This is a genomic window from Micromonospora solifontis, assembly GCF_003725545.1.
Classification (GTDB): domain Bacteria; phylum Actinomycetota; class Actinomycetes; order Mycobacteriales; family Micromonosporaceae; genus Micromonospora; species Micromonospora solifontis.
In genome coordinates this window covers 1-99725 of sequence record NZ_RJLN01000011.1, presented here as the reverse complement: position 1 = coordinate 99725, position 99725 = coordinate 1, and the positions used below count along the sequence as shown (strand labels likewise).

The window sequence follows — 99725 nt, the reverse complement described above, 5'->3', positions numbered from 1 at the left end:
AGCCGGGGCAGGTCCGACTCGGGAATGCCGCCGCAGGTGTCCGCCACGGCCAGCCAGGCGGTGTCCGACTCCCGGCCGGCCTCGACCCGTACCGTGCCGTCCTCCGGGGTGTAGCGGATCGCATTGAGCAGCAGGTTGCCCACCACCCGCGCCAGCTCCGGCTCGCTCCCGGTCACCGTGGGCCAGCCCGACTCGGCGGCGACCAGCCGGATCCGGCGCGCGGCGGCCAGCGGCGCGGTACCGGCGAGGGCGTCCGAGACCACGTCGCCGAGCGGCACCGCGGACAGCGACAGCCGCAGCGCCCCCGCGTTGATCCGGGACAGCTCGAACAGGTCGTCGACCAGCCGGGTCATCCGGTCGGTCTCCACCCGGATCCGGCGGTGGTACTCCGCCACCGTCTCCGGGTCGCGGACCACCCCGTCCTCCAGCGCCTCGGCCATCGCGCGCAGCCCGGCCAGCGGGGTGCGCAGGTCGTGCGAGACCCAGGCGACCAGGTCCCGACGGCCCTTCTCGATCCGGCGCTCCCGCTCCCGCGCCTGGCCGGCCCAGACCGCCGCGGCGGCCAGCCGGCGCCCGAACAGCCACCCCACGGCCAGGCTCACCACCGCGGCCGCCGACACCGTGATCAGCACGACCTCCAGGTCGTGCGGGGAGAGGAACATCGCCTCGGCGATCACCGCCACCCCGGCCACCACCGCGCCGACGGTCATGGCCAGCAGCACGAAGATGTGCACGGTGATCGACCGGCCGCGCAGCAGCCGCAGGGCGACCGCGCCGGCCAGCCCGACGCCGAGCGCGGCGAGCAGCGCCGCCCCGAAGATCAGTGCCAGGTCACGCATCGGCGGGCTCGTAGCGGTAGCCGACGCCCCACACGGTGACGATCCGCCGGGGATTCGCCGGGTCGGCCTCGATCTTCTCCCGGAGCCGGCGCACGTGCACGGTCACCGTGGACTGGTCGCCGAAGCTCCACCCCCAGACCCGGTCCAGCAGCTCGGCCCGGCGGAACGCCCGGGCCGGGTGGCGCATCAGGTGCGCCAGCAGGTCGAATTCCCGCAGCGTCAGGGTCAACTCCCGGCCGTGCAGCCGGGCCACCCGGGGGCCGGTCTCCACCTCCAGGCCGTCGTCGGTCAGCACCTGCGCGGGTACGCCGGCCGGCTCGCCGCCGGACCGGCGCAGCACCGACCGGACCCGCAGCACCAGTTCCCGTGGGGAGAACGGCTTGCCGAGGTAGTCGTCGGCGCCCAGTTGCAGGCCGAGGATCCGGTCGGCCTCGTCGCCGCGCGCGGTCAGCATGACGATGGGTACGCCGTCCGGCCGTTCCCGCAGCCGCCGGCAGACCTCCAGCCCGTCCAGCACCGGCAGCATCAGGTCCAGCACCACCAGGTGCGGTGGGCGCCGGGCCACCGCCGCCAGCGCGGCGGCTCCGTCCCCGACGTGCTCCACCTCGTAGCCGGCGTGTTCCAGGTAGCGGCACACCACGTCGGCCACCGTCCGGTCGTCGTCGACCACCAGCACCCGTTGCGCCACCGCGTACCTCCCCGCCGTGCGGCACAGCGTATCCACGCCGGGGGCGGCGCAGGTGTTGCGAGGTTCTTACGGACGTAACCGGCGGGCCGGCCGGCGCGGGCACGCGTACCGTGATCACGGCGAGACGCGACGGACCCGGCGGGTGAGGAGGTGGCGCCGGTGCTCGACCGCCGGTTGTTCCTGCATCTGGTGACCTGGCTGGGGCAGTGGCCGGCCGGCCCGGGGCTGCACGTGGTCCGCTCGCACCGGCGTGCCCGGCCGGCGTGGGACGGCCGGCTGCGGCCGGCTCGGGCCGTCGGCGCGCCCGGGTGCACCGTCCTGTCCGTGCCGCCCGACCGGGTCGACCGGGTCCGGGCCCTCGTCCGGGACCGGACGGTCGAAGGGTTGCTGCCGAGCCTGCCGAAGGCGGTCGGGGCGCCGGACTTCACCGCCCACACCGGTCGCTTCCGGTGGAGCACCGCCCCGGCGCCGCTGCCCGACGTCGGCGACTGGATCCCGTCGACCAGCCCCGGGCTGCCGCCCTGGCTTCGCCTGTTCGACTGCGAGGTGCTGGTGGTTCGCGACGCGGACGGGCGGTACCTGGCCGGCGTGGGCGTCAAGCGGCACGACGCCCACGGGCACGAGATCGCGGTCGGCACGGTGCCGGCCGCCCGGGGGCGTGGGCTGGCCCGGCGGCTCGTCGCCCAGGCGGCCCGGCGGGTGCTCGACGAGGGGGCCGTGCCCACCTACCTGCACAACTTCCACAACCACGCCTCGGCCCGGGTGGCCGAGGCGGCCGGTTTCCCCGACCGTGGCTGGACCACGTTCGGCGTCGTCCCGCGCTGACCACAGCACGGGCGCGGACCGTGGATCCCGGGCCGGATCCACGGTCCGCAGCCTCTCCTCCCAGGTCCCGTTATTGGTAACGCTAAGTGTTCAAAAGTGGCCGAGCAAGAGATCGCCGCCGGAATGCCGCTGTCCGGTAATGGACTTGACCTGCGACGCGGCGCCGCAGCGCCGGAACGCCTCAGTGACGCAGCGTGTGGATAAGGGTGAGCACCTGGCGGGTGACCGGCCGCAGCACGCGCAGTCGGGACAGCCCCACCAGCCGGTCGATCAGCGGCACCGCCCCGTCGATCAGCTGCCGGGTCCGCACCTGTTCCGGCGAGCGGTCGTGCACCCAGTAGAGCACCACTCCCATGTACGCCAGCCAGAGCAGCTCCGGCAGCGCCGGGCGCAGCTCCGGGTCCACCCGGGCGGTGGAGCCCGCCAACACCTCCCGGAAGAGCGCGATCGACGCCTCCCGGGCCTCCGACGACTCGGTGGAGAACGGGCTGAGCGGGGACGTCGGCTCCGCCGCCGTCTTGAAGAAGCTCGCCGCGAAGGAGTGGTACGGCGTCAGCACGTCCACCCCCGCGTGCAGCACCCCGGCCAGCCGCCCGGCGAAGTCCCGCTCCCGGTCGAGCACCGGTGCCGCGGCCGCCCGGTGCTCCTGCTGGGTGCCCGCGTAGAACTCCTGGATCAGGTGTTCCTTGGAGCCGAAGTAGTAATAGGCGTTGCCGACCGCCACGCCCGCCTCCTGGGCGATGGCGCGCATGGTGGTCCGCGCGTACCCCCGCTCGCGGAACAGCCGCATCGCGGTGTCCAGGATCAGCTGGCGGGTCTGCTCACCCCGGGGAGTCGCCCCGGTGCTCGGGCCACCCGCAGCGGTCGTCGGCGCAGTCTGTTCGGTCATCGTCGTCACCGTATCCCGCGTCCGGCGAGGGTTCCCGGACCAGTTCGCGAACCGAGGAGGCGGTGGCCACCAGGCGTCGGGCCAGCGGCAGCAGGTGCGGCCGGGCCAGGCGTTCGGCGGTCGAGCGGTGCTCGGCCAGCGCCCACAGGCAGGCGAACCAGGCGCCGTCGCCGGCGTACACCGCGCCGGTGTCGGCGACCACGGTCAGGTCCCGCAGCGTCGCGTCGTGGTCGAGGCCCGGGAAGCGCCGCCGGGCCTGCGCCGAGCCGGCCGGCACGAACTCCAGGGGTACGAGTTGGGGCCGCGACGCGAGCCACCGCCGGGCCGCCCGGCACAGCGGGCAGTGCGCGTCGAAGAGGACGGTGAACCCACGGATCCCACCGGCCCCGTGCCCGGTGGGATCCGCCGGGTGCCCGCCCGGGGCGACCGTCATCGCGGCGGAACCGGTGGCGTCGGGAACGGCGCCGCCGGCCCAGGTGCCCCGGTGGGCGCGGCCGGTCCTGCGGCTGGCGGATGGCCGGGCGCCGGTCCTGCGGGGGCCGGGCCGGCCGGGCGGGCGCCGGGCTGGGCCGGCAGGTGACCGACCGGGGCGAGCGGCGGGTGGCCGACGGCCTGCTGGCGGAGCCGGCCGCGCCGGTACCGGCCGAGCGCGAACACGTTGAAGAAGTGCAGCGCGCCCAGGACCAGCAGCACCCAGCCGACCTTCATGGAGAGTTGCTCCAGGGCCTGGCTGGTGGTCCGCACCGGGGCGGCCTCCTTCATGGCGACCGTCACGTAGCCGAGGTTGAGCAGGTAGAAGCCGACCACCAGCAGGCTGTTGACCGCGTCGGCCAGCCGCTTGTCGGCGAAGACGTCCTCCAGGAACACCAACCCGTTCCGGGCCAGCGCCCGGGCCACCCAGACGGTCAGACCGATGCTGACCGCCAGGTAGGTCAGGTACATCCAGACCTTCACGTCCATCTCGTCGCCCCTCTTGAACGCGTTCAAATTGTGGTCGCGCCGAGCGTACGACAACTTTTGAACGCGTTCAATACCGGGGGTGGCGCGGTCCGACCGGGCGCTGGACGCGGTCCTCGACCGGCCCGGCCTGGTGGAGATCGTGGTCGACCTCGCCGCGGTCGGGTTCCTCGACTCGACCGGGGTGGCCACCCTGCTCCGGGGCGCGGCCGAGGCGGTCGGCCGCGGCGCCACGCTGCGGGTGACCGACCCGCAGCCGATCGTGGCGCGGGTGCTCCGGATCACCTCCGTCGACTGCCTGCTGGGCCTGACCGCCGGTCCCGGCGGCGACGGCTCCGCGACCGGAAGCGGCTGGCGCCGGCTGCGCTAGCCGGACCGCCCGGACCGGTCAGCGGCGCTTCAGGGCTCCACCCGCGCGGCGGCGTCGCCGGACCACTCCATCAGCACGATCGTGGCGTCGTCCCGGGACGCCGCCCCGCGGTGCTCGACCACCGCCCGGCTCAACCGGCGCAGCGTCTCCGGGCCGGGCAGGCCCGAGCCGATGTGCCGCTCGGCGAGATCCGCCAGCCGGGACAGCCCGAACATCTCCCCGGCGGCGTCGCGGGCCTCGGTGACCCCATCGGTGTGCAGCAGCAGCCGGTCACCCGGTTCGAGGCGGACCTCGTCGATCCCGTCGCCGGGCAGGTTGAGGCCCAGCGGTGGTCGGCGGCCGCCGGTGAGCGCGTGGACGGCCCGGCCCCGGCGCAGGACCACCGGAGCCGGATGGCCGGCGTTGACGTACCGGAGCCGGCCGCTGCGGACGTCGAAGTCGAGCAGCACCGCGGTGACACCGGCCGTCCGTCCACTGGCTGCGCAGCGCCGCGTCCATCGCCGCCGCGAGGGCGGGGATCTCGGCGCCGGACCGGCGGGCCGCCCGCAGCGCGGCGAGCGCCACCGAGGTGAGCAACGTCGCCGGCAGCCCGTGCCCGACGCCGTCCAGGATCGCCGGGCCGGTCAGACCTCAGCCGGTCAGGCCGAGCACCTGCGCCGCCGCGCGGCCGTTCGCGTGGCTGGCGCCGTACGTGGTGACGAAGGCCCGGGCACCGGCCGGACGCCAGTCGCTCGGCCAGCCCATCTCCACCACCGTCACCGGATGCATGGCGGCCAGCCCCTCGACCAGTTCCCGGGCCCCGGGCAGCCGGTGCAGGTGGCGGCCGACCAGCACGATCGGCCGGTCGCCGGCGCGCCGGTGCAACTCCTCCGGTGCGGTCTCCCCGGCCACCGCGCGGACCTCCTCGGCCCCGGGCGACAGGTGCGGTCCCAGCCCCCACGGCACCCGCCCCTCGGCGATGGTGGAGGTGGCGTGCACCTGCACCACCAGCGGCGTGGCCAGGCCGATGACGTCGCCCTCGACGCGGACCGCGCGCAGCGCGGCGGCGTAACCCAGGCCGTCCGGCACCGGTTTCGCACCACCGCCGGCGCCCCGCCAGGTGGCCAGCTCGGCGGCCCGGCCGGCGGCCTCCTCGACCCGGGCCCGGTCCAGCCGGCCGTCCTCGATCGCCGCGACGATCTCCTCGGCCACCCGCTCCACCAGTCCGGCGTCGACCTTCGAGCCGATGCAGAGCAGGTCCGCCCCCGCGGCGAGGGCGCGGACCGCGGCCGGACCCACCCCGCCGGCGGCCAGCGCCGCCCCCTTCATCTCCAGCGCGTCGGTGATCACCGTGCCGGTGAAGCCGTACTCCGTGCGCAGCAGGTCGACCAGGACCGCGCGGCTGAACGTGGCCGGGCCGTCTCCGGTCAGCGCCGGCACCCGGATGTGCGCGGTCATGATCGCGCGTACCCCGGCGTCGACCACCGCGGCGAAGGGCGGCAGGTCCCGCTCCCGCAGCACCGCCGGGGGCACGTCGACCGTGGGCAGCTCGTGGTGGGAGTCGGCGATCGTGGCGCCGTGGCCGGGGAAGTGCTTGGCGCAGGCGGCCACCCCGGCGGACTGGAGGCCGGCGACCGCGGCGGCCGAGTGGGTGGCCACCCGGGCCGGGTCCGCGCCGAACGAGCGGGTGCCGATCACCGGGTTCTCGGCTGCGGTGTTCACGTCGACCGTCGGCGCCAGGTCGACGGTGATGCCGAGGGCGGCCAGCTCCGCGCCGATCGCGGCGTACACCTGCCGGGTCAGGGTCGGGTCGTCGACCGCGCCGAGGGCGGCGTTGCCCGGGTACGGGCTGCCGGTCGCGTGGGCCAGCCGGGTGACGTCGCCGCCCTCCTCGTCGATCGCCACGATCACGTCCGGGCGGCCGGCGCGCAGCCCGGCGGTCGTCGCGGCGACCTGGGCCGGGTCGTGGATGTTGGTGCCGAACAGGGTGTGCCCGGCGAGTCCCTCGGTGAGCAGGTCGACCGCCCAGTCGGGCGGGACCGGCCCCGGGTACGCGGCCAGCAGCGTGCCCAGCGCGAGCCGCCGGAGTCCTGGATCCAACCCCACGAGTATCCCCTTTCCCTGCCGGGTCGTCCGACGACTCCGGATCGGGGTGGCCGATACGCTAACGGACACCCCTCTGCAGGCGTTTTGTGGTTAGCAAACTTTACTGAAAATAGAGGACCTGGCATGAGTACGACCCGGCTGCCCGGCACCCCCCGCCTGTTACGGGCGCTGAACGACCGCGCGGCGCTGGAGCTGCTCCTCGAGCGTGGGCCGCTCACCCGGGCCCGGCTGGGCGAGCTGACCGGGCTCTCCAAGGTGACCGCCTCCCAGTTGGTGGAGCGGCTGGAGGAGCGCGGCCTGGTCACCCGGGTCGGCGAGCAGGCCGGCGGGCGGGGCCCGAACGCCCAGCTCTACGCGGTGCGCCCGGGCAGCGCGTACGTGGTCGGGGTGGACGTCGACGCGGAGCGGGTGGTGGCGGCCTGCGCGGACATCACCGGCGCGGTCGTCGGCCGGGTCGCCCAGTCCACCCGGGACACCGACGACCCGGTGGGCGTGGTGCACAACGCCGTGGTCCAGGCGGCGAGCAGCGCCGGGGCGGAGCTGTCCAGCGTGCGGCGGGTGGTGCTGGGCACCCCCGGCCTGGTGGACCCCGGCAGCGGGGACATCACCTTCGCGTTCAACCTGCCGCGCTGGCACAGCGGCCTGCTCGCCGCGCTCCGTGACGACCTGCACATCCCGGTGGTCTTCGAGAACGACGTCAACCTGGCCGCCGTCGCCGAGGCCCAGTCCGGCGCGGCCCAGGGCATGTCGGACTTCGTGCTGGTCTGGGTCGGCGCCGGGGTCGGCCTGGCCATCGTGCTCGGTGGCCGGCTGCACCACGGCAGCAGCGGCGCGGCCGGCGAGATCGGCTACCTGCCGGTGCCCGGCGTGCCCATCCCGCGGGACGTCTCGAAGCGGGCCAAGCCGGCGTTCCAGCAGCTCGCGGGCGCCGACGCGGTCCGTGCGGTGGCCGCCGAGCACAACTTCGCCGCCGCCGACGCGGCCGAGGCGGTACGCGCCGCGATCGCCGCCGGCACGGCCGGTGGCCCGATGCTGGACGAGCTGGCCCGCCGGCTCGCCCTCGGCGTGGCGAGCACCTGTGTGGTGCTCGACCCGCCGCTGGTGGTGCTCGCCGGCGAGGTGGGCCAGGCGGGCGGGGCGCCGCTGGCTGAACGGGTGCAGCACGAGGTCGCCGCGATCACCCTGGTCCGGCCGCGGGTGGTCACCACCGGGGTCACCGAGGAGCCGATCCTGCGCGGCGCGCTGCGCACCGCGCTGGACGCCGTCCGCGACGAGGTGTTCGGCTCGACGGTGGGTTGATCCAGCCGTCGTCCCCGCCACCATGTGAAGGAATTCTTCACTAGGTGTCGGATCTCTGCAAGGAGTTGCCGGTGCGGGACCCGCTGCCGGGGCCCGCACCGGGCCGCCTCAGATCAGGTCCCGCCGGCGGAACGTGGTGAACGCGGCCGCGACCAGCACCGCGGCGAGCGTGAGCAGCACCGCCAGCCCGGCGCCCCAGCCGATCGCGTAGCTGCCGTCGCAGAAGCCCGCGCTCTCGCCGTCGCAGGCGAACCGGTCCCAGAAGTGGACCTCGCCGCTGAGCCAGGCGGCCAGGTAGCTGGAGAGCATCCAGCGCTCCGGCCGGACGGCCTCGACGATGTCCAGCACCAGCCGCGCGCCCAGCTCCCACACCACCAGGTACGCGGCGACCGTGCCCAGCGCCGCCGCGGTGTGCCGGCCCAGGGTGGCGATGGCGAAGCCGAGCGCCGCGGCCAGCAGCACCAGCCCCAGCCCCCGGCCGTAGGTGGCGCCCAGCGACCCCCAGAACTCGGCGTTCGTGCCGCCGGTCAGCCCGGCGGTCTGACCGATCAGCCAGAACACCCCCAGGTACGCCGCCGACGCCACCGCCGAGAGCGCCAGCAGCGTGCCGAGCAGCGTGCCGAGCTTGGCCCCCAGCACCGCCGTGCGGCGGGGCCGCCACAGCAGCAGGTTGACCACCCCGCCAGAGTTCAGGTCGGCGCCGATGTAGGAGGCGCCGACCAGGAACCCGAAGAGCATCAGGAACGCGACCAGGAAGTAGAGCAGCGGCTCCGCCTTCTGGGCGAAGACGAAGACCCCGGACAGGTAGTTCGCCGCGGTGATCGGCTCCGACCGCAGCGCCGGGTCCAGCTCCGCGCAGTTCCGCGGCAGGTAGTCGTTCTCATCCGGGATGACCTCGCCCGCCTTGATCCGGAGGCAGCGGGTGTGCGTCGCCTCCATCTGGGCCACATCCTCGGCCGCCTGCGCCCGGGCCCGGCTCAGCTCACCCGGGCTGGGCCGGTGCGAGCCGGCCAGCGTGGTCGCCACGGTCACCGCGAAGGCGATCAGCAGCAGCACCACCATCAGCTGCACGAACCGGCGGCCGGCCAGCCGCTCCACCTCGGCACGGACCAGGTTCACGCGCCCACCTCCCGGCTCTCGCGCACATCCAGATCGATCACCATGTCATCCGGCGCCGTGCCGTCCACCTGGCGGGGCAGCGCCGGGTGCGGGGCGTCGCCGGTCAGCTCCAGGAAGACGCTCTCCAGGTCCGGCCGGAGCGGGACCAGCTCGCGGACCCAGAGGCCCTGCTCGCCCAGCGTGCGGCTGATCACCTCGGCGTCGTCCACCCCGGCGACCAGCAGGTGGTCGGGGTGGACGGTGACGGACACGCCAGCCCGGGCCAGCAGCTCCGCCGCCCGCTCCGGCTCGGCCACCCCGACCCGCCACTCGTGCTGGTCGAACCCGGCCAGCACCTCGTCCACCCGGCCGTGCGCCACCCGCCGGCCCCGGCTGATGATCGTCACGTGGTCGCAGATGAGCTGGATCTCGGCCAGGATGTGACTGGAGAGCAGCACGGTCACCCCGGCCGCGGCGAGGGACCGCATCAGATCCCGCATCTCCCGGATGCCGGCCGGGTCCAGGCCGTTCGCCGGCTCGTCGAGGATCAGCAGCTCCGGGTTCTTCAGCAGCGCCGACGCCACGGCCAGCCGCTGCTTCATGCCCAGCGAGTAGCCCCGGACCCGCTCGTCGCCCCGGTCCCGCAGGCCGACCTGCTCCAGCACCGCGTCCACCCGCGTGGTCGGCACGCCGCCGGCCAGCGCCAGCAGCCGCAGCGTCCGGCGGGCGGTGAAGTTCGCGAAGAACTGCGGGCTCTCCACGATCGCGCCGACCCGGCCCGCCACCTCCGGCAGGCGCCCGGGCGACTCGGCCCCGAGCACGCTCATCCGGCCGCCGTCGGCGCGGACCAGCCCGAGCAGGGCGCGCAGCGTGGTGGTCTTGCCCGAGCCGTTCGGCCCGAGGAAGCCGTGCACCTGCCCGGACTCGACCAGCAGGTCGAAGCCGTCGACGGCGGTCCGCCGCCCCTGACGCAGGGTGTGGAACGTCTTGTGGAGACCGGCGATCTCGATGACGGCGCTCATCCGCACGGCTCCTCGGGACGGTGGGGCATGCGGGGTCCTCCCGGTGTGGTGACCAATGACACGGCGCCCCACCCTAAGGTGGCGGCGCCGCCCGTGGGGGGCAGCGCGCGGGCTGCGTGGTTGGATGGACCGGTGACTGGGGACCTGGATCTGGTGATCAGCCTCGACGGGGTGACGGTCAAGCGCTCCGGCACGGCGCTGGTGCACGACGTCGACTGGCAGGTCGAGCTGGACGAACGCTGGGTGGTGCTCGGCCCGAACGGCGCCGGCAAGACCACCCTGCTCAACCTGGCCGCCGGCCGGCTGCACCCGACCACCGGCACCGCGCACGTCCTCGGCGAGCGGATCGGCCGCACGGACGTCAACGAGCTGCGAACGCGGATCGGCCTGTCCACCGCGACCCTCGCCGAGCGGATCCCCGCCGACGAGCGGGTGACCGACGTGGTGGTCACCGCCGCCTGGTCGGTGGTCGGCCGGTGGCGGGAGAGCTACGACCGCACCGACGAGGCCCGCGCCCACGCGCTGCTCGGCCAGCTCGGCATCGGCCACCTCGCCGAGCGGGCGTACGGCACGCTGTCCGAGGGCGAGCGCAAGCGGGTGCAGATCGCCCGGGCCCTGATGACCGACCCGGAGCTGCTCCTGCTCGACGAGCCCGCCGCCGGGCTCGACCTCGGCGGGCGCGAGGACCTGGTCGCCCGGCTCGCCGAGCTGGCGTACGACCCCGACGCCCCCGCCCTGGTGCTGGTCACCCACCACGTCGAGGAGATCCCGCCCGGCTTCACCCACGCGCTGCTGCTGCGCGAGGGCGGCGTGGTCGCGCAGGGACTGCTCGCCGACACACTCACCGCCGACAACCTGTCGAAGACCTTCGGCCTGCCCCTGGTCGTCGAGCGGTCCGGCGACCGCTGGACCGCCCGGGCCGCCTGACCGGCAGGAGGACCGCCGTGCAGCAGACCCGGGTCGCCGTGGTGGGCAGCGCCAACATGGACCTGGTCGGCACGGCCGCCGTGCTGCCCCGCCCCGGAGAGACCGTGCTCGGCAGCGACTTCGTCATGCTGCCCGGCGGCAAGGGCGCCAATCAGGCCATCGCCGCCGTCCGCGCCGGCGCGTCCTGCGTCTTCCTCGGCGCGATCGGTTCGGACGCCTTCGGGGTCACCCTCAAGGCCCGGATCACCGCGGCCGGCGTGGACGCCGGCCAGCTCCGGGTGGTGTACGGCGCCTCCGGCGTCGCCCTGGTCATGGTCGGTGCGGCGGGGGAGAACGCCATCCTGGTCACCCCCGGCGCCAACGGCGCGTTCACCGGCCTCACCGAGGGCGAGCTGCACGCCGTACGCGAGGCGGACGTGCTGGTCGCGCAGCTGGAGGTGCCCGTCGAGACGGTGACCGAGGCGGCGGTGGCGGCCCGGGCGGCCGGCACCCGGGTGGTGCTCAACGCGGCGCCGGCCCGACCGGTGCCGGCGGAGCTGCTCGCCGCGGTGGAGCTGCTGGTGGTCAACGAGACCGAGGCGCAGGCGCTGACCGGGCGGGGCCGGGACGAGCCGGCCGCGCTGCTGGCGCTGGTGCCCCGGGCGGTGCTCACGCTCGGCGGCGACGGCGCCTGGTACGTCGACCGGGACGGGACCGAGGTGCACGTCCCGGCGGTGAAGGTGGACGTGGTGGACTCCACCGCCGCCGGGGACGCGTTCACCGCCGCCCTCGCGGTGGCCTGGGGCGAGGGGCGGGAGCTGGTCGACGCGGTGCGCTGGGCGGCGGCGGCCGGGGCCGCCTGCGTACGCCGGCTCGGCGCCTCGGTGGCGCTGCCCCGCCGGGCCGAGATCGACGAGCTGTACACCCCGGCCTGACGGCTCAGGCCGCCCCGGCCCGGAACGCCCGCCGGTACGCCGACGGGGAGGTCCGCATCGCCCGGCCGAAATGGTGCCGGTAGGTGACCGGGCTGTCGAAGCCGACCGCCGTGGCGATCTCCGCGACCGGGGCGTCGGTCGTCTCCAGCAGGGCCAGGCTGGCCCGCACGCGCTGGTCGATCAGCCAGCGGATCGGGCTGGTGCCGGTGGCCCGGGCGAAGTGCCGCAGGTAGCTGCGGGTCGACAGGTGCGCCTGCCGGGCCAGTGCCGCCACGGTCAGCGGTTCGGCCAGGTGCCGCACCGCCCACGCCATGCTGGCGGCGATCCGGTCGTCGTCCGGGTCGACGCTCACCGGCGCCTCGATGAACTGGGCCTGCCCGCCGTCCCGGTGCGGCGGGATCACCAGCCGGCGGGCGACCGCGTTGGCCACCGCCGCGCCGAAGTCGCGGCGCACCACGTGCACGCAGAGGTCCAGCCCGGCGGCGCTGCCGGCGCTGGTCAGGATGTCGCCGTCGTCGAGGTAGAGCACGTCCGGGTCGACGGTGACCGCCGGGTGCCGCCGGGCCAGCAGGTCCGCGTACCGCCAGTGGGTGGTGGCCCGGCGGCCGTCGAGCAGCCCCGCGCCGGCCAGGGCGAACGCGCCGGAACAGATCGACATCAGCCGGGCGCCCCGGTGGTGCGCCCGGCGCAGCGCGGCCACCAGTGCCGGCGACGGGTCGGCGGTCACGTCGGGCACCCCGGGCAGGATCACCGTGCCGGCCCCGGCCAGGACCTCCAGCCCGTACGGGGTGTGCAGGGCGGCGCCGCCGACCACCGGCACCGGCCCGGGCCGCTCCGCGCAGACGGTGAGCCGGTACCAGTCGACGCCCAGCTCCGGCCGGGGCAGCCCGAACACCTCGGTGACGATGCCGGTCTCGAACACCGACATCCCCGGGTACGCGAGCACCGCCACGGTCCGCTCGACGGAAGTCATGGCGGGATGTTAGCGAAGGTCGGCGATCACGCCACTGTCCCGTCCGGCGGCCGGGCCGCAGGATCGGGGCATGACGTTCTCCGTACCGCCGGCCGACCCGGCGACCGCCGCCGCCCACTTCCGTGCCCGGCTCAGCTTCGAGACCGACGTCAGCGACGTGCACGCCGCCCTGGAGGCGGGCACGCCCGGGCTGGTCGTGGTCGACTCGCGGGGCGACGCGGCCTGGCGGCAGGGCCACCTGCCGGGCGCCGTGCACCTGCCCACCGCCGAGATCCCCGCCCGGGCCGCCGAGCTGCTGCCGGCCGGGTCCACCGTCGTCACGTACTGCTGGGGGCCGGGCTGCAACGGGGCGACCCGGGCGGCGCTGGAGTTCGCCCGGCTCGGCTGGCGGGTGAAGGAGATGATCGGCGGCTTCGAGTACTGGGCCCGGCAGGGGTTGCCGGTGGTCACCCCGACGGGCACGGCCCGCCGCCCGGTGGACGAGCTGACCGCACCCCGCTTGGCGGTGGCCTGCGACTGCTGAACACACCGGCCGGCGGCCCGGCACGGGGGCGGGCCGCCGGCCGGCGGCGCTCAGTCGACCGGAACGTCCCGCTCGGCCGGCTCGTCGGTGAGCCGTTCGCCACGGCGGCGCAGCATGCCGAGGCCGGGAATGCCCGCGACGGCGAGCTTGAGGTCGCGGGTGACCGCGAGCAGGTCGTGCACGTCCGGGCCGACCCGGTCCAGGGTGGCCAGAATCGGCAGCACGTCCGACGTCAGGTGCTCCTTGAGCTTCGGCAGCTCGTCGACCAGCCGGATCGCCGCGGTCACCTCCTCCGGGCTGAGCTGCTCGATGAAGCGGGCGGCCATCGGGGCGGCCCGGCGCAGCGCCGGCTCGTACGCCGCCAGCAGCTCCGCCGCCGTGCCGGCCGCCCGCTCTGCCGCGACCACGGTGCCGGCGGCCCGTCCGGCCACCGCGTCGACCTCGGCGACCACCGTGCCCGCCGTCCGGGCGACCCGGTCGGCCTCGCCGACCACCACCCCGGCGGCCGCCGAGACCCGCTCGGCCTCCCCGACGACCACGGCGGCGGCGGTCGCGACCTCGGTCGCCGTCTCGATCGCCCCGGTCGCCGCCGCGCTGATCACCGCGACCTCCCGGACCGCGACCTCCGCGTCGGTGAGCACCCGGTCGGTGCGGTCGAGGGTGCCCTCGATCCGGTCGACCACCCCGTTGATCCGGCGCAGCAGCGTCTCCACCTCGTCGAGCACCGCGAAGGCGCGGGCCGGCACGGCGGCGAGCGCGGCGGCCGAGCCGAGGGCCTGGTCGAGGGCGGAGCGGGTGAGTCCGACGACGGCGCCGGGCCGGGGGAGGGGAATCGCCATGCCTCCCAGTGTGCGTCGGCCCGGCCAGCTCCGCCGGGTCAGCGCTCGCCCTCGAAGGTGACCTGCGGGTCGTTCCGCGCCGACGTGCCCCAGACCGCGTCGTCGTACGAGGTGTCCCCGGCCAGGTGACGCAGGAACCACTCGGTGAGCAGCCGCCGGGCGAGCTGGAGCTGGGTGGTGCGGCTGATTGTGCCGCTGTCGCAGAACAGCGAGCCGCTGTCCATGAAGCCGCAGTGCGAGCCGCCCTTGATGGTCCGCAGCTGCTTGGCGGGCGGCTTCGCCAGGTAGATCGGCCGCTGGTGGTCGGCGACCGGCGCGATGCCGTCCCGCTCCCCGGCGATCAGCTGGACCGGCACGGTCACCGTGGCGGCGGCCGCCTTGGCGGACGGGTTGGTCTCCGCGGCGGCCAGGTTCGCCACCGTGACGACCTTCGGGTTCCGGGCCGCCGCGAGGATGCTGGCGCCACCGCCCATCGAATGCCCGGACAGCCCCAGCCGGTCGACGCTGACGTGCCCGGCGAACCGGGCGCCGGCCGTGGTGTCCTGGGTGACCGCCCAGGTCAGGGCCGCGTTCAGGTCGTCGGCGAAGGCGCTGTGGTCGGGCGCGAAGCCGCCCTGCGAGGTCGGGGCGATGACGATGAAGCCCCAGGTCGACAGGTGGGAGAGCGTCGAGGCGTACTTCGACACGCCCTGGAGGAAGCCGTGGCCGAAGGCGATCGCCGGGAACCGGCCGGCCGCCACCGGTTGGCCGTTGCCGGCGGCGGTGGCGGGATAGGTGATCCGCGCCGAGAAGGAGCGGCCCGCCGCGCTGACGGTGGTGTCGACGTATCCGGCGGCGTACGGGCCGGGGGCGGACGGATCGGCGACCGACGCGGCGGCGGCCGGGCCGGCGGCGGGCACCGGCAGCACCAGGGTGAGCGCCGCCGCGACCGCGACGGCCAGTTTCCTCAACATGACACCCTCCCCAGGATGGACGTGACTGTCCATTCAGGAGAGCAGGGCGCGGTCGTCCTGCCCACACTCCGGTTCGTCCATAGCGGGGGCGTTATGGCCGGCGCTCGCCGTCCTGCTCGACGGCCCGTTGCACGGCCCGGTAGATCTGCCCGAACCGCAGCGCGTCGGGCGTGCGCAGCAGCATCACCTCTCGTCCCCGGTGCTGCACCCACAGCTCGTGCACCCGGCTGCCCCGCTCGTAGGAACGGTCCAGCCAGCCGAGCGGCAGCTCCAGGAACGGGGTCAGCGCCAACCCGACCACCACGAAGGCGTCGAGGATGAGCAGGGCCAGCTTCCAGTTGCCCCGGTCCTGCGCGGCCCAGGCCAGCGAGAGGACGCAGACCAGGGCGACCAGCGGCGGCAGCGAGAGGAGCAGGACCAGCACGCCCCGGCCGAGCACCCGGCCCCGGACGGCCAGGGTGGTCGCGCCGCGCGCGTGCCAGACGTACGCGATGTCGGCGAGCCTGACGACCTGCCCGCCGGCGTGGATGGCCTCGGAGGTGACCTGTACCGCGTCGTCCCGGTAATAGAGGACCATCACTCAGCCTAACCATCCGCGCTCAACCTCGACCGGCTTCGACGGCCGGCTCTGGGGGTGCGTTTGTTGTCGCCCCGACGACAACAAACGCACCCGAACCCGGTGCGGCTGTCCGATGCAGGAACAACAGGGCCGGCCCGACCGTCGCGACCGCGTTTTCGGTGGCGGGGGCGGGGGACTGCGGGTAGCAGGCTGCCCCGGTAGCGTCGCGGGTATGGCGGGGCGGAGCGGGGCCGGGACGGTCAGGACCGAGCAGGAGCGCAACGTCGAGGTGGTCCGGCGCTACCTGCGGACCTTCGTCACCAAGGACCTGGCCGAGCTGGCCGCGGTGGTCGCCGAGGACGTGGAGATCTACGGCAGCGGCACGGCGGTGCGCGGCCGTCGCTACCCGGAGGCGGCCGTCTCCTCGCCCGGGCTCACCGTGCTCGACCAGGAGATCCTGGAGATCTTCGCGGCCGAGGACCGGGTGGTGGTCTCGATGGCGCAGACCTACCGGCGGGACGCCACGGGTGCCACGACGGTGCAGAGCGCCTGCAAGATGTACCGGCTGGCCGGCGGGAAGATCGTTCAGTTCTGGGGCGAGCAGGACACCTACGGCCTGCTTCGCGGCCTGGGGCTGCTGCCCGACGAGCCGATCACCTTCGGCTGAGGCGCCTGCTCCATCGCCCGCTGCACGGCCCGGTAGATCTGGCCGAAGCGCAGCGCGTCGCCGGTGCGCAGCAGCCGCACCGGCTGGCCCCGCCAGCGCGCCCACATCTCCAGCTCCCGGCTGCCCCGGGCGTACGACCGGTCCAGGTGTTCGAAGAGCAGGTCGGCGAGCGGCCCGACGCCGAGGCCGACCAGCACGGACGCCCCGGCGATGGCGATCGTGACCACCAGGGAGCGGTGCAGCCAGACCGCCAGCGCGACGCCGAGCACGGCGGCCACGATCGGGCCGGCCAGGGCCGCTCCGATCGCCCCCCGGCCGGCGAGCACCCGCCAGGATCGGCTGCCCCGGCGGTGCCAGACCGTGCCCAGTTCGGCGAGCGGGTAGCTGCGCCCGTCCACGCGCAGGGCGTTGGAGGTGACCTGCACCGACTGGTCGTCGTAGTACGTGATCATGGCCTCACTCCGGGTGCCGGGGTCGACACCACACTGTCTACCCCAACGAGCCGGGCCGTAAGGTTGGCACGCGACTTCGACGAGGAAGTGAGGGCAGCGTGGGCGAGTTCGTCAGGCTCGAAGTGAAGGACGGCATCGGCACCATCCGGCTGGAGCGGCCGCCGATGAACGCGCTCAACACCCAGGTGCAGGAGGAGTTGCGCGCCGCCGCGGCCGCCGCCACCGCCGACCCCGAGGTCCGCGCGGTCATCGTGTACGGCGGGGAGAAGGTCTTCGCGGCCGGCGCGGACATCAAGGAGATGGCCGACATGTCCTACGTGGACATGGCGGAGCGGGCCGCCGACCTGTCCAGCGCGCTCGGCGCCATCGCCCGGATCCCGAAGCCGGTGGTCGCCGCGATCACCGGGTACGCCCTGGGTGGCGGCTGCGAGCTGGCCCTGGCCTGCGACTGGCGGATCGTGGCGGAGGACGCCAAGCTCGGCCAGCCGGAGATCAAGCTCGGCATCATCCCGGGCGCCGGCGGCACCCAGCGGCTGGCCCGCCTGGTCGGCCCGGCCCGGGCCAAGGACCTGATCATGACCGGTCGCATGATCGACGCGGCGGAGGCGCTGCGGATCGGCCTGGCCGACCGGGTGGTCCCCGCCGCCGAGGTCTACGACGCCGCGGTCGCGTACGTGAAGCCGTTCCTGACCGGCCCGGTGCAGGCCCTGCGGGCGGCCAAGGCGGCCGTCGACGCCGGCCTGGACATGGACCTCAACTCCGGCCTGGCCTGGGAGAGCCAGCTCTTCGCGGCGCTGTTCGCCACCGACGACCGGCGCGAGGGCATGGCCGCGTTCGTCGAGAAGCGCAAGCCGGACTTCACCGGCCGCTGACCCGGCTCTCGGGTCGGCGGTCCACCCCGCCGCCGACCCGAGAGCGGTTCACATCTCGCCTACCGGCCAGTAGCGTGTGACTCCGGTCGGGCAACGAAGGGGAGTGGCGATGACGGAACGGGTCGAAGGTCACGGCGGCGAGCTGGCCCTCGCGGCACTGCGCGCACACGGCGTACGGGAGATGTTCACCCTCTCCGGCGGGCACGTCTTCCCGCTGTACGACGCCGCGCACAAGGCCGGCTTCCCGCTCTACGACGTCCGGCACGAGCAGTCCGCCGTCTTCGCCGCCGAGGCGGTGGCGAAGCTCCAGCGCCGCCCCGGCCTGGCCGTGCTCACCGCCGGCCCCGGCGTCACCAACGGCGTCTCCGGCCTGACCAGCGCCTTCTTCAACGCCTCGCCGGTGCTGGTGCTCGGGGGCCGGGCCCCGCAGTTCCGCTGGGGCTCCGGCAGCCTCCAGGAGATGGACCACCTGCCGCTGGTCGCCCCGGTCACCAAGCACGCCGAGACGGTGTTCAGCGCCGACGACATCCCGCGCGCCGTGTCCGCCGCGCTGACCACCGCGCTCACCCCGCACCGCGGCCCGGTCTTCCTCGACTTCCCCCTCGAAGCGGTCTTCTCCGTCGGCGACGCCGAACTGCCCGCGGTCACCCCGCCCGCCCCGATCGAGGCCGACCCGGACGAGGTCGCGAAGGCCGCCGGCCTGATCGCCGGCGCCGCCCGGCCGGTCATCATCGCCGGCTCCGACGTGTACGCGGGCGACGCCGTCGACGCCCTCCGCGCCGCCGCCGAGTCGCTGCGGGCCCCGGTCTTCACCAACGGCATGGGCCGCGGCGCGCTGCCGCCCGAGCATCCGCTCGCCTTCGCCAAGGCCCGCCGGGTCGCGCTCAAGAACGCCGACGTGGTCGTGGTGATCGGCACCCCGCTCGACTTCCGGCTCGCCTTCGGCGACTTCGGCGACGCCGAGGTGGTGCACGTGGTCGACGCGCCGAGCCAGCGGGCCGGGCACGTCCAGCCGGCCGCCGCCCCCGCCGGTGACCTGCGCCTGATCCTGACCGCGTTCGCCGAGCACCCCGGCGACCGGGCCGACCACGCCGACTGGATCGCGCAGCTGCGCACCGCCGAGGATGCCGCGAAGGCCCGCGACGCCGAGGAGATGGCCGCCGAGACCGACCCGATCCGCCCCGCCCGGGTCTACGGCGAGCTGCGCAAGGTGCTCGCCGCCGACGCGATCACCATCGGCGACGGCGGCGACTTCGTCTCGTACGCCGGGAAGTACCTGGAGCCGGCGCAGCCCGGCACCTGGCTCGACCCCGGCCCGTACGGCTGCCTCGGCACCGGCATGGGCTACGCGATGGGGGCCAGGGTCAGCCACCCCGACCGGCAGATCTGCGTGCTGCTGGGCGACGGGGCGGCCGGCTTCTCGCTGATGGACGTCGAGTCCCTGGTCCGGCAGCAGCTGCCGGTGGTCATCGTGGTCGGCAACAACGGCATCTGGGGCCTGGAGAAGCACCCGATGCGGGCCATGTACGGCTACGACGTGGCCGCCGACCTCCAGCCGGGGCTGCGCTACGACAAGGTGGTCGAGGCGCTCGGCGGGGCGGGGGAGACCGTGGCCAAGGCCGCCGACCTCGGTCCGGCCCTGACCCGCGCCTTCGACGCCGGCGTGCCGTATCTGGTCAACGTGCTGACCGACCCGGCCGACGCGTACCCCCGCTCCTCGAACCTGGCCTGACCCGCGCTGCTCCCGCGACCGCCGCCGCCGCCGCACCGACCGGCGACGGCGGTCGCGCCGTTCTGCCCGGAGGGAAAATCAGCGGTCTGTCAGCGGTTGTCGCCGTAACGTCAGCGCCGTCGCTCAAGGTGGGGTGACCAGCGAGAACGACGGGAGTTCCGATGACATACGCGATCCGCGCGGAGGGCCTGGTCCGCCGCTTCGGCGCGACCACCGCCCTGGCCGGGGTGGACCTGGCTGTCCCCGCCGGGACGGTGTTCGGGCTGCTCGGCCCGAACGGGGCGGGCAAGACCACGGCGGTCCGGGTGCTGGCCACCCTGCTCGCCGCCGACGAGGGCCACGCCACCGTCGGCGGGTACGACGTCCGCCGCGACGCGCACCGGGTGCGCCAGCTGATCGGCCTCACCGGCCAGTACGCCTCCGTCGACGAGAACCTCACCGGCACCGAGAACCTGCTGCTCATCGGCCGGCTGCTCGGCTTCTCCCGGGCCGACGCCCGGGCCCGGGCCCGGCAGCTGCTCGCCGACTTCCAGCTCACCGACGCCGCCGAGCGGGCCGCCAAGACCTACTCGGGCGGCATGCGCCGCCGCCTCGACCTGGCCGCCAGCCTGGTCGGCCGGCCAAAGGTGCTCTTCCTCGACGAGCCGACCACCGGGCTCGACCCGCGCAGCCGCAACGAACTCTGGGACATCGTCCGCGGCCTGGTCGCCGACGGCGTCACGGTGCTGCTGACCACGCAGTACCTGGAGGAGGCCGATCAGCTCGCCGGGGAGATCGCCGTGGTCGACCACGGCCGGGTCATCGCCCAGGGCACCCCGGAGGAGCTGAAGGCCCGGACCGGCGGGCAGGTGCTCGCGGTCCGGCCGACCGACCCGACCGACCTGCCCACGGTGCTGGCCGTCGCCGCCGAGGTCACCGGGGCCACCCCCGAGGTCGCCCAGACCACCGTGTCGGTGCCGGTGAACGACCCGGGCGTGCTGCCCGCCGTGGTCCGCCGGCTCGACGCCGCCGAGGTCGCGGTGGCCGAACTGGCCCTGCGCGGCGCCAGCCTGGACGAGGTCTTCCTCCACCTGACCGGTCACCGCGCCGAGCCGGACACCGCCCCCGCCGACCTGGAAGGAGTTCCGGCATGACCGCCGCCACCCTCGCCGCCCCGCTCACCCCGGCCCGCCGGCCGGGCCTCGTCGCCGGGCTGCGGCACACCGTCACCCTGGCCTGGCGCAGCCTGGTGCAGATCAAGCACAACCCGATGGAGCTGATCGACCTCAGCATCCAGCCGGTGATGTTCGTGCTGCTCTTCACGTACGTCTTCGGCACGGCGATCGCCGGCTCGCCCGGCGACTACCTGAAGTTCGCGCTGCCCGGGATCATCGTGCAGAACGCCTTCTTCGCCACCATGACCACCGGCTTCGGGCTGAACACCGACCTGACCAAGGGGGTCTTCGACCGGCTACAGACGCTGCCGATCGCCCGCTGGGCGCCGCTGGCCGGGCGGATCCTCGCCGACACCGTCAAGCAGGCCTGGTCGGTGGCGTTGCTGCTCGGCGTCGGGATGATCCTCGGCTTCCGGGTGGGCAACGGGGCCGCCGGGCTGCTCGCCGCGTTCGCCCTGCTGCTGGCCTTCTCCCTGGCCGCCTCGTGGATCTCGGTGCTGGTCGGCGTGCTGGTCAGCGAGCCGGACAAGGTGCAGATCTTCGGCTTCATGGTGATCTTCCCGCTCACCTTCACCAGCAACGCGTTCGTCCCGACCGACAAGATGCCGTCCTGGATGCAGCACTGGGTCGAGGTCAACCCGGCCACCATCCTGGCCGACGCGCTGCGCGGCCTGCTGGTCTCCGGGCCGGTGGCCGGCCCGGTCGCCCGGTCGCTGATCTGGGCGGCCGTGCTGCTCGCCGTCTTCGCCCCGCTCGCCGTACGGGCGCTCAGGCGTCGAGTGTGACCCGGACCGCCTCGGCGGCGGTCTCCAACCGGCAACCCAGCCCGCCCGCGTACGCCTCGGCGAAACCCGCCTCGCCGAGCGCGGCGCGGGCGGCGGCCTCCACCCGGGGGCGGTCCAGGATCGCGTGGTCCGGGCCGCCCCGCACGCCGCTCGCCGCGCCCAGCAGCCGGGCGGCGGCGGCCGGGCGGCCCAGCCTCAGCGCCAGGTCGGCGAAGCCGACCAGCACCGCGCCGACGACCGGGGCGTCCTGGGAGCCGAGGGCCAGGCCGAGCGCCCGGTCGTGGTGGCCGCGCGCGGCGACCAGATCCCCCTCGACCGCGTCCAGCATGGCCAGGTTGGTGGCGTGCAGCGCGCGCCACTGCGGCGCGACGGCGCGGTCACCGACCAGCCGGATGCTCTCCCGCAGGCAGGCCCGGGCCCCGGCCCAGTCGCCCTGGGCGCGCAGAATCTCCGCCCGGCCGTGCGTCACCGCCGCCCGGGTCTCGTCCGAACCGCCGAGTTCCGCCTCCCGTTCGGCCTGGGACAGCACCGCCAGGGCCCGGTCGTGGTCGCCGCGCCGCCACAGGTTGTGCGCCAGGCGCAGCCGCATCTCCGGGACGTCGTCCTGGACCCCCAGCTCCTCGAAGTAAGCGAGGGCCTCCTCGTGGAACGGGGTGGCCCGGGCCGCCTCGCCCCGCCGGTCCAGCAGGTCGGCCAGGGAGGTGAGACCGAACGACATCCCCCACCGGTCCCCGACCGCGCGGTAGTGCGCCAGCGCCGCGCGCAGGTCCGCCTCGGCCGACTCGTCGGACAGGCCGGCGTTCAGATGTGCGTGCGCCTGGAACAGCCGCGCCGTGCCCGCCACCCACGGGTCCGGGTCGTCGAAGAGCGTGGCGAGTTCCTCCGGGGACCGCGGCGGCAGCCCGTTGCGGAACGCCGCGACGATCAGCCCGACCAGCCGCAGCACCGGATGGCCGGACTCGTGCCCGACGGCCAGCTCCGCCGCCCGCTCCAGCCAGGCGAGGCTGGTGGCCAGGTCGTTACGGGTGGACACCAGGTTGAGCGCCGCCATGGTCAGGGCGACGGCCAGCCGGTCCGGAGCGGCCCGCCCGGCCACCCCGGGCAGCGCGAGGACCTGGGCGGCCAGCTCGGCGCCCTCGGCCCGCTGGCCGCTCAGCCACCAGTACCAGCCCAGCGCGGCGGCGTACCGGACGGCGGTGGGGATGTCCCCGGCGGCGACCGCGTGCCGCAGCCCGGCGTGCAGGTTGTCGTGGTCGGCGGCGAGCCGGCGCAACCAGAGCAGCTGCTCCCCGGTGCGCAGCCGGGGCTCGGCCGCCTCGGCGAGGGCCAGGTACTCCGTCGCGTGCGCCCGCCGGACCCGGTCCGCCTCGCCCGCCTCGGCCAGCCGGTGCAGGCCGTACTCCCGGATGGTCTCCAGCATCCGGTAGCGGGGCTCGGTGTCGCCGACCGCGACCACCAGCGACTTGTCCACCAGGGCGGCGAGCCGGTCGAGCACGTCCGGGACGCCCCCGGGCCGGGACCCGTCGCCGCAGACCCGCTCGGCCGCGTCCAGGGTGGCCCCACCGGCGAAGATGGCCAGCCGTCGCCACAGCGCCCGCTCCCCGTCGTCCAGCAGGTCCCAGCTCCAGTCCACCACCGCGCGGAGGGTCTGGTGCCGGGGCAGCGCCGTCCGGCTGCCGCCGGTCAGCAGCCGGAACCGGTCGTCCAGCCGGCTGTCCACCTGGGCCGCGGTCAGCGAGCGCAGCCGGGCGGCGGCCAGCTCGATGGCGAGCGGCATCCCGTCCAGCGCCCGGCAGATCCGGACCACCGGGCCGACGGTGGCACCGTCCACCGTGAAGTCCGCGCGGGCCGCGGCGGCCCGGTCCGCGAAGAGCCGCACCGCCGGGTACGCCAGCGCGGTCGCCGGGTCCGCGTCGCCCGGCGGCAGGGCCAGCGACTCCACCGGCCGCACCGCCTCGCCGGTGACGCCGAGCGGCTCCCGGCTGGTGGCGAGCACCCGCAGCCGGGGGCCGGCGGTGAGCAGGCTTCCGGCGAGCGCCGCCGCCGCGTCGAGCAGGTGCTCGCAGTTGTCGAGGAGCAGCAGGGCGGACCGGCCGGCGAGCGCCTCCACCAGCCGGCCGACCGGCTCGACCGGCTCGGGGCCGTTCCGGGGCCCGCGCGCCAGCAGTGCCTGTTCGCGCAGGCCGAGCGCGGCGAGGACGGCTTGCGGCACCTCGGCCGGATCGGTCACCGGAGCCAGCTCCACCAGCCAGACCCCGTCCGGGAAGCGACCGGCCACGGCGCGGCCCGACTCGACGGCCAGCCGGGTCTTGCCCGCCCCGCCCGGCCCGGTGAGGGTGACCAGCCGGTACCCGTCGAGCAGCGCGCCGACCCGGTCCACGGCCTCCTCCCGGCCGACGAAGCTGGTCAGCGCGGCGGGCAGGTTGCCCCGGACCGGTCCCGGGGTGGCGCCGGCGTCCCCGGCCGCCGGGGCGTGCCCGGGCGGGCCGTCCGGCCCGCCGCCGCCGGTGTCCCCGGCACGCAGGATCTCCAGGTGCAGGGCGGCCAGCTCGGGTCCCGGGTCGATGCCCAGGGTGTCGGCGAGGGTGGCGCGCAGCCGCTCGTACTCGGCGAGCGCCTCGGCGGACCGGCCGGCCCGGTGCAGCGCCCGGATCAGCAACCCGGCCAGCCGTTCCCGCAGCGGATGCGCGGCGACCAGCTCGCGCAGCTCCGGCAGCAGGGCGTCCGGGGCCTCGCCGGCCAGCCGGGCCGCGACCAGGTCCTCGGTGGCGGCCAACCGCAGCTCGGTGAGGCGGGCCATCGGCGCGCGGGCGAAGTCGGCGTCGGCGACCTCGGCCAGCGCCGGCCCGCGCCACAGCGCCAACGCCTCCGTCAGCCGGCGGGACGCCCCGGCCGGGTCCGTGTCGAGCCGGGCCCGGCCGGCGTGCACCTCGGCTTCGAACCGGTGCAGGTCCACGTCGTCCGGGGACACCGCGAGCCGGTAGCCGCCGGGCCGCGCCTCGACGGGCAGGCCGGGGGCGCTGCGGCGCAGCCGGGAGACGAGGGCCTGCAGCGCGTTGGCGACGCCGCTCGGCGGGTCACCGTCCCAGACGCCGTCGGCGAGCCGGCCGACCGGGACCGTCCGACCCGGCTCCAGGGCCAGCAGGATCAGCAGTCGGCGCAGCCGGGCGCCACCGACCTCGACCGGCGTACCGGGGTCGGCGCGCAGCTCCAGGGGGCCGAGCAGGCTGATCCGCACGGCGTCGATTCTGCCCGGCGGGTGCTCGGCCGCGGTGCTCAGACCTCCGGCCGGTCCCGGTCGTCCTCCCGCCGGCGCAGCTCCTCCTCGCGCCGGCGCAGGTCCTCCTCCCACCGCCGGAGCAGCTCCTGGTCGTCCCGGCGGTTCCGGTCCGCCAGCGACGACAGGAACGCCGGGTCGTCGTCCGGCGCGACGGACCGGCGGCGGTCCTGTTCGGCGAATCCGTTCCCCATCGGCCAGGCCGTGCGGGGGCGCCGGGCGGTCGGTTCCCGCCCGACGGCGAACCAGGCGACCGAGCCGATCAGCGGGAAGAACAGGATGATCAGCACCCAGGCGACCCGGGGCAGCGCCCGGATCTCACCCTCCTCGGCGGAGAGGCAGCTGATCAGTGCGCAGATGGCGAGTACCACCTCGGCGAGGAAGAGAAGTCCGTACAGGCGAACCATGCCGGACATGATGGACCATCGGTGCCGCTCACCGCAGCCCGCGTAGCACGTGCAGCACGCCGAGCAGGGCCATCCCGGCCGCCGCCAGCGCGGTCAGCGGGAACGACCAGCGGTGCCCGCGACGGGGGCCCGCCCCGGTGGCCCGCCGCCAGTCGACCAGGAGGGTGGCCAGCCAGGCGGTCACCGCGAGACCGGCCAGGACCGCGTCGAACGCGTGGCCGGCGAGCGCCAGCCGGATCTCCAGCACGGTGACCCCGGTGAGCGCCAGCAGGGTACGTCGCCAGGCCAGCCGGGTGCGCTCGGGTTGCAGCCCGGGGTCGCGGGTCATCCCACGCCCCGGGCCAGCACCGCGACCACCAGCAACAGCGCGCCGATCGCGACGATCAGGGCGAGGACCGCCGGGAAGCGGGAGGCGGGCAGCTCCTCGTTCAGCCGGATGGCCCGCTCGGTACGCGCCCAGTGGTCCACCGCCCGGACCGCCACCGTGGCGCCGAGCAGCAGCAGCGCGACCGAGATCACCTCGCGCAGGTGCGCCAGCGGCAGCTTGGGCAGGAACTGCGCGGCGGCCAGCCCGCCGGCGATCAGCGCCAGGCCGGTGCGCAACCAGGCCAGGAAGGTGCGCTCGTTGGCCAGCGAGAAGCGGTAGTCGGGCGTGGTGCCCACCGACCGCAGCTCGCGCGGATCGAACCAGCGCCTGATCGCCTCCCACACACCGCCCATTATCCGCTTTGTCCCGCCCCTAGCCTGGGGGGATGACCGATCTTGACGCGCGTAGCCTGCGCGACGCCTACGACAACCAGGTCCGGCCGGAACTCCCGGACCCGCTGCCCGCCGGGGTGACGGTGGAACAGGACGGCCCGCTGTACCGGGTCCTCGGCCTGGACCAGCGCGGCTTCCTCACCTACCGGGACCTCGGCGGACTGGCCGGCGCCGAGCTGGACGCGCTGATCGCCCGGCAGGTGGAGTTCTTCCGGGCCCGGGGCGAGGGCGTCGAGTGGAAGCTCGCCGGCCACGACGAGCCGGCCGACCTGGCCGACCGGCTGCGGGCCGCCGGCTTCGTCCCGGAGGACCTGGAGACCGTGGTGGTCGGCCCGGTCGCGGCCCTGGCCGCCGCCGTGCCGGTGCCGCCCGAGGGGGTACGCCTGCGCGAGGTCACCGCGCATGAGGACCTGGCGCGGATCGGGGCCATGGAGGAGGCGGTCTGGCACGAGGACCGCAGTCACCTGGTGACCGGCCTGGCCAAGGAGATCGCGGCGGACCCGCAGTCGATCACGGTGGTGGTGGCCGAGGCGGGGGACACCGTGGTCAGTGCCGGTTGGGTGCGCTACCAGCGGGGGACCGGGTTCGCCAGCTTCTGGGGCGGCTCGACCCTGCCGGAGTGGCGGAAGAAGGGCATCTACCGGGCGCTGGTCGCGTACCGGGCGAGGCTGGCCGAGCAGCGGGGCAAGACGCTGGTGCAGGTGGACTGCTCGCCGGACAGCCGGCCGATCCTGGAGCGGCTCGGGCTCGTTGCGGTCACCACCACCACCCCGTACGTCTACACTCCGTGATCATGGACCCGTTGACGGCGGACGAGCAGCTCACTCTCAAGACGGGGGCCTTCGGGGCGGTCTTCCTGGTCTCCAACGCGGTGCCCGGGATGCTGGCCATGGTGCGGGAGAGCATCGCCGCCTCCGGGGCGCTCGCCGACGCCAGCGGGGTGGTGAAGGCGGCGCTGACCACCGGCCCGCTGCCGGAGCTGCCGCACGACTCCGCGCTGGAGGTCGAGGCGACCGTGCTGCCGGCGTTGCGCCGGGCGGTGGAGATCCTGCGCGCGAAGTCGCCCGGGGACGTCGAGACCTACCGGTCGGTCGTGCTCGCCGCGGCGGAGCAGGTGGCGCGGGCCAGCCGCGGCGTGGCGCCGGCCGAGGCGGCGGCGATCGACAGGATCAGGGCCGCGCTGGCCGGGTCCGCCTGACCGGTTCGGTGGACCAGAGGGCGTGGACGCTGGCCCGGACGCAGCGGTCCCGGACCCGCCCGCAGGCGCACCGGTAGGTGTCCGGGAGCATCCGTCGGCAGGGGCGGCGGGGGGTGGTGACGCCTCCCGCCGGGTCCCGCCTGCCCGCTTCCGTGCTGCTTCCCGACATGTCCGTCACCTCCCTGTTTCGGGAGCTTACCCGGTGCGATGACGCTGAGTGACCTGTGTCACTCTGAGGCTCCGGGGAGGCAATGCTACTTGCGGGTAACATTGCGCCGTGGGCAACTGCACAGCAGCCCGCGGTTGACCGATCGTTAAGTCACGCGGGAGGCTGCGCCCGTGACCGGGCGAGTGATCGCTACACCAAACAGGAGGGTCGTCGAAGCGCGATGAATATCGTCGTACTCGTCAAGCAGGTGCCCGATTCGGGCGCGGACCGCAACCTGCGTTCTGACGACAACACCGTCGACCGCGGTTCGGCGAACAACGTCATCAACGAGATGGACGAGTACGCCATCGAAGAGGCGTTGAAGATCAAGGAGGCGCACGGCGGCGAGGTCACCATCCTGACCATGGGTCCGGACCGGGCGACCGAGTCGATCCGCAAGGCGCTCTCCATGGGGCCGGACAAGGCCGTGCACGTGGTGGACGACGCCCTGCACGGGTCCTGCGCCGTGGCCACCTCGAAGGTGCTCGCCGCCGCCCTCGGTCAGCTGGGCGCCGACCTGGTCATCTGCGGCGCCGAGTCGACCGACGGCCGGGTCCAGGTCATGCCGCACATGATCGCCGAGCGGCTCGGCGTGGCCGCCCTCACCGGCGCGCGCAAGCTCACTGTCGACGGGTCCACCCTCACCGTCGAGCGGCAGACCGAGGAGGGCTACGAGGTGGTCACCGCCTCGACCCCGGCCGTGGTCTCCGTCTGGGACACCATCAACGAGCCGCGCTACCCGTCCTTCAAGGGCATCATGGCCGCCAAGAAGAAGCCGGTGCAGGCGCTCTCCCTGGGTGACCTCGGCGTCGCCCCGACCGAGGTGGGCTTCGACGGCGCGACCAGCGCCGTGCTGGAGCACACCAAGCGCCCGCCGCGCTCCGGCGGCGAGAAGATCACCGACGAGGGCGAGGGCGGCGTCAAGCTGGTCGAGTTCCTCGCCACCGAGAAGTTCGTGTGAGAGGTCTGGACATGTCTGAGGTTCTCGTCGTCGTCGAAGCCACCCGGGAGTTCGGCGTCAAGAAGGTCACCCTCGAGATGCTCACCCTCGCCCGCGAGCTGGGCACCCCGAGCGCGGTCGTGCTCGGTGGCGCCGGCGCCGCCGAGGCGCTGAGCGCCAAGCTGGGCGAGTACGGCGCGGAGAAGATCTACGCCGCCGAGGGCGAGGAGATCGACGGCTACCTGGTGGCCCCGAAGGCCACCGTGGTCGCCGAGCTGGTCAAGCGGGTCCAGCCGGCCGCCGTGCTGCTCGCCTCCTCGCAGGAGGGCAAGGAGATCGCCGCCCGCCTCGCGGTCAAGCTGGACAACGGCATCCTGACCGACGTGGTCGGCCTGGCCGCCGACGGCACCGCCACCCAGGTCGCCTTCGCCGGCTCCACCATCGTCAAGTCCAAGGTCACCAAGGGTCTGCCGCTGGTCACCGTCCGGCCGAACTCGATCAACCCGGCGCCGGACGCGGCCACCCCGGCCGTCGAGCAGCTCGCCGTGTCGGTCGCCGACGCGGACAAGCTGGCCAAGGTCGTCGAGCGGGTCGCCGAGCAGAAGGGCTCCCGCCCCGAGCTGACCGAGGCGTCGGTGGTCGTCTCCGGTGGTCGCGGTGTCGGCAACGCCGACAACTTCAAGCTGGTCGAGGAGCTGGCCGACCTGCTCGGCGGCGCGGTCGGCGCGTCCCGCGCGGCGGTCGACTCCGGCTTCTACCCGCACCAGTTCCAGGTCGGCCAGACCGGCAAGACGGTCTCCCCGCAGCTCTACGTCGCGCTCGGCATCTCCGGCGCGATCCAGCACCGGGCCGGCATGCAGACCTCGAAGACCATCGTCGCGGTGAACAAGGACGCCGAGGCGCCGATCTTCGAGCTGGCTGACTTCGGCGTGGTCGGCGACCTGTTCAAGGTCGTCCCGCAGGCCGCCGAGGAGATCCGCAAGCGGAAGTGATCCGCCCCGGCTGAACGACGAGAGCCGCCGTCCGGTGATCCGGGCGGCGGCTCTCGTCGTCGCGGGCCTTCCCGTGCGGGGGAAGGGAGCTGATCGGCGGGCCGGGGAGCTGAGCCGGCCCGCCGATCAGCCCGTCAAGGTGCCCCTCAGCAGGCTGTCGCCGGAGTGGGCAGGCTTGTTGTCGTACTGCTCGGCCGAGACGTCGACCACCGAGTACGTCCGCAGGTCCACGTTCCGGGGCATCGGGAGCAGCTCGTCCCCCGAACCCTTGCTCAGCGTACCCAGTGAGAACATCCGCATCGTCGCGGGATCGATCAGCCAGACCTCGTAGTATCCCGGGACCTCCGGCAGATTGGCCACGTGCAGGTGCAACTGGTCGTCGCCGAGCACCCGGGCGGCCCCGGAGGCGTCCTTCGGCGTCGACCCGTACGCGGACAGCGCCGCGCTGGCCAGCACCGCCGGCTGAGGCTGCGGCGGATCCCCGCCGGGGCGGAGCACGGCGAGCGTGCCGACCACGCCGAGCGCGGCGGCGGCCGCGGCGGTGACGGCCGTGGTGGCCCAGCGCGGCCAGCGCCGCCCGCGAGCGGGCGGGGCCGACGGACCGGCCGGTGCGGCGGCGGGCCGCGTGCCGCGCTGGGTCACCAGCGACGGCAGCTCCTCGGCGGTCCGGATCTCCGCGGCGATGCTTTGCCAGAGGTGCTCCGGCGGGTCGGGCAGGTCGACCAGGCCCTGGGTGTCGGTGCCCAGGCCGGCGACGTGCTGGAGGGTTTCCAGCTCCCCCCGGCAGTGGTCGCAGCTGTCGAGGTGGGTGGCCTCACCGCTCTCCGCCGCGCTCTCACCGAGCGCCAGGAAGACCAGCCGGTCGTGGTCCAGGTGCTGCACCGTCCACCTCCCATCTGCGTTTCAAGCTCTGCATGCCGCGTCGGATGTGGCTCTTGACCGTCCCGAGCGGCACCCCCGGGCGGCGCGAACATCAGCCTCGCCGCCCACCTGAGCGCCGACGGCAAGCCGGAGATCACCCCGTTCGTCAACGACGTCGCCAAGGTCGGCGCGGGCAAGGCCCGGCTGATCGTCCGGCACACCGCCGCCGCCCCGGCGGTCGACGTACGGGCCGGTGGCAAGCCGGTCTTCGAGGACCTGACCAACCCCGAGGAGGCCAAGGCCGACGTGGCGGCCGGCACCGTCAAGGCCGACGTGGTGCTCGCCGGCACCGACACCGTGGCCATCGGCCCGGCCGATCTCAACCTGAAGGAGGGCACCGCGACGATCGTCTACGCGATCGGCTCCGCCTCGGACAAGAACCTGAAGTTGGTCGCCCAGACCATCAGCGGGCTGCACTCGGCCCCGGGCGGTGTGCCCAGCGGCACCGGCGGCCAGGCCGGCACCGGCGTGGACACCTGGTGGTACGTGCTGGCCGGTGCCGGCGTGCTGCTGCTGGTCGGCGGCGGGGCGCGGGTGGCCACCGCCCGGACCGGTCGCCGGTGACGGTACGCGACCGCGGGGCGCTGGCGGCGATGGCCGCCGGCGCCGCCGCGCTCACCGTCGCCACCCTGGTGGCGTGCGGGTCGCGGCCCGCCGAGGACGTCGGCGCCGACGAGGCGGCGGCCCTGGCCGGCGCCACCCCCACCCGGACCGCCTCGGCCGCCGCCACCGGTGACTCGGCGGGGGTGCCGGTGAACGCGGGCGCCCTGCCGGCGGGCGGGGCGACCATCCCACCGGTGCGGCTGCGCATCCCGGCGATCGGGGTCACCGCGACCGTCGACCCGGTCGGCGTCAACCAGCGCACCGACGAGTTCGAGGTGCCGCCGAGCGTCGACCGCGTCGGCTGGTACCGCTACGGCCCCGGCCTGGAGGCCGACGGCGGCTCGGTGGTGATCGCCGGTCACGTGGACGCCGCCGACCAGGGCGAGGGCGCGTTCTTCCGGCTGCGCGAGCTGGACCGGGGGGACACTGTCACGGCCACCGGCGACGACGGCCGGGAGCGCCGGTGGCGGGTGGTGGCCCGGGAGGAGTACGCCAAGACGAAGATTCCCCTCGACCGCTACTTCGCCCGGGACGGCAGCCCTCGGCTGACCCTGATCACCTGCGGCGGGCCGTTCGACGCGAAGACCCGCCACTACCGCGACAACATCGTGGTCACCGCCGTGCCGGCCTGATCGTCGGACCGCCCGCCCCGGCCGCCCTGGCGGGACGGGCGGTCCGGCGTCCGGCGGGGCCCGGCTCGGCCGTTAGGCTGAACGGTGATGGCATACCTGGATCACGCGGCGACGACCCCGATGCTCGACGAGGCACTCGAGGCGTACGTCGCCACGGCCCGCGAGGTGGGCAACGCGTCGTCGCTGCACGCGGCGGGCCGGCGCGCCCGGCGGCGGGTGGAGGAGTCCCGCGAGCGGGTGGCGGCGGTGCTCGGCGCCCGCCCCTCCGAGGTCATCTTCACCGGCGGCGGCACGGAGAGCGACAACCTCGCGGTGAAGGGCGTCTTCTGGGCCCGCCGCGCGGCCCGCGCCGAGCGGACCCGGGTGGTCTCCAGCGCCGTCGAGCACCACGCGGTGCTGGACGCGGTGGACTGGCTCGCGACCCACGAGGGCGCCGAGGTCGGCTGGCTGCCGGTGGACGCCGCCGGCCGGCTGGACCCGGAACGGCTGCGCGCCGAGCTCGCCGCGCACGGCGACCGGGTGGCGCTGGTCACCGCCATGTGGGCCAACAACGAGGTGGGCACCGTCCAGCCGGTGGCGGAGCTGGCCGCGGTCGCCGCCGAGCACGGGGTGCCGTTCCACACCGACGCGATCCAGGCGGTCGGCCAGGTGCCGGTCGACTTCGCCGCCAGCGGCGTGTCCGCGCTCACCGTCACCGGGCACAAGCTGGGCGGGCCGACCGGGGTCGGCGCGCTGCTGCTGGCCCGGGATGTGGCCGCCACCCCGCTGCTGCACGGCGGGGGTCAGGAGCGGGACGTCCGCTCGGGCACCCTGGACACCGCGGGCATCGTGGCCTTCGCGGTCGCCGTCGAGGCCGCGGTGAAGGGTCAGCAGGAGTACGCGGCCCGGGTCGCCGCGCTCCGCGACGAGCTGGTGGAGCGGGTCCGGCAGGCGGTCCCCGAGGTGGTCTTCAACGGCGACCCGGACGATCGGCTCCCCGGCAACGCGCACTTCTCCTTCCCCGGCTGCGAGGGGGACGCCCTGCTGCTCCTCCTCGACGCCCAGGGCATCGCCTGCTCGACCGGCTCGGCCTGCTCGGCCGGGGTGGCCCAGCCGTCGCACGTGCTGCTGGCCATGGGCGCCGACGACGACCGGGCCCGGTCCTCGCTGCGGTTCACCCTCGGCCACACCAGCACCCGGGCGGACGTCGACGCGCTCATCGCCGCGCTGCCGGCCGCGGTGGAGCGGGCCCGGCGCGCGGCCGCCCTCCGTACGCCCCGCTGACCCGGATACCCTCGGTGAGGACGAGGGGAGTGAGCTGGTGAGGGTTCTGGCGGCGATGTCGGGCGGGGTGGACTCCGCCGTGGCGGCGGCGCGCGCGGTGGCGGCCGGGTACGACGTGACCGGCGTGCACCTGGCGCTGGCCCGCAACCCGCAGACCTACCGCACCGGCGCCCGGGGCTGCTGCACGCTGGAGGACTCCCGGGACGCCCGGCGGGCCGCCGACGTGATCGGCATCCCGTTCTACGTGTGGGACATGGCCGACCGGTTCCACGAGGACGTGGTGGACGACTTCGTCGCCGAGTACGCGGCCGGGCGTACCCCGAACCCGTGCCTGCGCTGCAACGAGAAGATCAAGTTCGCCGCGGTGCTGGACCGCGCGGTGGCCCTCGGCTTCGACGCGGTGGTCACCGGCCACCACGCCCGGCTGGGCGCCGACGGCCTGCTGCGGCGCAGCGTCGACCTGGCCAAGGACCAGTCGTACGTCCTCGCGGTGCTGACCCGCGAGCAGCTCGACCGGTCGATCTTCCCGCTCGGCGACTCCACCAAGGCCGAGGTCCGGGCGGAGGCCGCCCGGCGCGGCCTGGCGGTGGCCGAGAAGCCCGACTCGCACGACATCTGCTTCATCGCCGACGGGGACACCCGCGGCTTCCTGGCCCAGCGGCTCGGCGAGGCGCCCGGCGACGTGGTGGACGCGCTCACCGGCGCGGTGGTCGGTAGCCACTCCGGCGCCTACCAGTACACCGTCGGCCAGCGGCGCGGCCTGCACCTGGACCGCCCGGCCCCGGACGGCCGCCCCCGCTACGTGCTCTCCATCACCCCGAAGACCAACACCGTCACGGTGGGCCCGGCCGAGGCGCTGGAGGTCGACCGGGTCCGCGCCACCCGCCCGGTCTGGACCGGCGGCGCGCGACCCGCCGGGCCGGTCGAGTGCGAGGTGCAGCTGCGGGCGCACGGCGACGTGGTGCCCGCCACGGTGTCGCTGGACGGCGACGGGTTGCGGGCGTCGCTGCGCCGTCCGGTCCGCGGCGTGGCCGCCGGCCAGGCCATCGTCGCCTACCGCCCCGACCCCGCCGGCGACGTGGTCCTCGGCTCCGCCACCATCACCGACTGACGGTGTTCGCCGCCGCCGCGTGCGGCCCGGCCTGCCGGCTGCTCCACGCCGCGGCAGCCACCCGGTGTTCCGCCACGTGTCGAGCTGATGTCGTTAACGACTCAACGCAGGGCGGCAGGAGGTTGGCGGTGGCGCTCCGAGGGTGGGCAGGGAGGGCGTGCACGGCGGTGAGTCGTCGGTGACATCAGCTCGAAAGCGTCTCCGGGGTATGCCCCCACCTGCCGGCGCGGCCGGACGCCGCGTCCGCGTCGGGGGCGGAGGTGGCAGCGGATAGTCTGCGGCGGTGACTGACCAGAGGTGGCCGTGGCCGGCCGGGGCGGCGACCGGGATCGGTTCGCTGCCCGGCACCGACATCGCCGAGGCGCAGCGCGTCGTGCTCGGCGAGCTGCCCGCCCTGCCCCACCTGCCGGAGCTGCCCGCCCGGGGCCCCGGTGCCGACCTGATCGGGCGCACCGGCGGCCTCCTCGTCGAGTTGCCGGTAGAGCTGTACGCGGCCCGCTGGCGCATCGCGCCGCGCCCTGGCAAGGACCTGCGCCGCGCCCGGGACCTGATGGAACGCGACCTGGACCAGCTCGCCGAGCAGGCCGAGGAGTACGCCGGCCCGGTCAAGGTCCAGGCGGCCGGCCCGTTCACCCTGGCCGCCTCCCTCGAACTGCCCATCGGTGGCCGGCTGCTCCGCGACCCGGGCGCCGTGCGGGACCTCGCCGGCTCGCTCGGCGAAGGGCTGCGCGGGCACGTCGCGGCGGTGGCCCGCCGGCTGCCCCGCGCATCGGTGCTGCTCCAGCTCGACGAGCCGGCCCTGCCCGCGGTGCTGGCCGGCCGGGTGCCCACCGAGAGCGGCTTCGGCACCCACCGGTCGGTGGAGTCGGGCGTGGCCACAACGTTGCTGCGCGGCGTGATCGAGGCGGCCGGGGCGCCCACCGTGGTGCACTGCTGCGCGCCCGACGTGCCGCTGGCGCTGATCCGCGCCGCCGGGGCGGTGGGCGTCGCCCTCGACCTCGGCCTGGTCACCGACCTGGACCCCCTCGGCGAGGCGATCGACGCCGGGCTCGGGCTGCTGGCCGGCGCCGCGCCCACGCTGCCGCCGCCGGCCGGACGCGCGCCGACCTCGGCTCAGGTCGCCGACCGGGTACGCCGGCTCTGGGACCAGCTCGGCTTCCCCCGCCGCCGGCTCGCCGAGCAGGTGGTGGTCACCCCCGCCTGCGGCCTGGCCGGGGCCACCCCCGGGTACGCCCGGGCGGTCCTGACCGCCTGCCGGGACGCCGGGCGCCGGCTGTCCGAGGAGTAGAGGTTTCCTGTCGTACCGGCGGGGCAGGATGACCGCCATGATTGGACAGCTGCGTTCCACGGTGATCGACTGCCCCGACCCGCGCGCGCTGGCCGGCTTCTACGCTGAGCTGCTGGGCCTCCCGCTGATCGAGGACAACTCCGACGGTGACGACTGGGTGGTGCTCGGCGGCCCGCCCGGGCACCAGCCCCGGATCGCCTTCCAGAAGGCGCTCGACCTGCGTGCCCCCGACTGGCCCGACCCGGAGCGGCCGCAGCAGTTCCACCTGGACGTGACGGTGGACGACATCGAGGCGGCGGAGCAGAAGGCGCTCGCCCTGGGGGCCCGGCGGCTGCCCGGTGAGGGGGAGGGCTTCCGGGTCTACGCCGACCCGGCCGGTCACCCGTTCTGCCTCTGCTGGGACTGACCGCTGGCGGCGCGGCTTGCGTCGGCCGGGCATGATCACCACCGTGACCGACTCCGCGCCGCGCCGCGCCTCCGGCTCGCTCTTCGGGCTCGCCTACGGCGACGCCCTGGGCAAGCCCACCGAGTTCCTCACCGTCACCGAGATCGTCCGGCGGTACGGCCCGGCCGGCCCTCGGGAGCTGACCGGCGACCCGGCGCTGGTCACCGACGACACTCAGATGGCGCTCGCCGTCGCCTGGGCGCTGCACGACGCGCCCGGGTTCACGCCGGAGGCCGTGGAGCCGCTGCTGCGGCGGCGGTTCGTCGAGTGGTCGGTCAGCCCGGACAACAACCGCGCCCCCGGGATGACCTGCCTGCGGGCGTGCGCGGAGCTGGACCGGGGCACCCGCTGGCAGGAGGCCACGGTGATCGGCTCGAAGGGGTGCGGGGCCAACATGCGGGTCACCCCGGTCGGGCTGCTCGACGTCGACCTCGACACCCTCGCCGGGCTCGCCCAGCTCCAGGCCGGCCTGACCCACGGGCACCCGACCGGCCTGGCGGCCAGCGAGCTGACCGCGTACGCGGTCCGGCTGCTGCGCGACGGCGCCGCCCTGGCCGACCTGCCGGGCCTGCTCACCGACCGGGCCCGCGCGCAGCGCACCGTCTACCGGGGCGACTGGCTGGGCGACCTGTGGCAGCGCCCCGGCGAGCGGACACCGGAGGAGTTCATCGCCCGGGGCTGGGACGACTGCCTGCGGGTGCTCGGCCGCCTCGACGCGGCGCTGGCCCGCCCGGACGACGGCGCGGATCCGTGCCGGCTCACCGGCGAGGGCTGGATCGCCGAGGAGGCCCTGGCGACCGCGCTGCTCTGCGCGCTGCGGCACCCGGAGGACCCGGTCGGCGCGCTGGCCCGGGGCGCCACCACGGCCGGCGACTCCGACTCCATCGCGGCCCTCGCCGGCGCCTTCGTCGGGGCCGCCCACGGCATGGCCGGGTGGCCCGCCGACTGGTCCGCCCGGATCGAGTACGCCGACCAGCTCACCACCCTGGCCGCCCGCCACGACTGACGGGGCGATTGTCGGCCCTGCCCGCTACGGTTCGGGGGTAGCGCGAGCACAGGAGGTCGAACGCGGTGTCCGAAGATGCGGTTCCCCAGGCGGTCAGCGCCGCCCAGGAGGCGGCGGCCGGCGCCGAGCCGACCCCGGAGGTCCGGGAGCGGCACGCCACGCTCAGCCAGGAGCTCACCGAGCACCAGTACCGCTACTACGTGCTCGACGCGCCGGTCATCTCCGACGCCGAGTTCGACAAGCAGCTGCGCGAGCTGGAGGCGCTGGAGGCGGAATATCCGGCGCTGCGGACCCCCGACTCGCCGACCCAGCGCGTGGGCGGCACCTTCTCCACCGACTTCACCCCGGTCACCCATGCCGAACGGATGCTCTCGCTCGACAACGCCTTCGCCGACGAGGAGCTGGCCGCCTGGGCGGAGCGGGTCGAGCGGGACGCCGGCGGCCCGGTGCCCTACCTCTGCGAGCTGAAGGTCGACGGCCTGGCCATCAACCTCACCTACGAGCAGGGCCGGCTGGTCCGGGCCGCCACCCGGGGCGACGGGCGCACGGGTGAGGACGTCACCGCCAACGTGCGCAGCATCAAGGACGTGCCGTCCCGGCTCACCCCGTCCGACGACTTCCCGGACGTGCCCGCGTTCCTCGAGGTGCGGGGCGAGATCTACTTCCCGGTCGCCGCCTTCGCCGATCTCAACGCCGGCCTGGTCGAGCAGGGCAAGGCGCCGTTCGCCAACCCGCGCAACGCGGCCGCCGGCAGCCTGCGGCAGAAGGATCCCCGGGTCACCGCGTCCCGGCCGCTGCGCCTGGTGGTGCACGGCATCGGCGCCCGCCGGGGCTTCCAGCCGGCCGCGCAGTCCGAGTCGTACGCGGCGCTGCAGGCGTGGGGGCTGCCCACCAGCGACCGGGTGCGGGTGGTGCCCGACCTGGCCGGCGTGGCCGAATACATCGCCTACTACGCCGCGCACCGGTACGACGTCGAGCACGAGATCGACGGCGTGGTGGTCAAGGTCGACCCGGTCTCCATCCAGGGCCGGCTCGGCTCCACCAGCCGCGCGCCGCGCTGGGCCATCGCCTTCAAGTACCCGCCGGAGGAGGTGACCACCAAGCTGCTCGACATCGACGTCAACGTCGGCCGCACCGGCCGGGTCACCCCGTTCGCCGTGCTCGAACCGGTCCGGGTGGCCGGCTCCACGGTCGCCCTGGCCACCTTGCACAACGCCCGCGAGGTCGAGCGCAAGGGCGTGCTGATCGGCGACACCGTGGTGCTGCGCAAGGCCGGCGACGTCATCCCCGAGGTGCTCGGCCCGGTGGTCGACCTGCGGCCCGCCGACGCCCGGCCGTTCGTCATGCCCACCACCTGCCCCGCCTGCGGCACCCCGCTGCGCCCAGAGAAGGAGGCGGACGTCGACATCCGCTGCCCCAACTCCCGCAGCTGCCCGGCGCAGTTGCGGGAGCGGGTCTTCCACCTGGCCGGCCGGGGCGCCTTCGACATCGAGGTGCTCGGCTACAAGGGCGCCGCCGCGCTGCTCGACGCCGAGATCATCCACGACGAGGGGGATCTCTTCGCGCTGGACGCCGACCAGCTCGCCCGCTCGCCGTTCTTCGTCAACAAGGACGGCACGCTCGGCAGCAACGCCACCAAGCTGCTGGACAACCTGGCCGTGGCGAAGGAGCGGGACCTGTGGCGGGTGCTCGTCGCGCTCTCCATCCGGCACGTCGGCCCGACGGCGGCCCAGGCCCTCGCCCGGCACTTCCGCTCGATCGACGCGATCGAGGCGGCCGGCGAGGAGGAGCTGTCCTCGGTGGACGGCGTCGGGCCGACCATCGCCGCCAGCATCAAAGAGTGGTTCGCCGTCGACTGGCACCGCGAGGTGGTCGAGAAGTGGCGGCGGGCCGGCGTACGGATGGCGGAGGAGGCCGGCGAGGAGGGGCCGCGCCCGCTGGAGGGGCTGACCGTGGTGGTCACCGGCACCCTCGCGGGGTTCAGCCGCGACCAGGCCGCCGAGGCGATCCAGAGTCTGGGCGGCAAGGTCACCGGTTCGGTGTCCAAGAAGACCAGCTTCGTGGTGGTCGGCGACAACCCCGGTTCCAAGGCCGACAAGGCGGCCGGCCTCAAGCTGCCGGTCCTCGACGAGGACGGCTTCCGGGTGCTGCTGGAGTCCGGCCCGGACGCGGCCCGAAAGGTGGCCCGCGTCGAGGGCTGATCCGGAGCAATGTGGGATCTTGACGTGACCTGATCGCGTATACCAACTTAATTACGACTACGACCGATTCGTGACTGTCGTGTCGGAGAAATCGACACCGAGGGCGTTTCATTGGCGTACGGCGTGTGAGCGACGCACGCCACGGCTGTCCCCGGGAGGTGCGCGATGGAGACCGCCGATCCGCGAAACTCCGTCCCACCGGGCCGGGCGCCGGCGTTCTTCGGCTTCGTGGTGGCGATCGGCGCGCTGGCCGTGCTGGTCTCGGCCGGCCCGCTGGTCGGGCTGCCCGACCGGCTGCCCGACCTGCCGGCCGCCTTCTGGACGATGGCGGCGCTCGCCGTCGCCTGCGACGCCCGGCCGTTCGTGCCGCCCGGTCGGCGGGAGACCTCGGCGGTCTTCCCGTCGACCTGCTTCACCTTCGCGATCCTGCTCGGCTGGGGGCTCGGCCCGGCCGTCGCCGTGCAGGCCGTGGCGGTGGCCGTGTCGGGCTGGCGGATGGGGCACGCCGTCTGGCGCACCGCGTTCAACGCCGCCCAGTACGCGTGCGCGCTCGCCGCCGCGTACCTGGTCACCCGGCTCGGGCCCGGTCACCTCTTCGACGGCGGCCGGCTGCACTGGACCGACGTCGCGGTGGTGTTCGCCGCCATCGCGGCCTGGTTCGCGGTGAACTACGCGCTGGTCAGCTCCGCGATCCGGCTGCGCTTCGGCGACCGCTGGTGGCCCACCGTCCGGCTCGGCCTGGCGTACGAGCTGCTCTCCACCGGGTCGCTGCTGCTGCTCGCGCCGGTGCTGGTGGCCGCCGCCCGGGCCAGCGCCGCGTTGATCCCGCTGGTGCTGGTGCCGCTCTTCGCGGTCTACCGGATGGCCCGGCTCTCCGCCGAGCGGGAGCAGCTCGCCGCCCTCGACCCGCTCACCGGCCTACCGAACCGCAAGGCGCTGCTGACCGAGGTGGCCGAGCAGGTGCACCTGCACGCCGAGCGGGCCGCCCGGGGCGAGCCGGACGCCCACCTGGCCCTGCTGCTGCTCGACCTGGACCGGTTCAAGCACGTCAACGACGCCCTCGGGCACGCGGTCGGGGACCGGCTCCTGGTCGAGGTGAGCGCCCGGCTGGCCGGCGTGGTGGGGGAGCGGGACCTGCTGGCCCGCCTCGGCGGCGACGAGTTCGCCATCGTCGTACCCCGGCTCACCGGCGTCGACGAGGCGCGCGAGCGGGCCGACCGGGTGGTCGCCGCGCTCGCCGAACCGGTTCCGCTGGACGGGTTGCCGCTGGACGTCGGCGGCTCGATCGGCATCGCGCTCTTTCCGGAGCACGGCGAGGACTTCGCCACCCTGATGCGGCACGCCGACGTGGCCATGTACGACGCCAAGCACCGCAACGACACGGTCGCCGTGTACGCGGCCGAGTCCGACCACAACTCGGCCGAGCGGCTCAGCCTCCTCGCCGACCTGCGCCGGGTGCTGGAGTCCGCGCCGAGCGCGCCGGCCGAGGAACCGCCCGCCGGGGTACGCGGCGGCGACGGCGCGGTCCTCGCCCCGGCGCTGGCCGGGCCGGCCCGGGACGGCAGGGGTGACCTGGTGCGCGGCAACGGCGGCCGGGGCGGGCCGGTCGCCCCTGCCGGCGCGGGTCGGCGCTGGCTGCGCCGGCGACGCGACCGAGTCGAGATCCACCCGGACGACGAGCTGATCAACCGGATCGTCACCGCTGCCGACCCGATCCGCCGCCGGGCCGTCCGCGCAGCCGCCCACGAGGACGAGGACCGGGCGGCCGGAGCGGAGGCCACGGGCGCGGCCGGGACGGCGGGTGCGGCCGGGACGGCGGGTGCGGTCGGGGCGGCGGGTGCGGTCGGGGCGGCCGGGGCGAGCGAGCGGCAACCGGAGCCGCGCGGTGGGGTGCGGGCGGCCGGCGGGGCGGACGACCCGGCCGGGGACCCGGGCGAGATCACCATGTACTACCAGCCGCAGATCGCCATCGCGACCGGCGAGGTCGTCGGGGTGGAGGCGCTGCTGCGCTGGCGGCACCCCCGCCGGGGCATGGTCGACCCGGGGGAGCTCATCCAGGTCGCCGAGCAGAGCGCGGTGATGCGGCTGCTCACCCGCCGGGTGGTCGACGACGTGGTGGAGCAGGTGGCGAAGTGGTCGGCGGCGGGGCTCACGCTGCGCGCCGCGCTCAACGTCAGCGTGCGGGACCTGCACACCGGGGAGATCGCCGAGCAGATCGCCGACCGGCTGGCCCGGTACGGCGTCCGGCCCGACCGGCTCCAGGTGGAGATCACCGAGGGCGCGCTGATGGCCGATCCGCGGCGGGTGCTGGCCAGCATCACCCAGTTGCACCGGATCGGCGTGGGCATCGCGTTGGACGATTTCGGCACCGGGTACTCGTCCCTGCAGCACCTGCGCCGGCTGCCGCTGTCCGAGGTGAAGGTGGACCGGTCGTTCGTGCTCGGCATGGCCGACGACCCGGACGACGCGGCGATCGTCCGGTCGATGATCGAGCTGGCCGGGGCGCTCGGGCTGCGGGTGGTGGCCGAGGGCGTGGAGGACGAGCGCACCTGGCGGCTGCTGCACGCGGCCGGCTGCGACGTGGCCCAGGGCTGGTTCCACGCCCGGCCCATGCCGGCCGAGGAACTGGTGACCTGGCTGTCCCGGTACCGCCCGGTCCGCCCGGGGGGAGTCGGAGGCGTCGGGGCGACGGCGGGACAATAGACTCGCTCCGGTCACCGCGCGTCATCGGCACCGTCGGACGCGCGGCCGGCACACCGCAGACGCAGCAGGACAGCCACGAAGGGGGCACCCGATGGCCGCCATCTCCCGCGAGGAGGTCGCGCACCTCGCGCGACTGTCGCGGCTCGCCGTCACCGAGGAGGAGCTGGACACCTTCGCCGGTCAGCTGGACGTGATCCTCCAGTCGGTCGCCCAGGTCGGCGAGGTCACCGCGGCGGACATCCCGCCGACGTCCCACTCGGTGCCGCTGACCAACGTCCTCCGGGAGGACGTGGTGGTGCCCGGGCTGACCCCGCAGGAGGCGCTGTCGGGTGCGCCCGACGCCGAGGAGCAGCGGTTCCGCGTCCCGCGGATCCTGGACGAGGATGTGGCTTCATGAGTGATCTGACGAGGCTGAGCGCGGCGGAGATCGCCGGTCTGGTGGCCGCGGGCGAGACCTCCGCCGTCGAGGTCACCCAGGCGCACCTGGACCGGATCGCGGCCGTGGACGACCGGGTGCACGCCTTCCTGCACGTCGACACCGAGGGCGCGCTCGCCGCCGCCCGCGGCGTGGACGAGCGCCGGGCCGCCGGCGAGGAGATCGGTCCCCTCGCGGGCGTGCCGGTCGCCGTCAAGGACGTGCTCACCACCAAGGGCGTGCCGACCACCGTCGGGTCGAAGATCCTGGAGGGCTGGCGCCCGCCGTACGACTCGACCATCGTCGAGCGGCTGCGCGCCGCCGGCACGGTGATGCTCGGCAAGACCAACATGGACGAGTTCGCCATGGGCTCCTCGACGGAATACTCCGCGTACGGCCCGACCCGCAACCCGTGGGACCTCGAGCGCATCCCGGGTGGCTCGGGCGGCGGCAGCGCCGCGGCCCTCGCGGCGTACGAGGCGCCGCTGTCGATCGGCTCGGACACCGGCGGCTCGATCCGCCAGCCGGGCGCGGTCACCGGCACCGTCGGCGCCAAGCCCACCTACGGCGGCACCTCCCGCTACGGCCTGGTGGCCTTCTCCTCATCCCTGGACACCCCCGGTCCGTGTGCGCGTACGGTGCTCGACGCCGCGCTGCTGCACCAGGTGATCGGCGGTCACGACCCCCGCGACTCCACCTCCATCCCGGCCGCGGTGCCGGACGTGGTCGGCGCGGCGCGGCTCGGCGCGACCGGCGACCTGACCGGGGTGAAGCTCGGCGTGGTCACCGAGTTCACCGGCGAGGGCGCGGAGCCGGGCGTGCTGGCCGCGTTCCGCGAGTCGGCCGAGGCCCTGGCCAAGCTGGGCGCCGAGATCGTCGAGGTGTCCTGCCCGCACTTCAAGTACGCGCTGCCGGCGTACTACCTGATCGCCCCGAGCGAGTGCTCCTCCAACCTGGCCCGGTTCGACGGCGTCCGGTTCGGCCTGCGGGTCGGCGACGACGGCAACCGGTCGCTGGAGGAGGTCATGTCGCTGACCCGCGAGGCCGGCTTCGGCCCCGAGGTGAAGCGGCGCATCATGATCGGCACGTACGCCCTCTCCTCGGGCTACTACGACGCCTACTACGGCCAGGCGCAGAAGGTCCGGACCCTGATCACGCGCGACTTCACCGCCGCGTTCGAGCAGGTGGACGCGCTGATCTCGCCGACCACGCCGTTCGTGGCCTTCCCGATCGGGGCGCGCACCTCGGACCCGTACCAGATGTACCTGGCCGACCTGTTCACGATCCCGACCAACCTGTACGGCGGGCCGGCGATCTCGGTCCCGTGCGGCCTCTCCGAGGGGCTCCCGGTCGGCTTCCAGATCATGGCCCCGACCATGGCCGACGACCGGATGTACCGGGTCGCCGCCGCGCTGGAGTCCACGGTCGGCACGTTCACCCCACCGGCACTGTGAGGCAGGAGCACCGATGACGACGACACTGCCCGCGTACGACGAGGTCGTCGCGCGCTACGAACCGGTGATCGGCCTGGAGACCCACGTCGAGCTGGGCACGAACACCAAGATGTGGTGCGGCTGCCCGACCGACTTCGGCGGCGAGCCGAACACCCGGGTCTGCCCGGTCTGCCTGGGCCTGCCCGGCTCGCTGCCGGTGGCCAACAAGGCGGCCATCGAGGCGACGATCCGGATCGGCCTCGCGCTGAACTGCTCCATCGCCGAGTGGTGCCGGTTCGCCCGGAAGAACTACTTCTACCCGGACATGCCGAAGAACTTCCAGATCAGCCAGTACGACGAGCCGCTCTGCTTCGACGGGTACCTGGACGTCGAGGTCAACGGCGAGCTGGTCCGGATCGGCATCGAGCGGGTGCACCTGGAGGAGGACACCGGCAAGACGCTGCACGTCGGCGGCGCCACCGGCCGGATCCACGGCGCGACCGAGTCGCTGGTCGACTACAACCGGGCCGGCATCCCGCTCGTGGAGATCGTCACCAAGCCGATCCCCGGCACCGGCGCGCTGGCGCCGGAGGTGGCCCGGGCGTACGTCACCGAGCTGCGCGACGTGATCCGCTCGCTGGGCGTCTCCGACGTCCGGATGGAGGAGGGCTCGCTGCGCTGCGACGTCAACACCTCGCTGAACAAGCCCGGCGAGGAGTGGGGCACGCGCACCGAGACCAAGAACGTCAACTCGCTGCGCTCGGTCGAGCGGGCGGTCCGCTCGGAAATGCTGCGCCAGGCGTCCGTGCTCGACGCCGGCGGGAAGATCACCCAGGAGACCCGGCACTTCCACGAGGACACCGGGGACACCACCCCGGGCCGGTCCAAGGAGACCGCCACCGACTACCGCTACTTCCCGGAGCCGGACCTCGTGCCGCTCGCGCCGGACACCGCCTGGGTGGCCGAGCTGAAGGCCGCCCTGCCGGAGCTGCCGCGGCTGCGCCGCAAGCGGATCCAGCAGGAGTGGGGCCTGTCCGACCTGGACATGCAGTCCGTGGTCAACGCCGGCGCGGTGGAGCTGATCGAGGCGACCGTCGCCGCCGGGACCACCCCGGCCGCGGCCCGCAAGTGGTGGCTGGGCGAGCTGTCCCGGCGGGCCAACGAGACCGGCGTGGAGCTGGCCGACGTCGGCGCCACCCCGGCGCAGGTCGCCGAGCTGCAGGGCCTGGTCGACGCGGGCAAGCTCAACGACAAGCTGGCCCGTGCCGTGCTGGAGGGCGTGGTGGCCGGTGAGGGCTCGCCGACCGAGATCATGACCAACCGGGGCCTGGAGGTCGTCTCCGACACCGGCGCGCTCACCGCCGCCGTCGACGATGCCATCGCCGCCAACCCGGACGTCGCCGACAAGGTCCGCAGCGGCAAGATCGCGGCGGCCGGCGCACTGGTCGGCGCGGTCATGAAGACCACCCGCGGCCAGGCGGACGCCAAGACCGTCCGCGAGCTGATCCTGGAGCGCCTCGGCGCCCAGGGCTGAGGTGCAAGGAGGGGCCCCTTCTTAACGCCTGGTGCATAGGAAGGGGCCCCTCCTAACACCCACACCGCCGCCGCCGTCGTGCGCCGGCCCACCAGCACCCCCGCAGAGGGCGTCAACGGCGACGCCCGGATGGAGTCACCGTGAACCAGCACGACCTCGACGTCCTCGACGAGATCCAGCGGCGGGTGCTCTGGCTCGCCACCCGGATCGTGGACGCGGCCAACCACGACCGGGACACCGGCGACGGGGTGAAGGTCGGCGGCCACCAGGCGTCCAGCGCCTCCCTGGTCACCGCGATGACCGCGCTCTGGTTCGCCCACCTGGACGCCGAGGACCGGGTCGCGGTCAAGCCGCACGCCTCGCCGGTCTTCCACGCCATCCAGTACCTGCTCGGCAACCTGGACCGGTCGTACCTGCCGAAGCTGCGGGCGCGCGGCGGACTCCAGTCGTACCCGTCGCGCACCAAGGACCCGGACGGGGTGGACTTCTCCACCGGCTCGGTCGGCCTGGGCGCCGCCGCGCCGCTGTTCGCCGCGGTGACCCGCCGCTACGTCGACGCGCACTTCGGCCAGCGCCCGCACTCCCGGTTCATCGCCCTGATCGGCGACGCCGAGCTGGACGAGGGGAACATCTGGGAGGCGGTCGCCGACCCGGCCACCACCGGCCTGGGCAACGTGATGTGGCTGGTCGACTTCAACCGCCAGTCGCTGGACCGGGTCGTCCCCGGGATCCGGATCAACCAGTGGCGCGGCCAGTTCGAGGCCGCCGGCTGGCACGTCGTCGAGGTCAAGTACGGCCGCAAGCTCGCCGAGGCGTACGCCCGGCCGGGCGGCGAGGCGTTGCGCGACTGGATCGACCGGATGCCCAACGAGCAGTACCAGTCGCTGTTCGGGCTGGCTGGGCCGGCCCTGCGCAAGCAGTTCCTGGACGGCGCGCCGGCCGGGATCGAGGAGTTCATCGCCGGCATTCCCGATGACGAGCTGGGCCCGCTCGTCACCGACCTCGGCGGGCACGATCTGGAAGCCATGCTGGACGCGTACGCCCAGTGCGACGCGGTCACCGACCGGCCCAGCGTGGTCTTCGCGTACACGGTCAAGGGCTGGGGGTTGCCGATCGCCGGCAACCCGCGCAACCACTCGGCGCTGCTCACCACCGAGCAGGTCGACGCGCTGCGCGCGGCGCACGGCCTCAGCCGCGAGACCGAGTGGGACCGCCTGGACCCGGCATCCCCGGCCGGCATCCGGGCCGGCGAGCGCCGGGAGGCGCTGTCCCGCGCGCCCCGCGAGCGGGCGCTGGGGGTCACCGTCCCGGAGACCACCCGGGTACGCGCGAACAAGCCGGTCTCCACCCAGGAGGTCTTCGGCCGGGTGCTGGTCGACCTGGCCCGCGACCCGCAGGTGGCGCCCTACCTGGTCACCACCGCGCCGGACGTGGCCACCTCCACCAACCTGGCCGGGTTCATCAACAAGACCGGCGTCTTCGCCCCCACCGAGCAGCGCTCCTGGACCGAGGACCGGATGCTGCGCTGGACGGAGACCCCCGCCGGCCAGCACATCGAGCTGGGCATCTCCGAGATGAACCTGTTCCTGCTGCTCGGCCAGCTGGGACTGTCCTGGGACCTGTCGGGCCAGCCGCTGCTGCCGGTCGGCACGGTCTACGACCCGTTCGTGCTGCGCGGCCTGGACGCGTTCCTCTACGGCACCTACTCCGGCTCCCGGTTCGTGGTGGCCGGCACCCCGTCGGGCATCACCCTCGCCCCCGAGGGCGGCGCCCACCAGTCGACCATCACCGCGTCCGTCGGCCTGGAACTGCCCGGGGTCACCTTCCTCGAGCCCGCGTACGCCGGCAGCCTCGACTGGCTGCTCTGCGACGCGCTCGGCCAGATCGCCGGTGGTGCGGCGCCGGCCGCGACCGCCGCGCCGGCCGAGGACGGGGCGTACTACTTCCGGCTCAGCACCCGCCCGATCGACCAGGCGCCGTTCGAGGCGGCCCGGGCCCGGATCGGCGACGCGGTGCTGCGCCGGCAGGTGGTGGCGGGCGCGTACCGGCTGGTCGACGCGCACGAGGCGTACCCGCACCTGGCGGACGCCCCGGTCGTGCAGCTCGCCGCGTCCGGCGCGGTGCTGCCCGAGGTGCTCGCCGCCGCCGCGGAGCTGGCGGAGGAGGGCGTCGCGGCGCACGTGGTCGACGTGACGAGCCTGGACCGGCTCTACCGGGCCTGGCAGCGGACCCTGCGCCAGGGCGTGCGGACCGCGACCGTGCCGAGCGTGCCGGGCGCGCTCCGGTCGGCCTTCGCCGACCGCACGCCGGTGGTGACCGTGCACGACGCGGCCTCGCACGCGATGGCCTGGCTCGGCTCCGCGCTCGGCGCCCCGGCGGTGCCGCTCGGGGTGGACGAGTTCGGCCAGTCCGGCAGCGTCCAGGAGCTGTACGAGCTGCACGACCTGCTGCCGGGCAGCATCGTCAACGCCGCCCTGGCCGCGCTGTCGTTGCGCTGAAGCCGGCTCGACCGGTCAGCCGGTGGTGGTGGGGCTGGGGCTCCCGCTGTCGGTCGGGCTCGGCGACTCCGGGCCGCCCCGGGTCGGGGTGGGGGTCACCGACACCTGGTCGCCCTTCGTCGGGTCCTGGATGACGTGCCGTTCCAGGTTGACCTGCGACTGGCCGGTGCCGCCCACGGTGATGTCGTCGTACGCCTGGAGCAGCTTCTGCTGGTCGAAGTAGAGCACCGTCATGGTCAGCGGGGTGGGCTTCTCGCCCTCCAGGCCGCGCAGCCCGGCGCCGCCGGTGGAGCCCTCCACCATCAGCTGGGTCGGCTGCTCGCCGGGCACCTGAGGCAGCTTGGAGACCTGCCGGGCGTGGGTGTGCCCGGCCAGCACCAGCGGGCAGGTGCCGGAGAGCGGCCCGGACGAGGCCGGGTCGTGCACCAGGGCGATGTTCACCTTCGTCGGCGAGTTCTCCACCGTGGTGGCGAGCTGCTCACCCGCCCCGATCACCTGGTCGGCGACCTGCTTGGTCAGCCCGCTGCCGGCCGGCGAGGTCTCCTTGTCCGGGGTGAACCGGGGATCGCCGATGCCGGCGATGGTCAGCCCGGAGACGGTGACCGTGGAATTGTTCAGCACGATCGCGTTCGGCTGCTGGGCCACCGCCGCGGCCGTCCGCGCCGAGTCGTGGTTGCCACGGATGTAGACGTACGGCTTCTTGAGCAGGCCGATCGAGCCGACGAAGGAGGCCTCGGGCTCGCTGCCCCAGTCGGTGATGTCCCCGGTGTCGATCACCACGTCGATGCCGAACTGCTCGACGACGGTACGGATGAGCTGCCACCCGGTCGGGTTGAGGTGCATGTCGGAGACGTGCAGCACCCGGGTGGTGCCGGGCGCCGGCTGGTACACCGGCAGGGCCGAGACCGTCGTGTAGAGCTTGCTGACGTTGCCGACCAGCCGCTGGAGCTGCTCGGCGTACTTGGTGTAGTCGTTCGCGATCCGCCGCGCGTCACCGACGATCGCCGGCGCGTTGACCAGGAGCCCCTCGTAACGGGGTTCCTCGATCGCCTGCGGGCGGATGGTGGCGGCGGCGACCCCGAGACTGCCGCCGGTGATCACCAGCGCCAGCCCGCCGGCCCAGGCCGTCCGGCGTACGTCCCGGAACGCCAGCCCGGCCAGGAGCAGGGTGGCCAGCACCGCCGAGGCGAGGGTCTTCAACCCGAGGCGCATCACCCCGGCGCGGACGTCCTCGACCGCCGACTGGCTGGCCCGGCTGATGCTCGCCGGGTCGTCGATCAGCGCCTCGGTCCGCCGCTGGTCCAGCGCGCCGAGCTGCACCGTCAGGTACGCGGGCCCGTTGTGGCTGTCCAGCTTCAGCGCGCCCAGCGGCGGGATGTCGACCGTGGTGCCGCCGCTCAGCGACGGGCTCAGGCTGAGTTGCGCGCGGAACGGCCCGATGTCCGTCCCCAGGTGCCCGCCGGCGTACGTGCCGGCCACGATGCCGGTCAGGGTGACCACCAGCAGGGCCAGCACCGCGCCGAGCCGGCGCAGCCGGCGCCGGGACCGCTCGCCGCGCCACGGCCGCAACGCCCAGCGGCGGGCACGCCCGGTCTCCGGGGCGGCCTCCGCCCCGGTGTCGCGCTGCTCGTTGTCCTGGCCGTCCATGGTGAGATTCTGTCCTGCCCGATGAGGGATCTTGGCAAACCCGGGGGATCGGCGTCGCCGGTCAGCTCCGCCCGGCCCCGCCGTCGGCGAAGACCAGCCGCAGTATCCGGTCGTCCTCGGCGGCCGGCTTGCCCCGGCCGTCCCGGTTGGAGGTGCTCACCCAGACCGAGCCGTCGGGCGCGACCGCGGCCGCCCGGAGTCGACCGTACCTGCCGGTGAGCAGTTCGCGCGGCTGGCCGAACACGCCGCCGTTCGCGGTGAGTTCGACCAGCCAGAGCCGCTGGCCCCGGAGGCAGGCGGTGACCAGCAGGCGCTCCACCGCGGCGAGCCCGGAGCAGGAGGCGTCGGCGGTGCGCCACTGCACGATCGGGTTGACGTACCGCTTGTCGTCGGCGCGCCCCTCGACCTGGGGCCAGCCGTAGTTGCCGCCCTTGTCGATCTGGTTGATCTCGTCCCAGGTGTTCTGGCCGAACTCCACCGCGTACATCCGCCGGTTCGGCGTCCAGGCGAAGCCCTGGACGTTACGGTGCCCCCACGACCAGACCGGGGAGCCGGGGGTGGGGTTGCCGGGCGCCGGCTTGCCGTCCCGGGTGAGGCGGAGGATCTTGCCGTTGAGGCTCTTCGGGTCCTGCGCGGCGGCCTGCCGCCCGGCGTCGCCCGTGCTGGCGTAGAGGTAACCGTCCGGGCCGAAGCCCAGGCCACCGCCGTCGTGGGTCGGGGCCTTCGGGATGCCGGTGAGGATCGGCACGGGCGGCTTGCCCAGCTCCAGCCGGGCGATCCGGTTGTCCTGCGCGGTCGTGTAGTAGACGAAGACCGTGCGGTCCTTGGCGTAGGCCGGGGAGACCGCGATGCCGAGCAGCCCGGCCTCGCCGCCGGCCGCCACGTCCGCGATGGTCTGCACCACGGAGACCTTCATCCCCTCCGGCCCGGACTCCGGGCCGACCTGGAGGATCCGGCCGCTGTCCCGCTCGGTCACCAGCGCGCCGCCGTCGGGGAGGAACGCGATCCCCCACGGCACCGCGAGCCCCTTGGCCAGCACGGTGGCGACCACCTGCTGGCCGGCGCCGCCCGGGCTCGCCGAGGCCGACGGGGTGGGCAGGTTCGGCGGCTCACCGGCCGGGTCGGGGTCGGGCTCGCCGAAGGCGCAGCCGGTGGTGCCCAGCAGCAGCGTCGCGCACGACGCCGCCAGCGCCGCGCGGAGGCGGCGGGTGCGGGGGTACGGGAGACGCGCGCTCACCCGCCCCACCCTAGCCGGACCGGCCGGTGATCCGGGCCTGCCGGAGCCGGCCGGGGGCGGTCAACCGGCGCGCAGCGCGAGCAGGGCGATGTCGTCCTCCCAGCGGTGCGCGCCGGCGAGCAGTCGATCGCAGAGCTCGGCGAGGGGCAGCGCCGCGCTTCCGGCCAGCCGATCGACCAGCTCGGCCTGTCCCTCGTCGAGGGTCCGGTCCCGGCGCTCGATCAGCCCGTCGGTGTGCAGCAGCAGGGTGTCCCCGGGGGCGAGGTTCAGCTCGCGGCTGGTCCGGCGGGTCGGTCGGGTCAGTCCGAGCAGGGGTTCCCGCGCCCGGTCGAGGACCGCGACCCGGCCGTCGGCGTGGATCAGCAGCGGCGCCGGGTGGCCGGCGCTGCACCAGGAGACCCGGAGGCCGCCGTGTTCCGTCCGGCGTACCCGGGCCAGCGTGGCGGTGGCCACGGTCGGGATGGCCAGCCCGTGGATCGCCCGGTCGAGGTGGGTCATCAGCTCCTCGACCGGGTCCGTCCGGCCGTACGCGTCGCCCCGCACCAGGTTGCGCAGCTGGCCCATGGTCGCGGCCGCCTCGATGTCGTGCCCGGCCACGTCACCGATCGCGGCGATCAGCTCCCCGTCGGGCTGGACGAAGGCGTCGTACCAGTCGCCGCCCACCTCGACCCGGTCGGCGACCGGCAGGTAGCGGGCGGCCAGTTCCATGCCGGGCACCACCGGCAGGGTGGGCAGCATGCTGTGCTGGAGCACGTCGGCGACGTGCCGCTGCTCGCCGTACATCCGGCTGTTGCCGACGGCCTGGTCGGCCCGGCGCCCGATGTCCAGCGCGGTGTACAGGTCGCCCTCGTCGAAGGGCCGGCGGTCGGGGGCGTTGACCAGGGTGACGCAACCGATGGCCCGCCCGCCGGCGCCGGCGATGGGGACGCTCAGGTGGGACCCGAAGCCGAGCCGGGCGGCCAGCGGCACGAGCTCCGGTTCGGTGGTGCCGCGTTCGACGTCGGCGAGGGTGGCCGCGCGGTGCAGCACCGGCCGCCCGGTACGCAGCACGGACCGGATGATCGACTCGGGGCCGAGCCCCGTGGCCAGCAGCTCGGCGAAGCGGGCCACGTCCCCGGCGTGCCCGGGGTCGCGGTGCCGCGCCCACACCCTCCGGGGCCGGCGCGCCGGGTCGACCAGGGTGACCAGGCACCAGTCGGCCAGCAGCGGCACCATGGCCCGCCCGAGCCGCTCGACCGCCGTGCCGACGTCCAACGTGCCGCCCAGCATCTCGCTCATGCCGGCCAGCATGGCCAGCCGGTCGTGCGCCTCCTCGGCCCGGCGGCGGGCCTGGTCGGCGCTGTCCACGGCGATCCGTAGGCGCAGCTCGGAGGAGCAGGCGGCGGCCAGGTCGGCCAGGGTTCGCAACTGCTCGGCCGTCCAGGCGCGCGGCTGGCTGTCGATCGCGCAGAGCGAACCGAGGACCCGCCCCTCCAGGTCGGTCAGCGGCATCCCGGCGTACGCGATCACGCCCAGCTCCTCGATGGCCCGGTTGTGCCGCGTCCCGGCGTGGAGCCGGGCGTCCGGCAGCACCATCGGTGCCTGCAGATCGACGACGTGCTGGCAGAAGGAGTGACTGAGCGGGGTCTCCCGCCGGCCCGCCCACGGATCGGGCAGCCCCACCGCGCCGGGGAAGAACTGCCGATCCTCGGAGACCAGCGAAACCAGCGCGACCGGCACCTCGAGCAGGGTGCTGACCAACCGCGCGAACCGTTCGAAGGCTTCGTCGGGCACCGCGTCGAGATGGGTCTCCGCCAGCGCTCGGAGCCGTTCGGGGTCGGTCAGCGTCGACGGCGGTGGGGCCGGCCGGTCGGGCGGGTGCTCGGTCATCGCCACCTGTCTTGGGAGGGTGGGACGCCGGCCGGCGTCCCACCCTCGGTTCTACCCGGTTCGTCCACCGACCGGAGCGACCCTGAGGCCACGGTCACGGTCCCCGTTACCCAGTCGCGGGTCGGCCGGAACCGTGGACCGCTATCGTCGGCGGTCGTGAAGGTTTGGATTCCGCACCGCGCCGGCCGGGCTCTCCTCGGCGACCTGCCGCCCGGAGTGACGGTGGAGCTGCTGGAGGATCCCGCCCGGCTCCCGTCGTCCCCGGCCGGCGTGCGGTTCTGGGTGCCGCCCTTTCTCGCCGGTCCGGAGGCCGGCGCCCTGCTGGCCGAGCTGCCCGACCTGGCGGTGGTGCAGCTCCTCTCCGCCGGCGCGGACGCCTGGGTGGGGCGCGTTCCCGCCGGGGTGACGCTCTGCGACGCCCGGGGCGTGCACGACTCGGCCACCGCCGAGTGGGTGGTCGCCGCGGTCCTGTGCGCGCTGCGCGGCTTCGCCCCGCTGGCCCGGGCGCAGGCCCGCCACGAGTGGGCGTACGCCGAGGTGGCCCCGACCGACGAACTGGCCGGCAAGCGGGTGCTGATCGTCGGCGCCGGCTCGATCGGGGCGGCGGTCCGCGCCCGGCTGGCCCCGTTCGAGGTCACCTTCACCCTGGTGGCCCGTACGCCGCGCCCGGCCGAGGGCGTGCACGGGGTCGACGAGCTGCCCGCCCTGCTGCCCGAGGCGGACATCGTGGTGCTGCTGGTGCCGCTGACCGAGCAGACCCGGGGCCTGGTCGACGAGAAGTTCCTCGCCGCGATGCCGGACGGCGCGCTGCTGGTGAACGCGGCGCGCGGCCCGGTGGCCCGCACGTCGGCGCTGGTCGCCGAGCTGGCCTCCGGCCGGCTGCGGGCCGCGCTGGACGTGACCGACCCCGAGCCGCTGCCCGCCGACCATCCCCTGTGGGAGCTGCCGAACGTGCTGCTCACCCCGCACGTGGCCGGCTCGGTACGGGGTCTGCTGCCGCGGGCCTATCGGCTGGTCGGGGAGCAGTTGCGTCGGTTCGTGACGGGGGAGCCGCTGGCGAACCGGGTGGTCGACGGCTACTGAGCGGATTCCGCCGCGACCGGCTCAGCTCGCGGGGTCGGTCAGCGGTTGGCCGGTGGCCGAGACCAGCCGGGGCAGGTCGGCGGCGCGTACCGCGGGGAGCACGAGCAGTTCGCCGTCGTCGAGCCGGGCGACCGCCCGGCCGCGGGCGTCGCCGGCCAGCTCGGCGATCCGGGTCCACGGGATCCGTCGCTGGCCCACGAGCGCGCGTAGCCGCAGTTCCCGGGCATCGGCGTCGGTGCCGGCCCGCCAGGCCCAGAGTGCGACCGCGAGCGGGACCAGCAGCACCCAGACCAGCCACCAGCGGGCGGTGGCCAGCGGGAGCGCGCCGATGAACGCGATGATCGCGGCGACCAGGATCGCCTGGTTGTGGCGGAAGCGGACGGTGTCGGCGCGGTTCACCCCCCGATGATCGCACCCGGTGGAGGCGCCGGTCCGGGCGGGCGGGACGATCGTGGCGTACGACGGCGATGTGAGCGAGGTCACTGATCGGTCCCGTAACCGCCTGCGTCCGGGATCGTTATGAGGCGTGGCCGTGCCGGCACCCCGCGCCGGCGTCGTCCGCGCCCGACCCCCGACCGCTGACTCCGCACGTCGCTCCGCAACCGCTCCGCCCCGTGCCCCCTCACGAAGGCGCCCGCCGTGCCCGTCAACCACCCCTCCGGCGACCCGCGTCGCCGACCGCCACTGCCCGAACTCCTCGTGTCGCTCGCCGGCGCGCTGTTCGTCCTGGCCGGTGCCGTCGGGCTCGCCCCGGCCCGGTCCGCCGCGGCGCTCGCCGTCGCCGCCGGTTGCGCCCTGGCGTGCGTCCGGCTCGCCTGGCTCGCCGGCGCCGCACCGGCACCCGACGGCCGCCGGACCCGCCGAATCGCGCTGTCCCGCCGGGCGGCGGCGCTGCTCGACGCGGCCGTCCTGGTCGCCGGGCTCACCGTGGCCGTGCTGCCGTTGACCGCCGCGTCGTACCGGCTGCCGGTGGCGGTGGGCGGCCTCGCCCTCAGCACCCCGCTGTACGCGGTGGCGCTGCTCCGCCTCCCCGGCCGGTCCCGGCTGTCCCGGGCGGAACGGCTCCGCCGGACCGTCGACGTCCTCGGGCTGGCGATCAGCCTGTTCTTCGCCTTCGTGGTGCTGCGGCCGCCCGGTCCGGTACCCGCGGCGGCGCGGGTCGTCACGGCCGGTGCCGCGATCGGGCTGGCCGTGCTGCTGGTGGGCGCGCTGACCGAGCGGCGGCGCCGGCCGGGCGCGGCCCGCTGCCTCGGCGGTGCCGCGGCCACCCTCGCCGGCCTCGCCCTGCTCGTGGTGCTGCTCGCCCACGACGCGCCCGCCGGGGCGACCCTCGCCGTGGCCCCGCCCCTGCTGCTCGGCGCGCTGCTCACCGAGGCGGGGGCCCGGCGTACCGCCGCCGGCGAGCGGGCCGGATCGGACGACGCGCCGGCCGCCTGGCCCGGGCTCACCGCGCCGGCCGCCATCGCGGCGCTCGCCGCCGGCCATCACCTGTCGACGGTCGGGGAGTTCACCGCCCCCGCGATGGCGCTCGGTCTGGCGGTCATCCCGCCGATGGTGCTCCGCGAGGTGCTCGCCGCCGCCGACCACCGCCGGCGCGCCGAGCGGCTGGCCGCCCACGAGGCACGCCTGCGGGCGCTCGCCGGTGCGGCCCGGCCGGCCGTCCCGGATCGCGGCGCGGATCCGCTCGCCCCGCTGGCCGACCGGCGCGAGCTGCTGCGCCGGCTCGTCGGCCGGGAGGGTGGCGCGCTGCTCGTCGTCGACCTGCTCGGCCTCGAGGACGGGACGGAGGTGGCCGCCCCGGTGCTGGCCGAGGCCGCCCGCCGGCTCCGCGCCGGGCCGGGCCGGGGCGATCTGGTGGCCCGGCTCGACGGCGCCGAGTTCGCCGTGCTCACCGACGTCGGGCCGGTGCTCGCGTACGCGCTGGGCACCCGGCTGGTGGCCGCGCTGGCCGAGCCGTACCCGTCCGGCGGCGGGCCGAGCCGGCTGCGGGTCGCCGTCGGGCTGGCCGAGACCACCGGGGGCGACCCGGAGGACGTGCTGCGCCAGGCCGAGCTGGCCCGGCGGCGGGCGGTGCAGCTCGGCGGGGACCGGGTCGAGTGGTACGACGCGTACCTGGAGGAGCAGCTGGTCCGCCGGCTCGACCTGGAACGGGAGCTGCCCGGCGCGGTGGCCCGGGGTGAGCTGGACCTGGTCTACCAGCCGGTGCTGGCGCTGGCGGACCGGCTGCCGGTGGGGACCGAGGCGCTGCTGCGCTGGCGCAGCCCGGTGCTCGGCACGGTGCTGCCGGAGGAGCTGCTGCCCGTCGCGGCGGACCTGGACCTGCTGGGCGAGGTCGGGCGGTGGGTGCTGGACCGGGCCTGCCGGCAGCTGGCCGACTGGTCCGACGGCCGCCGGCTGTGGATGGCGGTGAACGTGACCCCCCGCGAGCTGGCCGCACCGGACTTCGTGGCCCGTACGGCGACCGCCCTGGCCGCGTACGAGGTGCCGCCGGAGCGCCTGGTCGTGGAGGTGGCCGAGCCGGTGGTCGCCGCCGAGCTGCCCACGGTGGTGGCCCGGTTCGCCGGCCTGCGCTCGCTCGGCGTGCGTACCGCGCTGGACGACTTCCGGGCCGAGCACGCCTCCCTCGCGCAGCTCCGCCGGCTCCCCATCGACCTGCTCAAGGTCGGTCCGCACCTGGTCGGGCCGGCGCCCGACGGGCAGCGTCCGCTGATCGACGTGGTGGCCAACCTCGGCGACCGGCTCGGCCTCGAGGTGGTGGTCGAAGGGCTGGAGTCGGACGCCCAGGTGGCCGGGGCGCGCCGGGCCGGCTGCCGCTACGGACAGGGTTTCGCGCTCGCCCGGCCGGCCACCGCCGAACGGGTCGAGGCCTGGTTCGAGGAGTTCCCGACGCCGCGCTGAACTGGTTCAGGACCCGCGCTTAACCGGTTCATCGAGCCCGTGGCGGTGCGGTGCTGCCGCGCGGGGTGAGGTGCGCCGTCTCGTCCTGCACGCGGGTGACCGGCTCGCCCGCGATCACCGCCAGCAGTTGCCGCGCGGCGTGTGCCCCGTACGCCGGGATGTCTCGGCCCAGCGCGGTCAGCGGCGGGTGCACCAGCTGGCAGAGCGGGGAGTCGTCCCAGGCGACGATGGACAGGTCGCCCGGCACGGCCAGGCCCATCTCCTGGGCGACGGAGAGCCCGGCGATCGCCATCACGTCGTTGTCGTAGATGACCGCGGTGGGCCGGTTGGCGGAGCTGAGCAGCCGCCGGGTGGCCCGGGCGCCCTCCTCGCCGGTGTAGTCGGACCAGACCGTGGTCGCGTCGTCGAGCCCGAGCCGGCGGCACACCTCGGTGAACGCGTCGGTGCGGATCTCGGTGTGCAGCAGCGAGGGCAGGCCGCCGACCCGGGCGATCCGCCGGTGTCCGAGGGCGACCAGGTACTCGACGGTCTCCACCAGCGCGGCGGCGTCGTCGGACCAGACGCTGGTCAGGTTGCCGGTGTGGCCGGGCCCGCCGATCACCACGGCGGGCAGTTGCAGCTCCTCCAGCGCCGGCACCCGTTGGTCGTCGGTGCGCAGGTCGCAGACGAACACGCCGTCCACCCGCCGCTCGGCCCACCACCGGCGGTAGACCGCGATCTCCGCCTCCTGGTCGGCCACCACCTGCAGGGTCAGCGCGTACGAGCGGGCCGACAGCTCGGCCTCGACGCCGCTGATCAGCTCCATGAAGAACGGCTCGATGCCCAGTATCCGGGCGGGCCGGCAGAGGGCCAGGCCGACCGCCTTGGCGGTGGCGCCGGAGAGCGCCCGGGCGGCGCTGCTCGGGCTGAACCCGATCTCGGCGGCGATGGCCAGGATGCGCTGGCGGGTCGCCTCGGACACGCCGGGCTGCCCGTTCAGCGCGTACGACACCGCACCCTTGGAGACCCCGGCCCGCCGGGCGACGTCGGCGATGGTCGGCCGCTTCACCGGCATGTTCCTCCACTGTGTCCGGCCCCTGGGGGGCGAGTCCTGCGCCGCCGGGGTGGCCGGCGGCTGTCACGCTACTGCAACGCCCCCGGCGGCGGTCCGCACGCCCGGGGCTCTCGTGACTGGACCGTACAGCCCGCCACTTGTTCGGTTAAGCGTACGACCTCGGCCGCCGGTTTCCGCCGGGCCGCCGCTCACGATTTTGCTTCGGAGAGCGCTTCACCACGCATGGTCGCGCTCCCACAGCCTCGGAAAGATTACGGGACGGCCTCGCTGTTAACCGGCCGTTGACAGTGTCCGGGGTCACCCGTACGGTGTGCTCACTTATCCGGTTCAGTCAACGTCTCTCGATCTCGGGAGCGTTCCCATTTGGCGCGGAGGAATGACATGAAACGGTCCTGGACGCACTGGGCCCGGGCGGCCACCGTGGGTGCCGTCAGCCTGGTCATGGTCGCGGCGTGCAGTGGCAAGAGCACCACCGGCGGCTCGGACGCGGCCGGCGGGCAGGTCACCTTGAAAATCAATTTCTGGGGCGACTTCGGCCTGACCGACCTCAAGACCAAGTACGAGGCCGCGCACCCGAACGTCAAGATCCAGCTCAACTCGGGCGAGTACAACGCCCAGCACGAGGACCTGCAGAAGAAGCTCGTCGCCGGCAACGGCGCGCCGGACATCGCGGCGATCGACGAGGGCTTCATGGTCCAGTTCCGCAGCCAGTCCGACAAGTTCGTCAACCTGCTCGACAAGGGCGCCGGCTCGTACGAGAGCAAGTACCTGCCCTGGAAGTGGAAGCAGTCCCTGTCGGCCGACGGCAAGACCCAGATCGGCCTCGGCACCGACGTCGGCGGCCTGGCCATGTGCTACCGGACCGACCTGTTCAAGGCCGCCGGCCTGCCCACCGACCGCGACCAGGTCTCCGCGCTCTGGCCCACCTGGGACAAGTTCATCGAGGTCGGCCAGCAGTACACCACCAAGACCAAGAAGAAGTTCATCGACTCGGGCACCAACCTGTTCAACCCGATCCTCGGCCAGCAGCCGGTCGGCTTCTTCAACGATCAGGAGCAGCTGCAGATGGACGGCGGCCCCAAGGTCGCCTTCGACTACACCATCAGGGCCATCCAGGCCGGCCTGTCGGCCAACCTGGCCAGCTTCCAGGCCGACTGGGACAAGGGCTTCACCAGCGGCTCCTTCGCCGTGCTCGCCTGCCCGGCGTGGATGCTCGGCCACATCAAGGACACCGCGCCCGGCACCCAGGGCAAGTGGGACATCGCCGCGGTGCCCGGCGGCGGCGGCAACTGGGGCGGCTCGTTCCTGACCATCCCGAAGCAGGGCAAGCACGTCGACGAGGCGTACAAGCTGCTGGAGTGGCTGGTCCAGCCGGAGCAGCAGATCGAGATCTTCAAGAAGGTCGGCAACCTGCCGTCGCAGCCGGCGCTCTACTCGGACCCGGCGATCGCCGACTTCAAGAACCCGTTCTTCAACAACGCCCCGGTCGGGCAGATCTTCCCGAAGATGGCCCAGGGTCTCACCCCGCAGTACCTCGGCAAGAAGAACGGCCCGACCCGGGTCGCGGTCGAGAACGTCATCACCCGGGTGCAGAACAAGAGCCTGAAGCCGGACGCCGCCTGGGGCGAGGCGGTCAAGCAGGCCGAGAAGGCCGCCAACTCCTGACGCAGCACGGGTGGCGGAGCGGGCGGTGACCCGCTCCGCCACCGCCTCACCCGTCACCCCATCTCGGCCCTGGAGTGTTCCGATGTCCACCACCCGTGCCGCGCCCGCGTCGTCGAGCCACCGATCCGCGCCGAGGCGCGGCCGCTCCGGGGGCGACGACCGGCGGCTGACCTGGCGCAACCGGCTGTACCGCTTCGACATGCGCTACATGCCGTACCTGATGATCGCGCCGTTCTTCCTGCTCTTCATCGTGTTCGGGCTCTTCCCGCTGCTGTTCAACGCGGTGGTCTCGCTGCGCAACTACCGGCTCGACGACCCGACGCTGCCGTACTGGGCGGGCTTCGCGAACTTCAGCAAGCTCGTCGGCGACGAGGACTTCTGGAACGCCCTCTACAACACCTTTGGCATCTTCCTGCTCTCCTCGGTGCCCCAGCTGCTGCTCGCCCTCGTGGTCGCCTCGCTGCTCAACCGCCGGCTGCGGGCGCAGACCTGGTGGCGGGTCGGCGTGCTGCTGCCGTACGTCACGCCGATCGTCGCCTCGACGATGGTGTTCAGCGTCTTCTTCTCCCGCGACTTCGGCATGGCCAACTGGGTGCTCGGCCTGTTCGGCCTCGGCGGTCCGGACGACCCGATCGACTGGCGGGCCGACAAGCTGCACTCCTGGATCGCCGTCGCCACGATGGTCAACTGGAAGTGGATCGGCTACAACGCCCTGCTCTACCTGGCCGCGATGCAGTCCATCCCGCGCGACGTCTACGAGGCGGCCGCGATCGACGGCGCCGGCCCGTGGAAGCAGCTCTGGCGGATCACCGTGCCGATGATCCAGCCGGTCGTGCTGTTCACGGTCATCCTCTCCACCATCGGCGGGCTCCAGCTCTTCACCGAGCCGATGCTCTTCGACCCGAACGCGCAGGCCGCCACCGGCGGCCCCAACGGCGAGTGGCAGACCATCGCCCAGCTCATCTACAAGGTCGGCTGGAAGGACCTCAACCTCGGCTACGCCGCGGCGATGTCCTGGGCCCTCTTCCTGATCATCCTGATCGTCGCCGGCATCAACTACGTGCTGACGAACCGACTGTCCGGAGGGCGCAAATGACCGCCGTGGCACCCCCGCGTACCGCCACCCCGGCCCGGCGCAAGCCGCGGTTGATGGCCCGGGCCCCGCAGGACACCCCGGCCGGGTTCTGGACCTACCTCTTCCTCGCGGTGACCCTGCTGTTCGCCGCGTTCCCGCTGTACTGGATGTTCGTCATCGCGACCAGCAACGACGAGGCCCTCGCGAAGCTGCCGCCGGCGATCATCCCGGGCGACCGGTTCATGACCAACGTCGACGAGGTCTTCTCGCTCCAGGACGTCTACTTCGCGGCCTCGCTGGTCAACAGCGTCATCGTCTCGACCGTGGTCACCGCCTCGGTGCTCTTCTTCTGCTCCCTGGCCGGGTTCGCCTTCGCCAAGCTGCGGTTCAAGGGCAGCAGCGCGCTGATGCTGTTCGTGGTGCTCACCCTGACCGTGCCCAACCAGCTCGGCATCGTGGCGCTCTACATCGTGATGGGCAAGCTCGGCTGGAACGGCACCCTGCTCGCGGTCATCGCCCCCGGCCTGGTCACCGCGTTCGGCGTGTTCTACATGCGGCAGTTCATCGTCAACACCGTCCCGGACGAGCTGGTCGAGTCGGCCCGGATGGACGGCGCCACCACCATGCGGGTGTACGCCAACATCGTGCTGCCGGCGATCCGCCCGGCCCTGGCGGTGCTCGGCCTGCTCACCTTCGTGGCCACCTGGAACGACTTCCAGTGGCCGCTGATCACGCTGAGCGGCACCGACTTCCCGACCTCCATGGTGGCGGTCTCCGACCTGGCCAGTGGCAACTACGTGATCTACCGGCGGGTGCTGGCGGGCGCGTTCATCGCGACCGTCCCCCTGCTGGTCATGCTGTTCATCGGTGGACGCCAGATCGTCCGCGGAATCATGGAAGGCGCGGTGAAGTCGTGACCCGGCAGACGTTGCACGACGGTTGGGTGCTGCGGGCCGTACCCGGTCCGCAGGTGCCGCCGGAGATCGCCGACCAGGCGGTCCCGGCCACCGTGCCCGGCTGCGTGCACACCGACCTGCTGGCGGCCGGCCTCATTCCCGACCCGTACCTGGACGACAACGAGAACCGGCTCGGCTGGATCGGGCGGACCGACTGGGTCTACGAGACCACCTTCGCCTGGCAGCCCGGCGACGACGACCGGGTCGACCTGGTCTGCGCCGGCCTGGACACGGTCGCCACGGTCATCCTCAACGGCGCCGACATCGGCCGTACCGAGAACCAGCACCGCGGCTACCGGTTCGCCGTCGGGTCACTGCTGCGACCCGGCGACAACACGCTGGCCGTCCGCTTCGACTCGCCGTACCGCTACGCCGAGGCGCACCGCGAGCGGCTCGGTGACCGGCCCAACGCGTACCCCGAGCCGTTCAACTTCATCCGCAAGACCGCCTGCAACTTCGGCTGGGACTGGGGACCGACGGTGGTGACCGCCGGCGTCTGGCAGGAGATCGGGTTGCACGCCTGGTCCACGGCCCGGCTGGCGTCGGTGCGGCCGCTGGTCACCGTCGCCGACGGCACCGGCCGGGTGGAGCTGCACGTCGAGGTCGAGCGGGTGACCGACGCGCCGCTGACCGTGCACGCCACCGTGGCCGGCGCGGCCGTCGAGGTCACCGTCCCGGCGGGGGAGCGCACGGCCGTGGCGTCGCTCACCGTCGCGGACCCCGAGCTGTGGTGGCCCGTCGGGTACGGCGCGCAGCCCCTGCACGACCTGGCGGTGACCCTCCGCACCGGGGACGGTCGGGCGCTGGACGGCTGGTCCCGTCGGATCGGCTTCCGCTCGGTCCGCCTGGACACCACCCCCGACGCGCACGGCACTCCGTTCGTGCTGCACGTCAACGACGTGCCGGTCTTCGTCAAGGGCGTCAACTGGATCCCCGACGACGCGTTCCCCAACCGGGTCACCCGGCAGCGGCTGGCCGAGCGGTTCGCCCAGGCCCTCGGGGCGAACGTCAACCTGCTGCGGATCTGGGGCGGCGGCCGGTACGAGTCGGACGACTTCTACCAGCTGGCCGACGAGCGCGGCCTGCTGGTGCAGCAGGACTTCCTCTTCGCCTGCGCGGCGTACCCGGAGGAGGAGCCGTTCCGCACCGAGGTCGAGGCGGAGGCCCGTGAACAGGTCAGCCGGCTCGCGAGCCACCCGTCGCTGGTGCTCTGGACCGGCAACAACGAGAACATCTGGGGCTGGCACGACTGGGACTGGCAGGAGCCCCTCGCGGGCCGCACCTGGGGCCGGGGCTACTACCTGGAGCTGCTGCCCGCGATCGTGGCGGAGCTGGACCCGACCCGGCCCTACTGGCCGGGCAGCCCCTGGTCGGGCAGCGAGGAGATCCACCCCAACGACCCGGCGCACGGCACCATGCACATCTGGGACGTCTGGAACACCGACGACTACACGAAGTACCGGGAGTACCTGCCGCGCTTCGTGGCCGAGTTCGGCTACCAGGCGCCCCCGGCGTACGCGACCCTGCGGCGGGCCCTCTCCGACGAGCCGCTCGCCCACGACTCGCCGGGGATGGCCCACCACCAGAAGGCGATCGACGGGGACCGGAAGCTCCAGCGCGGCCTGGACGCCCACCTGCCGGCGCCCGCCGACTTCGACGACTGGCACTACCTCACCCAGCTCAACCAGGCCCGGGCCATCCAGCTCGGGGTCGAGCACTTCCGCGCGCACCGGCCGGTCTGCGCCGGCACCATCGTCTGGCAGCTCAACGACTGCTGGCCGGTCACCTCCTGGGCGGCGGTGGACGGCGACGGCCGGCGCAAGCCGCTCTGGTACGCGCTGCGCCGCGCGTACGCCGACCGGCTGCTCACCGTGCAGCCACGCGACGGCGGACTGGCGGTGGTGGCCGTCAACGAGACCGGCTCGGCGTGGCAGGCGCCGGCCACGGTCACCCGGCTCACCCTGGCCGGGGAGCCGAGGGCGAAGACCTCGGTCGACCTGGACGTCCCCGCGTACTCCTCGGTGGTGCTGGCGCTGCCTGCGGAGCTGGCGCGGCCGGACGACGCCCGCCGCGAGCTGCTGGTCGCGGAGGCCGGCGACAGCGCGGAGCGGGCGCTGTGGTTCTTCGCCGAGGACCGGGAGATCGACTGGCCGGCGGCCGAGCTGGACGCGTCCGTCGAGCCGGCCGGCGACGGCCAGCGGGTCCGGGTGACGGCCCGGACGGTGCTGCGCGACCTGACCTTGTATCCGGACCGGCTCGACCCGGCCGCGCAGGTCGACCAGGCGCTGGTCACCCTGCTGCCGGGGGAATCGGCGACGTTCACCGTGCACGCGGACGCCCCGCTCGACCCGGTGGCGCTGACCCGCCGGCCGGTGCTGCGCTGCGTCAACGACATCACCGGAGGTACGGCATGAGGCGGCGACTGGCCGGCGTGCTGCTGGCCCTGACCGGGCTGCTCGCGGCGACGGGGATGGCCGGCGCGCCCGCCGCGGCGGCCGACCGGCACGACAGCGGGTTCGTGGTGCGCGAGGGCGGCCGGCTCTTCCTCGACGGGAAGCCGTTCCGGTTCGCCGGGACGAACAACTACTACCTGGAGTACAAGTCCCGCACGATGGTCGACGACGTCTTCGCCGACGCGAAGGCGGCCGGGTTCACCGTGCTGCGGCACTGGGCCTTCCTCGACATCGGCACCCCGGGCGGCACCGACTCGGTGTCCGGCCCCTCCGACGGGGTGTGGTTCCAGTACTGGGACGGCACCAGGCCGGCCTACAACGACGGCCCGGACGGGTTGCAGCGCCTGGACTACGTGCTCTGGGCCGCCCGGCGGGCCGGCGTCAAGGTGGTGATCCCGCTGACCAACAACTGGCGGGACTTCGGCGGCATGGACCAGTACGTCCGCTGGCGTGGCGGCACGTACCACGACGACTTCTACACCGACCCGGTGATCCGGGGCTGGTACCGGGACTGGATCTCGCACGTGCTGAACCGGGTCAACCCGCTGACCGGGGTGGCCTACCGGGACGACCCGACGGTCCTGGCGTGGGAGTTGGCGAACGAGCCGCGCTGCAAGGGCTCCGGGGTGTACCCGACCTCGCCCACCTGCTCCACCGCCACCCTCACCACCTGGGCCGACGAGATGAGCCGGCACGTCAAGGCGGTCGACCGGCAGCACCTGGTCGGCGTCGGCGACGAGGGCTTCTTCTGCGACGGCCCGGCCGCGACGGACTGGACGGTCAACTGCGGTGAGGGCGTCGACACGGTGGCGCTTGCGGCGCTGCCCGCGGTGGACCTCGCCGGCTACCACCTCTACCCCGACCACTGGGACAAGGACGCCGACTGGGGCGTGGCCTGGATCGAGCGGCACAGCCGGGAGGCCGAGCGGATCGGCAAGCCGGTCATGCTGGGCGAGTTCGGCTGGGCCGACAAGGCCACCCGCAACCCGGTCTACCAGCGCTGGACCGACGCGGTGATCCGCAGCGGTGGCGACGGCCTCCTCTACTGGATCCTCTCCGGCGTCCAGGACGACGGCACCCTCTACCCGGACTACGACGGCTACACCGTCTACTGCCCGAGCCCGGTCTGCACCACGCTGGGCAACGCGGCGGAGACCATCCGGCGCGGGTACCGGCCGCGCCCGCCGGTCGCCGACCACGACGCCGCGACCACCGAGGCCGGCACGCCGGTCACCCTCACCCCGACCGGCAACGACATCGCGTACGCCGGCCCGGTGCGGCCGTCCACCGTTGACCTCGACCCCTCGGCGTACGGCCAGCAGCGCTCGTTCGTCGCCCCCGGCGGCTCCTTCACCCTGGCCGCGTCCGGGGAGGTCGTCTTCACCCCGGCGGAGGGGTTCCAGGGCAAGGCGGCCGGGCACTACACCGTCCGGGACGCCGCGGGCCGGGTGTCGAACGTCGCCGACCTGACCGTCACCGTCAAGCCGGCGCCCGGGGACCCGATCCGGCTCGCGTCCTGGGAGACCGGGGTCGAGGGCTGGGCACCCGGCAGCTGGCAGACCGACGCCGGCACGGTGGCGCAGACCGCCGCCTTCCACACCGACGGGGCGTACGGGCTGGAGGTGGCGGCCACCGGCGGCGGTTGGTTCGGGGTGACCCTGCCCGCCCCGGTCGACCTGTCCGCCAAGGCCACCCTCCGGTACGACCTGCGCACCTCGGCCACGGCCGGCACCTCGACGGCCATCGCCCTGCAGACCGGTTCCGGGTTCGCCTGGTGCCAGTCGGCCTTCGGCTGGGTGGGCCAGGGCACCACCACCACGGTGGAGGTGGACCTGCTCAACCAGATGTCCTGCGACACCTCGGCCCTGGCCGACGTCCGCGGGGTGCTCATCTGGGTCAGCCCGGGCACCCACGACCTGGATAACCTCCGGGCCGAGTGAGCCGGGACCGCCACACCGGCGCCGGATCGGTGCCGGTGTGGCGGCGCGACCTCCTGGGACCGACATGTCTCAGCGACATGATCATGTCGCTGAGACATGTCGGTGTCCCCGGCGGCCTCCGCCGGGCCTCCGGATGACCTTGTCCCTGCGACTTGAAGAATTCTGCAAGTGCTAAAGTCTTCAAGGTCTCGGGGAGGGATGTTCATGTCGGTGCCGCTGTACCAGGCGAAGGCGGAGCTGTTCCGCACTCTCGGCCACCCGGTCCGGATCCGGGTGCTCGAACTGCTCCAGGACGGGCCGAAGCCGGTCCGTGACCTGCTGGCCGCCATCGACGTCGAGGCGTCCAACCTCTCCCAGCAGCTCGCCGTGCTCCGCCGCGCCGGCATGGTCACCTCGTACCGGGACGGGCCGCTGGTGATGTACGCGCTCAGCACCCCGGACGTGGCCGACCTGCTCGCCGCCGGCCGACGCATCCTCGGCGCGGTGCTCACCGACCGGGACGCCCTCCTCGACGAACTCCGCGCCTCCGGGACGGACCGGTGAGCAGCGAGACGATCGAGCACGCTCCCCGGGGCCGCGCGACGGCGCTGGACGCCGCCCGGGAGCGGATCCTCGGGCTGCTGCCCGGGCGGGCCGACTGGACGAGCGCCCGCCGCTCGCCGCGGCGGGACCTCCTCGCCGGGCTCACCGTGGCCGTGGTGGCGCTGCCCCTGGCGCTCGCCTTCGGCGTCACCTCCGGCCTCGGCGCGACGGCGGGCCTGGTCACCGCCGTGGTCGCCGGGGCCGTCGCGGCGGTCTTCGGCGGGTCCAACCTGCAGGTCTCCGGCCCCACCGGGGCGATGACCGTGGTGCTGGTGCCGGTGGTGCAGCGCTTCGGCGCCGAGGGTGTGCTGATGGTCGGCGCGCTGGCCGGGCTGCTGCTGATCGCCCTGGCCCTGGCCCGCCTCGGCCGGTACGTCCGCTACCTGCCGGCCCCGGTGATCGAGGGCTTCACCGCCGGCATCGCCGTGGTCATCGCCCTGCAACAGGTGCCGGCCGCGCTCGGCGTCACCGACGCTCACGGCGAGAAGGTCTGGGCGGTGGCCGCCGACGCGGTCGTCCGGTTCGCCGTACACCCCCGGCCCGTCGCCGTCGCGGTCGCCCTCGGCGTGGCGGCGCTGATGCTCCTCGGCGCCCGGTGGCGGCCCGCGGTGCCGTTCTCCCTGCTCGGGGTGGCCGCCGCCACGGTCCTCGCCGAACTGGCCCCGATCGACCTGGTCCGGATCGGCACCCTGCCGCAGGGGCTGCCCGCGCCGTCGCTGGACTTCGTGGACGTCGGCGCGCTGGGCACGCTGCTGCCCAGCGCCGTCGCGGTCGCCGCGCTGGCCGCCCTGGAGAGCCTGCTCTCCGCGACCGTGGCGGACGGGATGACCGTCGGCCAGCGGCACGATCCCGACCGGGAACTCTTCGGCCAGGGCCTGGCCAACCTGGCCGCCCCGCTGTTCGGCGGCACCCCCGCCACCGCCGCCATCGCCCGTACCGCGGTGAACGTGCGGGCCGGGGCGTCCTCCAAGCTCGCCGCGCTCACCCACGCCGTCGCCCTCGCCGCGATCGTCCTCGCCGCCGCCCCGCTGGTCGGCCGCATCCCACTCGCCGCCCTGGCCGGGGTGCTGCTCGCCACCACCGTCCGGATGGTGGAGGCGGCCTCCCTGCTGGCGCTGGTGCGGGCCACCCGGGCCGACGCGGTGGTGCTGGTGCTGACCTTCGCGGTCACGGTGATCTGGGACCTGGTCACCGCGGTGGTGGTCGGGCTCGCCGTGGCGGTCGTCCTCGCCCTGCGCGCGGTGGCCCGCAGCGCCCGGCTCGAACAGGTGCCGCTCGACCAGGGCGAGCACAGCGCCGAGGAGCACGCCCTGCTCGCCGAGCACATCGTCGCGTACCGGCTGGACGGGCCGCTCTTCTTCGCCGCCGCGCACACCTTCCTGCTGGAGCTGGCCGAGGTGGCCGACGTCCGGGTGGTGATCCTGCGGATGTCCCGGGTGTCCACCATCGACGCCACCGGCGCGCAGGTGCTCGGCGACGCCATCGCCCGGCTGCGCGGCCGGGGGATCACCGTGCTGATCTCCGGCATCACCCCCGGCCACGACCAGGTGCTCAGCACCCTCGGCGTCGCCGACGAGCTGCGCCGCGACGGCCTGGTCTTCCCGGACACCCCGGCCGCCATCCGGCACGCCCGGGCGGTCGCCCTCACGGACGCCCCGCCTAGCCGGGCAGGGCGCCCAGACCGGCCAGCAGCTCCCACCGCTCGGCGTCGGTGAGCACCGCGTACGCGGGCTCGTCCCGGCGGTCGGTGTCCCTGGGAACGGCGTTAGGAAGGGGCCCCTGCTATGCCGTAGGCGTTAGCAGGGGGCCCCTCCTTTCACTCCGGCACCCGCCGGTACGCGCCGTCGCTGGCCGAGGTGGCCATCGAGGCGTACGCGCGCAGGGCGGCGGACACCGGCCGCTGCCGGTCGGCCGGAGTGTACGGGCGGTCGCGCTTCTCCTCCTCCACCCGGCGCGCCTGGAGCACGTCGTCCGGCACGTTCAGCTGGATCGACCGGGCGGGGATGTCGATGACGATCTCGTCGCCCGCGCGCACCAGCGCGACCAGGCCGCCCGAGGCCGCCTCCGGGGAGACGTGGCCGATGGACAGCCCGGAGGTGCCGCCGGAGAAGCGGCCGTCGGTGAGCAGCGCGCAGGACCGGCCCAGCCCGCGGCCCTTGAGGAACGAGGTGGGGTAGAGCATCTCCTGCATGCCGGGGCCGCCCTTCGGGCCCTCGTACCGGATCACCACCACGTCGCCGGCGACGATCTCCTTGGCCAGGATCGCCGACACCGCGTCGTCCTGCGACTCGTAGACCTTGGCCGGCCCGCGGAAGGTCAGGCACTCCTCGGAAACCCCGGCGGTCTTCACCACGCAGCCGTCCGGTGCCAGGTTACCGAACAGGATGGCCAGCCCGCCGTCCGCGCTGTACGCGTGCTCCCGGTCCCGCACGCAGCCGCCCGCCGCGTCGGTGTCCAGTGACGACCAGCGGTTGGTGGTGGAGAAGGGCTCGGTGGTGCGCACGCCGCCGGGGGCGGCGTGGAACAGCTCGACGGCCTCGCGGGTCGCCGAGCCGCCGCGGACGTCCCAGTCGGCGAGCCACCGGGCCAGGCTGGGGGAGTGCACGGCGTGCACGTCCCGGTTGAGCAGGCCGGCGCGGTCCAGCTCGCCGAGGATGGCCGGGATGCCGCCGGCCCGGTGCACGTCCTCCATGTGGTACTGCGGCGAGTTCGGCGCGACCTTGGCCAGGCAGGGCACCCGGCGGGAGATGGCGTCGATGTCGGCCACGCTGAAGTCCAGCTCCGCCTCGCGGGCGGCGGCGAGCAGGTGCAGCACGGTGTTGGTGGAGCCGCCCATCGCCACGTCGAGGGCGACGGCGTTCTCGAACGCGGCCCGGCCGGCGATCGCGCGGGGCAGCACGGAGGCGTCGTCCCCCTCGTACCAGCGCTTGGCGATCTCCACGGCGGTGCGGCCGGCCTCGACGAAGAGCGACCGGCGGGCCGCGTGGGTGGCCAGGGTCGAGCCGTTGCCGGGCAGGGCGAGGCCGATCGCCTCGGTGAGGCAGTTCATCGAGTTGGCGGTGAACATGCCGGAGCAGGAGCCGCAGGTCGGGCAGGCGGAGCGCTCGATCTCGCCGAGCTGGTCGTCGGTGACCGCCTCGTTCGAGGACGCGATCATGGCGTCGATCAGGTCGATCTTGGAGTGCACCACGCCCTCGATCGCCACCGTCTTGCCGGCCTCCATCGGGCCGCCGGAGACGAACACCGTCGGGATGTTCAGCCGCAGCGCGGCCAGCAGCATGCCCGGGGTGATCTTGTCGCAGTTGGAGATGCAGACCAGGGCGTCCGCGCAGTGCGCGTTGACCATGTACTCCACCGCGTCGGCGATCAGCTCCCGGCTGGGCAGCGAGTAGAGCATCCCGCCGTGCCCCATCGCGATGCCGTCGTCGACGGCGATGGTGTTGAACTCCCGGCCCACCCCGCCGGCCTCGGCCACCGCGTCGGCGACCAGGCCGCCGAGGTCCTTGAGGTGTACGTGACCGGGGACGAACTGGGTGAAACTGTTGGCGATGGCGACGATCGGCTTGCCGAAGTCGTCGTCGGTCATCCCGGTGGCCCGCCACAGGGCACGGGCACCGGCCATCGTCCGACCGTGGGTGGAGGTCCTCGACCGCAGCTCAGGCATGTCCACCAGTCTGGCACCGTCGGCGCGGCGCCCCCAGGGCATGCGCACCGTGTCCCAACAGTTGCGCACCCGGTGCCCCACGGAGTGCGCGCATCCGGCACAGTTGAGGTCGTGCACTTCCCCCCGGGCATGCTCGCCGCCGCGGTGCTGAGCGGGCTCGTCGCCGTCGGCGGCACCGCGTTGCTGGCCGCGTCCGCCCGCCGTCGGGGCGGCCCGCACCGACCGGCGTACGCGCTGCTCGCCGCGGCCGCCGGCGGTGCGCTGCTCAGCCTGCTGGCCGGGCTCACCGGCGCGCTGGCCGCCAGCGACCACTGGGCGCACCAGCAGGGGCAGCGCACCGGGTGGGCGACCCTGGTCTCGGTCGGCACCACGATCAGCGGGATGGCCCTCGGCGTGGCGCTGCTCCGGCTGCTCGGCGCGGCGGCCACCCGGGCCGCCACCGCCCGCCTGCTGCTGGATGGCCTGATCATGGCCAGCGCGCTCTGGTTCGTCGGCTGGGTGGTCTTCACCGAGCCCACCCGGCTGCTCGGCGCGGTGACCCCGATGGCCTGCGTACCGATCGTGCTGGCCACGGTGAGCGCCGCGCTGGCCGCCGGGCTCACCCTGATCATGGTGCTCCGGGCCGTGCCGCCGCGCGGCCGGCTCGCCCTGCTCGGGGCCGGGGTGACCGGGGTGACCGCCGGCGGCCTGGGCCTGTCCGCCGGGCTCTGCCAGGCCGGTCCGGGCATGGCGGCCACCGGCGCCGCGCTGCTCGCCACCGGCCTGCTCGCCGTGGCCGTGGCCGTGCACCGGGTCGACCTGCCCGGCCAGGTCGACGTCGACCTGATCCGCCGCGACGGCGAGTACGCCTTCGTGCCGATGTTCGCGATGGCCGCCTCGGCGATGTACCACCTCGCCCAGGGCGGCCGGTTCGACGCGTTCGGCATCGTGGCCGGCAGCGTCGAGGGCTTCGCCCTGGTGACCCGGCAGTACCTGGCCCTCAACGACGTGCGCGGCTACGCCGGCCGGCTGGCCGAGCGGGAGGCGCACTTCCGGGAGCTGGCGCACACCGACCCGCTGACCGGCCTGGCCAACCGGCGCGGGCTGCTGCGGGCGCTGCACCGGTGCGCCGAGGCGGGGTTGCCCTGCGTGCTGCTCGGGATGGACCTGGACGGCTTCAAGAACGTCAACGACATGCGCGGCCACGACGTCGGCGACGCGGTGCTGGCCGAGGTCGGCCGGCGGCTGCGCGGCAACCTGCGCCCCGGGGACCTGGCCGCCCGGCTCGGCGGCGACGAGTTCGCGGTGCTGATGCCCGGCGGCAGCGACCCGGGCCCGGTCGCCGAGCGGCTGCTCGGGGTGCTCGGCCGCCCGTACGAGGAGCCGGACGGGCCGGTCTTCCTCTCGGTCAGCATCGGGGTGGCCGCCGACACCGGGGAGACCGACGTCGAGCTGCTGCTGCGCAACGCCGACCTGGCGCTGCGCTACGCCAAGCAGCGGGGCAAGAACCGGATCGAGCGCTACGACGCCACCTACGACCACCTGCTGAGCCGGCGGACCAGGCTGGAGCACGAGCTGCGCGGGGCGATCGAGCGCGACGAGCTGCGCCTGGTGTTCCAGCCGGTGGCCTCGCTGCCCTCGGTCCGCCCGGTGGGGGCGGAGGCGTTGCTCCGCTGGCACCACCCCGAGCTGGGCAACGTCCGGCCGGACGAGTTCATCCCGCTCGCCGAGGAGTGCGGGATGATCTCGAAGCTCGGCGCGTGGGTGCTGCACCAGGCCTGCTACCAGCTCTCCCGCTGGCTGGCCGACGGGCACGACGTCTGGGTCTCGGTGAACGTGTCCCCGCGCGAGCTGCACGCCCCGGAGTACGTGGTCCAGGTCGCCGAGGCGCTGCGCGCCCACCACGTACCGCCGCAGCGGCTGGTGCTGGAGGTCACCGAGCACGCGGTCGCCACCGACCTGGACGAGCTGATCCGCCGGCTCAGCGCGCTGCGCCGCACCGGCGTGCGGATCGCGCTGGACGACTTCGGGGCCGGCTACTCCTCGCTGGGCCAGCTGCGCCGGCTGCCGATCGACATCCTGAAGCTCGACCACAGCCTGGTCGCCGAGCACGAGCCGGTCCGGCCGGTGGGCCGGGACGGCCCGGCGTTCGCCCCGATGGTGGACATCGCGCTGCGCCTCGGGCACCACTTCGGCCTGGAGGTGATCGCCGAGGGCGTCACCAACCCGACCGAGCTGGCCGCCGTGGTCGCGGCGGGCTGCCGGTTCGGTCAGGGCGCGCTCTTCGGCTGGGGAGTACCGGCCGAGCACCTGGAGGCGATGCTGGAGGCGGCCAGCTCGCCGGGGGCGCGGCCGGCCACGCTGCCCCCGCCCCCACCGGCCCCGCCGGTGCGGTCCACCCCGTCGCCGCTGCTGCCCCGACTGCGGTCCAATCCACCCCGGTCGGTGCCCGCCCCGCGTACCTCCATCGAGGGATCTTCGCAGGTGGCGCCGACGGTCGAGAGCGCGTCCGGGCCCGACACGCCCACGTCCGTGCACCAGAATGTGGGATCAGTTGACTCATCGCGTGAGATGCGTCAGGCTTAGCCCCATGTCGTCGAACCGGTCGCTGCGAGTACTTACCTGAGCGCACTCTCCGCCATCGAGAGTGCGCTGGCCCCGTGCATCTGCACGTGGGCTTTTTTGTTGCCGTCGGACCATCGCCGGGGCGCCCGCGTCCCACCGCAGACAAGCGCATCACCCACTCCAGCCGAAGGCCTGAACCGCCATGACGAGACCCACGCCCGAGACCCTCGCCCACTCCGCCCGGCGAGCCCGCCCGGCCGCCGAGCCGGCGGGTGACACCGACCACGCCCCCACCCCCCGCACCGCGTCCGCCCCGGCCGCCCCGGCCGTACGGCAGGCCGCCCCGGCGCAGGTCTCCGGCGCCGGCTCGCTGGTGCGGTCGCTCGAGGCGCTCGGCGTCGACGTCGTCTTCGGCATCCCGGGCGGCGCGATCCTGCCGGCGTACGACCCGCTCTACGACTCCACCGTCCGGCACATCCTGGTCCGCCACGAGCAGGGCGCCGGGCACGCCGCCACCGGCTACGCCCAGGCCACCGGCAAGGTGGGCGTCTGCATGGCCACCTCCGGCCCGGGCGCGACCAACCTGGTCACCCCGATCGCCGACGCGTACATGGACTCGGTGCCGCTGGTGGCGATCACCGGCCAGGTCGCCCGCCCCTCGATCGGCACGGACGCCTTCCAGGAGGCGGACATCCAGGGCATCACCCTGCCGATCACCAAGCACAACTTCCTGGTCCAGACCGCCGACGAGATCCCGCGGGTCCTCGCCGAGGCGTTCCACCTGGCCTCGACCGGACGGCCCGGCCCGGTGCTGGTGGACATTCCCAAGGATGTCCTCCAGGCGCCGACCACCTTCGCCTGGCCGCCCACCCTGGACCTGCCCGGCTACCGGCCGACCCTGCACCCGCACGGCAAGCAGATCCGCGAGGCGGCCCGGCTGATGTCCACCGCCCGCCGCCCGGTGCTCTACGTCGGCGGCGGCGTGCTCAAGGCCGGTGCCACCGAGGGGCTGCGCCGGCTGGCCGAGCTGACCGGCATCCCGGTGGTCACCACCCTGATGGCGCTCGGCGCGTTCCCCGACTCGCACCGGCAGCACCTGGGCATGCCCGGCATGCACGGCACCGTCGCGGCGGTCTACGGCCTGCAGAAGGCCGACCTGATCGTCGCGCTCGGCGCCCGCTTCGACGACCGGGTCACCGGCCGGCTTGACTCGTTCGCCCCGGACGCCACCGTCGTGCACGCCGACATCGATCCCGCCGAGATCGGTAAGAACCGGCACGCGGACGTGCCGATCGTCGGCGACGCCAAGCACGTGATCGACGAGCTGATCGCCGCGGTCACCACCGAGCGGGCGGCCCGCCCGGCCGCCGAGCTCGCCGACTGGTGGACCCAGCTCGACGACCTGCGCAAGCGGTACCCGCTGGGCTACGAGGAGCCGGCCGACGGCACCCTCTCGCCGCAGTACGTGATCAAGCGGCTGGGCGAGATCGCCGGCCCGGACACCGTCTACGTGGCGGGCGTCGGCCAGCACCAGATGTGGGCCAGCCAGTTCATCTCCTACGAGAAGCCGTACACCTGGCTCAACTCCGGCGGCCTCGGCACCATGGGGTACGCCGTCCCGGCGGCGATGGGCGCCAAGGTCGGCAAGCCGGACACCACGGTCTGGGCGGTGGACGGCGACGGCTGCTTCCAGATGACCAACCAGGAGCTGGCCACCTGCGCCCTGGAGGGCATCCCGATCAAGGTCGCCGTGATCAACAACGGCAACCTGGGCATGGTCCGGCAGTGGCAGACCCTGTTCTACGGGGAGCGCTACTCCAACACCGAGCTGGGCACCCACAAGCACCGCATCCCGGACTTCGTCAAGCTGGCCGAGGCGCTCGGCTGCGTGGGCCTGCGCTGCGAGAACGCCGCCGACGTGGACAAGACCATCGCGGCCGCCATGGAGATCAACGACGCTCCGGTGGTCATCGACTTCGTGGTCGGCAAGGACGCCATGGTCTGGCCGATGGTGGCCGCCGGCACCAGCAACGACGAGATCATGTTCGCCCGGGGCGTCCGCCCCGACTTCGACGAGGACGAGCTCTAGTCATGACCGAATGCACCGAGCGCAGCGAGGGCCATGAGGGCATGACGAGGAAGGCGCCGGTCATGACCGAATGCACCGAGCGCAGCGAGGGCCATGAGGGCATGACGAGGAAGGCACAGCCATGACGATGCACACCTTGTCGGTGCTTGTCGAGAACAAGCCGGGCGTGTTGGCGCGGGTGTCGGGGCTGTTCTCCCGGCGGGGCTTCAACATCGACAGCCTCGCCGTCGGGGAGACCGAGAACCCGGACGTCTCCCGGATCACCATCGTGGTCAACGCCGAGTCGTCCCCGCTGGAGCAGGTCACCAAGCAGCTCAACAAGCTGGTCAACGTACTGAAGATCGTGGAGCTGGACCCGCAGGTCTCGGTGGCCCGGGAGCTGCTGCTGGTCAAGGTCCGGGCGGACCGCAACGCCCGCGGGCAGGTGCTGGAGACGGTGAACCTGTTCCGCGCCCGGGTGGTCGACGTCGCCCCGGACACGCTGACCATCGAGGCCACCGGCACCCCGGACAAGCTCGACGCGCTGCTGCGGGACCTGGAGCCCTTCGGCATCAAGGAGATGGTCCAGTCCGGCACCGTGGCGATCGGGCGCGGCTCGCGTTCGATCACCGCCGGCCCCGCCCTGCGCGCCGCCTGAGCACGACCCGGGGGCGCGGCGTCGCGCCACCCGGACCCGCACCGCACGGATTCACGACGGGCCGCCGGGCGCCGTCGTACGAAAGGGAAGTCAATGAGCGTTGAGGTGTACTACGACGATGACGCCGACCTGGGCCTGATCCAGGCCCGCAAGGTCGCCGTGATCGGGTACGGCAGCCAGGGTCACGCCCACGCGCTGTCGCTGCGCGACTCGGGCGTCGACGTGGTGATCGGCCTGCCCGCCGGCTCCAAGAGCCGGCCGAAGGCCGAGGAGCAGGGCCTGCGGGTGCTCACCCCGGCCGAGGCGGCGGCCGAGGCCGACGTGATCATGATCCTGGCGCCGGACACCGCGCAGCGCGGCCTGTACGCGGAGTCGATCGCGCCCAACCTGGCCCCCGGCAAGGCGCTCTTCTTCGGGCACGGCTTCAACATCCGGTACGGCCTGATCAAGCCCCCGGCGGACGTGGACGTGGCGATGGTCGCCCCGAAGGGCCCCGGTCACCTGGTCCGCCGCCAGTACGTCGACGGCAAGGGTGTGCCCTGCCTGGTCGCCGTCGAGCAGGACGCCAGCGGCAACGCCTTCGGCCTGGCCCTGGCGTACGCCAAGGCGATCGGCGGCACCCGCGCCGGGGCGATCAGGACCACCTTCACCGAGGAGACCGAGACCGACCTCTTCGGCGAGCAGGCGGTGCTCTGCGGCGGCGCGGCGGCGCTGGTGCAGACCGGCTTCGAGGTGCTCACCGAGGCCGGCTACGCCCCCGAGGTGGCCTACTTCGAGTGCCTGCACGAGCTGAAGCTGATCGTCGACCTGATGTACGAGGGCGGCATCGCCCGGATGCGCTACAGCATCTCGGACACCGCCGAGTACGGCGACCTCTCCCGCGGCCCCCGGGTCATCGACTCCCGGGTCAAGGAGGAGATGCGCAAGATCCTCGGCGAGATCCAGTCCGGCGAGTTCGCCCGTGAGTGGGTGGCCGAGGACGAGGCCGGCCGGCCGAACTTCGCCAAGTGGCGGGCGGAGGGCGCGGCGCACCCGATCGAGGAGACCGGGCAGAAGCTGCGGGCCATGATGAGCTGGGTGGACCGGCCCATCACCGAGACCGCCTGACGAGCATCCCCGCACGGGGGTACCGCGGCCCGCGACCCGACGCTCTCCCCGGCGTCCGGTCGCGGGCCGCGCCCATGCCCGCCCCCGGCCCGCCCGTCCGCGTTGATCGACTCGGGGTGCGGCATCCCGGGGTGTCCCCGCGCCGCGTGGGCCCGGGATGCCGCAGTCCGAGTTGATCTCGTCCATCAGGTGGGACCGGGTGACCGACGCCTCGGCCCGCGGGGCCCGGTGGCCCGCCCGGGACCGGCCTGGCCCGGAAGGGGCACGAGCGGGCCCCGAGCGCGGCCCGGCGGGTGAACCGGGGGTGACGGACGTGGGGCGGACGTGGGGCGGGCGTGCGGCGGGCGTGGGGCGGGGGCTGTGTGAGGGCGCTCACCCCGCGGTCCGGGGCACACCGCCGGAACCGCCCCCTACGATCCTTCCTAGGTGCGTAATCGGCACCTGACGGCCATGGCACGGATCAGCGCAGGGCGCAGCGCGGCGTCCCGACGCCCCGGGCCGACCGATACCGAGCGTCTACGAGGACCGATGAATCCTGTCGTACTGATCGCCGAAGAACTCGCACCCGCCGCCATCGAGGTGCTCGCGCACGACTTCGACGTGCGCCACGTCGACGGCACCGACCGCCCGGCCCTGCTCTCCGCCCTCTCCGAGGCCGACGCGGTGATCGTACGCAGTGCCACCCAGATCGACGCCGAGGCGATCGCGGCCGCGCCGCGGCTGAAGGTGGTCGCCCGCGCCGGCGTCGGCCTGGACAACGTCGAGGTGCCGGCCGCCACCGCGCGCGGCGTCATGGTCGTCAACGCGCCGACCTCCAACATCGTCTCCGCCGCCGAGCAGGCCGTCGCGCTGCTGCTCGCCGTCGCGCGGAACACCGCCAGCGCCAGCTCCGCGCTGAAGGCGGGGGAGTGGAAGCGGTCGAAGTACACCGGCGTCGAGATCCAGGGCAAGACCGTGGGCGTCGTCGGCCTCGGCCGGATCGGCGTGCTGTTCGCGCAGCGCATCGCCGCGTTCGGCACCCGGCTCATCGCGTACGACCCGTACATCCAGCCGGCCCGCGCGGCCCAGCTCGGGGTCCGCCTGGTCGGGCTGGAGGAGCTGCTGCGGGAGAGCGACTTCATCTCGATCCACCTGCCCAAGACGCCGGAGACGGTGGGCCTGATCGGCGAGAAGGAGCTGGCGATCGTCAAGCCGGGCGTCCGGATCGTCAACGCCGCCCGCGGCGGCCTGGTCGACGAGCAGGCCCTGGCCGACGCGATCGCCGAGGGCCGGGTCGCCGGCGCCGGCGTCGACGTGTACGCCAAGGAGCCCTGCACCTCCTCGCCGCTGTTCGCCTTCGACAACGTGGTGGCCACCCCGCACCTGGGTGCGTCCACCCACGAGGCGCAGGACAAGGCCGGCCTCGCCGTGGCGAAGAGCGTCAAGCTGGCGCTGCAGGGCGAGTTCGTGCCGGACGCGGTGAACGTGCAGGCCGGCGGTGTGGTCGCGGAGGACGTCCGGCCGCTGCTGCCGCTGGCCGAGAAGCTGGGCCGGGCCTTCACCGCGGTGGCCGGCGGGGTGGCCGCCAGCGTCACCGTCGAGGTGCGCGGCGACATCGTCAACCACGACGTCTCGGTGCTCAAGCTCGCCGCCACCAAGGGGCTGTTCAGCTCGGTGGTGGAGGAGCAGGTCACCTACGTGAACGCGCCGCACCTGGCCGCCGAACGCGGCGTGGAGGTGGCGCTGAGCACCCAGGCCGAGACCGTGGAGCACCCCAACCTGGTGACGGTGCGCGGTGCGCTGCCGGACGGCCGGACGGTCAGCGTCTCCGGCACGGTGACCCACACCGGCACCCGGGACGTCATCAAGCTGACCGAGGTGGACGGTTTCGACGTGGAGATCGGCGCGGAGGGCATCCTGGTCTTCCTGCGCTACGTCGACCGGCCGGGCGTGGTCGGCACCGTCGGCACCCTGCTCGGCGAGGCCGGCGTCAACATCGCCGCCATGCAGGTCGCGCGGCGGGAGGCCGGTGGCGAGACGCTGATGACGCTCACCGTCGACCAGGCGCTCGGCGCCGACCTGCTCAGCTCGGCCGCCGACTCGATCGGCGCGGTCGCGGCCAGCGCCGCCGACCTGCGCGACGAGTAGGTCCGGACAGGGCGGATCGGGGCCCGGCCGGACGGCCGGGCCCTTCGTCTTCCGCGGTCAGGGGGCGACGCGGGCCGGTGGCGCGTAGACCGAGCCGTCCTGCGGGTCGAAGAGCATCAGGTCGTGCTCGCCGGCCAGCCGCTCGATGTCGAGCAGCACCTGGTCCTCGCAGGTGGGCAGCAGGTGCATCGCCACGTGATCGGCGGCCGTGTGCAGCGGGGCGACCTCCCAGGGGCTGCCCGGGCCGGCCGGGCGGTCCGGATAGGCGCCGGTGATCGCCCGGTAGAAGCCGACCACCCGCGGGTCGGGGTGCCGCTCGCCGTGCCGTCCCTCGCGGCACCGCTGCACCGCCGCCCGGACGTCGTCGGGCGTGGCCCCGGGTGGGAGGGCCCACACACTCAGATCGAAACTCACGGCGGACAGCGTGCCATCCCCGCTCCGCGCCGTCACCCCTGCCCCACCGCAGGTTGACCGCGTGTCGACCGATCGAGCCGCGGCGGCGGTCCGCTGTGGAGACTCTTGCGTCGAGTTGCGTCGATTCGCTAGCGTACCGGTGCGGTCACTGGCTGAGTTGAGACTCCGGCCCGTCTTCGGGTGGCGCGGTCGTTCGTCCGGCCCACCAGTCCGCACCCCTCGAATGCGCGAGCCACGCGCACTCGTCGCTGACCGGCCCCCACGGTCGTTGCCGAGACCGTGGGGGCCGATCGCGGACCGCGTCCCGGATGCGAAGGCGGGGCGGCGGAGGGCCCGGCGCTCAGCGTCGACGGTGGGTGAAGAGCGCCCGGTAGTCCGAGCCGGTGCGGAACCAGGCCAGCCCGGCCGGCCCGGCCGCGTAGAGCGCGGTGGCGTAGGCGTCGGCGACCGCGAGATCCGGCCCCACCACCGTGGCGGAGACGAGCTGGTCGGCCGGCTCGCCGGTGTGCGGGTCCACCACATGGCCCCGGCGCCCGGTCACCCCTGAGGTGCCCACCGCGCCGGCGGTCATCTCCAGCATCAGCGGCGCCCGGCGGGCGTCCGTGGGGTGGTGCACGGCCACCCGCCACGGGCCGCCGTGCGCGGCGTGGCCGCGTACGGTCAGGTCGGCGCCGCAGAGCACCGCGTAGTCGTGCACGCCGGCGGCGCGCAGCCGGGCCGCGGCCCGCTCCACCGCCCAGCCACCGAGCAGGCCGCCCGGGTCGAAGCCGCCGGGCACCGCCCAGGCGTCGAACCAGCCGTCGGTGGCCGCCCGCATGGCGGCGCAGCGGTCCACCAGGTCGGCCAGCGGGGGATACGACTCGGGGCTGATCTCCCCCCGCCGCAGCTTGGAGACCAGGCTGTCCGGCCGGTTCGGGCCGTAGGTGAGGTCGACGGCGCGCAGCTCGGCGACCGCGTCGCGCAGCGCCTCCCCGACCCCGCGTCGGCCGAGCCACTCGGGGGCGTTGAGCAGCAGCGTGTACTCGGCGGTGGAGGTGCGGACGGTGTGCTGGACGCTGATCCGGTCGGCGACCGCGGCGCCGGTCCGGTCCAGCCGGTGGCTGCGGGCGCCGAGACGCAGGTCGGGGCGGCGGTGGACGAAGGCGGACTGGTCGATCCACCGGGTCCGGGGCTGCTCGTTCGGCCAGGCCGCCCGTCGCTGCTCGTCGATCCGCATGGCACCCGCTCCTCGCTGGCGACGCCGCAGCGTCGCGGCGAAGCCGGTCCCGGGCCCCCGTCGACCCGCTCGCACCTGACCCTAGGGGCTGGAGTTGATCGCCCCATGAATGACACCTGAAAGCATCCTGTGTGTTCCAGCTTCCCGAATGGTGGAAGACGCGTACCGGGAACCGGGACGGCGACGTACCGTTGCGCAGAACGACGAGGTGAGGAGCGCCAGGTGGCACGGATCGCGGTGGTGGCCGGGGACGGGATCGGACCCGAGGTGGTCGGCCAGGCCCGCAAGGTCATCGACGCCGTGCTCCCCGGGGTGGAGGCCACCGGGTACGACCTCGGCGCGGCCCGGTACCACCGCACCGGCGAGGTGCTGCCCGACTCCGTCCTCGACGAGCTGGCCGGGCACGACGCCATCCTGCTCGGCGCGGTCGGCGACCCGACCGTGCCGCCGGGCGTGCTGGAGCGGGGCCTGCTGCTCAAGCTCCGGTTCGCCTTCGACCAGTACGTCAACCTCCGCCCGTCCCGGCTCTGGCCGGGCATCGCCGGCCCGCTGGCCGCGGTGAAGCCGGGCGAGGTCGACCTGGTCGTGGTCCGCGAGGGCACCGAGGGCCTGTACGCCGGCGCCGGCGGCTCGCTGCACCGGAACACCCCGGCCGAGGTGGCCACCGAGGAGAGCCTGAACACCCGGCACGGCGTGGAGCGGGTGATCCGGGACGCCTTCGCCCGGGCCCGCCGCCGAGAGCGGCGCAAGGTGACCCTGGTGCACAAGACCAACGTGCTGACCCACGCCGGCTCGCTGTGGGCGCGCGCCTTCGAGGCGGTCGCCGCCGAGCACCCCGACGTGACCACCGAATATCAGCACGTCGACGCCGCCGCGATGTTCCTCGTGACCAACCCGCAGCGGTACGACGTGGTGGTCACCGACAACCTCTTCGGCGACATCCTCACCGACATCGCCGCCGCGGTGACCGGTGGCATCGGCTTGGCCGCCAGCGGTTCCATCAACCCGGAGGGGCGCTACCCGTCGATGTTCGAGCCGGTGCACGGCTCCGCGCCGGACATCGCCGGCAAGGGCGTCGCCGACCCGGTCGCGGCCGTGCTCTCCGCCGCGCTCCTGCTCGACCAGCTCGGGCACGTCGAGGCCGCCGCCCGGGTCACCGCCGCCGTCGCCACCGAGCTGGCCGGCCGGACGCCGGGGGCCCCGCTGCGCACCGAGGAGGTCGGCGACCGGCTCGCCGGGTACGCCGTAGCCTGACCCGGGCCGTGGAAGGCCCGGGTACGGGCCGCCGGACCCGTGTCCCGGGACCGCGCCGCCGGCCGGCCGCAGCGCCATCCGGTGGTCTCGATCTGTCGGGGCGGAGCTATCCGCTGAACGACCGTTCGGGGTAAGTTTCTGGCACCAGAGACGTCGGCGTGCGATCCCGCATGCCGTGGGACCCGCAGGGAGGTCAGCGCGATGAGCGGTGGTGACAAGCTCGATTTCGAGATCCGTCCGAATCCCGCGCCGGTATCCGCCGCCGACCGGGCCGCCCTGCTGGCGAATCCCGGGTTCGGTCGGGTGTTCACCGACCACATGGTGACGATCCGGTACGCCGAGGGGAAGGGCTGGTACGACGCCCGGGTGGAGGCCCGTGCGCCGATCCCGATGGACCCGGCCGCCGCGGTCCTGCACTACGCGCAGGAGATCTTCGAGGGGTTGAAGGCCTACCGGACCGGCGACGGCGCGGTCACCATGTTCCGCCCGGAGGCGAACGCGGCCCGCTTCGTCGCCTCGGCCAAGCGGATGGCCATGCCCGAGCTGCCGCCGGAGACGTTCGTGGAGTCGCTGCGCCGGCTGGTCGAGATCGACCAGGACTGGATCCCCGAGCACGAGGACGCCAGCCTCTACCTGCGCCCGTTCATGTTCGCCAGCGAGGTGTTCCTCGGCGTCCGCCCGGCCAACGAGTACCTCTACTGCGTCATCGCCTCGCCGGCCGGCGCGTACTTCGCCGGCGGGGTCAAGCCGGTGACCGTCTGGGTCTCCCCGGACTACACCCGGGCCGCCCCGGGCGGCACCGGCGCGGCGAAGTGCGGCGGCAACTACGCCACCTCGCTGGCCGCGCAGGCCGAGGCCATCGAGGCCGGGTGCGACCAGGTGGTCTTCCTGGACGCGGTGGAGCGCCGGTTCGTCGACGAGCTGGGCGGCATGAACGTCTTCTTCGTCTACGACGACAACACCCTGGTCACTCCGCCGCTGACCGGCACCATCCTGCCGGGCATCACCCGGGACGCGATCCTCACCCTGGCCGCCGAGGCCGGGCACCGGGTGGAGGAGCGGCCGGTCAGCTTCGCCGACTGGCAGGCGGACGCGGCCAGCGGGCGGCTCCGCGAGGTCTTCGCCTGCGGCACCGCCGCGGTGATCACCCCGATCGGTGGGGTGCGCTTCCCGGACGGCGAGTTCCTGATCGGCGGCGGCGAGCCGGGCCGGTCCACGATGGCGCTGCGGCAGCAGCTGGTGGACATCCAGCGCGGCCGGGCCGAGGACCGGCACGGCTGGGTGCAGCGGGTGCTCTGACCCTCCTACTCCTCGACGGCCGGCACCCGCGCGGTGCCGGCCGTCGCGCTTTCCGCCCGGCACCGTCGCCGGCCGGATGGGCGGTGCCGGAAGCCGCGCCGCAACTGCCCGCCGGCGGTGGCGGGCCGACTCGGCACTCCCTGTCGAGCTGATGTCGCCAATGACTCACACGGTTGCCGGTGGCGGCAGCTGGTCCGGCGTGCTCGGCGCCGGAGCGCGGCTCGGTGAGTCGTCTGCGACATCAGCTCCAAAGGGACTGCGAGGCCCGGTCCCGGCCCGCGCGGCAGCCGAGGACGGACGCCGCGCCGCCGGTGTACGGAAGGCGGTGCCGGTCAGTCCAGGAGGTGAGCGCGGAGCGCGTCGAGCTGCGTGTCGGTGACCCCGGCATGGCGGAGGTAGCCCTCGGCCGAGCCGTAACCCGCGCGCAGCTCGTCGAGGAAGAGCGTCATCGCCCCGGCCGGGGAGGCGAGGTAGGGGCGGGGTGGCTGCGCCACCTCGGGCAGCGTGGCGGCCACCCAGGCGCTGAACCGCTCGGACGCCACCGTGCTGAGCGCGTAGTCGGCGGCGATGTCGGCGTCGGCCACGCCGAGCACCGCGAGGGTGAGCGCGCAGACCACGCCGGTGCGGTCCTTGCCGGCGACGCAGTGCACCACCACCGGCGCGTTGGCGCTGTCCGCGATGAGCCCGACCGCCTCGGCCAGCCCGGCGGTGCCGGTCTGCGCCAGGCCGGCGTACCGGTCGGCGAGCCAGCGGGCCAGGTCCTCCTCCGGGGCGTACGGGACCGTGGCCCAGTCCTCGTGCTCCGGGTGGATGTGCCGGTAGGTGAGGCCGTCGTACGCCGGCACCCGGCCGTCGCGGGCCACCTCGGTGGGACGGCGCAGGTCGATGACGGTGCGGATGCCGAGCGCGGTGAACGCCGCCCGGTCGGTCTCGTCGATGCGGTGCAGCGAGTCGGAGCGGTAGAGCCGGCCCCGGCGGACGCGACGCCCGTCGTGCCCGGTCAGGCCGCCGACGTCGCGGAAGTTGAACAGGGCGGGGAAGGGGTTTCGGCGGGGGGTCTCCGTGGCGTCCACGCCTGACACGGTAGCGGCCGGCGGGGCACCGAGGTGCCCCGCCGGCCGCCTGGGCAGGTGTTCTCCTTACCGGGCGGTACCCGGCGGGATCGACGAATAGGTGTCGTCGTAGTACCCGCCGAGCTTCTCCCGGTACGCCGGATCCGTGTCGGTGCTCTCGTCGTACTCGGGTGCGGCCTTGATCTGGTCCTTGCTCCGGTCGACGAAAACCTTCCGCTCGTCGTGGTCGACGTGGTTGACGGTGCCGGCCGGCAGCATGACCTTCTTGCCGAAGATCCACGGGCCGGTGTCCACCACCAGGTAACTGGAGTTCACCTCGTGGCTGGCCCGGTCCACCTTGCCGATACCGCCGTCCGTCGCCTCCACCTTGTAGCCGACCAGGTCGATGCCGGTCACCCCGGCCTCGTCCCGGTAGCTCCACGGATCGAAACGCCCGGCGGGCGCGCCGCCCGCGAAGGCGCCCTGACCACCCTGGGTCAGCGGGTCCGGCGTCCCGTGGGTCGTTCGAGGGTCGAGCCGCTCCATGGCGTCCACACTCCCTTTCTCGACTTTCTCGGGGGATGTTGCCTGTCGGACCCTTTCGTACCCGGTGCGGAGATCGGTACACCTGTGACTCAGGCCAGGGCGGCCTCCGCGTCCAGCGCCACGGCCGCGGCGTGCACCACGGCGGCGATGCGCAGCCCCTCGTGCACCTGCTCGCGGCTGAACCCGGCCGCACGCAGGGTCTTCTCGTGCGACTCCAGGCAGACGCCGCAGCCGGTGATCGCCGAGACGGCGAGGCACCAGAGCTCGAAGTCGGCCTTCTCCACTCCCGGTCGGGCGATGATCTGCATCCGCAGCCGGGCCGGAATCGAGGCGTACTGCTCGTCGCCGATCAGGTGCTTGGCCCGGTAGTAGACGTTGTTCATCGCCATGATCGTGGCCGCGCCCTTGGCCGCCTCGACCGCCTCCGGGGTGAGCTGGCCGGCGGCCTCGGCGGCGATCTCCCGCAGCACCACCGGGTTGCGCGCGGCGACCGCGCAGGCCAGGGCGGTGCCCCAGGCCTGCTCGGGCTTCAGCGTCGAGGTGCTGATCGTGGAGCCGAGGTTGAGCTTGATGTCCTTGGCGTACTCCGGCAGAGCCGCCTTGACCGCGTCCAGGCCCATGGGTCAGGCCCCGGCGCCGGCGAGCAGCGCGGTGGCGTCCAGGGTGGCGGCGCCGGACTTCCAGTTGCACGGGCAGAGCTCGTCGGTCTGCAGCGCGTCCAGCACCCGCAGCACCTCGGACACGTTCCGGCCGACCGAGCCGGCGGTGACCATGACGAACTGGATCTCGTTGTTCGGGTCGACGATGAAGGTGGCCCGCTGGGCGACGCCGTCCTCGCCGAGCACGCCGCAGGCGGCGGTCAGCTCGCGCTTGATGTCGCTGAGCATCGGGAAGGGCAGCTCGCGCAGGTCCGGGTGGTCCTTGCGCCAGGCGTAGTGGACGAACTCGTTGTCGACGGAGACGCCGAGCACCTGGGCGTCCCGGTCGGCGAACTCCGCGTTGAGCCGGCCGAACTCGGCGATCTCGGTGGGGCAGATGAAGGTGAAGTCCTTCGGCCAGAAGAAGACCACGCGCCACTTGCCCTCGTAGGACTTGTGGTTGATCGTCTCGAACGCCTTCTCGGCGTCCAGCGACACGCAGGCGGTGAGTTCGTACTCGGGGAAGCGGTCACCGACAGTGAGCACAGGTCCTCCTTGACAGCGGCTTGTCAGCGGCGCGAGGCCGGTAACTGGATCGGTTCCAGATATTGCCGCAGTGGGGTTTCCGCCGCTCGGCGGGTTGATCACTTGTGAAGTCGATCACCGGCGACGCGCTCCCGCGCCGAGCCTGCCCACCCGGCGGCCATGACCACCCAGCGTGATCATCTCGGCATGTGGATTTTGCCTCCCAAAAGGAGGTCGAGGTGGCAGAGTACGGAACGTGACCAGCTCCGTCCTGATTATTGGCACCTAGCGCGCCGGCCTCCCCCTCGCCGAGCGCGCAGACCTCCCGCACCCGCGGGGGGTCTTTTTGTTGCTCCCCCTCAGGCTCGAGAAGAGGACTCCCATGACCTTCCAGGTGTACGACACGACGCTGCGCGACGGCGCGCAGCGCGAGGGGCTCAGCTACTCGGTGGTCGACAAGCTGGCGGTGGCCCGCCTGCTCGACGACCTCGGGGTCGGCTTCATCGAGGGCGGGTGGCCGGGCGCGGTGCCGAAGGACACCGAATTCTTCCGGCGCGCCCGCACCGAGCTGGACCTGAAGCACGCGATCCTGGTCGCCTTCGGCGCGACCCGCAAGGCCGGGCTGGCGGTCGAGGCCGACCCCCAGGTACGCGGGCTGCTCGACGCGGAGACCCCGGCCGTGGCCCTGGTCGCCAAGGCGGACCTGCGGCACGTCGAGCGGGCGCTGCGGACCACCGCCGAGGAGAACCTGGCGATGATCCGGGACACCGTGGCCCACCTGGTCGCCCACGGGCGGCGGGTCTTCGTCGACGGGGAGCACTTCTTCGACGGCTACCGCCACGACCCGGCGTACACCGCCGCGGTGCTGGAGACGGCGCTCGCCGCCGGGGCGGAGCGGTTCGTGCTCTGCGACACCAACGGCGGGATGCTGCCGTCGCAGGTCACCGCCGTCATCGCCGACGTCACCGCGCGCACCGGGGTGGCCCCGGAACTGCTCGGCATCCACTGCCAGAACGACACCGCCTGCGCGGTGGCCAACACCATCGCCGCCGTCGAGGCCGGCGTCCAGCACTTCCAGGGCACCGCCAACGGGTACGGCGAGCGCCCCGGCAACGCGGACATCTTCGCGATCGTCGCCAACCTCCAGCTCAAGCTCGGGCTGCCGGTCCTACCGGAGGGCTGCCTGGAACAGATGGTGCGGGTCTCGCACGCCATCGCCGAGATCGCCAACATCGCCCCCGACACCCACCAGGCGTACGTCGGGGCCGCGGCCTTCGCCCACAAGGCGGGACTGCACGCGAGCGCGATCAAGGTCGACCCGTTGCTCTACAACCACGTGGACCCGTCGGTGGTGGGCAACGACATGCGGATCCTGGTGACCGAGATGGCCGGCCGGGCCAGCATCGAGCTCAAGAGCCGCGAGCTCGGTCTGGACCTGGCCGGCCATCCGGAGGCGCTCGCCACGGTCACCAAGCTGGTGAAGGAGCTGGAGGCCGGCGGCTGGTCCTTCGAGGCCGCCGACGCCTCGTTCGAGCTGCTGGTGCGCGGCGAGCTGCCGGACCGCGCCGTGCCGCGCCCGTTCACCCTCGAGTCGTACCGGGTGATCGTGGAGCACCGCGAGGACGGCGCGGTGGTCTCCGAGGCCACCGTCAAGATCCGGGTACGCGGCGAGCGGGTGATCGCCACCGCCGAGGGGAACGGCCCGGTCAACGCGCTGGACGAGGCGCTGCGTACGGCGCTGGCCCGGCACTACCCGGAGCTGCGCGACTTCGAGCTGGCCGACTACAAGGTCCGCATCCTGGAGGGCAGCCACGGCACCGGCGCGGTCACCCGGGTGCTGGTGGAGACCGCCGGCACGGGCCGCGACTGGACCACGGTCGGCGTGCACCCGAACGTGGTCGAGGCGTCCTGGCACGCACTGGTCGACGCGCTCACCTACGGCCTCGACCGGGCCCGGGTGTGAGGAGGGGTCCTCTCTTAACGCCTCCGGTAGAGCACGGGTCCCCTCTTAACGCCGGTCGGCCGGTTGACGCGGGTCAGCCGGCCGGCAGGCGCAGGTCGGCGAGGACGGCGCGGTGGTCGCTGCCGGGCAGCGGGTGCACCTCGACCGCGCGGACCGCGATGCGCCGGTCGGCCAGCACGTGGTCGATCGTGACCGGCGGGATCCGGTCGCCGTCGTACGGGCCCCAGGTGCCGGCGAGTCCCGCGCCGGCCGCGTCCGCCGCGTCGACGTAACCGGTGGCGATCAGGTCGCGCAGTGGCGCGTGGTCGAGGGTGGCGTTGAAGTCGCCGGCCAGCACGCCGAGTTGCCCGTGCGGGGTGGCCGGTGGCTGCGCCCGCAGGTCGGTCCACCAGTCCGGGACCACCGCGACGGCGTACGGGGAGGCCGGGTGCGCCGACTCCACCCGCAGGGGTGGCGCGCCCGGCACGGCCAGGGTGCCGTACGCCTGGAGAAAGGCGAAGCCCTGGTTGCGCCGGGCCCCGGTCGCGTCGAGCGGGAAGCGCGCGTAGAGCGCCGAGCCGGTCGCGCCGGGCTCCGGGTGCAGCTCCCGGTAGGGCAGCAGGGTGGCCAGCCCGAGCCGGTCCAGTTCGGCGGCGATGCCCGGGGTGACTTCCTGCGCGGCCAGCACGTCGACCCGTCGGGTGCGGACCAGGTCGACCAGCGCGGCCGGGTCGGCGCTGCCCAGCAGCAGGTTGGCGGTGAGCAGGCGCAGGGCAGGGCCGTCGGCGGAAGGCTGGCCGGAGCGGACCGCGCGCGGCGCCACCGCACCGAGCAGCGCCAGCGCGGCGACCGCCGCGACCACCGCCGGGGCCCGGCGGCGCAGGGCGAGCGCCAGCGCCAGCGGTGCCAGGGACCCGGCGGCGACGTACGGCGTGAAGGCGACCGCCTGTACCAACGGCCCGCGTTCCAGGCCGGCCAGCCGGAGCGCCGCCCAGGCCGCCGCCGGCAGCACGGCCAGCCAGCAGGCCAGCGTCACGACCCGGGCCGCCCGGCCCGCAGTCCGCTCCGCGCGCAGCACCTGGGTCACGGCCGCCACCGTACCGGCCGGACACCCGGCGCGATGCCCCGGAAGTGGTTTCGTGAATGGCCGGCAATTCACCTTTCACGATTTCCAGGGTGCTCGAAGAAGTGCCGTAACGCAAATCCGAGCTATTGACCGGCCGCATTTAACGGTGCTACTTTCCACGTGGTTGAGACGTCGCAGCTGTGCGTAGTATCCCCAGCTCAAGCCGGGTGCGGGATGTTGTTGGATCGACATTTCAGGTGCGCTGCAAGCGGAACTCCCGACGTTCCGCAGTGGTCCGCTCCCGGCCTTTTCTGCGGTAGCTTTCCGGCCCCGTCGAACGCGGGTCGCCGTATCACCACGGTCACACAAGGGGGACCACATGGCCACATTGTTCAGACGCAAGGCGACGGTGCTGGCGCTCGGCGTCCTGACCCTCACCCTGGCTGGCGGGGGCATCGCCGCGGCGGCCCGGCCGGCGGCGCAGGCTCCGGCCACCTCCGCCCAGCCCGGGGCCCGTCAGCCCGGATCAACCGCCCAGCCGCCGGTGAGCGCGGCCGACGCGCGTCGGGCCAGGTCGGCGATGAACGCCACGCTCGCCGCCCCCGCCACCGGCACCGTCGCGTGGGCCGTGGTCAGCGCCAACGGCACCCTGCTCCAGCACTCCGCGAACGTCAAGTCCGCCCAGCGGTTCACCTGCTGCGGCCTTGGCCAGTACGAGGTCCTGCTGGACTACGACGTGCACGCGAAGGCGTACGTGGGCACCGTGGGCACCGCCGACTCGGCGAACGTCCCGCCGGGCGGCGAGGCCTCGGTCGCGCCCCGCTACCTGATCCCGAACGCGGTCTTCGTGCAGACCCGTAGCTCGTCCGGCTCCGCCGCGGACCGGCCGTTCCACCTGGTCATCAGCAACTGATCCGCCACGCCGTGCCGACCCCCGCCGCCGCGGCGTGGGTCGGCACGGTCCGGGCCGACCTGGGTCTCGCTGGGTCGACCGTACCCTTACGCCCCGCTCGGGGGAATCATCCCGGTCCCGCCCGGGATGGGCCGCGGAGGGGCTGATAATCCGACGTTTGTCCGACCACCGGCACGGGAAGCAAGCACCGTGACGGACATCTCGGACACCCTGACCAGCGTGCCCAGCCCGGTCGAGGCCGACGCGAGCGGCGTCGAGCTGGAACAGACCCTCTTCGAGGTCAAACGCGTGATCGTCGGGCAGGATCGGCTCGTCGAACGCCTGCTCACCGCCCTGGTCGCCGACGGGCACTGCCTCCTCGAGGGGGTGCCGGGGGTGGCGAAGACCCTCGCGGCGCAGACCCTCGCCACCGTCGTCGGCGGCACCTTCTCCCGGATCCAGTTCACCCCCGACCTGGTCCCCTCGGACATCGTCGGCACCCGGATCTACCGGGCCTCCACTGAGAGCTTCGACGTCGAGCTGGGCCCGATCATGGCGAACCTGGTGCTCGCCGACGAGATCAACCGCGCCCCGGCGAAGGTGCAGTCGGCGCTGCTGGAGGCGATGGCCGAGCGGCAGGTCTCCATCGGCGGCCGGAGCTGGCCGGTACCCGAGCCGTTCCTGGTGCTCGCCACCCAGAACCCGATCGAGTCCGAGGGTGTCTACCAACTGCCCGAGGCGCAGCGTGACCGGTTCCTCATGAAGATCGTGGTCGACTACCCGAGCGACGCCGACGAACTGGCCATCCTCTACCGGATGAGCGCCGACCGGCCCACGCCGCGCCAGGTGCTCGACCCGGTGCGGCTGCGGGACCTCCAGCGCCGGGCCGGCCAGGTCTTTGTCCACCACGCCCTGGCCGAATACGTGGTCCGGCTCATCCTCGCCACCCGCGACCCCGGCCGCTTCGGGCTGCCCGAGGTGGCACCACTGCTCGCGTACGGGGCGAGCCCCCGGGCCACCCTCGGCCTGGTCGCCGCCGCCCGCGCCCAGGCGCTGATCCGGGGACGGGAGTACGTGCTGCCGGAGGACGTCCGGGACCTGGCCGTCGACGTGCTCGCCCACCGCCTGGTGCTCTCCTTCGACGCGGTGGCCGACGGCGTCTCCGCCGAGGCGGTGGTCCGCCGGCTGATCGAGGCGGTGCCGCCACCCCGGGTCGTCCACGGCCACCCGGAGCCGGTGTCCGACCTGGCGGCGGCATGAGGCGCCCGGCCGTACCCGTTCCGCCCGAGCCGACCCTGGCCGACCTCACCCCCGATCAGCGGCTGCGCCGGCTGGAGCTGACCGTCACCCGCCGGCTCGACGGGCTGCTGCACGGCCAGCACCGGGGCCTGCTGCCGGGGCCGGGCAGCGAGGCGGCCGGCAGCCGGGAGTACCGACCCGGCGAGGACGAGGTACGCCGGATGGACTGGGCGGTCACCGCCCGCACCACCGTCCCGCACGTCCGGGAGGTCGACGCCGACCGGGAGCTGACCACCTGGCTGCTGGTCGACGCCAGCCCCAGCATGGAGTACGGCACCGCCACGCTGGACAAACGCGAGCTGGCGGTGGCCGCCGTGGCGGCGGTCGGGTTCCTCACCGCGGGCGTCGGCAACCGCCTCGGCGCGTACGTGCTCGCCCCCGACGGGGTGCGCCGCTTCCCGGCCCGGAACGGCCGCACCCACCTGCTCGGCCTGCTGCGCGCCCTGCTCACCGCGCCGCGGATGGACGACTCCCGCTCGGCGGGTCCGACGCCGCGCCGCGGCCTGGCGCCGTCGGCCGGCGGGTACGAGCGGGACCGACCACCCGACGGGCCGCGACCGGGCGGCGTCGCCGGCCCGCCGATGCTCGTCGACGGGCTGGCCGGCGTGCAGCGGATGGCCACCCGGCGGGGCCTGGTGGTGGTGGTCTCCGACTTCCTCGACGGGCTGCCCGACGACCCGGCGGCCGCGCCGCCCTGGGAGGCGCTGCTGCGCCGGCTCGCCGTCCGGCACCAGGTGCTCGCCGTCGAGGTGACCGACCCGCGCGAACTCGAACTGCCGGACGTCGGCCTGATCACCCTGGTCGACCCGGAGAGCGGCCGGTGCCGCGAGGTGTGGACCGGCGACCGGAACCTGCGCGAGCGGTACGCGGAGGCCGCCGCCGCCCAGCGTGACCAGGTGCGTCAGGCGCTGCGCCGGTCCGGGACCACCCACCTGGCGCTGCGGACCGACCGGGACTGGAGCGCCGACATCGTGCGGCACGTGCACGCCCAGCGCCGGCTGGCCGCCGCGCCGGCCGCGAGCCGGGGAGGTGTGGCGTGACCTGGCAGTCGCCCGGCCGGCTGTGGCTGCTGCTCGGCGTGGTCGCGCTCGTCGTCGGCTACCTCGCGATGCAGCGCCGGCAGAGCCGGTACGCGGTCCGCTTCACCAACCTGCGCCTGCTGGACCGGGTCGCGCCGCAGCGGCCGGCCTGGCGCCGGCACGTCCCGGCGGGTCTCTTCCTCGCCATGCTCGCGCTGCTGGTGGTCGGCTTCGCCCGGCCCAGCGCGGAGGTGCGGGTGCCCCGGGAACGGGCCACCGTGATGGTGGCCGTCGACGTCTCCACCTCCATGCTCGCCAGCGACGTCGACCCGGACCGGCTGACCGCCGCCAAGCGGGCCGCCCGCCGGTTCGTCGACGGCCTGCCCGGCGAGTTCAACGTGGGCCTGGTCGCCTTCGCCGGCAGCGCGGCGGTGCTGGTGCCGCCGAGCACCGACCGGGACGCCCTGCACGAGGGGATCGGCCGGCTGGCGGAGGGGGTGACCGGCGTTCAGGGCACCGCCATCGGGGAGGCGATCAGCACCTCCCTCGGCGCGGTGAAGAGCCTGGACGCCAAGGCCGCCAAGGACCCGCCGCCGGCCCGGATCATCATCCTGTCCGACGGGGCGAACACCTCGGGGATGGATCCGATGGAGGCCGCCGCCCAGGCGGTGACGGCCAAGGTCCCGGTGCACGCCATCTCGTTCGGCACGCCGTCCGGCTTCGTCGACCGGGGCGGGCGGGCGATCCAGGTGCCGGTCGACGGCCAGACCCTCAAGGCGGTGGCCGAGGAGACCGGGGGCGGCTTCCACGAGGCGACCAGCAGCGCCGAACTGCGCGACGTCTACGAGGACATCGGCACGTCGGTCGGCTACCGGAAGGAACGGCAGGACGTCTCCGCCCGCTTCATCGGCCTGGGGCTGGTCTTCGCCCTGGGCGCGGCCGCCGGATCACTGCGGTGGTTCTCCCGGCTGCCCTGAACCGCGGCACCGCAACGGCAGGACGGCACGACACGTGAGGAGCCAGGTATGGCAGTGCAGACCGGACTCGGCGAACCGCGCGGCCCGTGGTTCGTCTCGCCGGAGCTGGACCCGGACGGGCGCGGCCGGTGGGACGTACCCGGGTCGCAGCGGGGCCCGGGCGGTGGCGGGTGGCGCGGCCGGCTGCTGACCGCGCTCGCGGTGGTGGCCCTCTCCACCGTCTCGGGCGCGGCGGCCGGCAGCTGGGTGGCCGGCCGCGACGCCACCGGCCCGGCCGCGGCGTCCGCCGCGCCGGTGCCGGCGGAGCTGACCACCGCCGCCGAGAAGAGCGTGCCCGGCGTGGTCTCGGTGATGGTCGGCGGCACCTCGGGCGCCTCGGCCACCGGCTCGGGCTTCGCGATCGACCACGAGCAGCACATCGTCACCAACGACCACATCCTGGCCCGGGGCGGCTCCGGGCCGGTGACCGTGGAGACCTCCGACGGCCGCCGGTTCACCGCGCAGGTGGTCGGCCGGGAGCCGAGCAGCGACCTCGCGGTGCTGAAGGTGCCCGCGTCCGCGGGGCTGCCACCGCTGCCGCTGGCCAAGCCGAACTCCACCCGGGTGGGGGAGCCGGTGCTGGCGGTCGGCTCGCCGCTCGGCCTCGCCGGCACGGTGACGGCCGGCATCGTCAGCGCCCTCAACCGGCAGGTACGCATCGGCAACGGCCGGCACACCGCGGTGCAGACCGACGCCTCGATCAACCCGGGCAACTCGGGTGGACCACTGGTCAACGCCCGCGGTGAGGTGGTCGGGGTGAACACGGCCATCGCCACCATCGACGGCAGCGGCTCGATCGGCATCGGCTTCGCCATCCCGATCGACCAGGTCCAGCAGACCGCCGACACCATCATCGGCCGGGGCGGCTGAGCGGTGGAAGTTCCACGCGGGGCGGGCGGCGCCGCGTGATCTGTCGGATATCCGGCGTGGAAGCATCGGACCATGGAAATATTACGCTGAGTATGGATACTGGCGTGGGTGGAGCAAGCTGTCATCGCGGCCCTCCTCCTGGTGGGCCTGGTCATCGGCGTCGGCGTCGGCGCGGCGTACGCCCGCGCGAAACGCGGCTGGTCGGACTACCGCACCATCCGTAACAGCGTCCCGGGCGCCCGGCGGACCGCCTGGCTGGCGGTCCGGGCGGTCCTCACCAAGGTCGGGGTGATCGCCCTGCTGCTGGTCGGCGCGGCCGCGTACGCGGCGGCCGGTTCCGACCACGACCGGGCCGATCCCGGCCCCACCCCGACCGCCACCGTGACCCCCACTCCGAGTCCCCGCCCGAGGCGCTAGCCTCGGGACGTGGACGACGGACTGCGGGTGACCGACCGGCTCGTGGTCCCCGCCGCCGAGCTGCGGGAGCGGTTCTCCCGCTCGTCCGGCCCCGGTGGCCAGGGGGTCAACACCGCCGACTCCCGGGTGGAGCTCAGCTTCGACGTGGCCGGCTCGCCCAGCGTGCCCGAGCCGCTGCGCGCCCGGGCCCTCGACCGGCTCGCCAACCGGCTGGTCGACGGCGTGCTCACCGTCGCCGCCAGCGAGCACCGGGCGCAGTTGGCCAACCGGGAGGCGGCCCGCGAACGGATGGCCGCGCTGCTGCGCGAGGCGGTCGCGCCGCCGCCGAAGCCGCGCCGCCCGACCCGGCCGTCGCGCGCCGCCAAGGAACGCCGGCTGGCCGAGAAGAAGCGCCGGTCCCAGCGCAAGCGCGACCGCCGGGTGGACGGCGACTGAGCGGCCACCGCGCCATCAGTGGGCGGTCACCGGCCCGGTGCGGGCCGGCCCGTGGCCGCGTATCACCTCGAACGCGGTGAAGGCCAGGCAGACCGCGGCGAGCAGGGCCAGCGCGAGCAGCGCCGCAAGCGACCCGGTCAGCGGCAGCAGAGCCGCGACCACCAGCGCCCGCACCACCCGGGCCGGCGGGTACCGCCCGGTCAGCCGCCGCCGGAACGCCAGGTCGCCGAGCAGGTAGAGCAGCACGCCGCCGAAGAGCGCCAGATGGCCCAGCGGGTACGGCGGCGGCCCGAGCTCGAAGAAGCCCCGGCTGCCCAACACCGAGATGGTCTTGCGCAGGCCGAGCGAGACCAGCACGATCCCGGCCACCATCGGCAGGTGCAGCCAGGTGTAGGCGTCGCGGGCCAACCGGGTACGCCGCTCTCCCCGCGCGGTCGCCAGAACCCGTTCCTCCGCCACGCTGCCCCAGCCGAAGTAGACCCACCACAGGCTGGCCAGCAGGGCGGTGCCCAGGAACGCCGCCACGACGATACGGGCCGAGATCGGCGTGTAGACCACCGCGGAGCCCATCGAGATCACCGCTTCGCCGAGCCCGATGATGATGATCAGGCAGTGCCGGTCCGTCCAGTGCTCCGCAGAGCCGATCCGCAGGTGGCGCAGACTGATCCGGGCGTTCCCCCCGAAGTCGACCGCGATGGCCAGCAGCCAGAGCCCGACCTGCACCGGGGTGAGGTGGTGGAGGTCGGTGACCGGCGTGGGCATCAGCGCGGCGGCCAGCAGCAGGGCCAGCGCGATCAGGGTCGGCAGGGCGGTGGCCACCGGCGGCCTCCGCCAGCAGGGGTCCTGCCAGGCCATCAGCCCGAAGGAGGCCAGGTGGAGCAGGCGGATGGCCGCGTAGCAGGCCACGAAGACCAGCGGCCCGGGGAGACCGCCGAGCGCGCCGGTGAACGCCTGCGGGCTGGCCAGGGCGATCAGTGCGGTCAACGCGACCACCAGGACCATGACCAGGCGCACCACGGGACTCTCCGAGCGGACCACGGCGGCCAGCCAGGCGTAGCCGCACCAGGCCAGCCAGAGGATGGTGAGCACGAGCAGCCCCCGGACCACGCCGGTCCAGGTGGGATCGTCGGACATCAACGCGGCCACCTGCAGGAACGCGTAGACGAAGACCAGGTCGAAGAAGAGTTCCTTCGGGGTGACCCCGGCGTGCCGGTGGGCCGGGGCGATCTGCGCGTGCAGTCGCCGGTGCCGCGCCCGGAAGACGGTCACGTCGGCCAGCGCCATCGCGCCCGCCGCCGCGGTGAGCAGAGCCAGCTGGATCAGCACCGGCAGGTGCGGGGCGAGCGGGGCGAGCACCGCCACCAGCAGGAGACCCAGCACCGGCGAGCGACCCAGCAGGCGCAGCGCACGGATCTCGAAGAGAAGCAGCCCCAGCAGGTAGAGGGCCACCCCGCCGTAGAGCACCAGCCGCCCGAAGCCCGGCGTGGTGGTCTCGCTCCCGGTGTGCACGCGCAGCTCCCCGAGCACCTTCTTGAGCCCGAGCGCCACGAGGATCAGACCGGCCATCATGGGCAGGTGCAGCAGGCTGTACGCGTCCCGGCCGAGCCGGCTGCGGCGATCCCCGGAAACCCGCTCCAGAGCCTGCTCTCCCGCGAACCGGGCCACGTCGAAGTACGTCCACCAGAGGGCGCCGGCCAGCGCCACCCCGAGCAGCACCCCGACCAGCACCACCGGGGTCAGCGGCTGAGCGATCGCGGCACCCTGGCTGAGCCCCACCGAGATGATCGTCTCGCCGAACCCGATCAGGATGATGAGACCGTGCCGCTCCGCCCAGTACCGGCTCGAGCCGATCCGCCAGAGGTTCGACCCGATCAGCAGCGCGGCGCCGTACTCGACGAGCACCGTGCAGGCGACCAGCGCGTACCGGATCCACTCCCGGGCCACCGGGTCCTCGACCCAGTTCGGCAGCACGGCGGCGGCCAGCAGGAACAGGGTGCCGACCAGCACCGGCGGCAAGGCCTGGCGGAACAGGTGGCGGCTCTGCCCACCGGTGCCGGCCAGCGTGCCGACCGCGAGGACGGTGGCCCGGACGGCCAGGTAGCCGAGCGCGAACACGACCGGCCCGGGCAGCCCGCCGGGGCGGTCGAGGAACGCCTCCCGCACGGTCAGTGCCATCACGAACAGGGTCGCACTCAGTCCGAACATCACCACCGGCATGACGCCCCGGTCCAGCCGGACGGAGTTGCCGAGCCAGGCGAACGGTGCCCAGCACCACCAGAGCAGTACCAGCAGCAGCAGGCCACGCGGCAACCCCGCGGGGTTCAGCTGCTCGGCGGTCACCCCGGTGACGTTGAGGAAGGCGAAGACGAAGATCAGGTCGAGGAAGAGCTCCAGCCGGCTGACGCCCCCCTCATCGCCGGCCAACTGGATTCGACCGACGTCGCCCACCACCTCACTCTGCCAACGCCGGGGCGGGTGCACCGGGGATCGGGCACAAAGCGACCGGCCGGCCGGTGAAAACGGTTTGAGGCGGCGCCTCCCTACGGCTCACAATCCGCCGCGTGCCGACCGACTTCTCGATCAAGCCCACGCTCACCGGCGAGCGGGTGCTGCTCCGTCCGCTCACCGCCGACGACGCCGCCGCCTTCCAGGCCATCCTGGCCGACCCGGAGGTGGTCCGGCTGACCGGCAGCCCGCCCCAGGAACGCTTCGACCTGGACCGGCTCCGCGACTGGTACGGCAGCCGGGGCGCTCAGACCGACCGGCTCGACCTGGCCGTGGTGGACCGGGCCACCGGGGAGTGCGTCGGCGAGGTGGTGCTCAACGAGTGGGACCCGCGCAACGAGACCTGCAACTTCCGGACCCTGATCGGCCCGGCCGGGCGGGGCCGGGGCCTGGGCACCGAGGCGGTCCGGCTCATCGTCGGCTACGGCTTCGAGCGGCTCGGCCTGCACCGGATCGCGCTGGAGGTGTTCGCGTTCAACCCGCGGGCCCGCCGGGTCTACGAGAAGGTCGGCTTCGTCGCCGAGGGCACGCTCCGCCAGGTGCTGCGGGACGGCGACCACCGGGTGGACGCCACCGTCATGTCGATCCTCGCGCCGGAATGGGCGCGGCACCGGGGCCACCCGGGGGGCTGAGTCCGCGTCGCGGGACCGGGTTGAGCGGGCGACGTCGAAGCACTTCAATACGTACGGGAGCACCGGGCCGTCACCGACCACCACGTCACGTGACAGGAGTTCCGTCCTCATGCTCCGCAAACCCCTGCGTGCCGCGCTGATCGCGGTCGCCGCCCTCCTGCCCGCCCTCGCCGTCGGCCCGGTCCTCGTCTCCACGGCGCCACCGGCGGCCGCGGCCACCACCCCGGTCCGCGTCATGCCCCTCGGCGACTCCATCACCGGGTCGCCGGGCTGCTGGCGGGCGGTGCTCTGGAACCGCCTCCAGTCCACCGGCTACCCCGACGTCGACTTCGTCGGCACCCTCGGCCCGCAGGGTTGCGGCGTGCCGTACGACGGGGACAACGAGGGACACGGCGGTTACCTGGTGACCAACGTGGCCAACCAGAACCTGCTGCCCGGCTGGCTCGCCGCCACCCATCCGGACGTCGTGCTCATGCACTTCGGCACGAACGACGTGTGGAGCAACATCGCGCCGGCCACCATCCTGGCCGCGTACTCGAAGCTGGTGGACCAGATGCGGGCCAGCAACCCGGCGACCACCGTGCTGGTCGCGAAGATCATCCCGATGAACCCGAGCAGCTGCCCGGAGTGCGGCCAGCGGGTGGTCGCGCTCAACTCCGCGATCGACGGCTGGGCGGCGGGAAAGACCACGACCGCCTCCCCGGTCGTCGTGGTCGACCAGTGGACCGGCTTCGACACCGCCACCGACACGTACGACGGTGTGCACCCGAACGCCGCCGGCGACCAGAAGATGTCGGACCGCTGGTACCCGGCGCTCACCGCGGCCCTGCGCCGGGCCACCCCCACCCCCACCACGTCGCCGACCGGCGGCCCGAGCCCGACCGACAGCCCCACACCGACGCCCACCCCGACCGGGACGCCCGGCGGCTGCGCGGCCACCTACCGGACCGCCGGACAGTGGCCGGGCGGCTTCCAGGGGGAGGTGACCGTCGCCAACACCGGCACCGCCCCGACCAGCGGCTGGACGGTGCGGTTCACTCTCCCCGACGGCCAGCGGATCACCCAGGCGTGGGGCGCCGAGCTGACCCAGGACGGCACCTCGGTGACCGCCCGGGACGCCGGCTGGAACGGCGTCCTGGCCCCGGCCGCGCAGACCAGTTGGGGCTTCCTGGCCAGCGGAACCCCCATCATGGTGCCGCTGACCTGCACCGCCGGCTGACTGCCTGAACCCGGGCCCGCCCGCTCGTCGGGCGGGCCCGGCTCCGCGACCACCCGCCACCCGGCCCGGTGGCGGCCCGGCTGGCCGGTGCGCTCCGGTCAGGCGGTGTCGGCGGGCGGCGCGGACCGGTCCAGTGCGGCGAGCAGCCGGGTCCGCAGCACGGCGGCCCGCTCGGCGAAGCCGCGCTGGGCGGTGACGTACTCGGCCCGGCCCTCCGGCGTCTCCACCCGTACCGGCGGGTAGCCCAGGTCGGCCAGGTCGTACGGGCTGGCCCGCATGTCCAGGGCGCGGATCTCCCGGGCCAGCGCGAAACAGTCGGCGACCAGCTCCGAGGGCACCAGCGGGGAGAGCTTGTACGCCCACTTGTAGAGGTCCATGTTGGCGTGCAGGCAGCCCGGCTGCTCCAGCGCGTGCTGGCTCTCCCGGGTCGGGGTGAGCAGGTTCAGTGGCCGGGCCGGGGCGGTGAAGAACCGGAACGCGTCGAAGTGGCTGCACCGAACGCCCCGCTCCTCGACCACCGCGGCGGTGGCCTGCGGGCTGAGCCGCAGCGGCCAGGCGTTGTGGCGTACCTCGTCCTGGGTCTGCCGGTAGACCATCGCCCACTCGTGCATGCCGAAGCAGCCGAAGTGGGCCGGGCGGCCGGCGGTCGCCGCGAGCAGCCTACGGATCCAGCGGACGGAATCGGCGCGGCGGGCGCGTACCCGATCGGTGTCGAGGGTGAGCCCGGCGGCGGTGGCGGCGTAGTCCGGGCCGAACTCGGCCGGGTCCGCGTCGCGCAGCGCCACCCCCGCGCCCGGGTGCCAGCGGCGTAGCTGGGCGGGGCGGTGCGAGTAGTAGGTGAAGAGGAAGTCCTCCACCGGATGCTTCACCCCGGACCGGCGGCGGGCCAGGTGCGGTGCCAGCCAGGCGTCCACCCGCTCCTCGTGGGCCCGGCGCCGGGCCTGCCAGTCGGCCACGTCCAGGGCGGGGGCGAGGGCGGCGGTCACGGACCCCAGGGTACGACCGCCGCCCGGCCCCCGGTCAGGCCACGTCCACCCGGACCCCGGCGGAGAACACCCCGCTGCGCAGCTCCAACTGCTTCGGCGGATCGGTGCCGTGCATGGTGAAGACCAGCGGCAGGAGCACCCGGCTCCCCGCGGCGACCGGCTTGGCGAAGACGTCCTGCCCCAGGTTGGCCACCTGGGTGGCGTCCTCGTCGGCCGGCACCCAGTTGCCGCCCGGCAGGTAGGCGCGCTGCAACTGGCCGTGCCAGGTCTGCTCGTCCGGGGTGAGGTTGCGCACCCCGATCGTGGCCAGGCACTGCCGGTCACCCGGCTTCGTCACCGGCAGGCTCGCGGCACCGCAGGCCAGCCGGTAGACGGTGAACTCGAACGCGGCCTCCCGCAGCGGGACGCCGACGCCCCCGGAGACGCTCTTGCCCATCCATGCGCCGCTGGTCGGTTGCTTGGCGGTGTCGATCGCGGCGACCCGCTGGGTGGCGGTCCACCCGGCCGCCCCGACCACGCCGGCCAGCACCGCCGCCGCCACCCCGACCATCACCCCGACCGGTGGGGTGCGCCGCCGGCCCGCCACGGCGGGCATCGCCG

86 protein-coding genes and 5 pseudogenes are annotated in these 99725 nt (G+C 74.2%); 54 read left to right on the top strand and 37 right to left on the bottom strand.

The window, feature by feature from the left end:
* Together EFE23_RS06270 and EFE23_RS06265 are read right to left on the bottom strand one after the other, a co-directional pair.
* A partial coding sequence (locus EFE23_RS06270) for a sensor histidine kinase (RefSeq protein WP_123239930.1) occupies window positions 1–839 on the bottom strand: 839 nt, incomplete at its 3' end.
* Window positions 832–1527 (bottom strand): response regulator transcription factor, encoded by a 696-nt coding sequence (locus EFE23_RS06265; RefSeq protein ID WP_123239929.1) that lies wholly within the window; start codon window positions 1525–1527, stop codon window positions 832–834. The genes EFE23_RS06265 and EFE23_RS06270, both read right to left, overlap by 8 nt.
* 159 nt (window positions 1528–1686) lie before the next feature.
* Between EFE23_RS06265 and EFE23_RS06260 the strand changes: the two genes are divergently transcribed.
* Window positions 1687–2352: a GNAT family N-acetyltransferase gene (locus EFE23_RS06260; RefSeq protein WP_123239939.1), complete on the top strand. Its 666-nt coding sequence runs from the start codon at window positions 1687–1689 to the stop codon at window positions 2350–2352.
* Window positions 2353–2533: 181 nt separating this feature from the next.
* On the opposite strand, the gene EFE23_RS06255 is transcribed toward EFE23_RS06260, so the two are convergent.
* The 3 genes from EFE23_RS06255 to EFE23_RS06245 are packed head-to-tail and all read right to left on the bottom strand — an operon-like array spanning window position 2534 to window position 4201.
* Window positions 2534–3241 (bottom strand): TetR family transcriptional regulator, encoded by a 708-nt coding sequence (locus EFE23_RS06255; RefSeq protein ID WP_123239928.1) that lies wholly within the window; start codon window positions 3239–3241, stop codon window positions 2534–2536.
* Window positions 3174–3674 carry a thiol-disulfide oxidoreductase DCC family protein gene (locus EFE23_RS06250; RefSeq protein ID WP_123239927.1) on the bottom strand — a complete coding sequence of 167 codons (501 nt, stop codon included), beginning with the start codon at window positions 3672–3674 and terminating at the stop codon, window positions 3174–3176. Before EFE23_RS06250 ends, EFE23_RS06255 begins: the two co-directional genes overlap by 68 nt.
* The gene (locus EFE23_RS06245; RefSeq protein ID WP_123239926.1) at window positions 3671–4201 is read right to left on the bottom strand and encodes a hypothetical protein; all 531 of its coding nucleotides are present in this window, start codon (window positions 4199–4201) and stop codon (window positions 3671–3673) included. The genes EFE23_RS06250 and EFE23_RS06245 overlap by 4 nt, the downstream gene beginning before the upstream one ends.
* A gap of 79 nt (window positions 4202–4280) precedes the next feature.
* Here EFE23_RS06245 and EFE23_RS06240 point away from each other — a divergent pair, with 79 nt between their 5' ends.
* Complete coding sequence (locus EFE23_RS06240) at window positions 4281–4568, top strand: STAS domain-containing protein (RefSeq protein ID WP_158675838.1); 288 nt, start codon at window positions 4281–4283, stop codon at window positions 4566–4568.
* A 29-nt stretch (window positions 4569–4597) separates the two neighbouring features.
* Here EFE23_RS06240 and EFE23_RS06235 read toward each other — a convergent pair.
* The 3 genes and pseudogenes from EFE23_RS06235 to EFE23_RS06225 form a co-directional block, all read right to left on the bottom strand.
* Window positions 4598–5020, bottom strand: a pseudogene (locus EFE23_RS06235) (PP2C family protein-serine/threonine phosphatase); the annotation flags it as partial.
* Window positions 5021–5045: 25 nt separating this feature from the next.
* Window positions 5046–5177: pseudogene (locus tag EFE23_RS29520) on the bottom strand (SpoIIE family protein phosphatase); the annotation flags it as partial.
* A 21-nt stretch (window positions 5178–5198) separates the two neighbouring features.
* Window positions 5199–6653, bottom strand: coding sequence for a glycoside hydrolase family 3 protein (locus EFE23_RS06225; protein ID WP_123239922.1), 1455 nt, complete (start codon window positions 6651–6653; stop codon window positions 5199–5201).
* Between the two features lie 123 nt (window positions 6654–6776).
* On the opposite strand from EFE23_RS06225, the gene EFE23_RS06220 reads away from it, so the two are divergent.
* On the top strand, window positions 6777–7952 hold the full coding sequence (locus tag EFE23_RS06220) for an ROK family transcriptional regulator (RefSeq protein WP_123239921.1): 1176 nt from the start codon (window positions 6777–6779) through the stop codon (window positions 7950–7952).
* A 108-nt stretch (window positions 7953–8060) separates the two neighbouring features.
* Here EFE23_RS06220 and EFE23_RS06215 read toward each other — a convergent pair whose 3' ends face one another.
* Together EFE23_RS06215 and EFE23_RS06210 are read right to left on the bottom strand one after the other, a co-directional pair.
* Window positions 8061–9071, bottom strand: coding sequence for an ABC transporter permease subunit (locus EFE23_RS06215; RefSeq protein WP_123239920.1), 1011 nt, complete (start codon window positions 9069–9071; stop codon window positions 8061–8063).
* The gene (locus EFE23_RS06210) at window positions 9068–10072 is read right to left on the bottom strand and encodes an ATP-binding cassette domain-containing protein (RefSeq protein WP_123239919.1); all 1005 of its coding nucleotides are present in this window, start codon (window positions 10070–10072) and stop codon (window positions 9068–9070) included. The genes EFE23_RS06215 and EFE23_RS06210 overlap by 4 nt, the downstream gene beginning before the upstream one ends.
* 27 nt (window positions 10073–10099) lie before the next feature.
* On the opposite strand from EFE23_RS06210, the gene EFE23_RS06205 reads away from it, so the two are divergent.
* Window positions 10100–10999: an ABC transporter ATP-binding protein gene (locus tag EFE23_RS06205; protein ID WP_199736945.1), complete on the top strand. Its 900-nt coding sequence runs from the start codon at window positions 10100–10102 to the stop codon at window positions 10997–10999.
* 17 nt (window positions 11000–11016) lie between these two features.
* The gene (locus tag EFE23_RS06200; RefSeq protein ID WP_123239917.1) at window positions 11017–11913 is read left to right on the top strand and encodes a ribokinase; all 897 of its coding nucleotides are present in this window, start codon (window positions 11017–11019) and stop codon (window positions 11911–11913) included.
* A gap of 4 nt (window positions 11914–11917) precedes the next feature.
* Here EFE23_RS06200 and ftrA read toward each other — a convergent pair whose 3' ends face one another.
* Window positions 11918–12886: a transcriptional regulator FtrA gene (ftrA, locus tag EFE23_RS06195; RefSeq protein WP_123239916.1), complete on the bottom strand. Its 969-nt coding sequence runs from the start codon at window positions 12884–12886 to the stop codon at window positions 11918–11920.
* Window positions 12887–12956: 70 nt separating this feature from the next.
* Here ftrA and EFE23_RS06190 point away from each other — a divergent pair, with 70 nt between their 5' ends.
* On the top strand, window positions 12957–13409 hold the full coding sequence (locus EFE23_RS06190) for a rhodanese-like domain-containing protein (RefSeq protein ID WP_123239915.1): 453 nt from the start codon (window positions 12957–12959) through the stop codon (window positions 13407–13409).
* A 50-nt stretch (window positions 13410–13459) separates the two neighbouring features.
* Here the strand turns inward: EFE23_RS06190 and EFE23_RS06185 are convergent, their stop codons facing one another.
* The 3 genes from EFE23_RS06185 to EFE23_RS06175 all read right to left on the bottom strand — a co-directional run bounded on the left by EFE23_RS06185 (window position 13460) and on the right by EFE23_RS06175 (window position 15778).
* Window positions 13460–14248 (bottom strand): hypothetical protein, encoded by a 789-nt coding sequence (locus EFE23_RS06185; protein WP_123239914.1) that lies wholly within the window; start codon window positions 14246–14248, stop codon window positions 13460–13462.
* A gap of 38 nt (window positions 14249–14286) precedes the next feature.
* Window positions 14287–15201, bottom strand: coding sequence for an alpha/beta hydrolase family protein (locus tag EFE23_RS06180; RefSeq protein WP_199736944.1), 915 nt, complete (start codon window positions 15199–15201; stop codon window positions 14287–14289).
* 91 nt (window positions 15202–15292) lie between these two features.
* On the bottom strand, window positions 15293–15778 hold the full coding sequence (locus EFE23_RS06175) for a DUF6232 family protein (protein ID WP_123239913.1): 486 nt from the start codon (window positions 15776–15778) through the stop codon (window positions 15293–15295).
* Between the two features lie 214 nt (window positions 15779–15992).
* On the opposite strand from EFE23_RS06175, the gene EFE23_RS06170 reads away from it, so the two are divergent.
* Window positions 15993–16427 carry a nuclear transport factor 2 family protein gene (locus tag EFE23_RS06170; protein WP_123239912.1) on the top strand — a complete coding sequence of 145 codons (435 nt, stop codon included), beginning with the start codon at window positions 15993–15995 and terminating at the stop codon, window positions 16425–16427.
* Here EFE23_RS06170 and EFE23_RS06165 read toward each other — a convergent pair.
* On the bottom strand, window positions 16370–16879 hold the full coding sequence (locus EFE23_RS06165) for a DUF6232 family protein (RefSeq protein ID WP_123239911.1): 510 nt from the start codon (window positions 16877–16879) through the stop codon (window positions 16370–16372). The genes EFE23_RS06170 and EFE23_RS06165 overlap by 58 nt on opposite strands.
* 98 nt (window positions 16880–16977) lie before the next feature.
* Here EFE23_RS06165 and EFE23_RS06160 point away from each other — a divergent pair, with 98 nt between their 5' ends.
* From EFE23_RS06160 to EFE23_RS06145, 4 genes are all read left to right on the top strand, one after another.
* Window positions 16978–17751 (top strand): enoyl-CoA hydratase-related protein, encoded by a 774-nt coding sequence (locus EFE23_RS06160; RefSeq protein WP_123239910.1) that lies wholly within the window; start codon window positions 16978–16980, stop codon window positions 17749–17751.
* Window positions 17752–17860: 109 nt separating this feature from the next.
* Window positions 17861–19483: an acetolactate synthase gene (locus EFE23_RS06155; protein ID WP_123239937.1), complete on the top strand. Its 1623-nt coding sequence runs from the start codon at window positions 17861–17863 to the stop codon at window positions 19481–19483.
* A 161-nt stretch (window positions 19484–19644) separates the two neighbouring features.
* A complete protein-coding gene (locus EFE23_RS06150) occupies window positions 19645–20616 on the top strand; it encodes an ATP-binding cassette domain-containing protein (RefSeq protein WP_123239909.1) in 972 nt (323 codons plus the stop codon).
* Complete coding sequence (locus EFE23_RS06145) at window positions 20613–21422, top strand: ABC transporter permease (RefSeq protein ID WP_123239908.1); 810 nt, start codon at window positions 20613–20615, stop codon at window positions 21420–21422. Before EFE23_RS06150 ends, EFE23_RS06145 begins: the two co-directional genes overlap by 4 nt.
* Here the strand turns inward: EFE23_RS06145 and EFE23_RS29425 are convergent.
* The 4 genes from EFE23_RS29425 to EFE23_RS06125 are packed head-to-tail and all read right to left on the bottom strand — an operon-like array spanning window position 21406 to window position 25817.
* Complete coding sequence (locus EFE23_RS29425) at window positions 21406–24660, bottom strand: ATP-binding protein (RefSeq protein ID WP_123239907.1); 3255 nt, start codon at window positions 24658–24660, stop codon at window positions 21406–21408. The two genes, EFE23_RS06145 and EFE23_RS29425, sit on opposite strands and share 17 nt — an antisense overlap.
* A gap of 38 nt (window positions 24661–24698) precedes the next feature.
* Complete coding sequence (locus tag EFE23_RS06135; protein ID WP_123239936.1) at window positions 24699–25106, bottom strand: PLD nuclease N-terminal domain-containing protein; 408 nt, start codon at window positions 25104–25106, stop codon at window positions 24699–24701.
* Between the two features lie 28 nt (window positions 25107–25134).
* Window positions 25135–25434, bottom strand: a complete 300-nt coding sequence (locus EFE23_RS06130) for a DUF202 domain-containing protein (protein ID WP_123239906.1) — start codon at window positions 25432–25434, stop codon at window positions 25135–25137.
* Window positions 25431–25817 (bottom strand): YidH family protein, encoded by a 387-nt coding sequence (locus EFE23_RS06125; RefSeq protein ID WP_123239905.1) that lies wholly within the window; start codon window positions 25815–25817, stop codon window positions 25431–25433. The genes EFE23_RS06130 and EFE23_RS06125 overlap by 4 nt, the downstream gene beginning before the upstream one ends.
* Before the next feature lie 41 nt (window positions 25818–25858).
* On the opposite strand from EFE23_RS06125, the gene EFE23_RS06120 reads away from it, so the two are divergent.
* From EFE23_RS06120 to EFE23_RS06105, 4 genes are all read left to right on the top strand, one after another.
* Window positions 25859–26656, top strand: coding sequence for a GNAT family N-acetyltransferase (locus EFE23_RS06120; protein WP_123239904.1), 798 nt, complete (start codon window positions 25859–25861; stop codon window positions 26654–26656).
* Window positions 26657–26658: 2 nt separating this feature from the next.
* On the top strand, window positions 26659–27063 hold the full coding sequence (locus EFE23_RS06115; protein WP_123239935.1) for a hypothetical protein: 405 nt from the start codon (window positions 26659–26661) through the stop codon (window positions 27061–27063).
* 389 nt (window positions 27064–27452) lie between these two features.
* Window positions 27453–28232: an electron transfer flavoprotein subunit beta/FixA family protein gene (locus EFE23_RS06110; RefSeq protein ID WP_123239903.1), complete on the top strand. Its 780-nt coding sequence runs from the start codon at window positions 27453–27455 to the stop codon at window positions 28230–28232.
* An 11-nt stretch (window positions 28233–28243) separates the two neighbouring features.
* On the top strand, window positions 28244–29203 hold the full coding sequence (locus EFE23_RS06105; RefSeq protein ID WP_123239902.1) for an electron transfer flavoprotein subunit alpha/FixB family protein: 960 nt from the start codon (window positions 28244–28246) through the stop codon (window positions 29201–29203).
* Between the two features lie 126 nt (window positions 29204–29329).
* Here the strand turns inward: EFE23_RS06105 and EFE23_RS06100 are convergent, their stop codons facing one another.
* Both EFE23_RS06100 and EFE23_RS28770 read right to left on the bottom strand, forming a co-directional pair.
* The gene (locus EFE23_RS06100) at window positions 29330–30085 is read right to left on the bottom strand and encodes an anti-sigma factor (RefSeq protein WP_123239901.1); all 756 of its coding nucleotides are present in this window, start codon (window positions 30083–30085) and stop codon (window positions 29330–29332) included.
* Window positions 30039–30161 (bottom strand): annotated as a pseudogene (locus EFE23_RS28770) (RNA polymerase sigma factor); the annotation flags it as partial. The pseudogene EFE23_RS28770 and the gene EFE23_RS06100, both read right to left, overlap by 47 nt.
* A 2-nt stretch (window positions 30162–30163) precedes the next feature.
* On the opposite strand from EFE23_RS28770, the pseudogene EFE23_RS06090 reads away from it, so the two are divergent.
* The 13 genes and pseudogenes from EFE23_RS06090 to EFE23_RS06030 form a co-directional block, all read left to right on the top strand.
* Window positions 30164–30688 (top strand): annotated as a pseudogene (locus tag EFE23_RS06090) (DUF4397 domain-containing protein); the annotation flags it as partial.
* Window positions 30685–31359, top strand: a complete 675-nt coding sequence (locus tag EFE23_RS06085; RefSeq protein WP_123239900.1) for a class F sortase — start codon at window positions 30685–30687, stop codon at window positions 31357–31359. The pseudogene EFE23_RS06090 and the gene EFE23_RS06085, both read left to right, overlap by 4 nt.
* Window positions 31360–31446: 87 nt before the next feature.
* Entirely contained in the window at window positions 31447–32622 is a 1176-nt protein-coding gene (locus EFE23_RS06080) for a cysteine desulfurase family protein (RefSeq protein ID WP_123239899.1), read from the top strand.
* Between the two features lie 37 nt (window positions 32623–32659).
* The gene (gene mnmA, locus EFE23_RS06075; protein ID WP_199736943.1) at window positions 32660–33733 is read left to right on the top strand and encodes a tRNA 2-thiouridine(34) synthase MnmA; all 1074 of its coding nucleotides are present in this window, start codon (window positions 32660–32662) and stop codon (window positions 33731–33733) included.
* A 283-nt stretch (window positions 33734–34016) separates the two neighbouring features.
* Entirely contained in the window at window positions 34017–35021 is a 1005-nt protein-coding gene (locus EFE23_RS06070) for a methionine synthase (protein ID WP_123239897.1), read from the top strand.
* A 37-nt stretch (window positions 35022–35058) separates the two neighbouring features.
* Complete coding sequence (locus EFE23_RS06065) at window positions 35059–35427, top strand: VOC family protein (RefSeq protein WP_199736942.1); 369 nt, start codon at window positions 35059–35061, stop codon at window positions 35425–35427.
* 31 nt (window positions 35428–35458) lie between these two features.
* Window positions 35459–36472 carry an ADP-ribosylglycohydrolase family protein gene (locus EFE23_RS06060; RefSeq protein ID WP_123239895.1) on the top strand — a complete coding sequence of 338 codons (1014 nt, stop codon included), beginning with the start codon at window positions 35459–35461 and terminating at the stop codon, window positions 36470–36472.
* A gap of 65 nt (window positions 36473–36537) precedes the next feature.
* Window positions 36538–38673 carry an NAD-dependent DNA ligase LigA gene (ligA, locus tag EFE23_RS06055; protein WP_123239894.1) on the top strand — a complete coding sequence of 712 codons (2136 nt, stop codon included), beginning with the start codon at window positions 36538–36540 and terminating at the stop codon, window positions 38671–38673.
* Between the two features lie 165 nt (window positions 38674–38838).
* Entirely contained in the window at window positions 38839–41376 is a 2538-nt protein-coding gene (locus EFE23_RS06050; RefSeq protein ID WP_123239893.1) for a putative bifunctional diguanylate cyclase/phosphodiesterase, read from the top strand.
* A 91-nt stretch (window positions 41377–41467) separates the two neighbouring features.
* Window positions 41468–41773: an Asp-tRNA(Asn)/Glu-tRNA(Gln) amidotransferase subunit GatC gene (gene gatC, locus EFE23_RS06045; RefSeq protein ID WP_089008968.1), complete on the top strand. Its 306-nt coding sequence runs from the start codon at window positions 41468–41470 to the stop codon at window positions 41771–41773.
* Complete coding sequence (gene gatA, locus EFE23_RS06040; protein ID WP_123239892.1) at window positions 41770–43245, top strand: Asp-tRNA(Asn)/Glu-tRNA(Gln) amidotransferase subunit GatA; 1476 nt, start codon at window positions 41770–41772, stop codon at window positions 43243–43245. Before gatC ends, gatA begins: the two co-directional genes overlap by 4 nt.
* Before the next feature lie 13 nt (window positions 43246–43258).
* Entirely contained in the window at window positions 43259–44758 is a 1500-nt protein-coding gene (gene gatB, locus EFE23_RS06035) for an Asp-tRNA(Asn)/Glu-tRNA(Gln) amidotransferase subunit GatB (protein WP_123239891.1), read from the top strand.
* 140 nt (window positions 44759–44898) lie between these two features.
* Complete coding sequence (locus EFE23_RS06030) at window positions 44899–47256, top strand: thiamine pyrophosphate-binding protein (protein ID WP_123239890.1); 2358 nt, start codon at window positions 44899–44901, stop codon at window positions 47254–47256.
* A gap of 15 nt (window positions 47257–47271) precedes the next feature.
* Here the strand turns inward: EFE23_RS06030 and EFE23_RS06025 are convergent, their stop codons facing one another.
* From EFE23_RS06025 to EFE23_RS06015, 3 genes are all read right to left on the bottom strand, one after another.
* Window positions 47272–48903: a metallophosphoesterase gene (locus tag EFE23_RS06025; protein ID WP_123239889.1), complete on the bottom strand. Its 1632-nt coding sequence runs from the start codon at window positions 48901–48903 to the stop codon at window positions 47272–47274.
* A 61-nt stretch (window positions 48904–48964) separates the two neighbouring features.
* The gene (locus EFE23_RS06020; RefSeq protein ID WP_123239888.1) at window positions 48965–50140 is read right to left on the bottom strand and encodes a PQQ-dependent sugar dehydrogenase; all 1176 of its coding nucleotides are present in this window, start codon (window positions 50138–50140) and stop codon (window positions 48965–48967) included.
* 60 nt (window positions 50141–50200) lie between these two features.
* Window positions 50201–52009, bottom strand: a complete 1809-nt coding sequence (locus tag EFE23_RS06015; RefSeq protein ID WP_123239887.1) for a GAF domain-containing SpoIIE family protein phosphatase — start codon at window positions 52007–52009, stop codon at window positions 50201–50203.
* Window positions 52010–52165: 156 nt separating this feature from the next.
* Here EFE23_RS06015 and EFE23_RS06010 point away from each other — a divergent pair, with 156 nt between their 5' ends.
* Complete coding sequence (locus tag EFE23_RS06010) at window positions 52166–53092, top strand: 2-hydroxyacid dehydrogenase (RefSeq protein WP_123239886.1); 927 nt, start codon at window positions 52166–52168, stop codon at window positions 53090–53092.
* A gap of 21 nt (window positions 53093–53113) precedes the next feature.
* Here the strand turns inward: EFE23_RS06010 and EFE23_RS06005 are convergent, their stop codons facing one another.
* Entirely contained in the window at window positions 53114–53491 is a 378-nt protein-coding gene (locus EFE23_RS06005; RefSeq protein ID WP_123239934.1) for a PH domain-containing protein, read from the bottom strand.
* A gap of 240 nt (window positions 53492–53731) precedes the next feature.
* Between EFE23_RS06005 and EFE23_RS06000 the strand changes: the two genes are divergently transcribed.
* Window positions 53732–55990 carry a bifunctional diguanylate cyclase/phosphodiesterase gene (locus EFE23_RS06000; protein ID WP_233600888.1) on the top strand — a complete coding sequence of 753 codons (2259 nt, stop codon included), beginning with the start codon at window positions 53732–53734 and terminating at the stop codon, window positions 55988–55990.
* A gap of 28 nt (window positions 55991–56018) precedes the next feature.
* Here the strand turns inward: EFE23_RS06000 and EFE23_RS05995 are convergent, their stop codons facing one another.
* Window positions 56019–57044, bottom strand: a complete 1026-nt coding sequence (locus EFE23_RS05995; RefSeq protein ID WP_123239884.1) for a LacI family DNA-binding transcriptional regulator — start codon at window positions 57042–57044, stop codon at window positions 56019–56021.
* A 381-nt stretch (window positions 57045–57425) separates the two neighbouring features.
* Between EFE23_RS05995 and EFE23_RS05990 the strand changes: the two genes are divergently transcribed.
* From EFE23_RS05990 to EFE23_RS05960, 7 genes are all read left to right on the top strand, one after another.
* Entirely contained in the window at window positions 57426–58709 is a 1284-nt protein-coding gene (locus tag EFE23_RS05990) for an ABC transporter substrate-binding protein (protein ID WP_123239883.1), read from the top strand.
* A gap of 82 nt (window positions 58710–58791) precedes the next feature.
* Window positions 58792–59805, top strand: coding sequence for a carbohydrate ABC transporter permease (locus EFE23_RS05985; RefSeq protein ID WP_123239882.1), 1014 nt, complete (start codon window positions 58792–58794; stop codon window positions 59803–59805).
* A 53-nt stretch (window positions 59806–59858) separates the two neighbouring features.
* Window positions 59859–60701 carry a carbohydrate ABC transporter permease gene (locus EFE23_RS05980; protein WP_373683964.1) on the top strand — a complete coding sequence of 281 codons (843 nt, stop codon included), beginning with the start codon at window positions 59859–59861 and terminating at the stop codon, window positions 60699–60701.
* Entirely contained in the window at window positions 60698–63154 is a 2457-nt protein-coding gene (locus tag EFE23_RS05975) for a glycoside hydrolase family 2 protein (protein ID WP_123239880.1), read from the top strand. Before EFE23_RS05980 ends, EFE23_RS05975 begins: the two co-directional genes overlap by 4 nt.
* Window positions 63151–65133: a cellulase family glycosylhydrolase gene (locus EFE23_RS05970; protein ID WP_123239879.1), complete on the top strand. Its 1983-nt coding sequence runs from the start codon at window positions 63151–63153 to the stop codon at window positions 65131–65133. The genes EFE23_RS05975 and EFE23_RS05970 overlap by 4 nt, the downstream gene beginning before the upstream one ends.
* Before the next feature lie 204 nt (window positions 65134–65337).
* The gene (locus tag EFE23_RS05965) at window positions 65338–65676 is read left to right on the top strand and encodes an ArsR/SmtB family transcription factor (RefSeq protein WP_013284484.1); all 339 of its coding nucleotides are present in this window, start codon (window positions 65338–65340) and stop codon (window positions 65674–65676) included.
* 44 nt (window positions 65677–65720) lie between these two features.
* Complete coding sequence (locus EFE23_RS05960) at window positions 65721–67430, top strand: SulP family inorganic anion transporter (protein ID WP_123239933.1); 1710 nt, start codon at window positions 65721–65723, stop codon at window positions 67428–67430.
* A 101-nt stretch (window positions 67431–67531) separates the two neighbouring features.
* On the opposite strand, the gene ilvD is transcribed toward EFE23_RS05960, so the two are convergent.
* Window positions 67532–69379, bottom strand: a complete 1848-nt coding sequence (gene ilvD, locus EFE23_RS05955) for a dihydroxy-acid dehydratase (RefSeq protein WP_123239932.1) — start codon at window positions 69377–69379, stop codon at window positions 67532–67534.
* Between the two features lie 129 nt (window positions 69380–69508).
* Here ilvD and EFE23_RS05950 point away from each other — a divergent pair, with 129 nt between their 5' ends.
* From EFE23_RS05950 to serA, 5 genes are all read left to right on the top strand, one after another.
* A complete protein-coding gene (locus tag EFE23_RS05950; RefSeq protein WP_204334863.1) occupies window positions 69509–71944 on the top strand; it encodes a putative bifunctional diguanylate cyclase/phosphodiesterase in 2436 nt (811 codons plus the stop codon).
* A gap of 181 nt (window positions 71945–72125) precedes the next feature.
* A complete protein-coding gene (locus tag EFE23_RS05945; protein WP_123239877.1) occupies window positions 72126–74012 on the top strand; it encodes an acetolactate synthase large subunit in 1887 nt (628 codons plus the stop codon).
* A gap of 121 nt (window positions 74013–74133) precedes the next feature.
* Complete coding sequence (gene ilvN, locus EFE23_RS05940; RefSeq protein WP_073832451.1) at window positions 74134–74649, top strand: acetolactate synthase small subunit; 516 nt, start codon at window positions 74134–74136, stop codon at window positions 74647–74649.
* A gap of 93 nt (window positions 74650–74742) precedes the next feature.
* Window positions 74743–75756 carry a ketol-acid reductoisomerase gene (gene ilvC, locus EFE23_RS05935; protein WP_123239876.1) on the top strand — a complete coding sequence of 338 codons (1014 nt, stop codon included), beginning with the start codon at window positions 74743–74745 and terminating at the stop codon, window positions 75754–75756.
* 528 nt (window positions 75757–76284) lie between these two features.
* Window positions 76285–77883, top strand: a complete 1599-nt coding sequence (gene serA, locus EFE23_RS05930) for a phosphoglycerate dehydrogenase (protein WP_123239875.1) — start codon at window positions 76285–76287, stop codon at window positions 77881–77883.
* A gap of 57 nt (window positions 77884–77940) precedes the next feature.
* Here serA and EFE23_RS05925 read toward each other — a convergent pair whose 3' ends face one another.
* Together EFE23_RS05925 and EFE23_RS05920 are read right to left on the bottom strand one after the other, a co-directional pair.
* The gene (locus EFE23_RS05925; RefSeq protein WP_199736941.1) at window positions 77941–78297 is read right to left on the bottom strand and encodes a hypothetical protein; all 357 of its coding nucleotides are present in this window, start codon (window positions 78295–78297) and stop codon (window positions 77941–77943) included.
* 340 nt (window positions 78298–78637) lie between these two features.
* Window positions 78638–79513 carry an FAD:protein FMN transferase gene (locus tag EFE23_RS05920; protein ID WP_123239873.1) on the bottom strand — a complete coding sequence of 292 codons (876 nt, stop codon included), beginning with the start codon at window positions 79511–79513 and terminating at the stop codon, window positions 78638–78640.
* Window positions 79514–79735: 222 nt separating this feature from the next.
* Here EFE23_RS05920 and EFE23_RS05915 point away from each other — a divergent pair, with 222 nt between their 5' ends.
* Both EFE23_RS05915 and EFE23_RS05910 read left to right on the top strand, forming a co-directional pair.
* On the top strand, window positions 79736–80767 hold the full coding sequence (locus EFE23_RS05915; RefSeq protein WP_123239872.1) for a 3-isopropylmalate dehydrogenase: 1032 nt from the start codon (window positions 79736–79738) through the stop codon (window positions 80765–80767).
* Window positions 80768–80968: 201 nt separating this feature from the next.
* Complete coding sequence (locus EFE23_RS05910; RefSeq protein ID WP_123239871.1) at window positions 80969–82066, top strand: branched-chain amino acid aminotransferase; 1098 nt, start codon at window positions 80969–80971, stop codon at window positions 82064–82066.
* Window positions 82067–82398: 332 nt separating this feature from the next.
* On the opposite strand, the gene EFE23_RS05905 is transcribed toward EFE23_RS05910, so the two are convergent.
* The 4 genes from EFE23_RS05905 to EFE23_RS05890 all read right to left on the bottom strand — a co-directional run bounded on the left by EFE23_RS05905 (window position 82399) and on the right by EFE23_RS05890 (window position 84848).
* Complete coding sequence (locus EFE23_RS05905) at window positions 82399–83148, bottom strand: tyrosine-protein phosphatase (RefSeq protein ID WP_123239870.1); 750 nt, start codon at window positions 83146–83148, stop codon at window positions 82399–82401.
* Between the two features lie 57 nt (window positions 83149–83205).
* Window positions 83206–83664, bottom strand: a complete 459-nt coding sequence (locus tag EFE23_RS05900) for a PRC-barrel domain-containing protein (RefSeq protein ID WP_123239869.1) — start codon at window positions 83662–83664, stop codon at window positions 83206–83208.
* Window positions 83665–83753: 89 nt separating this feature from the next.
* Window positions 83754–84284, bottom strand: coding sequence for an alkylhydroperoxidase, AhpD family (gene ahpD / locus EFE23_RS05895; protein ID WP_123239868.1), 531 nt, complete (start codon window positions 84282–84284; stop codon window positions 83754–83756).
* 3 nt (window positions 84285–84287) lie between these two features.
* Window positions 84288–84848, bottom strand: a complete 561-nt coding sequence (locus EFE23_RS05890) for a peroxiredoxin (protein WP_123239867.1) — start codon at window positions 84846–84848, stop codon at window positions 84288–84290.
* Between the two features lie 361 nt (window positions 84849–85209).
* Here EFE23_RS05890 and cimA point away from each other — a divergent pair, with 361 nt between their 5' ends.
* On the top strand, window positions 85210–86790 hold the full coding sequence (gene cimA / locus EFE23_RS05885; protein ID WP_123239866.1) for a citramalate synthase: 1581 nt from the start codon (window positions 85210–85212) through the stop codon (window positions 86788–86790).
* A gap of 73 nt (window positions 86791–86863) precedes the next feature.
* On the opposite strand, the gene EFE23_RS05880 is transcribed toward cimA, so the two are convergent.
* Window positions 86864–87799 carry an endonuclease/exonuclease/phosphatase family protein gene (locus EFE23_RS05880; RefSeq protein WP_123239931.1) on the bottom strand — a complete coding sequence of 312 codons (936 nt, stop codon included), beginning with the start codon at window positions 87797–87799 and terminating at the stop codon, window positions 86864–86866.
* Window positions 87800–88214: 415 nt separating this feature from the next.
* On the opposite strand from EFE23_RS05880, the gene EFE23_RS05875 reads away from it, so the two are divergent.
* The 7 genes from EFE23_RS05875 to arfB all read left to right on the top strand — a co-directional run bounded on the left by EFE23_RS05875 (window position 88215) and on the right by arfB (window position 93783).
* A complete protein-coding gene (locus EFE23_RS05875) occupies window positions 88215–88748 on the top strand; it encodes a hypothetical protein (protein ID WP_123239865.1) in 534 nt (177 codons plus the stop codon).
* Between the two features lie 189 nt (window positions 88749–88937).
* A complete protein-coding gene (locus EFE23_RS05870) occupies window positions 88938–89987 on the top strand; it encodes an AAA family ATPase (protein WP_123239864.1) in 1050 nt (349 codons plus the stop codon).
* Entirely contained in the window at window positions 89984–91066 is a 1083-nt protein-coding gene (locus tag EFE23_RS05865) for a DUF58 domain-containing protein (RefSeq protein ID WP_123239863.1), read from the top strand. Before EFE23_RS05870 ends, EFE23_RS05865 begins: the two co-directional genes overlap by 4 nt.
* Window positions 91063–92022, top strand: a complete 960-nt coding sequence (locus tag EFE23_RS05860) for a VWA domain-containing protein (RefSeq protein ID WP_123239862.1) — start codon at window positions 91063–91065, stop codon at window positions 92020–92022. The genes EFE23_RS05865 and EFE23_RS05860 overlap by 4 nt, the downstream gene beginning before the upstream one ends.
* A 48-nt stretch (window positions 92023–92070) precedes the next feature.
* Window positions 92071–92931, top strand: coding sequence for a S1C family serine protease (locus EFE23_RS05855; RefSeq protein ID WP_123239861.1), 861 nt, complete (start codon window positions 92071–92073; stop codon window positions 92929–92931).
* 108 nt (window positions 92932–93039) lie between these two features.
* A complete protein-coding gene (locus EFE23_RS05850) occupies window positions 93040–93348 on the top strand; it encodes a hypothetical protein (protein WP_123239860.1) in 309 nt (102 codons plus the stop codon).
* 9 nt (window positions 93349–93357) lie between these two features.
* Window positions 93358–93783, top strand: coding sequence for an alternative ribosome rescue aminoacyl-tRNA hydrolase ArfB (gene arfB / locus EFE23_RS05845; protein ID WP_123239859.1), 426 nt, complete (start codon window positions 93358–93360; stop codon window positions 93781–93783).
* 15 nt (window positions 93784–93798) lie between these two features.
* On the opposite strand, the gene EFE23_RS05840 is transcribed toward arfB, so the two are convergent.
* Window positions 93799–96231 (bottom strand): low temperature requirement protein A, encoded by a 2433-nt coding sequence (locus tag EFE23_RS05840; RefSeq protein ID WP_158675837.1) that lies wholly within the window; start codon window positions 96229–96231, stop codon window positions 93799–93801.
* Between the two features lie 113 nt (window positions 96232–96344).
* On the opposite strand from EFE23_RS05840, the gene EFE23_RS05835 reads away from it, so the two are divergent.
* Both EFE23_RS05835 and EFE23_RS05830 read left to right on the top strand, forming a co-directional pair.
* Window positions 96345–96920: a GNAT family N-acetyltransferase gene (locus EFE23_RS05835; protein WP_233600887.1), complete on the top strand. Its 576-nt coding sequence runs from the start codon at window positions 96345–96347 to the stop codon at window positions 96918–96920.
* A 109-nt stretch (window positions 96921–97029) separates the two neighbouring features.
* A complete protein-coding gene (locus EFE23_RS05830) occupies window positions 97030–98139 on the top strand; it encodes a cellulose binding domain-containing protein (RefSeq protein WP_123239856.1) in 1110 nt (369 codons plus the stop codon).
* A 98-nt stretch (window positions 98140–98237) separates the two neighbouring features.
* On the opposite strand, the gene EFE23_RS05825 is transcribed toward EFE23_RS05830, so the two are convergent.
* Entirely contained in the window at window positions 98238–99125 is an 888-nt protein-coding gene (locus tag EFE23_RS05825) for a 3-methyladenine DNA glycosylase (protein ID WP_123239855.1), read from the bottom strand.
* 34 nt (window positions 99126–99159) lie between these two features.
* Window positions 99160–99725 (bottom strand): annotated as a pseudogene (locus EFE23_RS05820) (hypothetical protein); the annotation flags it as partial.

Excerpts from the sequence above, each read along its gene's own strand:
- EFE23_RS06255 (WP_123239928.1), bottom strand. The coding sequence starts at position 3,241 with ATGACCGAACAGACTGCGCCGACGACCGCTGCGGGTGGCCCGAGCACC.
- EFE23_RS06250 (WP_123239927.1), bottom strand. The coding sequence starts at position 3,674 with ATGACGGTCGCCCCGGGCGGGCACCCGGCGGATCCCACCGGGCACGGG.
- EFE23_RS06245 (WP_123239926.1), bottom strand. The coding sequence starts at position 4,201 with ATGGACGTGAAGGTCTGGATGTACCTGACCTACCTGGCGGTCAGCATC.
- EFE23_RS06220 (WP_123239921.1), top strand. The coding sequence starts at position 6,777 with ATGAGTACGACCCGGCTGCCCGGCACCCCCCGCCTGTTACGGGCGCTG.
- EFE23_RS06210 (WP_123239919.1), bottom strand. The coding sequence starts at position 10,072 with ATGAGCGCCGTCATCGAGATCGCCGGTCTCCACAAGACGTTCCACACC.
- EFE23_RS06205 (WP_199736945.1), top strand. The coding sequence starts at position 10,100 with ATGCGGGGTCCTCCCGGTGTGGTGACCAATGACACGGCGCCCCACCCT.
- ftrA (WP_123239916.1), bottom strand. The coding sequence starts at position 12,886 with ATGACTTCCGTCGAGCGGACCGTGGCGGTGCTCGCGTACCCGGGGATG.
- EFE23_RS06190 (WP_123239915.1), top strand. The coding sequence starts at position 12,957 with ATGACGTTCTCCGTACCGCCGGCCGACCCGGCGACCGCCGCCGCCCAC.
- EFE23_RS06185 (WP_123239914.1), bottom strand. The coding sequence starts at position 14,248 with ATGGCGATTCCCCTCCCCCGGCCCGGCGCCGTCGTCGGACTCACCCGC.
- EFE23_RS06180 (WP_199736944.1), bottom strand. The coding sequence starts at position 15,201 with ATGTTGAGGAAACTGGCCGTCGCGGTCGCGGCGGCGCTCACCCTGGTG.
- EFE23_RS06175 (WP_123239913.1), bottom strand. The coding sequence starts at position 15,778 with ATGGTCCTCTATTACCGGGACGACGCGGTACAGGTCACCTCCGAGGCC.
- EFE23_RS06170 (WP_123239912.1), top strand. The coding sequence starts at position 15,993 with ATGGCGGGGCGGAGCGGGGCCGGGACGGTCAGGACCGAGCAGGAGCGC.
- EFE23_RS06165 (WP_123239911.1), bottom strand. The coding sequence starts at position 16,879 with ATGATCACGTACTACGACGACCAGTCGGTGCAGGTCACCTCCAACGCC.
- EFE23_RS06155 (WP_123239937.1), top strand. The coding sequence starts at position 17,861 with ATGACGGAACGGGTCGAAGGTCACGGCGGCGAGCTGGCCCTCGCGGCA.
- EFE23_RS06150 (WP_123239909.1), top strand. The coding sequence starts at position 19,645 with ATGACATACGCGATCCGCGCGGAGGGCCTGGTCCGCCGCTTCGGCGCG.
- EFE23_RS06145 (WP_123239908.1), top strand. The coding sequence starts at position 20,613 with ATGACCGCCGCCACCCTCGCCGCCCCGCTCACCCCGGCCCGCCGGCCG.
- EFE23_RS06135 (WP_123239936.1), bottom strand. The coding sequence starts at position 25,106 with ATGGTTCGCCTGTACGGACTTCTCTTCCTCGCCGAGGTGGTACTCGCC.
- EFE23_RS06130 (WP_123239906.1), bottom strand. The coding sequence starts at position 25,434 with ATGACCCGCGACCCCGGGCTGCAACCCGAGCGCACCCGGCTGGCCTGG.
- EFE23_RS06120 (WP_123239904.1), top strand. The coding sequence starts at position 25,859 with ATGACCGATCTTGACGCGCGTAGCCTGCGCGACGCCTACGACAACCAG.
- EFE23_RS06115 (WP_123239935.1), top strand. The coding sequence starts at position 26,659 with ATGGACCCGTTGACGGCGGACGAGCAGCTCACTCTCAAGACGGGGGCC.
- EFE23_RS06110 (WP_123239903.1), top strand. The coding sequence starts at position 27,453 with ATGAATATCGTCGTACTCGTCAAGCAGGTGCCCGATTCGGGCGCGGAC.
- EFE23_RS06105 (WP_123239902.1), top strand. The coding sequence starts at position 28,244 with ATGTCTGAGGTTCTCGTCGTCGTCGAAGCCACCCGGGAGTTCGGCGTC.
- EFE23_RS06080 (WP_123239899.1), top strand. The coding sequence starts at position 31,447 with ATGGCATACCTGGATCACGCGGCGACGACCCCGATGCTCGACGAGGCA.
- EFE23_RS06065 (WP_199736942.1), top strand. The coding sequence starts at position 35,059 with ATGATTGGACAGCTGCGTTCCACGGTGATCGACTGCCCCGACCCGCGC.
- EFE23_RS06060 (WP_123239895.1), top strand. The coding sequence starts at position 35,459 with ATGATCACCACCGTGACCGACTCCGCGCCGCGCCGCGCCTCCGGCTCG.
- EFE23_RS06050 (WP_123239893.1), top strand. The coding sequence starts at position 38,839 with ATGGAGACCGCCGATCCGCGAAACTCCGTCCCACCGGGCCGGGCGCCG.
- gatC (WP_089008968.1), top strand. The coding sequence starts at position 41,468 with ATGGCCGCCATCTCCCGCGAGGAGGTCGCGCACCTCGCGCGACTGTCG.
- gatA (WP_123239892.1), top strand. The coding sequence starts at position 41,770 with ATGAGTGATCTGACGAGGCTGAGCGCGGCGGAGATCGCCGGTCTGGTG.
- gatB (WP_123239891.1), top strand. The coding sequence starts at position 43,259 with ATGACGACGACACTGCCCGCGTACGACGAGGTCGTCGCGCGCTACGAA.
- EFE23_RS06025 (WP_123239889.1), bottom strand. The coding sequence starts at position 48,903 with ATGGACGGCCAGGACAACGAGCAGCGCGACACCGGGGCGGAGGCCGCC.
- EFE23_RS06015 (WP_123239887.1), bottom strand. The coding sequence starts at position 52,009 with ATGACCGAGCACCCGCCCGACCGGCCGGCCCCACCGCCGTCGACGCTG.
- EFE23_RS05995 (WP_123239884.1), bottom strand. The coding sequence starts at position 57,044 with ATGCCGGTGAAGCGGCCGACCATCGCCGACGTCGCCCGGCGGGCCGGG.
- EFE23_RS05990 (WP_123239883.1), top strand. The coding sequence starts at position 57,426 with ATGAAACGGTCCTGGACGCACTGGGCCCGGGCGGCCACCGTGGGTGCC.
- EFE23_RS05985 (WP_123239882.1), top strand. The coding sequence starts at position 58,792 with ATGTCCACCACCCGTGCCGCGCCCGCGTCGTCGAGCCACCGATCCGCG.
- EFE23_RS05980 (WP_373683964.1), top strand. The coding sequence starts at position 59,859 with ATGGCCCGGGCCCCGCAGGACACCCCGGCCGGGTTCTGGACCTACCTC.
- EFE23_RS05970 (WP_123239879.1), top strand. The coding sequence starts at position 63,151 with ATGAGGCGGCGACTGGCCGGCGTGCTGCTGGCCCTGACCGGGCTGCTC.
- EFE23_RS05965 (WP_013284484.1), top strand. The coding sequence starts at position 65,338 with ATGTCGGTGCCGCTGTACCAGGCGAAGGCGGAGCTGTTCCGCACTCTC.
- ilvD (WP_123239932.1), bottom strand. The coding sequence starts at position 69,379 with ATGCCTGAGCTGCGGTCGAGGACCTCCACCCACGGTCGGACGATGGCC.
- EFE23_RS05950 (WP_204334863.1), top strand. The coding sequence starts at position 69,509 with ATGCTCGCCGCCGCGGTGCTGAGCGGGCTCGTCGCCGTCGGCGGCACC.
- EFE23_RS05945 (WP_123239877.1), top strand. The coding sequence starts at position 72,126 with ATGACGAGACCCACGCCCGAGACCCTCGCCCACTCCGCCCGGCGAGCC.
- ilvN (WP_073832451.1), top strand. The coding sequence starts at position 74,134 with ATGACGATGCACACCTTGTCGGTGCTTGTCGAGAACAAGCCGGGCGTG.
- ilvC (WP_123239876.1), top strand. The coding sequence starts at position 74,743 with ATGAGCGTTGAGGTGTACTACGACGATGACGCCGACCTGGGCCTGATC.
- serA (WP_123239875.1), top strand. The coding sequence starts at position 76,285 with ATGAATCCTGTCGTACTGATCGCCGAAGAACTCGCACCCGCCGCCATC.
- EFE23_RS05920 (WP_123239873.1), bottom strand. The coding sequence starts at position 79,513 with ATGCGGATCGACGAGCAGCGACGGGCGGCCTGGCCGAACGAGCAGCCC.
- EFE23_RS05910 (WP_123239871.1), top strand. The coding sequence starts at position 80,969 with ATGAGCGGTGGTGACAAGCTCGATTTCGAGATCCGTCCGAATCCCGCG.
- EFE23_RS05900 (WP_123239869.1), bottom strand. The coding sequence starts at position 83,664 with ATGGAGCGGCTCGACCCTCGAACGACCCACGGGACGCCGGACCCGCTG.
- ahpD (WP_123239868.1), bottom strand. The coding sequence starts at position 84,284 with ATGGGCCTGGACGCGGTCAAGGCGGCTCTGCCGGAGTACGCCAAGGAC.
- cimA (WP_123239866.1), top strand. The coding sequence starts at position 85,210 with ATGACCTTCCAGGTGTACGACACGACGCTGCGCGACGGCGCGCAGCGC.
- EFE23_RS05875 (WP_123239865.1), top strand. The coding sequence starts at position 88,215 with ATGGCCACATTGTTCAGACGCAAGGCGACGGTGCTGGCGCTCGGCGTC.
- EFE23_RS05865 (WP_123239863.1), top strand. The coding sequence starts at position 89,984 with ATGAGGCGCCCGGCCGTACCCGTTCCGCCCGAGCCGACCCTGGCCGAC.
- EFE23_RS05855 (WP_123239861.1), top strand. The coding sequence starts at position 92,071 with ATGGCAGTGCAGACCGGACTCGGCGAACCGCGCGGCCCGTGGTTCGTC.
- EFE23_RS05830 (WP_123239856.1), top strand. The coding sequence starts at position 97,030 with ATGCTCCGCAAACCCCTGCGTGCCGCGCTGATCGCGGTCGCCGCCCTC.